At 57.8% G+C, this 115,343-nt stretch carries 101 protein-coding genes and 1 pseudogene (1 of these 102 running past the window's edge); 33 read left to right on the forward strand and 69 right to left on the reverse strand.

What is annotated here, in order from left to right; translation table 11 throughout:
* The first annotated feature begins 271 nt into the window (after window positions 1-271).
* Window positions 272-1,636 (forward strand): ethanolamine permease, encoded by a 1,365-nt coding sequence (gene eat, locus GIV26_RS13950; protein WP_072446717.1) that lies wholly within the window; start codon window positions 272-274, stop codon window positions 1,634-1,636.
* A gap of 110 nt (window positions 1,637-1,746) precedes the next feature.
* Window positions 1,747-1,914, forward strand: a complete 168-nt coding sequence (locus GIV26_RS13955) for a DUF2897 family protein (RefSeq protein WP_003172675.1) — start codon at window positions 1,747-1,749, stop codon at window positions 1,912-1,914.
* A gap of 59 nt (window positions 1,915-1,973) precedes the next feature.
* Here the strand turns inward: GIV26_RS13955 and GIV26_RS13960 are convergent, their stop codons facing one another.
* The 31 genes from GIV26_RS13960 to mtnA all read right to left on the reverse strand — a co-directional run bounded on the left by GIV26_RS13960 (window position 1,974) and on the right by mtnA (window position 41,409).
* Window positions 1,974-2,822: an urea carboxylase-associated family protein gene (locus tag GIV26_RS13960; RefSeq protein ID WP_105226230.1), complete on the reverse strand. Its 849-nt coding sequence runs from the start codon at window positions 2,820-2,822 to the stop codon at window positions 1,974-1,976.
* 15 nt (window positions 2,823-2,837) lie between these two features.
* Window positions 2,838-3,482 (reverse strand): GntR family transcriptional regulator, encoded by a 645-nt coding sequence (locus GIV26_RS13965; protein ID WP_236281145.1) that lies wholly within the window; start codon window positions 3,480-3,482, stop codon window positions 2,838-2,840.
* A 140-nt stretch (window positions 3,483-3,622) separates the two neighbouring features.
* Complete coding sequence (locus GIV26_RS13970; protein ID WP_034126706.1) at window positions 3,623-3,955, reverse strand: ComEA family DNA-binding protein; 333 nt, start codon at window positions 3,953-3,955, stop codon at window positions 3,623-3,625.
* Window positions 3,956-4,268: 313 nt separating this feature from the next.
* Window positions 4,269-6,263 carry a polysaccharide biosynthesis protein gene (locus tag GIV26_RS13975; protein ID WP_034126705.1) on the reverse strand — a complete coding sequence of 665 codons (1,995 nt, stop codon included), beginning with the start codon at window positions 6,261-6,263 and terminating at the stop codon, window positions 4,269-4,271.
* A 152-nt stretch (window positions 6,264-6,415) separates the two neighbouring features.
* Complete coding sequence (locus GIV26_RS13980; RefSeq protein ID WP_236281148.1) at window positions 6,416-7,594, reverse strand: DegT/DnrJ/EryC1/StrS family aminotransferase; 1,179 nt, start codon at window positions 7,592-7,594, stop codon at window positions 6,416-6,418.
* Between the two features lie 99 nt (window positions 7,595-7,693).
* On the reverse strand, window positions 7,694-8,320 hold the full coding sequence (locus GIV26_RS13985) for an acetyltransferase (protein WP_034126703.1): 627 nt from the start codon (window positions 8,318-8,320) through the stop codon (window positions 7,694-7,696).
* The gene (locus GIV26_RS13990; RefSeq protein WP_034126702.1) at window positions 8,317-8,913 is read right to left on the reverse strand and encodes a sugar transferase; all 597 of its coding nucleotides are present in this window, start codon (window positions 8,911-8,913) and stop codon (window positions 8,317-8,319) included. The genes GIV26_RS13985 and GIV26_RS13990 overlap by 4 nt, the downstream gene beginning before the upstream one ends.
* Window positions 8,910-10,127, reverse strand: coding sequence for a glycosyltransferase family 4 protein (locus tag GIV26_RS13995; protein ID WP_034126701.1), 1,218 nt, complete (start codon window positions 10,125-10,127; stop codon window positions 8,910-8,912). Before GIV26_RS13995 ends, GIV26_RS13990 begins: the two co-directional genes overlap by 4 nt.
* Window positions 10,128-10,129: 2 nt before the next feature.
* Entirely contained in the window at window positions 10,130-11,674 is a 1,545-nt protein-coding gene (locus tag GIV26_RS14000) for a heparinase II/III family protein (protein ID WP_236281151.1), read from the reverse strand.
* 281 nt (window positions 11,675-11,955) lie between these two features.
* The gene (locus tag GIV26_RS14005) at window positions 11,956-14,100 is read right to left on the reverse strand and encodes a bi-domain-containing oxidoreductase (protein ID WP_034126699.1); all 2,145 of its coding nucleotides are present in this window, start codon (window positions 14,098-14,100) and stop codon (window positions 11,956-11,958) included.
* 99 nt (window positions 14,101-14,199) lie between these two features.
* The gene (gene asnB, locus GIV26_RS14010; RefSeq protein WP_047710368.1) at window positions 14,200-16,128 is read right to left on the reverse strand and encodes an asparagine synthase (glutamine-hydrolyzing); all 1,929 of its coding nucleotides are present in this window, start codon (window positions 16,126-16,128) and stop codon (window positions 14,200-14,202) included.
* A 10-nt stretch (window positions 16,129-16,138) separates the two neighbouring features.
* On the reverse strand, window positions 16,139-17,449 hold the full coding sequence (locus GIV26_RS14015) for an oligosaccharide repeat unit polymerase (protein WP_230633839.1): 1,311 nt from the start codon (window positions 17,447-17,449) through the stop codon (window positions 16,139-16,141).
* A gap of 17 nt (window positions 17,450-17,466) precedes the next feature.
* Complete coding sequence (locus GIV26_RS14020) at window positions 17,467-18,714, reverse strand: membrane protein (protein WP_034126697.1); 1,248 nt, start codon at window positions 18,712-18,714, stop codon at window positions 17,467-17,469.
* A 46-nt stretch (window positions 18,715-18,760) separates the two neighbouring features.
* Window positions 18,761-19,741: a glycosyltransferase gene (locus GIV26_RS14025; RefSeq protein WP_230633838.1), complete on the reverse strand. Its 981-nt coding sequence runs from the start codon at window positions 19,739-19,741 to the stop codon at window positions 18,761-18,763.
* 81 nt (window positions 19,742-19,822) lie between these two features.
* Window positions 19,823-20,737 carry a GDP-mannose 4,6-dehydratase gene (locus GIV26_RS14030; protein WP_034126696.1) on the reverse strand — a complete coding sequence of 305 codons (915 nt, stop codon included), beginning with the start codon at window positions 20,735-20,737 and terminating at the stop codon, window positions 19,823-19,825.
* The gene (gene gmd, locus GIV26_RS14035) at window positions 20,721-21,758 is read right to left on the reverse strand and encodes a GDP-mannose 4,6-dehydratase (protein ID WP_236281165.1); all 1,038 of its coding nucleotides are present in this window, start codon (window positions 21,756-21,758) and stop codon (window positions 20,721-20,723) included. Before gmd ends, GIV26_RS14030 begins: the two co-directional genes overlap by 17 nt.
* A 26-nt stretch (window positions 21,759-21,784) precedes the next feature.
* A complete protein-coding gene (locus tag GIV26_RS14040) occupies window positions 21,785-23,233 on the reverse strand; it encodes a mannose-1-phosphate guanylyltransferase/mannose-6-phosphate isomerase (protein WP_034126694.1) in 1,449 nt (482 codons plus the stop codon).
* Complete coding sequence (wecC, locus tag GIV26_RS14045; RefSeq protein ID WP_034126693.1) at window positions 23,230-24,495, reverse strand: UDP-N-acetyl-D-mannosamine dehydrogenase; 1,266 nt, start codon at window positions 24,493-24,495, stop codon at window positions 23,230-23,232. The genes GIV26_RS14040 and wecC overlap by 4 nt, the downstream gene beginning before the upstream one ends.
* A gap of 2 nt (window positions 24,496-24,497) precedes the next feature.
* The gene (gene wecB, locus GIV26_RS14050; protein ID WP_034126692.1) at window positions 24,498-25,634 is read right to left on the reverse strand and encodes a non-hydrolyzing UDP-N-acetylglucosamine 2-epimerase; all 1,137 of its coding nucleotides are present in this window, start codon (window positions 25,632-25,634) and stop codon (window positions 24,498-24,500) included.
* 502 nt (window positions 25,635-26,136) lie between these two features.
* Window positions 26,137-27,519, reverse strand: coding sequence for a Wzz/FepE/Etk N-terminal domain-containing protein (locus GIV26_RS14055; protein ID WP_236281166.1), 1,383 nt, complete (start codon window positions 27,517-27,519; stop codon window positions 26,137-26,139).
* 338 nt (window positions 27,520-27,857) lie between these two features.
* Window positions 27,858-28,088: a lipopolysaccharide assembly protein LapA domain-containing protein gene (locus GIV26_RS14060; protein WP_236281168.1), complete on the reverse strand. Its 231-nt coding sequence runs from the start codon at window positions 28,086-28,088 to the stop codon at window positions 27,858-27,860.
* Between the two features lie 24 nt (window positions 28,089-28,112).
* A complete protein-coding gene (ihfB, locus tag GIV26_RS14065) occupies window positions 28,113-28,409 on the reverse strand; it encodes an integration host factor subunit beta (protein ID WP_003189779.1) in 297 nt (98 codons plus the stop codon).
* A 130-nt stretch (window positions 28,410-28,539) separates the two neighbouring features.
* Window positions 28,540-28,824 carry a lipoprotein gene (locus GIV26_RS14070; RefSeq protein ID WP_034126690.1) on the reverse strand — a complete coding sequence of 95 codons (285 nt, stop codon included), beginning with the start codon at window positions 28,822-28,824 and terminating at the stop codon, window positions 28,540-28,542.
* Between the two features lie 160 nt (window positions 28,825-28,984).
* Window positions 28,985-30,670: a 30S ribosomal protein S1 gene (rpsA, locus tag GIV26_RS14075; protein ID WP_003189774.1), complete on the reverse strand. Its 1,686-nt coding sequence runs from the start codon at window positions 30,668-30,670 to the stop codon at window positions 28,985-28,987.
* A 120-nt stretch (window positions 30,671-30,790) separates the two neighbouring features.
* Window positions 30,791-31,480, reverse strand: coding sequence for a (d)CMP kinase (cmk, locus tag GIV26_RS14080; protein WP_003189772.1), 690 nt, complete (start codon window positions 31,478-31,480; stop codon window positions 30,791-30,793).
* Window positions 31,477-33,687, reverse strand: coding sequence for a bifunctional prephenate dehydrogenase/3-phosphoshikimate 1-carboxyvinyltransferase (locus tag GIV26_RS14085; protein ID WP_236281217.1), 2,211 nt, complete (start codon window positions 33,685-33,687; stop codon window positions 31,477-31,479). The genes cmk and GIV26_RS14085 overlap by 4 nt, the downstream gene beginning before the upstream one ends.
* 28 nt (window positions 33,688-33,715) lie before the next feature.
* On the reverse strand, window positions 33,716-34,828 hold the full coding sequence (gene hisC, locus GIV26_RS14090; RefSeq protein ID WP_057975720.1) for a histidinol-phosphate transaminase: 1,113 nt from the start codon (window positions 34,826-34,828) through the stop codon (window positions 33,716-33,718).
* Between the two features lie 9 nt (window positions 34,829-34,837).
* Window positions 34,838-35,932, reverse strand: a complete 1,095-nt coding sequence (gene pheA, locus GIV26_RS14095; protein WP_032902668.1) for a prephenate dehydratase — start codon at window positions 35,930-35,932, stop codon at window positions 34,838-34,840.
* On the reverse strand, window positions 35,932-37,017 hold the full coding sequence (gene serC, locus GIV26_RS14100) for a 3-phosphoserine/phosphohydroxythreonine transaminase (RefSeq protein ID WP_034126687.1): 1,086 nt from the start codon (window positions 37,015-37,017) through the stop codon (window positions 35,932-35,934). The genes pheA and serC overlap by 1 nt, the downstream gene beginning before the upstream one ends.
* A gap of 242 nt (window positions 37,018-37,259) precedes the next feature.
* Complete coding sequence (gene gyrA / locus GIV26_RS14105; protein ID WP_032892792.1) at window positions 37,260-39,914, reverse strand: DNA gyrase subunit A; 2,655 nt, start codon at window positions 39,912-39,914, stop codon at window positions 37,260-37,262.
* A gap of 424 nt (window positions 39,915-40,338) precedes the next feature.
* Window positions 40,339-41,409, reverse strand: a complete 1,071-nt coding sequence (gene mtnA / locus GIV26_RS14110; protein WP_236281170.1) for an S-methyl-5-thioribose-1-phosphate isomerase — start codon at window positions 41,407-41,409, stop codon at window positions 40,339-40,341.
* A gap of 109 nt (window positions 41,410-41,518) precedes the next feature.
* Here mtnA and GIV26_RS14115 point away from each other — a divergent pair, with 109 nt between their 5' ends.
* The 4 genes from GIV26_RS14115 to GIV26_RS14130 all read left to right on the forward strand — a co-directional run bounded on the left by GIV26_RS14115 (window position 41,519) and on the right by GIV26_RS14130 (window position 45,207).
* A complete protein-coding gene (locus GIV26_RS14115) occupies window positions 41,519-42,850 on the forward strand; it encodes a TRZ/ATZ family hydrolase (RefSeq protein WP_072446750.1) in 1,332 nt (443 codons plus the stop codon).
* Window positions 42,851-42,914: 64 nt separating this feature from the next.
* Window positions 42,915-43,613, forward strand: a complete 699-nt coding sequence (ubiG, locus tag GIV26_RS14120; protein WP_003189760.1) for a bifunctional 2-polyprenyl-6-hydroxyphenol methylase/3-demethylubiquinol 3-O-methyltransferase UbiG — start codon at window positions 42,915-42,917, stop codon at window positions 43,611-43,613.
* 4 nt (window positions 43,614-43,617) lie between these two features.
* Entirely contained in the window at window positions 43,618-44,289 is a 672-nt protein-coding gene (gene mupP, locus GIV26_RS14125; RefSeq protein ID WP_034135125.1) for an N-acetylmuramic acid 6-phosphate phosphatase MupP, read from the forward strand.
* A gap of 177 nt (window positions 44,290-44,466) precedes the next feature.
* On the forward strand, window positions 44,467-45,207 hold the full coding sequence (locus GIV26_RS14130) for a YciK family oxidoreductase (RefSeq protein ID WP_236281172.1): 741 nt from the start codon (window positions 44,467-44,469) through the stop codon (window positions 45,205-45,207).
* Between the two features lie 119 nt (window positions 45,208-45,326).
* On the opposite strand, the gene GIV26_RS14135 is transcribed toward GIV26_RS14130, so the two are convergent.
* From GIV26_RS14135 to GIV26_RS14160, 6 genes are read right to left on the reverse strand one after another with little or no spacing between them, the layout of a single operon-like run.
* Entirely contained in the window at window positions 45,327-46,841 is a 1,515-nt protein-coding gene (locus tag GIV26_RS14135; protein ID WP_054898619.1) for an ABC transporter substrate-binding protein, read from the reverse strand.
* Between the two features lie 32 nt (window positions 46,842-46,873).
* Entirely contained in the window at window positions 46,874-47,845 is a 972-nt protein-coding gene (locus tag GIV26_RS14140) for an ABC transporter ATP-binding protein (RefSeq protein WP_236281174.1), read from the reverse strand.
* Window positions 47,842-48,798: an ABC transporter ATP-binding protein gene (locus tag GIV26_RS14145; protein ID WP_019820646.1), complete on the reverse strand. Its 957-nt coding sequence runs from the start codon at window positions 48,796-48,798 to the stop codon at window positions 47,842-47,844. The genes GIV26_RS14140 and GIV26_RS14145 overlap by 4 nt, the downstream gene beginning before the upstream one ends.
* Window positions 48,795-49,652, reverse strand: coding sequence for an ABC transporter permease (locus GIV26_RS14150; protein WP_181124638.1), 858 nt, complete (start codon window positions 49,650-49,652; stop codon window positions 48,795-48,797). Before GIV26_RS14150 ends, GIV26_RS14145 begins: the two co-directional genes overlap by 4 nt.
* A complete protein-coding gene (locus GIV26_RS14155; protein ID WP_236281176.1) occupies window positions 49,649-50,596 on the reverse strand; it encodes an ABC transporter permease in 948 nt (315 codons plus the stop codon). The genes GIV26_RS14150 and GIV26_RS14155 overlap by 4 nt, the downstream gene beginning before the upstream one ends.
* Before the next feature lie 3 nt (window positions 50,597-50,599).
* Window positions 50,600-51,487 carry a proline iminopeptidase-family hydrolase gene (locus tag GIV26_RS14160; protein WP_034126678.1) on the reverse strand — a complete coding sequence of 296 codons (888 nt, stop codon included), beginning with the start codon at window positions 51,485-51,487 and terminating at the stop codon, window positions 50,600-50,602.
* 183 nt (window positions 51,488-51,670) lie between these two features.
* On the opposite strand from GIV26_RS14160, the gene GIV26_RS14165 reads away from it, so the two are divergent.
* Together GIV26_RS14165 and GIV26_RS14170 are read left to right on the forward strand one after the other, a co-directional pair.
* On the forward strand, window positions 51,671-52,435 hold the full coding sequence (locus GIV26_RS14165) for a LuxR family transcriptional regulator (protein ID WP_054919787.1): 765 nt from the start codon (window positions 51,671-51,673) through the stop codon (window positions 52,433-52,435).
* 94 nt (window positions 52,436-52,529) lie between these two features.
* Window positions 52,530-53,462: a proline iminopeptidase-family hydrolase gene (locus GIV26_RS14170; protein WP_057975713.1), complete on the forward strand. Its 933-nt coding sequence runs from the start codon at window positions 52,530-52,532 to the stop codon at window positions 53,460-53,462.
* Between the two features lie 114 nt (window positions 53,463-53,576).
* Here the strand turns inward: GIV26_RS14170 and GIV26_RS14175 are convergent, their stop codons facing one another.
* Entirely contained in the window at window positions 53,577-55,079 is a 1,503-nt protein-coding gene (locus GIV26_RS14175; RefSeq protein WP_032892803.1) for a nucleobase:cation symporter-2 family protein, read from the reverse strand.
* A 157-nt stretch (window positions 55,080-55,236) separates the two neighbouring features.
* Here GIV26_RS14175 and GIV26_RS14180 point away from each other — a divergent pair, with 157 nt between their 5' ends.
* Window positions 55,237-56,070: a hypothetical protein gene (locus GIV26_RS14180; RefSeq protein WP_034126675.1), complete on the forward strand. Its 834-nt coding sequence runs from the start codon at window positions 55,237-55,239 to the stop codon at window positions 56,068-56,070.
* 138 nt (window positions 56,071-56,208) lie between these two features.
* Here the strand turns inward: GIV26_RS14180 and punC are convergent, their stop codons facing one another.
* Window positions 56,209-57,393, reverse strand: a complete 1,185-nt coding sequence (punC, locus tag GIV26_RS14185; RefSeq protein ID WP_127882142.1) for a purine nucleoside transporter PunC — start codon at window positions 57,391-57,393, stop codon at window positions 56,209-56,211.
* 122 nt (window positions 57,394-57,515) lie between these two features.
* Between punC and punR the strand changes: the two genes are divergently transcribed.
* Window positions 57,516-58,430, forward strand: coding sequence for a DNA-binding transcriptional activator PunR (gene punR / locus GIV26_RS14190; protein ID WP_034126673.1), 915 nt, complete (start codon window positions 57,516-57,518; stop codon window positions 58,428-58,430).
* Between the two features lie 136 nt (window positions 58,431-58,566).
* Here punR and GIV26_RS14195 read toward each other — a convergent pair.
* Both GIV26_RS14195 and GIV26_RS14200 read right to left on the reverse strand, forming a co-directional pair.
* Window positions 58,567-58,692: pseudogene (locus tag GIV26_RS14195) on the reverse strand (aspartate aminotransferase family protein); the annotation flags it as partial.
* Between the two features lie 186 nt (window positions 58,693-58,878).
* Window positions 58,879-60,048: an aspartate aminotransferase family protein gene (locus GIV26_RS14200; protein WP_054898627.1), complete on the reverse strand. Its 1,170-nt coding sequence runs from the start codon at window positions 60,046-60,048 to the stop codon at window positions 58,879-58,881.
* A 102-nt stretch (window positions 60,049-60,150) separates the two neighbouring features.
* Here GIV26_RS14200 and GIV26_RS14205 point away from each other — a divergent pair, with 102 nt between their 5' ends.
* Window positions 60,151-61,056 (forward strand): LysR family transcriptional regulator, encoded by a 906-nt coding sequence (locus GIV26_RS14205; RefSeq protein WP_054898628.1) that lies wholly within the window; start codon window positions 60,151-60,153, stop codon window positions 61,054-61,056.
* On the opposite strand, the gene GIV26_RS14210 is transcribed toward GIV26_RS14205, so the two are convergent.
* A complete protein-coding gene (locus tag GIV26_RS14210) occupies window positions 61,053-61,676 on the reverse strand; it encodes an HAD family hydrolase (protein ID WP_236281179.1) in 624 nt (207 codons plus the stop codon). The two genes, GIV26_RS14205 and GIV26_RS14210, sit on opposite strands and share 4 nt — an antisense overlap.
* 306 nt (window positions 61,677-61,982) lie before the next feature.
* Entirely contained in the window at window positions 61,983-63,176 is a 1,194-nt protein-coding gene (gene fabV / locus GIV26_RS14215) for an enoyl-ACP reductase FabV (protein ID WP_032902674.1), read from the reverse strand.
* Between the two features lie 276 nt (window positions 63,177-63,452).
* On the opposite strand from fabV, the gene GIV26_RS14220 reads away from it, so the two are divergent.
* The 4 genes from GIV26_RS14220 to GIV26_RS14235 all read left to right on the forward strand — a co-directional run bounded on the left by GIV26_RS14220 (window position 63,453) and on the right by GIV26_RS14235 (window position 66,621).
* On the forward strand, window positions 63,453-64,277 hold the full coding sequence (locus GIV26_RS14220) for an aspartyl/asparaginyl beta-hydroxylase domain-containing protein (protein ID WP_236281182.1): 825 nt from the start codon (window positions 63,453-63,455) through the stop codon (window positions 64,275-64,277).
* Between the two features lie 148 nt (window positions 64,278-64,425).
* Complete coding sequence (gene ppnN / locus GIV26_RS14225) at window positions 64,426-65,799, forward strand: nucleotide 5'-monophosphate nucleosidase PpnN (protein ID WP_032892811.1); 1,374 nt, start codon at window positions 64,426-64,428, stop codon at window positions 65,797-65,799.
* 172 nt (window positions 65,800-65,971) lie between these two features.
* Window positions 65,972-66,229 carry an AbrB/MazE/SpoVT family DNA-binding domain-containing protein gene (locus GIV26_RS14230; protein WP_032892812.1) on the forward strand — a complete coding sequence of 86 codons (258 nt, stop codon included), beginning with the start codon at window positions 65,972-65,974 and terminating at the stop codon, window positions 66,227-66,229.
* A complete protein-coding gene (locus GIV26_RS14235; RefSeq protein ID WP_054898630.1) occupies window positions 66,226-66,621 on the forward strand; it encodes a PIN domain-containing protein in 396 nt (131 codons plus the stop codon). The genes GIV26_RS14230 and GIV26_RS14235 overlap by 4 nt, the downstream gene beginning before the upstream one ends.
* A 128-nt stretch (window positions 66,622-66,749) precedes the next feature.
* On the opposite strand, the gene GIV26_RS14240 is transcribed toward GIV26_RS14235, so the two are convergent.
* Together GIV26_RS14240 and GIV26_RS14245 are read right to left on the reverse strand one after the other, a co-directional pair.
* The gene (locus GIV26_RS14240) at window positions 66,750-67,079 is read right to left on the reverse strand and encodes a YXWGXW repeat-containing protein (RefSeq protein WP_054920036.1); all 330 of its coding nucleotides are present in this window, start codon (window positions 67,077-67,079) and stop codon (window positions 66,750-66,752) included.
* 192 nt (window positions 67,080-67,271) lie between these two features.
* The gene (locus tag GIV26_RS14245) at window positions 67,272-68,168 is read right to left on the reverse strand and encodes a LysR family transcriptional regulator (protein ID WP_034126668.1); all 897 of its coding nucleotides are present in this window, start codon (window positions 68,166-68,168) and stop codon (window positions 67,272-67,274) included.
* Window positions 68,169-68,234: 66 nt separating this feature from the next.
* Here GIV26_RS14245 and GIV26_RS14250 point away from each other — a divergent pair, with 66 nt between their 5' ends.
* Window positions 68,235-68,939: an NADPH-dependent F420 reductase gene (locus tag GIV26_RS14250; RefSeq protein WP_329610239.1), complete on the forward strand. Its 705-nt coding sequence runs from the start codon at window positions 68,235-68,237 to the stop codon at window positions 68,937-68,939.
* A 64-nt stretch (window positions 68,940-69,003) separates the two neighbouring features.
* On the opposite strand, the gene mqo is transcribed toward GIV26_RS14250, so the two are convergent.
* Window positions 69,004-70,650: a malate dehydrogenase (quinone) gene (gene mqo / locus GIV26_RS14255; protein ID WP_034126666.1), complete on the reverse strand. Its 1,647-nt coding sequence runs from the start codon at window positions 70,648-70,650 to the stop codon at window positions 69,004-69,006.
* A 482-nt stretch (window positions 70,651-71,132) separates the two neighbouring features.
* Between mqo and GIV26_RS14260 the strand changes: the two genes are divergently transcribed.
* Window positions 71,133-72,320: an MFS transporter gene (locus GIV26_RS14260; protein ID WP_236281187.1), complete on the forward strand. Its 1,188-nt coding sequence runs from the start codon at window positions 71,133-71,135 to the stop codon at window positions 72,318-72,320.
* A 666-nt stretch (window positions 72,321-72,986) separates the two neighbouring features.
* Here the strand turns inward: GIV26_RS14260 and GIV26_RS14265 are convergent.
* Window positions 72,987-73,208 carry a hypothetical protein gene (locus tag GIV26_RS14265; protein ID WP_153475125.1) on the reverse strand — a complete coding sequence of 74 codons (222 nt, stop codon included), beginning with the start codon at window positions 73,206-73,208 and terminating at the stop codon, window positions 72,987-72,989.
* Window positions 73,209-73,354: 146 nt separating this feature from the next.
* On the reverse strand, window positions 73,355-73,720 hold the full coding sequence (locus tag GIV26_RS14270; RefSeq protein WP_236281190.1) for a DUF6124 family protein: 366 nt from the start codon (window positions 73,718-73,720) through the stop codon (window positions 73,355-73,357).
* Window positions 73,721-74,313: 593 nt separating this feature from the next.
* Here GIV26_RS14270 and GIV26_RS14275 point away from each other — a divergent pair.
* Window positions 74,314-75,135 carry an RES family NAD+ phosphorylase gene (locus GIV26_RS14275; RefSeq protein WP_236281193.1) on the forward strand — a complete coding sequence of 274 codons (822 nt, stop codon included), beginning with the start codon at window positions 74,314-74,316 and terminating at the stop codon, window positions 75,133-75,135.
* Between the two features lie 1,154 nt (window positions 75,136-76,289).
* Here GIV26_RS14275 and GIV26_RS14280 read toward each other — a convergent pair.
* Window positions 76,290-76,598, reverse strand: coding sequence for a BrnA antitoxin family protein (locus tag GIV26_RS14280; RefSeq protein ID WP_198791500.1), 309 nt, complete (start codon window positions 76,596-76,598; stop codon window positions 76,290-76,292).
* Window positions 76,576-76,878: a BrnT family toxin gene (locus GIV26_RS14285; protein WP_329610240.1), complete on the reverse strand. Its 303-nt coding sequence runs from the start codon at window positions 76,876-76,878 to the stop codon at window positions 76,576-76,578. Before GIV26_RS14285 ends, GIV26_RS14280 begins: the two co-directional genes overlap by 23 nt.
* Before the next feature lie 146 nt (window positions 76,879-77,024).
* Here GIV26_RS14285 and dusA point away from each other — a divergent pair, with 146 nt between their 5' ends.
* A complete protein-coding gene (gene dusA, locus GIV26_RS14290) occupies window positions 77,025-78,011 on the forward strand; it encodes a tRNA dihydrouridine(20/20a) synthase DusA (protein ID WP_236281196.1) in 987 nt (328 codons plus the stop codon).
* A 271-nt stretch (window positions 78,012-78,282) separates the two neighbouring features.
* On the opposite strand, the gene GIV26_RS14295 is transcribed toward dusA, so the two are convergent.
* A complete protein-coding gene (locus GIV26_RS14295; protein WP_034126660.1) occupies window positions 78,283-79,029 on the reverse strand; it encodes a hypothetical protein in 747 nt (248 codons plus the stop codon).
* Between the two features lie 412 nt (window positions 79,030-79,441).
* Between GIV26_RS14295 and tal the strand changes: the two genes are divergently transcribed.
* Complete coding sequence (tal, locus tag GIV26_RS14300) at window positions 79,442-80,368, forward strand: transaldolase (protein ID WP_003189693.1); 927 nt, start codon at window positions 79,442-79,444, stop codon at window positions 80,366-80,368.
* Between the two features lie 200 nt (window positions 80,369-80,568).
* Here tal and rssC read toward each other — a convergent pair whose 3' ends face one another.
* Both rssC and rssB read right to left on the reverse strand, forming a co-directional pair.
* The gene (gene rssC / locus GIV26_RS14305) at window positions 80,569-81,051 is read right to left on the reverse strand and encodes an anti-sigma factor antagonist RssC (protein WP_003172602.1); all 483 of its coding nucleotides are present in this window, start codon (window positions 81,049-81,051) and stop codon (window positions 80,569-80,571) included.
* Window positions 81,051-82,232, reverse strand: coding sequence for a two-component system response regulator RssB (rssB, locus tag GIV26_RS14310; protein WP_057975702.1), 1,182 nt, complete (start codon window positions 82,230-82,232; stop codon window positions 81,051-81,053). Before rssB ends, rssC begins: the two co-directional genes overlap by 1 nt.
* 276 nt (window positions 82,233-82,508) lie before the next feature.
* Between rssB and GIV26_RS14315 the strand changes: the two genes are divergently transcribed.
* A complete protein-coding gene (locus GIV26_RS14315) occupies window positions 82,509-82,805 on the forward strand; it encodes a PilZ domain-containing protein (protein ID WP_072446768.1) in 297 nt (98 codons plus the stop codon).
* A 136-nt stretch (window positions 82,806-82,941) separates the two neighbouring features.
* Here the strand turns inward: GIV26_RS14315 and GIV26_RS14320 are convergent, their stop codons facing one another.
* Window positions 82,942-83,631 carry an MlaA family lipoprotein gene (locus tag GIV26_RS14320; RefSeq protein ID WP_003189688.1) on the reverse strand — a complete coding sequence of 230 codons (690 nt, stop codon included), beginning with the start codon at window positions 83,629-83,631 and terminating at the stop codon, window positions 82,942-82,944.
* Window positions 83,632-83,826: 195 nt separating this feature from the next.
* On the opposite strand from GIV26_RS14320, the gene GIV26_RS14325 reads away from it, so the two are divergent.
* A complete protein-coding gene (locus GIV26_RS14325) occupies window positions 83,827-84,435 on the forward strand; it encodes an HAD family phosphatase (RefSeq protein ID WP_236281199.1) in 609 nt (202 codons plus the stop codon).
* 111 nt (window positions 84,436-84,546) lie between these two features.
* The gene (locus tag GIV26_RS14330; RefSeq protein ID WP_014717525.1) at window positions 84,547-84,813 is read left to right on the forward strand and encodes a DUF4404 family protein; all 267 of its coding nucleotides are present in this window, start codon (window positions 84,547-84,549) and stop codon (window positions 84,811-84,813) included.
* Window positions 84,814-84,948: 135 nt separating this feature from the next.
* On the opposite strand, the gene queF is transcribed toward GIV26_RS14330, so the two are convergent.
* Together queF and copI are read right to left on the reverse strand one after the other, a co-directional pair.
* Window positions 84,949-85,779 carry an NADPH-dependent 7-cyano-7-deazaguanine reductase QueF gene (gene queF / locus GIV26_RS14335; RefSeq protein ID WP_034126657.1) on the reverse strand — a complete coding sequence of 277 codons (831 nt, stop codon included), beginning with the start codon at window positions 85,777-85,779 and terminating at the stop codon, window positions 84,949-84,951.
* Between the two features lie 66 nt (window positions 85,780-85,845).
* The gene (gene copI, locus GIV26_RS14340) at window positions 85,846-86,367 is read right to left on the reverse strand and encodes a copper-resistant cuproprotein CopI (protein WP_057975697.1); all 522 of its coding nucleotides are present in this window, start codon (window positions 86,365-86,367) and stop codon (window positions 85,846-85,848) included.
* A 260-nt stretch (window positions 86,368-86,627) separates the two neighbouring features.
* On the opposite strand from copI, the gene GIV26_RS14345 reads away from it, so the two are divergent.
* Both GIV26_RS14345 and GIV26_RS14350 read left to right on the forward strand, forming a co-directional pair.
* Window positions 86,628-87,308 carry a heavy metal response regulator transcription factor gene (locus GIV26_RS14345; protein WP_020302902.1) on the forward strand — a complete coding sequence of 227 codons (681 nt, stop codon included), beginning with the start codon at window positions 86,628-86,630 and terminating at the stop codon, window positions 87,306-87,308.
* Window positions 87,305-88,654: a heavy metal sensor histidine kinase gene (locus GIV26_RS14350; protein WP_019818239.1), complete on the forward strand. Its 1,350-nt coding sequence runs from the start codon at window positions 87,305-87,307 to the stop codon at window positions 88,652-88,654. The genes GIV26_RS14345 and GIV26_RS14350 overlap by 4 nt, the downstream gene beginning before the upstream one ends.
* Window positions 88,655-88,762: 108 nt before the next feature.
* On the opposite strand, the gene GIV26_RS14355 is transcribed toward GIV26_RS14350, so the two are convergent.
* From GIV26_RS14355 to GIV26_RS14365, 3 genes are read right to left on the reverse strand one after another with little or no spacing between them, the layout of a single operon-like run.
* Entirely contained in the window at window positions 88,763-90,007 is a 1,245-nt protein-coding gene (locus GIV26_RS14355; RefSeq protein ID WP_014717521.1) for a lipoprotein-releasing ABC transporter permease subunit, read from the reverse strand.
* Window positions 90,008-90,067: 60 nt separating this feature from the next.
* Window positions 90,068-90,751, reverse strand: coding sequence for a lipoprotein-releasing ABC transporter ATP-binding protein LolD (lolD, locus tag GIV26_RS14360; RefSeq protein WP_019818240.1), 684 nt, complete (start codon window positions 90,749-90,751; stop codon window positions 90,068-90,070).
* 7 nt (window positions 90,752-90,758) lie between these two features.
* Window positions 90,759-92,009: a lipoprotein-releasing ABC transporter permease subunit gene (locus GIV26_RS14365; RefSeq protein WP_072446773.1), complete on the reverse strand. Its 1,251-nt coding sequence runs from the start codon at window positions 92,007-92,009 to the stop codon at window positions 90,759-90,761.
* A gap of 94 nt (window positions 92,010-92,103) precedes the next feature.
* Here GIV26_RS14365 and GIV26_RS14370 point away from each other — a divergent pair, with 94 nt between their 5' ends.
* Window positions 92,104-92,682, forward strand: a complete 579-nt coding sequence (locus GIV26_RS14370) for a PilZ domain-containing protein (RefSeq protein ID WP_054899069.1) — start codon at window positions 92,104-92,106, stop codon at window positions 92,680-92,682.
* Window positions 92,683-92,726: 44 nt separating this feature from the next.
* Window positions 92,727-93,449, forward strand: a complete 723-nt coding sequence (locus GIV26_RS14375) for a glycerophosphodiester phosphodiesterase (protein ID WP_057704685.1) — start codon at window positions 92,727-92,729, stop codon at window positions 93,447-93,449.
* A gap of 42 nt (window positions 93,450-93,491) precedes the next feature.
* Here GIV26_RS14375 and sthA read toward each other — a convergent pair whose 3' ends face one another.
* Window positions 93,492-94,886: a Si-specific NAD(P)(+) transhydrogenase gene (sthA, locus tag GIV26_RS14380; protein ID WP_003189670.1), complete on the reverse strand. Its 1,395-nt coding sequence runs from the start codon at window positions 94,884-94,886 to the stop codon at window positions 93,492-93,494.
* A gap of 214 nt (window positions 94,887-95,100) precedes the next feature.
* Here sthA and GIV26_RS14385 point away from each other — a divergent pair, with 214 nt between their 5' ends.
* A complete protein-coding gene (locus tag GIV26_RS14385; RefSeq protein ID WP_236281201.1) occupies window positions 95,101-95,634 on the forward strand; it encodes a chalcone isomerase family protein in 534 nt (177 codons plus the stop codon).
* 171 nt (window positions 95,635-95,805) lie between these two features.
* Here GIV26_RS14385 and GIV26_RS14390 read toward each other — a convergent pair whose 3' ends face one another.
* Complete coding sequence (locus tag GIV26_RS14390) at window positions 95,806-97,269, reverse strand: glyceraldehyde-3-phosphate dehydrogenase (protein WP_032873405.1); 1,464 nt, start codon at window positions 97,267-97,269, stop codon at window positions 95,806-95,808.
* Between the two features lie 340 nt (window positions 97,270-97,609).
* Here GIV26_RS14390 and mfd point away from each other — a divergent pair, with 340 nt between their 5' ends.
* The 3 genes from mfd to GIV26_RS14405 are packed head-to-tail and all read left to right on the forward strand — an operon-like array spanning window position 97,610 to window position 104,336.
* Window positions 97,610-101,059: a transcription-repair coupling factor gene (gene mfd / locus GIV26_RS14395; RefSeq protein ID WP_057975694.1), complete on the forward strand. Its 3,450-nt coding sequence runs from the start codon at window positions 97,610-97,612 to the stop codon at window positions 101,057-101,059.
* Window positions 101,060-101,069: 10 nt separating this feature from the next.
* On the forward strand, window positions 101,070-101,636 hold the full coding sequence (locus tag GIV26_RS14400; RefSeq protein WP_236281204.1) for a CsiV family protein: 567 nt from the start codon (window positions 101,070-101,072) through the stop codon (window positions 101,634-101,636).
* Between the two features lie 9 nt (window positions 101,637-101,645).
* Entirely contained in the window at window positions 101,646-104,336 is a 2,691-nt protein-coding gene (locus tag GIV26_RS14405) for a DEAD/DEAH box helicase (RefSeq protein ID WP_236281206.1), read from the forward strand.
* 101 nt (window positions 104,337-104,437) lie between these two features.
* Here GIV26_RS14405 and nagZ read toward each other — a convergent pair whose 3' ends face one another.
* Window positions 104,438-105,448: a beta-N-acetylhexosaminidase gene (gene nagZ, locus GIV26_RS14410; RefSeq protein WP_236281209.1), complete on the reverse strand. Its 1,011-nt coding sequence runs from the start codon at window positions 105,446-105,448 to the stop codon at window positions 104,438-104,440.
* A 135-nt stretch (window positions 105,449-105,583) separates the two neighbouring features.
* Window positions 105,584-106,291 (reverse strand): TetR/AcrR family transcriptional regulator, encoded by a 708-nt coding sequence (locus tag GIV26_RS14415; RefSeq protein ID WP_034126647.1) that lies wholly within the window; start codon window positions 106,289-106,291, stop codon window positions 105,584-105,586.
* A 263-nt stretch (window positions 106,292-106,554) separates the two neighbouring features.
* On the opposite strand from GIV26_RS14415, the gene lexA reads away from it, so the two are divergent.
* Window positions 106,555-107,163, forward strand: a complete 609-nt coding sequence (lexA, locus tag GIV26_RS14420; protein ID WP_003172575.1) for a transcriptional repressor LexA — start codon at window positions 106,555-106,557, stop codon at window positions 107,161-107,163.
* Window positions 107,164-107,173: 10 nt separating this feature from the next.
* On the forward strand, window positions 107,174-107,647 hold the full coding sequence (gene sulA, locus GIV26_RS14425) for an SOS-induced cell division inhibitor SulA (RefSeq protein WP_236281212.1): 474 nt from the start codon (window positions 107,174-107,176) through the stop codon (window positions 107,645-107,647).
* Between the two features lie 37 nt (window positions 107,648-107,684).
* Here the strand turns inward: sulA and GIV26_RS14430 are convergent, their stop codons facing one another.
* From GIV26_RS14430 to fadB, 6 genes are all read right to left on the reverse strand, one after another.
* Window positions 107,685-107,918, reverse strand: coding sequence for a hypothetical protein (locus GIV26_RS14430; protein WP_003189656.1), 234 nt, complete (start codon window positions 107,916-107,918; stop codon window positions 107,685-107,687).
* A 795-nt stretch (window positions 107,919-108,713) separates the two neighbouring features.
* Window positions 108,714-109,235 carry a DUF6586 family protein gene (locus GIV26_RS14435; protein WP_054898792.1) on the reverse strand — a complete coding sequence of 174 codons (522 nt, stop codon included), beginning with the start codon at window positions 109,233-109,235 and terminating at the stop codon, window positions 108,714-108,716.
* Between the two features lie 219 nt (window positions 109,236-109,454).
* Complete coding sequence (gene topA, locus GIV26_RS14440) at window positions 109,455-112,076, reverse strand: type I DNA topoisomerase (RefSeq protein WP_003189652.1); 2,622 nt, start codon at window positions 112,074-112,076, stop codon at window positions 109,455-109,457.
* Window positions 112,077-112,190: 114 nt separating this feature from the next.
* Window positions 112,191-112,427, reverse strand: coding sequence for a DUF1653 domain-containing protein (locus GIV26_RS14445; protein WP_003189651.1), 237 nt, complete (start codon window positions 112,425-112,427; stop codon window positions 112,191-112,193).
* A 98-nt stretch (window positions 112,428-112,525) separates the two neighbouring features.
* Window positions 112,526-113,701: an acetyl-CoA C-acyltransferase FadA gene (gene fadA / locus GIV26_RS14450; RefSeq protein WP_003189650.1), complete on the reverse strand. Its 1,176-nt coding sequence runs from the start codon at window positions 113,699-113,701 to the stop codon at window positions 112,526-112,528.
* A 29-nt stretch (window positions 113,702-113,730) separates the two neighbouring features.
* Window positions 113,731-115,343, reverse strand: the 3' portion of a protein-coding gene (gene fadB / locus GIV26_RS14455; RefSeq protein ID WP_003189649.1) for a fatty acid oxidation complex subunit alpha FadB. It continues 535 nt past the right edge of the window; 1,613 of the gene's 2,148 nt are visible here — the last part of the coding sequence; its start codon lies off the right edge, out of view; the stop codon is at window positions 113,731-113,733.

Consider the following 115,343-nt stretch of genomic DNA (forward strand, 5'->3'; position numbering starts at 1 on the left):
CCGTGGCTGGGGGGGCCTCTTCGCAGGCAAGCCCGGCTCCCACATTCGACTGCGTTCTTTCAGTTAAAACTCGGTCAAGTGTGGGAGCGGGCTTGCCCGCGAAAGCGCCCGCCAAGGCACCACCGCACTTATGTGGTGCAACTCATGCCGCATTCAAACGCCAAACCGTCCCTTCGGCGACATAGGCATTGCTTTACGACATAGTTCTGAGGCTTGGCATAGCCACTGCAACACCTTGAATCATTCCAAACAGTTCAAGGAGCGCAGCACAATGAACACACAACTCAAACCCACATTGGGTACCTTGCATCTATGGGGCATTGCCGTGGGGCTGGTGATCTCCGGCGAGTATTTCGGCTGGAGCTACGGCTGGGGCGTCGCCGGTACCTTGGGCTTTCTGGTGACCTCGTTGATGGTCGCCGCGATGTACACCTGCTTCATCTTCAGCTTCACCGAACTGACCACTGCGATTCCCCACGCAGGAGGCCCCTTTGCCTACAGCCGTCGCGCCTTCGGTGAGAAAGGCGGCTTGATTGCCGGCTTGGCCACCTTGATCGAGTTCGTCTTCGCCCCGCCCGCGATTGCCCTGGCCATTGGTGCGTACCTGAACGTGCAGTTCCCGGCACTCGACCCCAAGCACGCCGCCGTCGGCGCTTATATCGTGTTCATGGGCCTGAATATCCTCGGGGTGAAACTCGCCGCCACCTTTGAGTTGGTCGTCTGCGTGCTCGCCGTCGCCGAACTGCTGGTGTTCATGGGGGTGGTCGCCCCTGCGTTCAGCTTCAGCCACTTCGCCCTCAACGGCTGGGCCGGTTCCGACACCTTCGGCGCCCCGGCAATTGCCGGGATGTTTGCCGCCATCCCCTTCGCCATCTGGTTCTTCCTCGCCATCGAAGGCGCGGCCATGGCCGCCGAAGAAGCCAAGGACCCCAAGCGCACCATTCCGAAGGCCTACATCAGCGGCATCCTCACCCTGGTGATCCTGGCCATGGGCGTGATGTTCTTCGCCGGTGGTGTGGGTGACTGGCGCACCCTCTCGAACATCAACGACCCACTGCCCCAAGCGATGAAAACCGTGGTGGGTGACAGCTCCGGCTGGTTGCACATGCTGGTATGGATTGGCCTGTTCGGCCTGGTGGCAAGCTTCCACGGCATCATCCTCGGCTACTCGCGCCAGTTCTTCGCCCTGGCCCGTGCCGGTTACCTGCCGTCTTTCCTGGCCAAACTCTCACGTTTCCAGACACCGCACCGGGCCATCGTCGCCGGCGGCGTGGTGGGCATCGCCGCTATCTACAGCGACGGCCTGATCAACCTGGGCGGCATGACCCTGACCGCCGCGATGATCACCATGGCGGTGTTCGGTGCCATCGTCATGTACATCATGAGCATGCTCAGCCTGTTCAAACTGCGTAGGACCGAGCCGTTGCTGGAGCGCACCTTCCGCGCACCGGGCTACCCCATCGTGCCAGGCATTGCGCTGGTGCTGGCGGTGGTATGCCTGGTGGCGATGGCCTGGTTCAATGCCTTGATCGGGCTGATCTTCCTGGGTTTTATGGCAGTGGGCTTCATCTACTTCCAGCTGACCGCACAAGACCGTGTCGATGCGCCGGCAGATGCGATGTTGACCGGACAATAGCGCCTATGAGGCAGAACGGGCCTACACTGAACTACTCAGAAAGCCCGTGACTCAAAGCAGTCATTACCGTGGGAAGCTTTCCCACGGACATCTGCCTCAAGGAGAGCCTTATGCCGTGGTATGCATGGTTGATTATGGTAGTAGCGATCGGGTCGATCGTCGGTGGCCTGATGATGCTGCGTGACAGCGCCAACAAAGTCGAACTCACCGACGAACAACGCAAACGCGTGGCCGAGCGAAATGCGCAGGCGGACGCCAAGGATGCGCAAGACAGATAAAACGCGTGTAACCCCGTGGCGAGGGAGCTTGCTCCCGCTGGGCTGCGAAGCAGCCCCCCCTACTCCCAATCCGCCTTGGCAATATGCAACCCATGTTGCCCCTTATAGGCCGCACGCTCCGGCTGGCTCCAGCCACTGAGCAACTCATCCTCCAGCCTATAGATCTCAACCCCCAACGGACGACACACCGTCAACGGGTCCTGCGCCTCCGGCCCCCACATCGGCAGCGACAGGTCCCCGCCAGGGCACGTCGACAGCGCACACAGCAGATCAATCTCGGCAAAGAACTCCAGGTAATCGCCCTTCTGCGCCGGACAGGCCTTCATAAAGTACATGTCATCGTGATTGAGCCCGGTGCACTGGAAAATATTCAACACGTCATGCACATCGAACTCCGTCAGCCCATGGGGCAATACCGCACGGGTCAGGTTCGAGTGGCAATGGTGATGAAAGTCCTCCCCCGTCAGCATACGGTTCACATAGGGGTCGCACCGCGTGCCCAACAAATCATGCAAACGCCCACCGTGCTCATCAATGCCGTAGCTGGCCAGGCTGTCATCGGTGATCGTGACCAAGGGCCTTAAAAAGGGCAGGTTCGACCACAACCGATCATGAGTGCTGACATGAGCGCCTTGCAATTGCCTGGTGCGCGCAGCCCACAAACGTTCGCGTGGGTCGTTGGCGTTCCAGACATTGAAATCTCCCACCTGCGGGCCCACCGGCGTGGTCACACGAAACACATGCCCGGCCGGCACCTTCCACGCCCTCCCCGTACGGATCGGCACCTCGAACTGTTCGATCAACGTGCGCTGGGTTTTCTGATCACGAATACGCTCATAGAACGCCGTATCCACCTGCAATGCTGAGCCTTTGCTGACCTGGTACGCGGCCGGGTAGTCTTTGTACATGGGGCATGTCCTCTATCAAGGGTGATCAAACAGGGCGAGGGAAAGGCGTTCTGAATCGTCCAGGTACAGGCTCATCGCCTCGCTGGCGGCCTGGGTTTGGTTGCTGGTTAGCAGTGTGTATATCTCATGGTCACGCTCCAGCCAGGGTGACTGGAAACGTTGCTCATCCGGCGCGGCGCAGAACGCCAGGCGCAACTGGGCAATCACCTGGGCGAAAAACTCGTCGAACAATGGGCTGCCCATCAAGGCGATGATCTGTTGGTGGAACATAAGACTGTGGGTGGCCACGGCTCGCCAATCTTCGCGCTCCCGGGCCAAGTGGGTGGAGTCAATGGCGCTTTGCATACGTGTCGATTGAACGTCCGTCAGCGGCCCGCTCTGGGCTATCGCCTGCAACTCCAGGGTGCGGCGGACGACGAAGAGGTCACGTACTTCTGCCCGCTCCAGGCGCCGAACCATCACGCCCTTATTGCGGATATAGCGAGTAAGGCCCTCCTGGCCCAGACGATGCAGCGCCTCGCGAATCGTATTGCGGGATGCGTTGTAGGCCTTGACCAGATCAACCTCGACCAGCGGCATGCCTGGCAATAGCCGTCCACCGATAATGTCGGCGCGAAGCTCCAGGGCGATCTGATCGGCTAAAGACAAAGTGAGTGTCATCGTTACCTCAAGATTGTTGAACAATCACTAAGAAAGAGGTAACCACGTTTCGTGCCAATGCTGCCTGCGAATTACCAGGCGCTAGGTCCGATAAAGAAAAGGCCGGTCAATGACCGGCCTTCTGCGCTTTTATTACATCTTCAATCAATAACCAACCTGTCGCGATTCTTCTCCAGCAGTGCCTTGCCGATGCCTTTTACTTCCAGTAACTCATCCACCGCTGTGAACGGGCCGTTGCTTTCGCGATAGGCGATGATTGCCTTCGCCTTGGAAGCACCAATCCCGAATAGATCGCGACGCAGGGTCTCGGCGTCGGCGGCGTTGAGGTTGACCTTGGTGGACTGCTCGGTCTTGGTCATTTGGGTGGAGATGGGGGTCGGAGGTTCCGGCTTGATGGACGGCGCGGCGGTGGTGGCGACGGAGAGGCTGGTGAGGAAGGCGAAGATGAGGGATGAGATGTACAGGTTTTGCATTGGTGACGCTCCATGATATCGGTAAGAGAAAAAAGCAGCTTTTCCGAAGCTGCTTTTCTAACTTAGGTGATTGCTAGAGACTGTCAAAAACTGATAAGTAACTGGGTGTGTTTAAAAATCAGGTCATAAAATTGCACCAGGCCGATCAAACTAGAATTAGTGAGAGAATCACCCAAGCGCTGCGAATCAAATCAATGCCCCCCAACCTCTCGACAATCCCAAGAGATCGAAGAGGTTGGAGGAGAGTTGGCTCTAAGCAAACAAAAAACTTTTACTTATGAAGTCACCACGAACGCCTGAATTAGATGAAAAATCAGGGATCAAGTCGTCGTTGCTGATATATCCAATCGACGATTTCACCGTCAGGAGAGTAACCACTGACCGTTTCACGTAGAAGCTGACGTACGCGGCTGTAATCGTCCTTCTCAACAGCATTAAGCAATTCTGTCAGACGTGCCTTCAATATATCCCAAGACAAATAGTCCTCACTAGCACTCATAATCATCGGGTGCGACGTCATTACAACATTGTCACCAATTAAAAGTTCTTCATAGAGCTTCTCGCCCGGTCGCAGCCCAGTAAACTCGATGGAGATATCACCTTGAGGGGCCTTATCAGAGCGAATACTCAGACCCGATAAATGAACCATTTTTTCTGCCAGCTCAACGATTTTCACTGGCTCGCCCATATCCAGAACAAATACGTCCCCGCCCTGTCCCATTGAGCCGGCCTGGATAACCAATTGGGCGGCTTCGGGAATACTCATGAAATAACGAGTGATTTTTGGATGTGTAACTGTTATTGGGCCACCCGACTTGATTTGCTTGTGAAACAACGGAATCACTGACCCGGAAGAACCCAAAACGTTCCCAAAACGCACCATTGTGAAGCGGGTTTTATTAATATAGGAAACATTGGCTTTATCACCAAACAAGACCGGAGCCATCTCCTTGCTCAATGCCTGCAGCGTCATTTCAGCAAGACGCTTGGTACTCCCCATTACATTGGTTGGACGCACAGCCTTATCAGTAGAAATAAGCACAAAATTCGCTACTTTCGCTCTTAAAGCCGCCTGCGCAGTGCTCAATGTGCCTATCAGATTATTCATTACTCCTTCAGCAATATTGTGCTCAACCATAGGTACATGCTTATAGGCTGCTGCATGATATACCGTATCAACATGCCAAGTATTCATGACATCCAAGAGTTTTTCCTGGTTACGGACGGACCCTAGGATAGGTAATAATCTTACAGTCAAAGACTCGCGTAAAACCCGCTGTTCCAACTCTTGCAAAATGCTGTAGAGATTGAACTCACTATGTTCATAAAGCAGTAATGTTGTCGGCTGAAGAGCAAGAATTTGTCGACAGAGTTCCGATCCTATTGAACCGCCGGCCCCGGTTATAAGGACCGACTTCCCCTTGATACAATGTTCCAACAAATCATCTTGCGGAGGCACGGAGTCACGACCCAGCAAGTCGGCTATATCAACTTCCTGAATATCATCAACCTTCACTCGCCCACTGGCCAGATCCATAAACCCGGGTACGCTTTGTACGTGAAGGGAAAAACCCTCAAGAAAACTCAATATTTCTCGGCGGCGCCCACGATTGGCAGAAGGGATTGCAAGAAGTATTTGCTGAGCGCCAGTCATATCAACCATCTGTTGGATATGCTTGGGTTTATAAACATGCAGCCCCGAAATGACCCGATCAGCAATACTGCTATCATCATCAATAAACGCGACAGGACGCATGAGTCTACCCATTCGTAAGGCCGCAACCAATTGATTACCCGCTGCGCCAGCCCCATAAATAGCCACCCTCGGTAATCCATCGTCTCGGCTAGTGAACGGAACATGCTGTGCAGCAGCAAACCAATCGCCTAGAAAATATTGACGCATCGCAAGACGTAGGCCTCCAATCATAATCATGCTCAATCCCCAGTAATTGAAGATGACCGAGCGCGGAACGAAGGCTTGCTGATTGTTGTTCCAATAAACTATCAGAGCGAGAATTAATGCCGACAAACTCACAGCTTTAATAATAGCAATTAATGCGTCGTTGCCGAAGTAGCGCATTACCGCGCGGTACATACCAAAACGCACAAACAGAGGAATAGCAACGATTGTGGCGCTCAAGAACAACCAAAGGTACTCCTTGAACGGATTGATCAACTCATCAACCCCTAAGCGAACAACAAAGGCCATCCAGAGAGCAAACCAGACGAGAAAAACGTCGGTCACTACTTGAAAGGCGCGTTTTTGCCGTCGCGTCAGCCCCAATAAAAAGACTCTTAACTTATCCATAACACCTTGAAACACCTCTGCTACTCCTAAGATCACACCTGCGCCTTGTTGGGTAACGGCAAGAAAACTTTTGAAGGATTCTCGTTGACCAAGACGTTAAGAAAATCCTTAAGCGTTGGAAAAACACACGCCACTACCCATGTACTAACCGATTACTCCTCGGTAGCTAGCTGCATGACCGCTTTTAGGACCGAACATGTTTTTTCAATTTCAGACCGCGTCAGCGTTGGATGCACAAGAAACATCATACTCGTTTCGCCGAGTTCTCTCGCCACCGGCAACCGGCTCGCTGGCCGCCAGCCAGTATTGTCAAACGCCTTCTCGAGATAGACCTCGGAGCAGGACCCAGAAAATACCGGAACTTCTCGCGCCGAAATCTCCGTCAGAATACGATCACGATCCCACCCGGCCTTGAGTGCCTGAGGCTCGACAAACACGTAACACTTATACGCCGCGTGAACACTACCCTCAGGCGCGATTGGCACACGCAACCCCTTGAGTTGGCTGGCGCACTCCCATATCTGACCCGCATTCGCAAGCCGACTGGCTTGCCAATCTGTCATGCGTTTGAGTTGAATCCGACCGATTACGGCCTGAACCTCTAGCATTCTCCAGTTCGTACCGAAGCTTTCGTGCAACCAGCGAAAGCCAGGGGGATGGTCACGTTCATAGACTGCCTCCCAGCTTTTGCCATGATCCTTGAACGACCACATATCCGACCACAGCTTACGATCGTTGGTTGTGACCATTCCGCCCTCGCCGCCTGTCGTCATGATCTTGTCCTGACAAAAGGACCAGGCTGCGATGTGGCCAATTGACCCCACTGGGCGCCCCTTATAACGAGCACCATGAGCTTGGGCACAATCTTCGATCACTTTAAGATCGAACTCCTCGGCCAAAGCCATGATCGGATCCATGTCACAAGGCCAGCCGGCCAAATGCACACAGATTAGGGCTCGGGTGCGAGGAGTCAGCACAGCGCGGATAGTCTGCGCGCTGAAGTTCTGAGAATCGCGATCCACATCAGCGAAAACCGGAACAGCCCCGGCATTTACAATGCTTGAAACAGAAGCAAGAAAAGTGCGTGAGGTGACAATTACTTCATCGCCGGCACCAATGCCCAAAGCCTTCAAGGCAAGGTCCAGGGCAACCGTTCCGTTGGCCAGCCCGATGGCGAATTCGGTTCCCGCCCATGCCGCGAACTCCTTTTCAAACTCACGCCCCTGTGTACCGGTCCAGTAGTTAACCTTATTGGACAGAACCACATCACGTACGGCATCAGCCTCTTCTTCAGTAAAAGAAGGCCAAGGAGAAAATGGTGAATTCAACACAACCAGTACCCGTCAGTTTTCATTCGAAAATATGAAAGACTCGTCAACATGAGCCCCGTTGCAATTCGCTCGACACGTTGTTCACGCAGCGACGACTTTTCAAGAACCGTGCAATAACCTGGCCGGTACTCCGGCGACTGTAACCTCGTCTGGCACGTCTCTGACTACTACGGCTCCAGCGCCAACCATGACCTTTGAACCGATGCTCACAAGTTGTCGTACGCAGGCGCCTATGCCTATCCAGCTCATATCCTGAACGCAGACGCCCCCTGCAAGCCGGGCGCCGGGGCTGATGTGCACACACGACCCCAATAGACAATCGTGGTCAACACTGCAGCCCGTATTGAGAATAGCGCCACTGCCAACTCTCGCATCGGCATTCACAACCGCTCCAGCAAAAATCACCGATCCCTCACCAACCGTGGCATACCGGCTGACTGTTGAACCCGGATGGCGCAGCGTAACCAGTTTAGCGCCCGCCGCCTTTAGTTGGCCCAGTTTTGCTTGGCGGACCCGATTGTTGCCGATCGCCACCAGCACTCCGTCATATTCATGCACAGCGGCCATCAGCCTCTCGGTGTTGCCTACAACATTCCAGGCACCATTTCGCACCAAGCCAGGCCACGCGTCATCGAAGAACTCAATGATGTCCCATCCACAGCATTCGGCTGTATCCGCGACGACTTTGCCATGGCCGCTTGCACCTAATACCGCAAGGCGGCTCATGACTTGGAGCCCGTAAACTTCGATGCTGTAGCTTCGCCCTCGGCACTGATACCGTCACGTACCAGAACTTTTTTGATTGTCAGGAAAATGACCTTAATATCCAGCCAAAAAGACTGATTATCAACGTACCAGGTATCCAGCTTGAACTTTTCTTCCCATTCGATTGCATTGCGCCCGTTGACTTGCGCCCAACCACTCACGCCCGGGCGCACCTCATGACGACGGTATTGCTCTGCGTTGTAGAGAGGCAGATATTCCATAAGCAGCGGACGAGGGCCCACAAGACTCATATCGCCTTTAACCACATTCCACAACTCGGGCAATTCATCCAGGCTACTGGACCGCAGGAAACTCCCAAAGACTGTCATGCGTTGTGAGTCTGGTAAAGGCTCGCCGTTCGCATCATGAGCATCTCGCATCGTGCGGAACTTGATCATTTCGAATGGTTTGCCATGACGACCTGGACGTACCTGACGAAACAGAACGGGAGATCCCAGTTTCTTGCGGATGTTCCATGCAATTACTGCTATGACCGGGGAAAGCAGAATTAGTCCAAGCAAGGACGCAAATAAATCAAACCCACGCTTGATCATCTGGCAACACCCTCCAGCCAATCCACAAATCGATCGGCCAACTTGCGTCGATCAAACTCTCTGACCGCCAATTCTCTACCGCGTGCGCCCTTGTCCAGCAGGTCGTTACGATCATCTGCCGCCTGTATCAAAGCATCTGCGAACAGCGCAGCATCGTCGGGAGGTACGACAAAACCGCAGTTTTCCTTGGCGATCATCTCAGCAAGCCAGCCAGGATAGTTATTTAAAACAGGTAACCCCGAAGCGATATAGTCGAAAAACTTGTTAGGCGACGTACCGTAGTAAAAGGCTGGTACGTTTGCCAATATTTGCAGGCCTAGATCTGCGCTGGCCATCAAACCTGACAACCGGGCCTTGTTCACCGGGTCGTGAAATATCACATTGTCCAAGTGTTCTTGCGCTGCGCGTTTTTGAAGCGCGGGTTTAAGCTTGCCCTGCCCGATCAAAACCAGCCGGATATCATCGCGCTTTCGCAGTTTCAGTTCTCGAGCTGCATCCAGTACCGCATCCAGGTTGTTGGCCACCCCGTGAGTGCCGGCAAAAACCGCAACCAGATGATTTTTATCCACGCCAGCCGGCAACCATGGCTCAGCATGCGTATTGAAAATATCAAGGTCACAACCGTTTGGAATCATTTCGATTCGATCATGTGCTACACCGCGGTGCGCAATACCTTTCACAATACCGGGTGACAAGCCAATGAGGCGGTGAGCCGAACGATAACTCGCCCACTCAAGGAAAGACATGGCAGCAAGGATCACTGGATTACGAATGACGCCCATCGCTTTCGGCAGCTCGGGCCAGAGATCCCGAACCTCGAATATAAAAGGCTTATTGCGAAACCACCGGGCGAATATCCCGGGGATACCAGCTGTCAACGGCGTAGTGGTCGCAAAAACCAGGTCGTAACGCTCGGTTAACGCAATACCGATACTGCGCACCGCAAACTTCAAAAAGCTCAGCGCTCGGACAAACAGGCCATCGCTGTTGGAGTACGCCAAGTCAAATTCAATGATCTCGATACCATCGACCATACCTTGGCGTTTTCCACCAACGAAAGGGCTTTCCAGCCCGGTTTGGCCACCACCATAGCTGCCACAGACCATTGTCACCTGGTGCCCCCTGGCAACCAGACGACAAGCCATCTCATAAGACCGAATACCGGTCGCTCCTTTCGGAGTCGAAAAATGCTGATGAAAATAAAGGACTTTCATGTCTACCAGTGATACTCCGTAGTCAAAACGCCCGCCGAAGTCACCTCAACCTCTAGCACCGGCACTTCAGTTTTTTGTAAGTAGTAACGAGACTCCCAACCCTGGACGAGCTCTCGACGAACGATAGGCATGCTGCCAATGACCGATATTCGATGCGAGCCGTTGGTCAGAACGTCGCCTTCAAGCCGCCAGTCCCCCGGCTGCAAGCGCCATCGTAGAACTGCACGATCCTTGAACCCGGTAAATTCATCTCTGACCTGCAAGCCGACATCCGTCAGACTGACGTGCCGCTCGTGACGGACTCCGCTACCATCGACATACGTGGCGCCACATGAGCTGGCGGCAACCTGGTCAACCAGGCTTTCGACCTCGCGCGTTCGCAGCCATTCCCCAAAAAGAAACCGGCTGAGCCTGGGCATCTGGTCTCGCCCATCAAATTGAAGCGTGTTGTGGCTGGCGGTTCCAGGAAAATAACTCAGCCACTGCGCTGAGGTGTTGTAGCTGAAAGTACCTGCGTCCCGGAGCAAGTTAATACCTGCACGCCATAGATCCACATGCAGGGCATCTGCCTGGCTGGGCCGAAATCGGAATCGCGGATAGCGCAATACGGCGTAGGTCTGCTCACGCCGTAACAATGCATAACCACCATGATCAAACAGTTGACTAGCTGGCCGTGCCGCTACAGCCGATGGACTCGGCAGCAGCAGCCAGCGCAGTGGCAGATCCCACTCACCTGCAGCTTCGTAGGCTCTCTTTCCGGCAAACAACGCCATGGACAACTGGACGGCAGGCCTGAAATCGCGATAGTCCGTATCCGTCAGTGGGAGCAGTCGGGCGCCATCATTTGCGCCAATGTTCGGAGCATCACCCGTATGCTCGTCGACTAACGAAAATAACCAATGCGCGGCTGCGCGAGCCCTGAGCTCGAAGGTGGCAGAAAACGCCGGGAGCGCCAGTTTTTTTCTCCAGACTTCAACCATGGAAAACGTGTCGAGCATCACTCGGTGATAATTGACGGAGTACTGACTGAAGCTGCCGTCTTGCTCAATCAACCGAGCGGCACGATTTTCAAGCCATCTGCGCCCCAAACGCTGCCAGCGTTCGCCCTCAGGGCGACCACTTAACGTCAACCAACTACCGCCGACAAAAAGCGCAGCCGCCTCCGAAGTCCCGTGGTTATTATCCTGAGCCATCGCATAGCTCAGCGTCGGCTCAATACGCTGGAGATGCAGCAGAACCAGGTCCACGAGACCTGGTAATGGGCTGGCAAACTGTTCGAGAATGACCGAACTCATTGCCAAGTGCAGGACTCGAATGGACGCCTCCTGGCCGCACTTCCAGTTAGGACCGCAATAGGGAGGATTATTGACGCACCAATCCACCAGCCAAGCGTTTAACTGTACAGTTCCCGCAGAGCCGCCAACACAGGACTTCTGGGCAAAGGTCAACGTCCAGTCAAAGCGCGACGCTTCCCAGATATTCTTTATATCACCGACAGCGGCATCAAAATCAGGAATCCGCCACCATTCCCGTCCAGGATCAGGCACTCGAACTCCATTCAGAGGATTCAAATGCCAATCAGGAGGTGCGTCAGATATCGGGCATTCCCATGCCCCGAAATATCGGACCTGGGAATCCCATTGGGATGCACATGGTAACGAGGCGGCCTGTCTAGCACTTTCCGCAAAAAACGGCCCCAGGGGAACTTCAGCCCGAAGGCGTCGGACCGGGTTCAAGCCCGTCTTGACCCCAAGCCGGTAGCCCAATGCACGCGCCAGATTGCCAAAACCGAGAGCTAGCGCAGTTTTGGCCTTAACAAGAAGAAGGCTCATTGCTCGCGCAGAATCCGGGCAACTTCAATGCTCACGCGTGCCACTTCGAATATTTCATCAGAGGTGATCGGCGTGACAGTCCCATTTTCCACCGCGGCCAGGAAAGCCGCAGCACACTCGCTTTGCCCCTTGTTCTGCTTCCAGAGATTCAGCTTGCTGAAGCCCGGCCAACCGAAACCTTTCAACTTGCGGAAGTTATCCAATTGCAGGACACGTCCAGCAGCGAAGACTTCAACCCGCTCTTTTGGAAAGCTTGAAGCGCCATTGGCCAGATAGTGGATTGTGCCGAAAGAGCCATCCTCAAACCCGAGGGTAATTGCCGCTTTATCTTCAGTAATTGCTACAGCTGGCGTATCCCCCATTCTACGGGCCTGGATCGAAACAATTTTGCTACCTGCCAGAAAGCGCATCAGATCAATGAAATGACACGCTTCGCCAATAATACGGCCACCGCCGACTGAGGGGTCCTGGGTCCAGTGATTCGAGGGAATCGCTCCGGCATTCATCGTCATGATGAAAGACTTGGGTTCTTTGACAGCCGCAAGCAACGCCTTCATCTTTTGTACCTGAGGCGAAAAACGTCGATTGAACCCAACCATCAAATGTGGCTTGAGCCCTTTTTCAACGGCATTTCGATAGGCTTCTTCAACCGTTACCAGATCCTGGGCTTCAATTGCCAAAGGCTTTTCGACGAAGACATGTTTACCTGCCTCCAACGCCTGGCTGACAAAATGAGCATGGCTGTCGTGACGAGTGACAATTGCGACGGTGTTGATCGTACGCTCGCCAAGCATCGCATTGATATCAGTCGAGGCCTGTGCAAATCCTGCCTTGCTACCGTGAATGACACCATTGATACCGCCGGCAGTAACAATCGTATGGAACTGAGCACCTGCGGCCTTAAATGCCGGTATCAGCATTCTTGATGCATAGTTTCCTGCGCCAATGAAGCCAACAACAGGTTTGACGGGGTCGAAACTGGCCGCCGCACCGGGTGCCAGTACTACTTCCTTGATGTTTCGCTCGGTATCTTGGGAGGTGTATTGAAGAATGATGCCCAGCGCCGAATTATCCGTCGTAAGCGTCTGATAGGCATCCGCTGCTTCTTCGAATGCAACCCGATGGGAGATCAGCGAGTTGACCTCCAATTGGCCGCTGGCGAGCATATCCAGGACGGCTTCGAAGTTGCGCTGTTCAGTCCAACGGACAAAACCTATCGGGAAGTCGTTGCCTTGATCTTCGTAACTTGGATCATAGCGCCCGGGCCCGTAAGAACATGAAACCTGAAATGTCAGTTCCTTTTCATAGAAGTCAGCTCGACTCAACTCAAGCCCGGTTACCCCGACCAGAACAATACGTCCCCGTTTGCGACACATATGTGCCGCTTGGGTGACAGGATCGGAAGACTTGGTAGATGCCGTGATAATGACGCCATCCACTCCTCTTCCGCGGCTGAACGTCATCCCCGCAGAAACGACATCCTCTCCCTTGCCGGGATTGCATGTTTCGGCACCATAACTGCGAGCCAAAGCCAGCTTTTGTTCATCGAAGTCAATGGCAAGTACTCGACAGCCTTGAGCCCGCAGCAGTTGAACCGTCATCAATCCGATCAGACCAACGCCGGTGACTACGAAGGTTTCCCCCAGTGTCGGTTGAGCGAGCCGGATACCCTGCAAGCCAATACTGGCCAACACCGTAAACGAGGCGGCTTCATCGCTCACCGAGTCCGGAATCAAGGCACACAGATTCTTGGGAACAACAACGATATCGGCATGAGGACCATTGGAAACAACACGGTCGCCGGGCTTGAAGCCGGTCACATCCTTCCCGACGGCACCCACGACACCTACATTGCAATATCCAAGGGGCAACGGTTGTGCAAGCTTCGAGCGAACGGCTTCGACGGTTGTCGCCAAGCCATCAGTCTGAACCTTTTGCAGAACCATACGAACCTTGTCAGGTTGCTGGCGAGCTTTTTCCAACCAGTTGGCCCGCCCAAACCCTACCAGCATGCGTTCCGTGCCGGCAGAAATCAGCGTATTGGTTGTATTGATCTTTAGCGCGCCACTGCGAACAGCGGGAGCCGGCGCGTTAACCAATGACGTCTCACCGCTAGCCATGTTCTGAACAACCTGCTTCATGCATTCACACCAATAAAGTTAAAAATTCACTCATCACTGAGAAACTTGTATAGAGCTGTCTATCCTACCATCGGATATGGTCGGGGCGTCGGCGCCCACTCAACCGTCGAGGGCGAAATTGCCGTCCAGGTACTGCTTGCACCAGAGTTCCATGCAAACGATGCCGAACAACGTATAGGCAGCGTCTATTCGACCAGAACGATCTGCATCGATCAGATGCGCCACTGCCTTAGGGTCGAAAATCCCCCTCTTAAGCAGGGATGCAGGAGAAAGCACCTCATCGACCAAAGGCTTCAAACGTCCTTGTAACCAGTTGCGAAGCGGCACACCGAAGCCGGTCTTGGGTCGGTAGATAACATCGTGAGGCAGATAGGGTTCCATGGCTTTCTTGAAAATCCATTTCCCCTCCCGACCTTTTTGTTTGATATCCGAAGGCAATGAACCTGCCAGGCGTACCAAATCAAGATCCAGCAGCGGTACACGCACTTCAACGCCCGTCGCCATACCCATTTTATCGGTGTAATTGAGATTGTGATCGGTGAGAAAATGCTTGCACTCCAGGGTAAGCATTTTATCCAGGGGCGTAGCATCCGAAGGTAGCCGCGAGAGTGTTTCTCGCATGGGGGCAAACAGATCATCTGCTGCCAACTCACGTCGCAAGTCCGGGGCTAACAAACTATAAGCCTGATCAGGCTCAAGCCAAAGGAAATAACTGATCAAGCGATCATTTGCCGGCAAGTCCGCGTATCGAAAAGCCTTCCCGAGACGGCGAGACAGCGGAGAGGATGCCGGAAGCAAACTTGAACTACGGGCCAGTACCGAGCGCAGCGGGCGAGGCATCCCTCCCCACCAACGCTCTTGCGCCAAAGCGAAATGACGGCGATAGCCGGTAAAAATGTCATCCCCCCCAGCACCGGACAACAGAACCTTAATGCCGTTCTGGCTTGCCAGCTCGGAAATGAACAACGCATTCAATGCAGCTGGATCCGGCGTAGGCTCATCAAGCAGATAAACCATTTCTGGTAGACGATCCATCATCTCATCACCGACGCCTACAACATGTAGGTCGACGTCCAGATGCTTGGCAACGCGCTGTGCGTACGGAAGGTCATCCGCGAAGCCTTCGTTTGCAGTGGATCCATTGTCGACACGAATACTGAAGCACTGCAACCGCCCTTTATCGCGTATTTCCTGTGCGGCGAACGCAACTATGGCGCTGGAATCCAACCCGCCTGACAAGAATGAACCCAACGGTACATCAGACACCAACTGACGCTGGACGGCAGTCCTGACTGCATCGGCGACATCGACAGCGACATCGGCAACCGTTTTTTTCAGAGGTTTCTCTGAAATAGGCAGTTCATAATAGAACCAGCTCTTCTCGATATGCCCATTACGGACACATAAGGCTTGGCCAGGTAAAACTTTTTTGATATCCCGCACAATCGTGCGATCGCCTGGCGACCAAAGAAAACCAAGGTGCGCGAGCACGGCTTGCGGGTCAATTTCAGTTTTACTGAAGCCTCCTCTGATCAAGCCTTTCATTTCACTTGAAAATGCAAAGCAACCATTATTGGAATGGATATAAAGCGGTTTGACACCGAGCTGATCCCGGGCCACCCAAAGTGTTTGAGTATCACGTTCCCAGAATACGACCGCGAAAATCCCGTTTAACCGATTCAAACACTCGATTCCGTAGCGACAGAAGAGCGCGAGCAATACTTCGGAATCTGACTGGCTGGAAAAATGATCTCCCGCAGCTTCGAGATGAGCTCTTAACTCACGAAAGTTATAGATTTCACCATTAAACACCATCACCACTCGCCCATCGGCAGAGACCATCGGTTGATGCCCGGCTGAAGTCGTATCAAGAATGGAAAGGCGCACCTGACCCAGCCATACACCAACGTCGGTATCAGACCAAACACCTTGATCATCTGGCCCGCGACGTCGAATAAACGAAAGCGCTGAAGAGAAATCAATAGACTCTCGCGTTCCGTTATGGATGTAGCCCAAAATTCCACACATATCAATTTCTCTAAATTGGGTTGTTAACAGGCTCGTCGCGCTTTGAGCTCAAGAACAAAAAAGGTATTAATATAGACGCTATGAGAAGAGCGACCGAAGCCAATTCGCCTCGAAAAAGGTGAAGCAGGGAAGCCACCGCCAATGCATATAGACCTAGCGCTCGATCACTTTGAGGGTTATAGATAACCGCGCCATACAGCCGTCCTCCTATAAGCCCAAGGAAAAAACCGCCAAACAGTACACCTAAGGTACCAAAATTCATGTAAAGCTCACCAAAAATACCCGGTGGCATTGTCGTGCCCTGCAAAAGCCATTTATCTGGCCAAAAGGCTTCTGTAAATACACCCGCGGCAGTGAGCGGCTTATCGGGAAAAAGACCCGAAGGGATCAAAATCAACACGAGCATCAACAGAGTTGTTCCGTTTTGCCATTCAAGCCTTTCAGGCATCGCATCTACCAGCACAGTCATTGTTTGCAACTGCATTAGGTTGCCTGTGAACTGAGTCGCCAAAAAGTGAATGAAGGATAGAAAAACACCTTGCTCTTCGTTAATAAAAAAGAACTTGCCAGCCACAAGAAATTCTTGCTTAAAAAGATGATACGCCATTAAAGAGACAAACATCACTCCGCCAAGCACAGCCCCTTTTATGAGGTTGACACGTTTAACACGATAATGCCTAACGACAATCATCGCCAATACAATAATGAAAATTGTCGACTTCTGACCTTGAAGCGCGCAAATAAACAAACCACTAAAAAAATATAACCAAAAACAAAAGCGTTCGGACAGCGTTCTTTTTTTACTGCCCGTCAGGCGTATAAACCAGGCAAGCGAGACAGACAGAAACAGATTCTGAAGAAGAAACAGGCCGTTCAACCCTGCAAATGCTCTTATTCTATCGCTCGCGCCATAAAGCAGCCCCCATACCCCTCCGAGGATTATAAGAATGGCTGCAAAGGCCAGCAGTGCCATTAACGTAAATATTGTAGACCTTTGAGAGAAGATTCTGGAGCTCACTATGTAGCGAACCCTAACGGGAAAATTCAAGTGAGTCTTTCGCCCTAACCAACAGCCCATTAAAACAAAAACCAAAGCCAGAACATATAACAAAACAGCATAATCTATAGAACTACTTTTATCCGAATAGTTGAAATTCCAATACAGACTAAACCCATCGAACCCCATAATGAATGGATACAGCGGAACGATCACGCCGGCAAACCAGATCACCATAAAGAAAAAACCAAAACCAAAACAATCAAATACTCTCTTTCCAATAGGCGTTCGTAAACGCCCTTGCTCCGAATATTTATCTTCCAAGGCATTATCCTCTAGAGTCATAAATCAGCGAGACGGAGTCTCACCGCAACCAAAAGCAGCATAGAGGACAAAACAACACCCGTTGCATACCCCAAAACACCCGCCCACGCCCCAAAAGGCATAATGCTCAAGTATAAAATCAAAGCAACGCTCAGCCCTTCGACTATATTGACTTTCAAACTCAAACTAAATACACGCAATGCAAGCAACATAGTACCACTCACAAGAGCAATAGCTTTCAACGGCAGCGTTAATGCCAGCACAAACATATAGATAGCTGCCTGTTTGTAAACACCTCCCACAAGCAAAAACCATACAAGGGAAATCACTATCAACAACAACGCAACCGAAGAGGATATCTTCAACATACTTCTGAAGAACGCATGATGCCTTTCACGCAGCATCTCTTTATCGTTGACTACTTCCACCAAATCTGGGATAGCCCTTTGCGCGATGATTGTCAGTGGAAGCAAACCAAGACTAAGACTCAACAAAGCTATACCAAAAAAACCGATCTCATCAATTTTCACATGATAAGCAGTCAACATAAGTACGGGCAAACTATCGACCATCAAACGCACAAATAGACTTGCATTGACAGTCACCCCGGACTTCGCGGTCATCATCAACTCACGCCTGTTTACCAAGCGAAAATCCAGCGCGCTAAAAATATACGACCGCAGCTTCCACCACACAGCAACAAGACAGAGTAACTCTCCAATATAACGAGCCGTCATCCAGCCTTCGATACCAAAAAACTTGGTCAACACAACATGCAGAACAATGCTGACACCCGTAACCAACATCAGTGCGAAGTAAATCTCACGTATCACCTTCGCACCCTGCGCAAACCCCGTAGTTACACGGAGCAAGTTAGTTAACAGCACTAAGCCACAGGTGGTAAACACGTAGGAGCTCATTACAGAGTTCCACACGAACTTATTTGCAACATATATACAGGCAATGACACCGATTGATGCTATAACTACTAGCAGAAAAACCTGTCGAAGCACTTCATTTTTATCAGTAGTGCCATTACTTGCCGCGGTATCACGAATGGCGATACTCTGCATACCCAAGCTACCTGCAAGGATAACAAGAGCAATAATTGTTTCCAGCGAGCGCACCATGCCAACAACTGATGGGTCAACCCAAGGCGTGATTAAAAACTGACTTATTATTACCCCACCTTGAATGCAGGCGGTGATAACAACAAGCTGTAATAGCCTCGAGTTTTCAAACATGCCGATCAGACGACTCAACACGCGGTACCACCATCGACTTTTATGTGTACTCTCACTGGAACTCTCCTTATTTCGCCAGCGACAAGGAATCCAGAACACTTTTCAGCGCCGAACGACGAGCTGCGATGGAATAGTTCGAGGAGATCCATTGGTGTCTGGCTTTGGCGTCTTCAGCACAAACCGGCGTTGCGACAACAGCCTCCATGGCGGATGCAATTTCCTCTGGGCTGTCTGGCTGGACCCAGTAAGCGAAGTCACCCGCAACTTCTGGCACCGCCCCCCGTGGAGAAGTTATAACTCGCGCCCCACACGCCAGTGCTTCACCGATTGCATGCCCGAAACCTTCGTAAAGCGTTGGCTGAACATAGGCCAGGCAATTTCGATAATGGTGCAGTTTCTCTTCATCAGAAATCATTCCGACAAACTCTACCTTCTCTTCTATGCCCAAGCGCTGTGTCAGGGCCTTTAGCTCCTGCAGATAATCACCATGCTTACCAGCAACAACCAGTCGAAGATGGCTGGCACTAGCCGAAACCCGCGCGAACGCCTCTATCGTCGGAATGAGCCCTTTGCGAATGGCATTGGTACGGCTCGTCCAAGTTACCGTGAAAAAATAATCCGACTCAACAGTTGGAGCCTCGCCAGGAGAATAGTAATCGGTGTCAATCGCTAGCGTTGCGTACACTGGATTTCTGACACGCAGGTTAGCGGTAACCTCTTCACACTCTGATCTTGAGATAAACAGGTTTCGATCAGCTAACAACAAAGAGGTACGCAGTACCGCCTTCTGCCACAAAGGCCGATCTAGGTAACAGAGACCCGGAATTTCCTTCCGGCAGGTAGAATAATCAAAAGCTCCAGTCACTATCACCGGCCGACGGCGTAGCTTCCCGGCGAGCAATGGAAGCGGCGAGTGCCCCCACCACCAACAAAAATAAAGATCCGCCTTCCAGTCTAATGTGCCTGGCGTCCCGGACAAAACAACTTCATGCCCAAGCTCCTTGAGAATTCGGATATCCACCCGATAAAACTCGACTTTGTCAAACATCTCGCGCCAATTAGCATGAGCAGACATATTAGCAAAAAAACATATGCGCACTAGAGCACCGACCTGTTACCAGCCACGATATTAAACAAATGCCTTCTGCTGATACATTGATAGCAATGTATCGTGCAAGCTAGGCACATCAATTTTACCTACCGTATCAAAGAGTTTGGCTGGACTGCCGTAAAGTTCTTTAACTTCATCCTCTCTGACAAAGGCAGGATCAACTACAACCGCTGGCCGATAACCTGCGATCTGCTCCATCTCATCAATCACGCTTAACAAGGAAATGCTACGACCCGAGCATATATTTATAAACTCGCTGCGCTGATTAGTCGTCAACAATCTTGTATATGCCTCAACCACGAAACCCACATCAGATAGATCGCGAGAAACATCCAGGTTACCTAATCTGAGCTCTTTTTCCCCTCGAGCAAACGCGCCCACGATCTTGGAGAAAACGAACGACTCCGATTGGCCGGGGCCAGTGTAGTTGAAAGGCCGCACTACCAGTATGGGCATACGAGAAAACCACTTGCGAACAAGCGCCTCCATCGTTAATTTGCTCAACGCATAGTGATTAACAGGCTGCGGCTCACTGCTTTCAGAAACAGGCGACGAGATTGCATTTCCGTAAATATTTGCACTGCTCGCAATTATAATTTTTTCTACAACTATCTCCGCCTCCTTAATCGCATTAAGAAGGCTTTCCGTACCCAATACATTGACGCGATAGTATGATAAGGCATCGCTGCCAGTAACATGGGCCAACGCGGCTAAATGAATAATATGAGTAGGTTGAACCTGCTTCATCCAATCACTTAGTCGCTTCGTATCATTAAGATCCGCGTCTAGGTGATCAAACTCACAGGCGAGCCGCACTCCTCCCAGGCCAGCAACGCGCCAGCCGGCCTTGGTGAGATTTTCCGCCAAGTGCTTTCCAGTGAAACCCGAAAGCCCCGTAATCAGCACCGTCCGCTCTTTACTTTGAAGTGCCATTGCGAACCCTTCTTAGATCAGCGTCAACCATCAACTGGCACAGTTGCTCTAGTGTGGTTTCTGGTTTCCAACCCAATCGCTCTTTTGCAAATGACGCATCGCCAATCAACAATTCTACTTCTGCAGGTCGATAGAAGCGCGGGTTGACTTTTACCCTAGTGATACCGGTTCGACGGTCAACACCAAACTCGTTCTCAGCGCTTCCAGACCACTCGATATCAACACCCACAGCTTTAAAACTCATCGAAACAAAATCACGAACGGTTTCAGTGCGATTGGTAGCGAGTACAAAAGTTTCCGGCGTGTCGACTTGCAACATTCGATGCATGCCATCTACATACTCTTTAGCGAACCCCCAATCCCGCTTGGCATCCATATTTCCAAGTTCCAGGACTTGCTGCTTGCCAATTTCGATACTGGCAACAGCATCAGTAATCTTGCGAGTAACAAACTCTTTCCCCCGCAGAGGAGACTCGTGATTGAATAGAATGCCGCTGGTAGCAAAGATATCGTACGACTCACGATAGTTAATCGTTGTCCAATGCGCAAACAGCTTCGCAACACCGTAAGGACTACGCGGATAGAAGGGTGTACTCTCAGATTGAGGAACCGCCTGGACCAATCCAAACATCTCGGATGTCGAAGCTTGATAGAAGCGAATCTTGGGATTTACTATACGGATTGCTTCGAGCAAATTGAGCGCACCGACACCAGTAATCTGTACCGTTGTGATTGGCTGATCGAACGAAACACCTACAAAACTTTGAGCCGCGAGATTATAAACCTCGTCCGGTGCGCAATTCTGAATTAAACGAATAGCCCCGGACAGATCAGTCAAATCAAATTCTACGAGGTGGAGATCGTCATGCTCAAGAACTCCCAGCTCCTCTAACCGCCAGAAACTTACAGAACTTGTCCGGCGATAAGCGCCGTAGACTTTATAACCCTTGGACAACAGTAGTTCGACAAGGTACGCCCCGTCTTGACCTGTAACACCCGTAACCAGCGCGTGCTTCTGCATCGATACAACTCCTAAAAATTTAAACCCTAAACACGTCCATAAGTATCGTCAAATCGAACGATATCATCTTCGCCCAAATACGTTCCTGACTGCACTTCTATGATCTCAAGAGGAATAGTGCCGGGATTGGAAAGGCGATGAACATGGCCAATAGGGATATAAGTACTCTGATTTTCATTCAACTGAAAAACACGATCTTCACAGGTCACCTCTGCGGTGCCAGACACAACAATCCAATGCTCCGCCCGATGGTAATGCTTCTGCAAACTTAGCGTTGCTTTCGGCTTCACCAATATACGCTTCACCTGAAAGCGCGAGCCGGAATCTATGCTGTCGTACCAGCCCCAGGGTCGATGAACGCGGCGATGGAGCTTTGACTCTGGCCTGACCTTGACATTCAACGCTTCGACAATGGCCTTCACGCCCTGACTGCGGTCTTTATCCGCGACTAACACAGCATCAGGCGTTTCGACGATAACGATATTTTCAAGCCCCACGGCCGTTACTAAACGGTGAGAGGCGTAAACCAATGTATTAGAACTGGAATCTAATATTACATCCCCATGGGTAGCGTTCTGTTTTTCGTCCTTCTCACTCGAACGCCAAACAGCATCCCATGCCCCCAGGTCGGACCAACCGGCGTCCATCGTCAGCATTTTCAACGTCAGGCCGGCTGACGGCGTTTTCGCACAATGCTCGATCACAGCATAGTCAATCGACTCTGGCGGTATCAGGGAAAACGCGTCCAGTTGTGGTCGTATAAACCCGTTATCCTGGGCCCGGCCCTTCCAGGCGGCTTCAGTGGCATCGAAGATGTCTCTTCTGAACGCGCTCAGTGCTTTCAACCAGATTGACGCACGCAGCACGAAAATACCGCTATTCCAGAAATAGCTTCCATCTTCCAAGTATTTTTCTGCAGTTGACCGCCCAGGCTTTTCAACAAACGAATCCACCCTCTTGACGGCAGAGGGGTCTGCAGAATGGATATAACCATAACCCGTTTCAGGGCGATCAGGCTTGATGCCCAAGATTACAATGCTGCCGTCTTTTGCAACGTCTACAGCTTTACTGACCGTATCAGTAAAGGCTTGAATATCAAGAATCATTTGGTCGGCCGGGACCACAACCAGGACGGGGTCAACCTCCATCCCAACTTCATCGCGTGCATAGAGCGCCGCCAACGTAAGCGCAGGGGCTGTATTGCGTCCTACCGGCTCAAGAATGACAACAGCTTTAGAAACATTCATTTCCCGGATCTGATCTAGGCAAAGGAAGCGGTGCTCATCATTCGCAACGATGCAAGGCTGCAGTACCTCGACACCTTGCCCACCTACCTTCAAAACTCGATCAACAGCCTGCTGAAACAAAGTTTCCCGACCTGAAATAGCCAAAAACTGCTTTGGGTAGAGAGTTCGACTAAGAGGCCAAAGTCGGGTTCCCGCCCCCCCTGACATAATAACGGGTAGTATCTTCATACCAGCCAAATTCCACGTGTATCAACAATCTGGCGGCCTTGAAGAGCCGATGCGGGAATAGATTTAAATGGTTTGTGATCTACTAGTAACAATAGAACATCAGCACGAGAAATCGCTTCTTCTGCTGTGCAGAGTTCAGCATTTTTGAGCGAGCCAGGTAAAGAAAGAATATTAGGCTCCACGACTAAAATTTTCCCCGCGTGACGACTTGAAATATTGCGAGTAATTTCCAGAGCCGGGCTTTCGCGCAGATCATCAATATCGGGCTTGAATGCGAGACCGAAGCAAGCAATGACGACGTCTTTCTCAGACTTCTCTGAATGAAGCGAAAGATGATCAGCCACCGCAGCGTCGACCTTGTTCATAACCCACTGAGGTTTCGAATCATTAACCTCCCGCGCAGTCTTGATCAACCTGGCCTGGCCTTCTGCCTGACTTACAATGAACCAAGGATCAACAGCGATACAGTGCCCACCGACACCAGGCCCCGGCTGCAAGATATTGACACGAGGATGTCGATTGGCAAGCTTTATAAGCTCCCATACATCAACATCAAACTTATCGCATATCATAGACAATTCATTGGCAAACGCGATATTAACGTCGCGAAAGCTATTCTCAGTCAACTTGCACATCTCTGCAGTTCGAGCGTTTGTTATGATACATTCGCCCTCCACGAACAACTTATACAATCGTGCTGCGGCATCAGAGCACTTGGGAGTCATCCCACCAATGACACGATCATTTTGTACCAACTCACGTAACACATGACCAGGAAGCACCCGCTCCGGACAGTGCGCGATACGAATATCGGATGCTTCGCCATGAGTTTGAGGAAACGTCAAGTCGGGACGAGCTTCCGCCAACCATAAAGCCATCTTTTCAGTTGCACCGACAGGCGAAGTGGACTCGAGAATGACCAAGTCCCCGCTTTTAAGAACAGGTGCAATAGACTTACTTGCGGACTCAATATAGGAAAGATCCGGAGCGTGATCATCCTTGAAAGGAGTAGGCACAGCTATTAAAAAAGCATCGGCCGGCTCAGGGCTAGTACTAGCGCGGAGATAACCTTCAGTCACGGCGGCATGTACAACTATATCTAAATCAGGTTCAACAATATGAATTTTTCCGTCATTAATAGTATCGACAGCCTTCTGATTAACATCAACACCAACAACTTTCACCTTACGCGCAGCAAAAACGGCGGCGGTTGGCAGACCAATATAACCCAAACCGATGACAGAAACTGTGGAAAAACCCATATTTAAACCTTAATATCAAAATTGGCAAGAGCCGTGATAATACGCGCGCAAGCGTTACCATCACCATAAGGATTATGAGCAAAACTCATTTCCTGATAGGCGTTTTTATTCAAGAGAAGTTCACGCAGATGATGAGTTATTTCCTCTCTATTGGTCCCAACCAACCTGACTGTGCCCGCTTCAACTGCCTCGGGTCGCTCAGTCGTATCGCGCATGACCAAGACAGGCTTACCCAAGGATGGCGCTTCCTCTTGCACGCCACCAGAATCCGTCAAAATCAAGTACGAACGATTCATAAGATAGACGAACGGAAGGTAATCTAACGGCTCTATAAGGTGAACATTATCGATACCGGCCAATAAACGATTGACAGGCTCACGAACGTTTGGATTCAGATGAACAGGATATACGATTTCAACATCATCAAATTCATGCGCAATCGAAGCAAGCGAACTGCATATTCTTTCGAACCCATCACCAAAACTTTCACGGCGATGGCCAGTAACAAGAATAATGCGGCGCTGGTCGCGCAAAAATGAAAATTGCTCTGAAAATTTCTGTTTAAGCTGATCATCAGATTCCAGCTTCTGCACGACCTCAAGTAGTGCATCAATAACGGTATTGCCTGTCACGTACACGGAACTAGATGCTATCCCTTCACGGAGGAGATTCTGCTGCGATCTTTCGGTCGGAGCAAAATGGAGACATGCCAGGGCTCCCGTCAGCTTTCGGTTGGCTTCTTCTGGCCAAGGAGAATAAAGATTACCTGTCCGCAGACCGGCCTCAATATGACCCACAGGAATCTGCTTATAGTAAGCTGCCAAAGTAGTTGCAAATGTGGTTGCAGTATCACCATGCACCAGTACAATATCAGGCTTATAATTATGAAATACTTCCTTCATCCCTTGAAGAATGCAAGTCGTCACATCAGTAAGATCCTGACCACTCTTCATAATAGCGAGATCAAAATCAGGTTCGAGTTTAAACAACTCTAACACTTGATCCAGCATTTCACGGTGCTGCCCCGTGACGCAGATCTTAGCGTCAAAACGCTCATCTGCGCGCAACGCCAGAGCTAAGGGAGCCATTTTTATAGCTTCCGGTCGCGTACCGAAAACACTCAAAATCTTTAAAGTCATTACCGATGATTCCATATCATAATTTAGTCAGAGAATAAGCTCGAAACTGGCGATCTGAGCATGTTCCTGCCAAACCTACCGGTTATACTGTTCAGGCCATGGCCGCTTCTGCTCGGCAGCATAACATTAACAAGCGTACTGACGACATAACGTCTCTCTTCGAGCAAGCCCATTTCGCACGCCCTCGCAATTCCAGCCATCGGAAACTGGCCGCCGCCTTACCCTCAAAGCTCAAACAAACCCGCGCTCAACCAGTTATATCGATCGCCGCAAGGGCTTTCTGTGAGCAACCAAGCCTCTGACCTACACCATAACGACCTTGGTTACCCCCATGGGATCATTCGCCTATTAGCGATAGTGCCCTCCAGCCAGGCCCAAACCTACGTAGAGAACACACACATCACCCCGAGCCCCAGCCAACGCCTCTCAGTCCGACGTGATCAGCTAGCCAGCGTTCCCTAACACATAAAAAAGTGAGGCCAAACGCCTCACGAATAGCGGATCATTTCGCCAGCAAACTATTACCGCTCCGTGAACGCTGACCGGATAAATCCCCTTCTGCACGAGGGTCAGAACTAGCAATAGAGGTAGAATCAACCCTTCCGTTATGCGCGATAATTTTGCCTCCCTGTATTGCCTGCCTGGCGAGCGCAATACATATCGCAAGCACCCCGCCCAGGAGCAAGCCAAGCAGAAGCACCAGCGGCCGATTCGGGCTCGCTGGCGCCAACGGCTCAAGTGCCTGCTGATCGACACTCACCAACTTCAGCTTGGTCATGTCAATATTTAGACTGCTTAGTCGAGACATCTCAGCTCGCAGCGGCTGAACCCCAGCAAGAAAAATTTCTTCATTTTTCCGAGCTTTCAGCACCTCAACTTCTCGATTGGATGCCAATAGCTGAATTTCTTTGGCAATCTGAGCGATACGCGGCTCAGTAAATTCATCCGACACCCGACTTCTTAACTGAGCGAGCTCTGCCTTTAGCGCATCCACCCCCATAAAATATAGAGGCGTTTGCTGGTTATTGATCTCTGTTCGCATTACGCTACCGGCTACAGCACTCCCCGACTCACCCAATGAAGAGGGTGTAGTAGGTTTTTGGATGCCTAAGGATTTGGCTATACCAATTGCCTCATTCAACTGAGCGATTCGATCATTACGAAGCGTTTTCAACTGGGCACGAAGCGCCCTTAACTCATCCTGAAGCTGCGCAAGCCTCAATGAGTCAGCCTCCTGCAACGAGGCTATTTTGGCAGTTTTTTCAATATCATAACCCGAGCGAGCGGCTTCAAGCTTACCCTTCAACTCGCTAAGACGGTTATTGACAATTACCTCCAAGTCGGCAGCAACTTTTTTACGCTCACTGGCGATGGCATAATCGACAAAACCATTAAGAATAGCGACCCCATCAACGCCTTTAGGATAGGTCATTTCAAGTTTTACATAAGCGCTCAGCAAATTCTTCTTTTCAGGCTCTGGAAGAATCAACCGAATAGAGTTTCGGTTGAAATCTTCAAAACTTTGCTCAAGCGTTTGACCCGGACGCACAAATTTTTCGAACAACTTGGGGTTGGCCCTAAAGAAAGCCAATCGAGCATCGTAAGAATCCAGCGCTGCGCCGACCCGGAGTAGAGCTTCGGAGGGTGGCAACTGATAAATCTCAGAGCGATTGAGCGCATCCAACTCATTGATGGCAGCCGGCCGCAGCACAGAACTGACTTTATATTCAGGAGTCGCGAGGAAAGCATAAGCAGCTGCTATTAGCACACAGCTTAAGGTCACCAGAGCCAGCAGCTTTTTTTGCTGCCAAACAGATTGAAACATCGCGACAAGGTCGATCCCGTCGGATATAGGTGCTGGGGGAATACGGAGGCTACTACTCACAACAAAAACCTGCCTTCAAAGAGAAACTGCGGGCTCGTTATGCAGACAAAATTGCGTTTTTTTATTCTAATTGGGTGACCGCCAAAACCCAGCGTCTCTGCCAAATTTTGAGCGCACAAAATGCCTGTTATCGAGAACAGATTCCATTCTGCCATCTCTTCGACATATTACAAGTCTTGACATGTATGTAGGGCGATTCTGAATTTTCCAATAGAACTGTCGCAACCAACGGGGGATAGGTCGCTACGCAGCTCAAAGCGCTCGATATGATAAGGTTTCTGACAAACGGTCACCAACACCGCTGATCCCCATCACAACTGCCAACCAAGACTTAAACCTTAAGCCACCGCCTTACCCCGACGCCTACGCACAACCACCCCCAACACCGGCCCAATAATCATCCCCAAAATCAAAGCCACCACCACAAACACCGCCACCGGCATCTGCGCAGTACTCCACCCCAGGAACGACAGTGCCACACCCTGCTGGTTCTCCAGCACAAACGCCAGAACCACCAAAGCCGCAAGCACTGCAATCAACACCGCAACAACGCGCTTAACCCCACGCATACTCTTCTCCTTCCCCAAAAACACTCAGACGCCTTCTTCCTCTTCTTCGTTCACCCGATCGCGCAATTCCTTGCCCGGTTTGAAGTGGGGAACGAATTTGCCGTCAAGGCTGACGGATTGGCCGGTTTTTGGGTTGCGGCCTACGCGCGGTGCGCGGTAGTGCAGGGAGAAGCTGCCGAAGCCGCGGATTTCGATGCGATCTCCGGTGGCCAGGCATTGGGACATTTGCTCAAGCATGGTCTTGATAGCCAGCTCCACATCCTTGGATGAGAGCAGCCCTTGATGGGTGACAATTCGTTCGATCAACTCCGACTTCGTCATATTTTTCCCTTCTTTTTCAAGCAGCTAGGAAAAGCGCTCCGAAGGTTTTAGCATGAGTTGATGAATTTGAACAGCCCATGTGTCAACTTATGTGGGGCTGAATAAACACGCTCAGCGAGCGGTCAACCCCTTACTTACAGATCACCAACATGGTCCGCGTCACCGCGCCAGCAGGGTTCCAGCCGAACAGGTAGTCGCCCTCTTCGTCCTCCGCATCACTGGAGCGGGTAATGACCTTATAGCCCTGCATCTTGCACTCACGGGCGGCGCGTTTTTCGCATTTTTCCCACTTGTTACCCAGGCCAGAGCAGTCGATCTCGATGCCGCTGACGCCACGCTTGGCGTGGGTCTTGGCGCTGGTAGAGGAGCAGCCTGCAAGCGCCAGCAAAGCGAATACTACGATAATTCTGTTCATTCAAACCCTTATTGAGTCAGCAACGCGAAATAGCCGTTTTTAAAACTATAGTCAGTTCTGACATTGGGCTGAACACCTTCGTTCAGTGCAGTTGCCTCATCAAATTTCAGGCACAAAAAAGGGCGACCGAGGTCGCCCTTTTTCTACAGCTTTACAGAACTTAGTTCTGCTTAGCCATTGCCTGGCGCAGCAGTGCCGCCATGGTGGTGTCAGCAGCAGCTTCCGGAGCAGCTTCTTTCAGGCTCTGGATAGCTTCTTTCTCTTCCACTTCGTCTTTCGACTTGATGGAGAGCTGAATCACGCGGCTCTTGCGGTCAACGCTGATGATCTTGGCTTCTACTTCCTGGCCTTCTTTCAGAACGTTGCGCGCGTCTTCAACGCGGTCACGGCTGATTTCGGAGGCTTTCAGAGTCGCTTCGATATCGTCGGCCAGAACGATGATGGCGCCTTTGGCGTCAACTTCTTTCACAGTGCCTTTAACGATGGCGCCTTTGTCGTTCTCTTGAACGTACTCGGAGAACGGATCGCTTTCCAGTTGCTTGATACCCAGGGAGATGCGCTCGCGCTCTGGGTCAACCGACAGGATAACGGTGTCCAGCTCGTCGCCCTTCTTGAAACGACGAACAGCTTCTTCGCCAACTTCGTTCCAGGAGATGTCGGACAGGTGAACCAGGCCGTCGATGCCGCCGTCCAGACCAATGAAGATACCGAAATCGGTGATCGACTTGATGGTGCCGGAGATTTTATCGCCCTTGTTGAACTGGCCAGAGAAATCTTCCCATGGGTTAGATTTGCACTGCTTGATGCCCAGGGAGATACGACGACGCTCTTCGTCGATGTCCAGAACCATAACTTCCACTTCGTCGCCGACTTGTACGACTTTCGAAGGGTGGATGTTCTTGTTGGTCCAGTCCATTTCGGAAACGTGTACCAGGCCTTCCACGCCTTCTTCCAGCTCTGCGAAGCAGCCGTAGTCGGTCAGGTTGGTAACACGCGCGGTTACGCGAGTGCTTTCTGGGTAACGAGCCTTGATAGCAACCCATGGATCTTCGCCCAGCTGCTTCAAGCCCAGGGAAACGCGGTTACGCTCACGATCGTACTTCAGAACCTTGACATCGATCTCGTCGCCAACGTTGACGATTTCGGAAGGATGCTTGATACGCTTCCAAGCCATGTCGGTAATGTGCAGCAGGCCATCGACGCCACCCAGATCGACGAATGCGCCGTAATCGGTGAGGTTCTTGACGATACCTTTGACTTGTTGGCCTTCCTGCAGGGATTCCAGCAGAGCTTCACGCTCGGCGGAGTTCTCTGCTTCCAGCACGCTGCGACGGGAAACGACAACGTTGTTGCGCTTCTGGTCGAGCTTGATGACTTTGAATTCGAGTTCTTTGCCTTCCAGGTGCGTGGTGTCGCGCACTGGACGAACGTCGACCAAAGAACCTGGCAGGAACGCACGGATGCCGTTAACGTCGACAGTGAAGCCGCCTTTAACCTTACCGTTGATAACGCCCTTGACCACTTCTTCAGCTGCGAAGGCTGCTTCGAGAACAATCCAGCATTCAGCGCGCTTGGCTTTTTCACGGGACAGCTTGGTTTCACCGAAACCGTCTTCAACCGAGTCCAGAGCAACGTGAACTTCGTCACCGACATTGATAGTCAGGTCACCAGCATCGTTGTAGAACTGTTCCAGCGGGATCAGAGCTTCAGACTTCAGACCAGCGTGAACGGTTACCCAGCGAGCTTGGTAATCGATATCAACGATAACACCGGTGATGATGGAGCCTGCCTGAAGGTTCAGGGTTTTTAGGCTTTCTTCAAAGAGTTCCGCAAAGCTTTCGCTCATTTTAATTCCTGTTGATAAGGGCGAAGAATACGCCCATCTCCACACCCCAGACGGTGTGGGTCAGTTTCAGTTAAAAGAAGCCACCGCAGGACTATGACTGGTCCCCTGCGGCCTTCTTGATCACCCGGCGATATCGCGAATGGCGATTTCACTCATGATGCGTTCCAGCACCTGCTCGATGGACAGCTCCGTGGAATCCAGCTGTATGGCGTCAGCCGCCGGTTTGAGCGGGGCTACCGCACGCTGGGTATCACGCTCATCGCGTGCACGGATCTCATCTAGCAGACTCGACAGACTAACACCATCGACTTTGCCCTTCAACTGCAAGTAACGGCGGCGTGCCCGCTCCTCGGCGCTGGCGGTCAGGAAAATCTTCAGCGGCGCCTCGGGAAACACCACCGTGCCCATGTCGCGGCCATCGGCCACCAGGCCCGGCGCCTCCTGGAATGCGCGCTGGCGCTGCAGCAGCGCCTCGCGCACGGCGGGCAGCGCAGCCACTTGGGAGGCGCCCGCGCCGATACTCTCAGTGCGAATCACATCGCTGACTTCATCACCTTCCAGAATGATGCGCTGCAACTGACCCTCGGTCGCCGCAATGAACTGCACATCCAGATGGGCGGCAAGCTTCGTCAGCAATTCTTCGTTGGTCAGGTCAACACCATGGTTGTGCGCAGCAAACGCCAGCAGGCGGTACAGCGCGCCAGAATCCAGCAGGCACCAACCCAGGCGCTTGGCCAGAATGCCAGCGATTGTGCCTTTGCCCGAGCCACTAGGCCCGTCGATGGTAATCACCGGTGCTTTGATATTCACAATTGAGCCTCTTGGGCAACACGGATGCCGACTTGGGCACACAGTGTCAGAAAGTTCGGAAAAGACGTAGCAACATTGGCGCAGTCAAGGATACGAATAGGCGCCATCGCCCGCAGGGAAGCCACACTGAACGCCATGGCAATCCGGTGATCGCCATGGGCATGCACTTCACCGCCGCCCATCGGGCCACCGTCAATGATAATCCCATCAGGCGTGGGTTCACACTTCACGCCCAGGGCCAACAGACCGTCGGCCATCACCTGGATACGGTCGGACTCCTTGAGCCGCAACTCCTCGGCACCGCGCAAAACGGTGCGACCTTGAGCGCAGACTGCGGCAATAAACAGCACAGGGAACTCATCAATCGCCAACGGCACCAGGGCCTCTGGAATTTCGATGCCCTTGAGCGCGGCGGCACGCACACGTAGATCCGCAACCGGCTCGCCGCCCACCTCGCGCTGATTTTCGAGGGCGATATCAGCCCCCATCAGCCGCAGGATATCGATTACCCCGGTGCGGGTCGGGTTGATACCGACATGCTCCAGCAGCAGCTCGGAGCCCTCGGCAATCGAGGCCGCCACCAGGAAAAACGCCGAAGACGAAATATCCCCCGGCACTTCAATACGCGTAGCGGTCAACCCATGCCCCGACGCCAGCGACGCCGTCGCGCCCTGCACCGCCACCGGGTAACCAAAGCCGCGCAGCATGCGCTCGGTGTGGTCGCGGGTCGGTGCGGGCTCGGTCACCGAGGTTTTACCCTCCGCGTACAACCCCGCCAACAACAGGCAGGATTTCACCTGGGCACTGGCCATGGGCAGTACATAGTTCAAGCCTTTGAGCGACTGCCCACCACGAATGCTCAGTGGCGGACGCCCGTCCGGCCCCGTCTCGATGATTGCGCCCATTTCCCGCAGCGGCTTGGCTACGCGGTTCATCGGGCGCTTGGACAGCGAGGCATCGCCGGTCAGCACGCTGTCAAAGCTCTGCGCCGCCAATACACCGGCCAACAGGCGCATCGATGTGCCGGAATTACCCACATAGATCGGCCCCGGCGCAGCCTTCAGGCCATGCAGGCCGACACCGTGAATGGTCACGCGCCCATGGTGCGGGCCCTCGATCACCACGCCCATGTCGCGAAAGGCCTGCAAGGTCGCCAGGGCATCTTCACCCTCAAGGAAGCCCTCCACCTCGGTCACACCTTCGGCCAACGACCCCAGCATGATCGAGCGATGAGAGATCGACTTGTCACCCGGCACGCGTATGCGCCCGCTCAAGCGGCCACCCGGGCTGGCGATGAAGGTCAAGTCATCGGTGCTCACTGCGGTTTCCATGTAGGCCCGGCGCGCGAGGATCTTGCTGAAATGTTCACGCGCCACCCGCGCACGGGTGAACACGCCCAGCAGTTGATGGCCGTCTCCCGCATCCACCGCGTCGCGCAAGGCGTCGAGGTCACTGCGGAAGGTGTCCAGAGTGCGCAACACCGCTTCGCGATTGGCGAGGAAGATGTCGTGCCACATCACCGGATCGCTGCCGGCAATCCGCGTGAAATCGCGGAAGCCGCCGGCGGCGTAGCGGAAAATCTCGAGGTTCTCGTTGCGCTTGGCCAGCGAATCCACCAGGCCAAATGCCAACAGATGCGGCAAGTGGCTGGTCGCTGCCAACACTTCGTCGTGACGCTCGACCTGCATATGCTCCACATCCGCGCCCAGCTCGCGCCAAAGACGATCCACCACTGCCAACGCCGTGGGATCGGTTTGCGCAAGCGGCGTCAGGATGACCTTATGCCGACGGAACAACTGCGCATTGGATGCCTCCACCCCGCTCTGCTCGGAGCCAGCAATGGGATGGCCCGGTACAAAGCGCGGCGGCATCCCACCAAACGCCAATCGTGCCGCACGCACCACGTTGCCTTTGGCGCTGCCCACATCGGTAAGGATCGCTTGCCCGAGGTCCATGCCTGCCAGTACCGCCAGCAATTTCTCCATGGCCAGGATCGGCACGGCAAGCTGGATCACATCCGCGCCCTGGCACGCAACGGCCAGGTCCGCCTCACAGCGGTCCACCACCCCCAACTCCACCGCCAACGTGCGCGACTGCGGGTCGAGGTCCACGCCCACCACTTCGCCACACAGCCCACTTTCACGCAGGCCCTTGGCGAAGGAGCCACCGATCAACCCCAGGCCGACCACCACCAGGCGACCGATCATAGGCACAGCAGGTTGCAATGCAGTGACATCAACCACGGGCCAGAACCTTGGCCAACGCCTCAAGGAAGCGGCTGTTCTCAGCCGGCAGACCGATGGTGATACGCAGATGGTTCGGCATGCCGTAGTTGGCCACCGGGCGCACGATCACGCCCTCGCGCAGCAAGCCCTGGAACACCGGCGCAGCCACCTGGCCGAGGTCGACGCAGATGAAGTTGCCCTTGGACGGAATCCAGCCCAGGCCCAGCTCACGAAAGCCTTCCTGCAATTGCAGCATGCCGCTTTCGTTGAGACGACGGCCTTCTTCCAGGTATTCGGCATCCTTCACCGCCGCACAGGCGGCCGCCAGGGCCAGGCTGTTAACGTTGAACGGCTGGCGCACGCGGTTCAGCACATCGGCGACCACGGGCGTGGACAAGCCATAACCGACCCGCAACGACGCCAGGCCATAAGCCTTGGAGAACGTACGCGACACCAGCAGGTTCGGGTAGGCCGCGAGGAAATCCAGGCCATCGGGCAGGTCGCTGCCTTCGGCGTACTCGATGTAGGCTTCGTCCAGCACGACCAGCACATGCCCCGGCACGTCCTGCAGGAATTCGTTCAGTGCCTGCTCGTCAAACCAGGTGCCGGTCGGGTTGTTCGGGTTGGCTATAAACACCACGCGAGTCTGGGCATCGATGGCCGCCAGCATCGCCGGCAAGTCATGGCCCCAGTCCTTGGCAGGAATCACGCGAGCATCCGCCCCCACCGCCTGAGTCACGATCGGGTAGACCGCAAACGCGTGCTCGCTGAACACCGCATTCAAGCCTGGCGCCAAGTAAGCACGGGCGACCAGCTCAAGGATGTCGTTGGAGCCATTGCCCAGGGTCACCTGGTTCAGCTCGACCCGGCACTTGTCCGCCAGCAAAGACTTGAGCGCAAAACCGTTGCCATCGGGATAACGGGTCAGTTCGGCCAGCTCTTCACGAATCGCCGCCAACACTTTTGGGCTCGGGCCCAGCGGGTTTTCGTTACTCGCCAGCTTGACGATTTTGGACGGGTCCAGATTCAACTCGCGGGCCAGTTCGTCCACAGGCTTGCCTGGAACGTAAGGCGAGAGTTGTTGCACGCCCGGCTGCGCCAGGGCGAGGAAGTTGCCACTCATGTCAAAGCCTCACAAAACCGCTTTCGGGTAAGAGCCCAGCACCTTGAGTGCCACGGCTTCCTGACTGATTTTCTCCAGCACGCCCTTGACCAGAGGGTCGCGGTGATGGCCCATGAAGTCGATAAAGAATACGTAGGTCCACTTACCGCTGCGCGAAGGACGAGTCTCGATGCGCGTCAGGTCAATCCCGTTGTCGTGGAACGGCACCAGCAGCTCATGCAGCGCGCCGGGCTTGTTGCTCATGGAGACGATGATCGAGGTCTTGTCGTCGCCGGTGGGCGGCACTTCCTGGCTGCCGATCATCAAAAAGCGCGTGGAGTTATCCGGGCGATCTTCGATCTTTTCGGCCAGGCGCGTCAGGCCGTACAGGCCGGCAGCCATATCGCCGGCAATCGCCGCCGAGTTCCACTCACCCTTGACCCGCTTGGCCGCCTCGGCGTTGCTGGACACCGCAACGCGCTCTACATTCGGGTAATGGGCGTCCAACCACTTGCGGCACTGGGCCAGGGACTGGGCGTGGGAATAGATACGGCTGATGCTGTCGGTCTTGGTGTTTTCACCCACCAGCAGGTGGTGGTGGATACGCAGCTCCACCTCACCGCAGATGACCATGTCGTGCTCAAGGAAGCTGTCCAGCGTGTGGTTGACCGCGCCTTCGGTGGAGTTTTCCACCGGCACCACGCCAAAATTCACCGCACCGGCCGCGACTTCACGGAAGACTTCGTCGATGGCCGCCATCGGCTTGCTGATCACCGCATGGCCGAAGTGCTTCATGGCTGCCGCCTGGGTGAAGGTGCCTTCAGGGCCGAGGTAAGCCACTTTCAGCGGCTGCTCCAGCGCCAGGCACGAGGACATAATTTCACGGAACAATCGCGCCATCTCTTCGTTGCCCAACGGGCCCTTGTTGCGTTCCATCACACGCTTGAGCACCTGGGCTTCACGCTCGGGCCGGTAGAACACCGGCACTTCGCCTTCCGCCAGGGACGCCATTTTCACCCGGGCCACTTCCTGGGCGCAGCGCGCGCGCTCACTGATCAGTTCCAGGACCTTCTCGTCCAGACTGTCAATGCGTACGCGCAGGGCCTTGAGTTCTTGCTCAGACATTAGCCGTGTTCCTTCTCGAACTCTGCCATGTAGGCAACCAGCGCATTGATGGCGTGGATGTCAACGGCGTTATAAATGGAGGCGCGCATGCCACCCACCGAGCGGTGGCCCTTGAGGTTCAGCAGGCCGCGCGCGTCGGCGCCGGCCAGGAACGGCTTGTCCAGGCGGTCGTCGGCCAGGCGGAACGGCACGTTCATCCACGAGCGGTCGCTGAGGTTGATCGGGTTGCTGTACAGGCCGCTGGCGTCGATAAAGTCGTACAGGACGCGCTTCTTCTCTTCGTTGAGCTTGCCCATGGCCGCCACGCCGCCCTGCTCCTTGAGCCATTCGAACACCAGGCCCGACAGGTACCAGGCAAACGCCGGCGGGGTGTTGTACATCGAGCCGTTATCGGCCGCGACCTTGTAGTTGAGCATGGTCGGGCACACCGAGCGGGCGCGGCCCAGCAGGTCTTCGCGGATGATATTGACCAGGATGCCGCTCGGGCCGATGTTCTTCTGCGCGCCGGCGTAGATCATGCCGTACTTGGACACGTCGATCGGGCGCGAGAGGATGTCCGAGGACATGTCGCACACCAGCGGAACGTCACCGACTTGCGGCACCCAATCAAATTCCAGGCCACCGATGGTTTCGTTCGCGACGTAGTGAACGTAGGCCGCGTCCTTGGTCAGCTTCCACTCGTTCTGACCGGGAATGGCGAAGTAGTCGTAGGGCTTGGCGGTGCCTGCCACATTGACATGCCCGTAGCGCGAGGCTTCTTCGATAGCCTTCTGACCCCAGATACCGGTGTCGATATAGTCGGCAGTCCCGCCTTCTGGCAGCAGGTTCAGCGGTAACTGGGCGAACTGCTGGCTCGCGCCGCCTTGCAGGAACAACACTTTGTAGTCGGAGGGGATGTCCAGCAAGTCGCGCAGATCCTGCTCGGCCTTGGTGGCGATGGACACAAACTCATCGCTGCGATGGCTCATTTCCATCACGGAGAGGCCTTTTCCATGCCAGTCGAGGAGTTCACCCTGCGCACGCTGCAGGACTGCTTCAGGAAGCGCCGCGGGACCGGCACAGAAGTTATAGGCTCTCTTGCTCACATCCAATCTCACTCTGATCTGGTGGGGCTGCAATCATGTCAGCAACGCCCTCGTTCTGGAGCGGACATCTGTGGGAGCTGGCTTGCCTGCGATAGCAGCGCCGCGGTATCACTGAATGACCGAGGCGCCTGTATCGCAGGCAAGCCAGCTCCCACATGGACCGCGTCCAGGCAAAGGGCGCTGTATTTCATACGGGACAAACAACAAGGGGGCGAATCTTCATCCGCCCCCTGTGTGTCCGCTTACTCCTGCGGTTCTTCTTCGTCTGCGGCAGCGTCGAGGGTTGGCTCGTCAACGTTGTCATCGCCAGCTGCGATCACCTCGCCTTCAAATTCCTCACCTTCGAGCTCTTCACCTTCGACTTCCGAAGGCTCCTGCACACGCTCCAGGCCGACCAGTTTTTCGTCCTTGGCCAGCTTGATCAGGGTCACGCCCTGGGTGTTACGGCCCAGGCTCGACACTTCCGCCACACGGGTACGCACCAAGGTGCCCTGGTCGGAAATCAGCATGATCTCCTCGCCATCGAGCACCTGCACCGCGCCGACCAGACGGCCGTTGCGGTCGTTGCTGACCATGGCGATCACGCCCTGGCCGCCACGCTTGTACTCCGGGAACTCACTGATGGCGGTACGCTTGCCATAACCACGCTCGGAAGCGGTGAGGATCTGGCTGCCTTCTTCCGGGATCAGCATGGAAATCAGCTTCTGCCCTTCCGGCAGGCGCATGCCGCGTACACCGCGGGCGGTACGGCCCATGGCTCGTACGTCGGATTCCTTGAAGCGTGTGACCTTGCCGCCATCGGAGAACAGCATGACTTCGCGCTCGCCATCGGTGATGGCTGCGGAAATCAGCACGTCGCCTTCGTCCAGTTCCAAGGCGATCAGGCCCACGCTGCGTTGACGGCTGAAGGATTCCAGCGGGGTCTTCTTCACGGTGCCTTTGGCGGTGGCCATGAAGATGAAGTGACCTTCGGTGTATTCCTCGACCGGCAGCATGGTGGTGATGTATTCGTCACTGTCCAGCGGCAGCAGGTTGACCAACGGACGACCACGGGCAGCGCGGGAGGCTTCCGGGATTTCGTAAGTCTTGAGCCAGTACACCTTGCCCTTGCTGGAGAACAGCAGCAGCGTGGTGTGGCTGTTGGCGACCAGCAGATGAGCGATGTAGTCCTCATCCTTCACGCCGGTAGCCGATTTACCTTTACCGCCACGACGCTGGGCCTGATAAGCAGCCAGCGGCTGGGTCTTGGCATAGCCGCCGTGGGAGATGGTCACCACGCGCTCTTCTTCCGGGATCATGTCACCCAGGGTCAGGTCCAGGCGCGCATCGAGGATTTCGGTGCGGCGCACGTCGCCGTATTCGGCGCGGATCACTTCCAGTTCTTCGCGGATCACTTCCATCAGGCGCACGGCGCTGCTGAGGATGCGGATCAACTCGCCGATCTGGTTGAGGATCTCCTGATACTCGGCCAGCAGCTTCTCGTGCTCCAGGCCAGTCAGGCGGTGCAGGCGCAGTTCCAGGATGGCCTGGGCCTGTTCTGGCGACAGGAAGTACTTGCCTTCACGCAGACCGTATTGCGGGTCCAGGGTCTCGGGGCGGCACGAGTCGGCGCCAGCGCGCTCAACCATCGCGACCACGGCGCTGGATTCCCAAGGTGTGCTGATCAGCGCTTCCTTGGCTTCCGACGGGGTTGGCGAGGCCTTGATCAGGGCGATCACCGGGTCGATGTTCGACAACGCAACCGCCTGGCCTTCCAGGATATGGCCGCGCTCGCGGGCCTTGCGCAGTTCGAACACGGTACGGCGGGTCACTACTTCGCGACGGTGACGCACGAAGGCTTCCAGCAGGTCCTTGAGGTTCAGGATGCGCGGGCGGCCGTCGATCAGGGCAACCACGTTGATACCAAACACGCTTTGCAGCTGGGTCTGGGCGTAGAGGTTGTTGAGGATCACCTCGGGCACTTCGCCGCGGCGCAGCTCGATGACCACGCGCATACCGTCCTTGTCGGACTCGTCGCGCAGCTCGGTGATGCCTTCCAGCTTCTTCTCTTTAACCAGCTCGGCGATCTTCTCGATCAGGCGTGCCTTGTTCAGCTGGTAAGGGAGTTCGGTGATGACGATCTGCTGGCGGCCACCGACCTTGTCGATGTCTTCGATCATCGAGCGGGCACGCATGTAAATGCGCCCGCGGCCAGTGCGGTAGGCTTCGATGATGCCGGCGCGACCGTTGATGATCGCGGCGGTCGGGAAGTCCGGGCCCGGGATGTATTGCATCAGCTCATCGACGGTCAGCTCAGGGTTGTCGATAAGGGCCAGGCAACCGTCGATGACTTCACCGAGGTTGTGCGGCGGGATGTTGGTGGCCATGCCCACGGCGATACCGCTGGAACCGTTGACCAGCAGGTTGGGAATCTTGGTGGGCATGACAGCCGGGATCATTTCGGTGCCGTCGTAGTTCGGCACCCAGTCCACGGTTTCTTTATGCAGGTCGGCCAGCAGCTCGTGCGCCAGCTTGGTCATGCGCACTTCGGTGTATCGCATGGCCGCGGCGTTGTCGCCGTCCACCGAACCGAAGTTGCCCTGGCCGTCTACCAGCAGGTAGCGCAGGGAAAACGGCTGCGCCATCCGAACGATGGTGTCGTACACCGCAGTGTCGCCGTGAGGGTGATACTTACCGATCACGTCACCGACAACACGGGCAGATTTCTTGTACGGCTTGTTCCAGTCGTTACCCAGCTCGCTCATCGCGAACAGCACACGCCGGTGCACGGGCTTCAAGCCATCGCGCGCATCAGGCAGTGCCCGACCGACAATTACGCTCATCGCGTAGTCGAGGTAGGACTGTTTCAGCTCGTCTTCGATATTGACCGGGAGGATTTCTTTGGCCAGTTCGCCCATGAGAAGCCTGATTCCTTTTTCGGGTGAAACCTCGTCACATCCATTCGGGACGAACGAAGCTCGCCGCTGCCGGCACGGTGCCTGACAACGACTTACGACAAATCAACGAGTTATGACACGGATCTGCACGTTATAGGCAACCCCTCGGGGCAGCCCTGGAAACCGCCGGATGTTATCACAATCGCCGCCACGCACCTATCCCCCTGATGCGCATGGAGGCTAGTAATTTGACGGATGACAGGCTTGAAGGGGACGAGAGGGGCTCAGAGGCGCGATGGTGCTTTTTTGCGAGGGTGGAATGCAGACGTTTTGTTGACTTCAAGGGCCGATCGCAGGCAAGCCAGCTCCCACCTTTGATTTGTGAATACAGTTAAAGGTGGGAGCTGGCTTGCCTGCGATGGCGCCCCCACAGGCACCCACATACTCAATGCAGCCGCTTACGACACATCAACTTGGCCAGTTTTGCGGTATCTGGCCGCTCGACAATGCCTTTTTCGGTGACGATCACGTCAATCAGGTCCGCAGGCGTCACATCAAATACAGGGTTGAGCGCCGCGATATCCAACCGCTGCCCATCAACCTCAAGCAACTCACCCATATCGCGCTGCTCCAGCGCAACATCCTCCCCCGTAGCCATCATCAAATCGAGGGTCGAACTTGACGCCACCACCATAAAGCGCACGCCATGGTGCATGGCACAGACGGCCAGTTGATAAGTGCCGATCTTGCTGACCACATCGCCATTGGCCGCAATACAGTCAGCACCCACCACCACCCAGGTCACGCCTTTGGTCTTGAGGATATGCGCCCCGGCGGAGTCGGCATTCACCGCCACCGGGATGCCCTGGCCCGCCAACTCCCACGCCGTCAGACGCGAGCCTTGCAGCCATGGGCGGGTTTCATTGACATAGACCTGCTCGACCAACCCCTCCAGATACGCCGCGTGAATCACCCCGAGGGCTGTGCCAACGCCGCCGGAAGCCAACGCGCCGGCATTGCCATGGGTAAGGATCGCCTGGGCATTGCCCTGATGCTTGCGAATCCGCTCCATACCCAACTGGGCCATGACCACATTGGCTTCCCGATCACTCTCATGGATCGCGACGGCTTCGGCCTCCAACACCACCAGCGGGTCGGCGTCCTGCTTGAGGTGATCCAGGCGGTCGCGCATGCGCTGCAAGGCCCAGAACAAATTCGATGCGGTCGGCCGGGTGTGGGCCAGCAAGGCGTAGTCTTCTTCCCACGCGGCCTGCCAGTCACCGCCCTCGGCGATGCGCTCGCGGGCGGCGAGCACCAAGCCATAGGCAGCGCAGATGCCGATGGCCGGTGCGCCCCGCACCACCATGGTGCGAATGGCGTCAGCCACCGCTTCAACGGTACCGCAGGCCACCCAGTGCTCCCGGGACGGCAAAACACGCTGGTCGAGCAGGTGCAGCGCGCCATCACGCCATTCGATGGCCTTCACGTTCTCTGCAGCCAACAGTCGGTCGCGCATCCCTTACCCCGCACTCATGAACAAAAGCCGCCGATTATAGCGATCCGCCAGCCGGGACGCTCGGGTATACTTCGCCCTTCTTTTATAGCTGCCTGGGAAGAAGCCTGCGATGACCTCCACTGCCGCCCCGCTCGACTTGTTGCTGCTGCCGACCTGGCTGGTACCCGTCGAGCCCGCTGGGGTGGTGCTCAAGGAGCACGGCCTGGGTATCCGCGATGGCTGCATTGCCTTTATCGGGCCACGGGACGCGGCGTTGAAGCTGGCGGCGCAAGAGGTGCGTGAACTGCCCGGCATGCTGCTCAGCCCCGGCCTGGTCAATGCACACGGCCATGCAGCCATGAGCCTGTTCCGCGGCCTGGCCGACGATTTGCCACTGATGACCTGGCTGGAAAAGCACATCTGGCCCGCCGAAGCCAAGTGGGTCGATGAAGCGTTCGTGCGTGACGGTACCAACCTGGCCATTGCCGAGCAGATCAAGGGCGGCATCACCTGCTTCTCGGACATGTATTTCTACCCCAAGGTCGCCAGTGACTGCGTGCACAACAGCGGTATGCGTGCGCAGATCGCACTGCCGATCCTCGACTTCCCGATCCCCGGCGCCAGCAGTGCCGACGAGGCGATTCGCCAGGGTATCGAGCTGTTCGGCGACCTCAAGCACCACCCGCGCATCAAAATCACCTTCGGCCCCCACGCGCCCTACACCGTGTGCGATGCCAACCTGGAAAAGATCCGGGTGATCGCCGAAGAGCTGGACGCCGTGATCCATATGCACGTTCACGAAACTGCCTTTGAAGTGCAGCAAGCCGTCGAGCAGACCGGCGAGCGGCCATTGGCGCGCCTGGCTCGCCTTGGCCTGCTGGGCCCGCGCTTTCAGGCCGTGCACATGACCCAAATCAGCGAAGACGACCTGGCTTTACTGGTAGAAAGCAACACCAGCGTCATTCACTGCCCGGAATCGAACCTGAAACTGGCCAGCGGCTTTTGCCCGGTGGAGCGCTTGTGGCAGGCTGGCGTCAACGTGGCCATCGGCACCGACGGCGCTGCCAGCAACAATGACTTGGATTTGCTCGGCGAAACCCGCACGGCGGCGATGCTGGCCAAGGCCGTGGCCGGCTCGGCCACTGCGCTGGATGCCCACCGCGCCCTGCGCATGGCCACACTCAACGGCGCCAGGGCGATGGGCCTGGACAGCCAGATTGGCTCCCTGGAAGTCGGCAAGGCGGCAGACATCGTCGCTTTTGATCTTTCCGGGCTGGCGCAACAACCGATCTACGATCCGGTCTCACAGCTTATATATGCCACCGGGCGCGATTGCGTGAAACACCTTTGGGTTGCCGGCAAGCCATTGCTCGACGACCGGCAATTGACCCGCATGGATGAACAACAGTTGACCGCCACGGCCATTGCCTGGGGCCAACGCATCAGCGGGCACAGCGAATAACGACGCGGCTGAAGCCTTGGGTTCAGCCGCGACACACCGACTTATCAGATTCAGAGGATTCACCATGAGCAACGTCGATCACGCCGAAATCGCCAAGTTTGAAGCCCTGGCTCACCGCTGGTGGGACCGCGAGAGCGAATTCAAACCCCTGCACGATATCAACCCACTGCGGGTCAACTGGATTGACGAGCGCGTCAACCTGGCCGGCAAGAAGGTGCTGGACGTCGGTTGCGGCGGCGGCATCCTCAGCGAAGCCATGGCCCAGCGCGGCGCCACCGTCATGGGCATCGACATGGGTGAAGCGCCGCTGGCCGTGGCCCAGTTGCACCAGCTCGAATCCGGCGTGAGCGTGGAGTACCGCCAGATCACCGCCGAAGCCCTGGCCGAAGAAATGCCCGAGCAGTTCGACGTGGTCACCTGCCTGGAAATGCTCGAACACGTGCCAGACCCGTCCTCGGTGATCCGCGCGTGCTTCCGTATGGTCAAGCCCGGCGGCCAGGTGTTCTTCTCCACCATCAACCGCAACCCCAAGGCTTACCTGTTCGCGATCATCGGCGCCGAATACATCATGAAGCTGCTGCCGCGTGGCACCCATGATTTCAAGAAATTCATTCGCCCTTCCGAGCTGGGTGCGTGGAGCCGCCAGGCCGGGCTGACCGTCAAGGACATCATCGGCCTGACCTACAACCCGCTGACCAAGCACTACAAGCTGGCCAACGACGTTGACGTCAACTACATGATCCAGACCCTGCGCGAGGAGTAAGCCTGTGAAGTTGCGAGCGGTTCTCTTCGACATGGACGGTACCCTGCTGGATACCGCGCCGGACTTTATCGCCATCTGCCAGGCCATGCGCGCCGACCGAGGCCTGGAACCGATCAACCCGCAGCACATCCGCGATGAAATCTCCGGCGGTGCCCGGGCGATGGTTGCCGTGACCTTCTCGATGGATCCTGAATCCCCAGGCTTTGAAGAGCTGCGCCAGGAATTCCTGGAGCGCTACCTCAAGGACTGCGCGGTGCACAGCAAACTGTTCGACGGCATGGCCGAACTGCTGGAAGACATCGAGAAAGCCAAGCTGATCTGGGGCGTGGTCACCAACAAGCCGGTGCGCTTTGCCGAACCGATCATGCAGCGCCTGGGCCTGGCCGAACGCTCGGCCGTGCTGATCTGCCCGGACCATGTGAAAAACAGCAAGCCGGACCCGGAGCCGATGATCCTGGCGTGCAAAATGCTCGACCTGGACCCGGCCAGCGTGCTGTTCGTGGGCGATGACCTGCGCGACATCGAATCCGGCCGCGACGCGGGTACGCGCACGGCGGCGGTCACCTATGGCTATATCCACCCGGATGACAACCCCCGCCACTGGGGCGCGGATGTGGTGGTGGATCACCCGCTGGAATTGCGCAAGGTGCTGGATAACGCGCTGTGCAGTTGCTGATTGTTCGAAGATCTCAACAACGCTGAGATCAATGTGGGAGCTGGCTTGCCTGCGATAGCGGCCTGCCAGCCAGCACATCTGGCGGCAGTTAGTCCGCCATCGCAGGCAAGCCAGCCCCCACAGGAAATGGATTCCACTTCAAGTGGTGTATCACCTTGAATTTTGTCGAGGCTATTTATGTTTGATTACTCTGCACCGCCAGAACTGCTCAAAGGCCGGACCATCCTGGTAACCGGCGCCGGTCGCGGGATTGGCGCGGCAGCGGCGAAGACCTATGCCGCCCATGGCGCCACCGTGCTGTTGCTGGGCAAGACCGAAGCCAACCTGGCCCAGGTGTATGACGAGATCGAAGCCGCGGGCCACCCACAGCCGGTGGTAATCCCGTTCAACCTGGAGACCGCCCTGCCCCATCAATACGATGAGCTGGCAGCGATGATCGAAAAGGCATTCGGCCACCTCGACGGCCTGTTGCACAACGCCTCGATCATCGGCCCACGCACGCCCATCGAGCAGTTGTCCGGCGAGAATTTCATGCGGGTGATGCACGTCAACGTCAACGCGATGTTCATGCTGACCAGCACTTTGCTGCCGCTGCTCAAACTGTCCCAGGACGCGTCGGTGTTGTTCACCTCCAGCAGTGTCGGGCGCAAGGGCCGTGCTTATTGGGGTGCCTATGGCGTGTCCAAGTTCGCCACCGAGGGGCTGATGCAAACCCTGGCCGATGAGCTGGAAGATGTGGCCGCAGTGCGCGCCAACAGCATCAACCCGGGCGGCACCCGCACCAGCATGCGCGCCCAGGCGTACCCAGGGGAAAACCCGATGGAAAGGCCGGCGCCGGAAGAGATCATGCCGGTGTACCTGTACCTGATGGGACCCGACAGTGCCGGCATCAATGGCCAGGCCTTCGATGCGCAATAAGCCCTGACACACCGCAAAACAAAGGTGGGAGCTGGCTTGCCTGCGATAGCGGTGGTGAATATTCCATCGCCATCGCAGGCAAGCCAGCTCCCACATTGCGTTGTGGTGTAGTTAAAAACTCAATTTTTGACCACTTCCTCAAGGGTGAAGCGCCCCAACGGGTTCTGCAGGAAGTTGCTTATGTTCTTGCGTGAGATGTTGATGTACGGGCTGTAGTACAGGTCAATCCAGTTCACATCCTGCTTGGCCAGCTTCTGCAACTCCACATACATTTGCTCACGCTTGGCCGGGTCTGCCTCGATCCGCGCGGCCGCCACCAATGCCTTGACCTGGTCGTTCTTGTAGCGGGTCATGTAGTTCTGGTTGGTGTCGTGGCCCAGTACGAAGGTGGTTTTCTGGTCAGGGTCGAGGATATCGTTGGTCCAGTACATCACCGAAATATCGTATTCACCGTCCACCAGCATCTGCCAGCTTTGGGTGGGGTCGACTTTCTGCAGGTTGGCGGTCACGCCGACCTTGGCTAGCTGGTCCTTGATGATCACCGCGATCTGCTCGTCGGCCTCGTTGCCGGCGTTGACTACGTAGTTGAGCTTCAAGTCCTGGGCACCCGCAGCGGCCAGCAGCTTCTTGGCTTCGGCCGGGTCGTACGGGCGTTGCAGGTTGTTGGCGTAGTGGTACAGCGAGCCCTTTGGAATGTAGGAATAAGCCACGGTGCCTTGACCGTAAGTGACGGCTTTGACCAGCGATTGCTTGTCGATGGCCATGTCCAGGGCCTGGCGCACTTGCGGCTTGGCCAACAAGCCGTGCTCGTGGTTGATCAACAGGTGATCTTCACGGGTGGACGGGTCGGCGTGGATCACCACGTTCTGGTCTTTCTTCAGCTCTTCCACGCGGGAGAACGGTACAAAGATCGCCGTGTCGAGTTCGTTGTTCTGCACCATGCGCATGCGCGTGTTGTCATCGGTCACCGACACCCATTCCACGCCGTCCAGGCTCACGCTGCCGGCCTGCCAGAAATTCGGGTTTTTCTTCAGGATCACGCGGTCGCCCTTGCGCCACTCGTCCACGGTAAACGCGCCGGACGTCACCGGGTTTTCCGAGTAGGCGTCTTCGCCCATCTTGGTCATGGCTTTTTCCGACAGGATCGACACCGTTGGCGACGCCAGTTGCGAGAGGAAGGCCACAGCCGGGGTTTTCAGGGTGACCACCAGAGTCTTGGCATCGCTGGCCGTGGCGGTGTTGATCAGGCTGAACGGGTCGCTCCACAACGAGGCCTTGTTGTCGCGGATGCGCAGCAGGCTGAACGCGGCGTCGGCGGCAGTGATCGGCGAGCCGTCAGAGAACTTCGCCTCGCGCAGCTTGAAGGTGTAGGTCAGGCCATCCTTGGAAATGTCCCAGCTTTCGGCGAGGCCCGGTTCCATCTTGGTGCCCAGGTTATCCACGCGCACCAGGGTGTCGTAGACGTTGGCGAATACCCAGGTGTCGCGGTTTTGCGCGCTTTTGATCGGGTCGAAAGTGGTGCTGTCTTCACGGCAGCCGATGGTGAGCACACCGGCGGCATGGGCCAGGCCGGCGGTCAGCGACCAGGCCGTGAGGGTAGCGGCGGCGAGCAATTTCAAGTGGCGCGAGTGCATATCACAACTCCTTGTTAATGAATGGCAGAGGGTCAAAGCAAAGGGTCTTCAAGCACGCAACTGTACCGATGCTCGTGCTGGAAATGGGTGGGGGCCAATACCGAGGAACACATGGCTTGCGCATACCGGCAACGCGGGTGAAAGGCACAGCCTGTCGGCAGATTCAGCGGGCTAGGCGGTTCGCCGGGCAATGGCTGCGCAGGCAATGGCCGGTGCGGATCGATCTCCGGGATGGCCTGGATCAGCGCCGCCGTGTACGGGTGACGGGGCGCGGTGAACACCGCTTCCACCGGGCCTTCTTCGACGATCTTGCCCAGGTACATCACCGCCACGCGGTCGCATAGGCGCCTTACGATGGCCAGGTCATGGGCGATAAACAGTATCGCCAGGTTCATACACTGTTGCAGTTCCAGCAGCAGGTTGATGATCTGGCCCTGGATAGACACATCCAGCGCGGCCACACATTCATCGGCAATGATCAGGCGCGGCTCCACTGCCAGCGCCCGGGCGATACCCACGCGCTGGCACTGGCCACCACTGAGCGAGCCGGGCTTGCGTGAAGCCAGCTCAGGACGCAAGCCGACCAGTTCGAGCAACTCATTCACACGATCAGGAATCTGCTGCGCCGCCACCTTACGCTGCACACGCAGTACCTCGGCGATGGTTTCGCCAATGCTGTGCCGTGGATTGAGCGCGGCGTAGGGGTCCTGGAAAATCATCGCGGTCTCATGCCGCAGCCGGGCGATGTCGATGGCACTGCCATGGGCCATGTCGATACCGTCGAACAACACCTGCCCTGCGCTGATCGGGTTGAGGTGCAGAATGGCCCGGCCCAGGGTGCTCTTGCCACTGCCGGACTCGCCCACCAAACCCAGGGTTTCACCGGCGGCGAGGTTCAGCGACACCCCGTTCACCGCCCTCACCCACTGGCGGTTGAGGCCAAACAGGCCGCTGCCGGACGCGGCAAAGCGTACTTCCAGATCCTTGACCTGTAACAAGCTCATGGGCGCGCTCCCAACGGGTAGTGACAGGCCACGCGTGCGCCCTGGGGCAGCAACTCGGTGCACAAAGCGCCGGCCTGCGGGCAGCGCGGGTGGAAGCGGCAGCCGTCGGGCAGTGCGTCGAGTAACGGCGGCTGGCCAGCAATGGTGCGCAACAACGCATGCCCGCTGCTATGGGCCGGCTGGCAGTCGATCAGGCCGGCGGTGTACGGATGTTGCGGTTGGGCCAGCAGTTCGTATTTGCTGCCGTGCTCGCACAGGCGCCCGGCGTACATCACGGCGATGGCATCGCAGGTTTGCGCCACCACGCCCAGGTCATGGGTGATCATGATGATCGACAGGCCACGCTGGTCGCGCAGGTCGAGCAACAGCCGCAGGATTTGCGCCTGCACCGTCACATCCAGGGCCGTGGTCGGTTCGTCGGCGATCAACACCTTCGGGTTGCAGCCCAGGGCCACGGCGATCATTGCGCGCTGGCGCATGCCACCGGAAAACTCATGGGGGTAGTTGTCGACCCGCGCCTGGGGGTCGGGAATCCCGACCTGACGCAATACCTCGATCGCCTGCAAGCGCGCGTCTTTTTTCGACGCGCCTTGGTGCAGGCGGATGCCCTCGGCGATCTGCTCACCGATGCGCATCAACGGGTCGAGGTGGCTGCTGGGGTTCTGGAAGACCATGCCCAACTGCCCGCCGCGCACGGCACGCATGCCGGCATCATCCAGTGCCAATAGGTCCTGGCCGGCCAACTGCACCGCGCCGCCCTGCACCCGCAGGTTGGGCGATGGCAACAGACGCATCAGGCCGCGACAGGCCATGGTCTTGCCCGAACCGCTCTCGCCCACCAGGCCGAGGATTTCACCCTCGGCCAGGTCGAAAGACACCCGGTCCACCAAGGTGACCTCACGCCCGGCGTTGTTGGCGATCACACTGAGGTCGCGCACCTTCAGCAGGCTCATGAGCGATCCCCCAATACCTGCGCAACACCATCGGCCAACAGGCTGAAGCCCATGGCCAAGGTCACGATGGCCAGGCCCGGAAAGGTACAGATCCACCAGGCGGTGGTGATAAAGGCTTGCCCCTCGGCCACCATCGTCCCCCATTCGGCGGTCGGTGGTTGCACCCCCAGGCCCAGGTAACTGACGGCGGCGCCGTTGAGCAGCACCAGCACCGCGTCAGACATGGAAAACACGATGGAGCCAAACAGCGCATTGGGCAACAAATGCCGGAACAGAATGCGTCCATGGCCAAAGCCCAGGCTCTTGGCGGCCAGGGCGAACTCGCTTTCCTTGAGCACCAGGATCTGCGAGCGAATCAGGCGCGCATACGACACCCAGCCCACCAGCGCCATGGCGATGTAAAAACTCTGCAAGCCCGGCCCGAGGATGGCCATGATCGCCAGCATCAGCACCAGGAACGGGAACGCCAGCACCACGTCGATCACACGCATGCAGACACTGTCGAAGCGCCCGCCGATATAACCCGAGACCGCACCGATAAAGGTGCCAATGATGAAAGGGAAGATCACCCCGATAACCGCCAACTGCAGGTCGATGCGCGCCCCCCAGATCACCCTCGACAGGATGTCCCTGCCGTAATTGTCCGTACCCAACGGATGGGCAAGGCTGGGGGCCAGCAAACTCATGCTGGTGTCCTGCGCGATAGGGTCATAGGGCGCGACCCACGGCGCAAACAGCGCCAGGGCCAACCACGCGAACAGGATCAACAAACCCCATGCGGCGGTCAGCCGGCCATTGCGAAAACCAAAGCGCAGGCGCAAGCGCCACGGGGCGATCAGGGGGCGACTGCTCATTGCATCTTCACCCGTGGGTCGAGGGCCACGGTTACCAGGTCGGCCAGGAAGTTGACCACCACCGTGGCACAGGCCAGCACCATCGCCACACCCTGCACCACCATGTAGTCACGGGTGAAAATGCCGCGCACCAGCAACTGGCCGATGCCTGGAATCGCGAACAGGCTTTCGATGACCACCGTGCCGCTGATCAGCCAACCGATGTTGACGGCCAGCAGGTTGACCGCCGGCACCAGGGCGTTGGGCAGTACATGCCGGCGAAACACCGCGCCTTCCGCCAGCCCGCGTGCACGTGCGGCGATGACGTGATCCGCCTGCAACTCCATCAACATGCTCGCCCGCAGGTTGCGCACCAGCACCGCCGACAGCGCCAGGGCGATAGTCAGGCATGGCAAAAGCATGTGGTGCGCCTTATCCAGCCAAGTGCGCCCGTAACCGGACACCGGGAACAAGCCCCATTTCACGCTGAGCAGCAGGATCAGCATCAACCCCAGCCAGAACGCCGGCATGCCCAGGCCGACCGTGGTGAACACGCGGATCAGCTTGTCCGCCCAACGGCCTTGCTGGCGCGCCGCAATCGTTGCCAGTGGCACCGCTATCAACAAAGCGAGCACCACGCTGCCCAGCACCAGCACCAGCGTCGGCTCGATGCGGGTGACGATCAGTTTGAGGGCGTCGACCTTGTACAGCAGCGATTGGCCGAGGTCGCCCTTGAGCAGGTTTTTCAGGAAGTAAAAGTATTGCAGCCACAAGGGCTGGTCGAGGCCGAACTGGGCGCGGATCTTCAGCAGCGCATCCGGCGTGCTGCGCGCACCCAGCAAGGCACGCGCCGGGTCGCCAGGAATCGAGCGCACCAACACGAAGGTGATCAGGCTGATGCCCAGCAGCACCGGCAGCAATTGCAGGGGCCGGGACAACACAAAACGGTAGCGCGCCAGGTTCATGCGTCAGCCTCGGTGGCGAGCGAGAAAGTCCAGCAGCACCGGGAAGTACGCCTGTGGCTCCTCGTAAAAAGGCATATGACTGCTGTTGGGGAACACATGCAACTCGGCGTGGGGGGCTGCAAGTTTCATGCGCATCGCACAGGCGGGGGTGAGTTCATCATGCTGGCCGGTGGTGATCAGGATCGGCATCGTGAACTCGGCCATTTCCTTGAGGCGGTTCCAGTCCTTGAGGTTACCGATATAGAGGAACTCGTTGGGACCTTGCATGGTTTCGTAAGGCCCCATGTTCCAGTCACCCAGGGACCGCTTGACCGGCTCTGGCCATTCGTCGAGCCGGCACACGTGGCGGTAGTTGAGCAAGGTGATGGCGGCCTGGTACTGCGGGTGGTCGAGGGTGCCCATGGCTTCGTGGCGTTGCATCATGGCCACGGTTTCGCTGCCCAGGGCGCCACGCAGGCGCTCCAGTTCCTGGGACAGGTGGGGAATGTCGCCGACGGTGTTTTCCAGGATCAGGCTTTTGAGCGCACCGGGATAATGCACGGCATATTCGATCCCCAGCCAACCGCCCCAGGAATGCCCGAGCAGATGCACGCGGCCCAGGCCCAGCGCCTGGCGCACGGTCTCGACTTCTTCGACATAACGGCGGATTTCCCACAGTGAGGCATCGGTCGGTCTGGCTGATGCGCCCGTGCCAAGCTGGTCGAATGCAACCACTCGCAGGTTATGTGCTTTGAGCCAGCCATGGGCGTCGCGCAGATAGTCACACGGCAGGCCCGGCCCGCCGTTGAGACACAGCAGCACCTCATCGCCTTCGCCAAAGCTGTAGACCACGAGGTTATGGCCGTCGACTTGCACGTTGTACTGCTGGTCGGGGGCAATTTCACGCCACATGCATACATTCCTTGTGTTGTATCGGCCTGGCGGGTAGCGGCCGTTTATCAGGTCAACACTACCGAGGATGCCGTGCGTCCATAACCTAGTATTTCTTATAGGTTTGGCCTGGCAGTCCTTCGCCGGGGCGTGGCATTCTACTTGCAGCAAGTCGAGATTCAAATGAATTCGGGAGCAGAACGGATGCTGGCCAAGCTGACCGCCTTCAATAATCGCCTCATACCGGGCAGGAGCCTGGATGAACAGATGGACAATACGTTTATCCTTGCCCAACAACTGGGCTTCGATGCCCTGGTGTATGACTACACCCCAGTGCCCATCGACCTCAACGGCGCACTGATCACGCCCTCGCTGTTGCAACTGCGCAACACACCGAGCGATTGGCACGCCTTATGGTGCAGCGAAGGGTTTTACCAGATCGACCCGGTGCAACACCTGGCGCTGAGCACAGTGTCGCCGTTTGTCTGGTCCTATGAGGCCAAGACTGAGACGGCCCTGCAAAAGATCATCGACCCCTGCCACGCCCCCGTTTCTTCTTATCTGCATGAGCGTCAGCTGACCTGCGGCGTCAGCGTGCCGATTCATCTGCCCCGGGGCGGCTTCGCCTCGCTGACCGGGTTGCGCACCGGCAAGGCGCGCACGGTATTGAAGGACGCCCAACATACGCTGGCCGATTTCAGCCTGATTACCCATGCCCTCCAGGAAGCGGCTTACCCGCTGTTCAGCAAGGAGGTGCGGGCTTATCCGCACATACGCCTGACCAAGCGCGAGCGCGAATGCCTGAAATGGGCGGCTGAAGGCCTGACCGCCGCCGAAATCGCCACGCAATTGAGCCGCTCCCTGGCGGTGGTCACTCTGCACCTGGCCTCGGCCATGCACAAACTGGGCGCCAAGAACCGTGTTCAGGCCGTGGTTCGCGCCACCCACTACCGCTTGCTGGAAGGTTGAGCTTTCGGCAAAAACCTATCTGTTTTGCTAGTTACCTAAACTTTTTGTTCAGACTATCGTAACCCTGATCCTTTTTTTCAGAGCAGGGTACGAAATGGAATTCATCGAAAAAGTTCGCGAAGGCTACGCGCCCTTTGGCGCCTATCAGACCTGGTATCGCGTCACCGGCGACCTGACCACAGGCCGTACGCCCTTGGTGATCATCCATGGCGGCCCGGGCTGCACCCACGATTACGTCGACGCCTTCAAGGACGTCGCCGCCAGCGGCCACGCGGTCATCCACTACGACCAGTTGGGCAACGGCCGGTCCACGCACTTGCCGGAGAAAGACCCGTCGTTCTGGACCATCGGCCTGTTCCTCGACGAGTTGAACAACCTGCTGGACCACCTGCAAATCAGTGAGAACTACGCGATCCTCGGTCAGTCCTGGGGCGGCATGCTTGGCAGCGAACACGCGATCTTGCAACCCAAGGGCCTGCGCGCGTTTATCCCTGCCAACTCCCCCACCTGCATGCGCACCTGGGTCAGCGAAGCCAACCGCCTGCGCAAGCTGTTGCCTGAAGGCGTGCATGAAACCCTGCTAAAGCACGAGCAGGCCGGCACCTACCAAGACCCGCAATATCTGGCGACCTCACGGATTTTCTATGACCAGCATGTGTGCCGGGTCAACCCGTGGCCCGAAGAAGTGGCACGCACCTTCGCCCAGGTGGATGCCGACCCGACGGTGTACCACGCCATGAGCGGCCCGACCGAATTCCACGTGATTGGCAGCTTGAAGGACTGGAATGTGATCGGCCGCCTGTCAGCCATCAAGGTGCCAACCCTGGTGATTTCCGGTCGACATGACGAAGCCACACCGTTGGTGGTCAAGCCATTCCTGGATGAGATATCGGACGTGCGCTGGGCACTGTTTGAAGACTCCAGTCACATGCCCCATGTGGAAGAGCGCCAGGCGTGCATGGGGACGGTGGTGAAGTTTCTGGATGAGGCGTGTTCGTTGCCGCACAAAGCCCTCAAGGCCGGCTGAAATCCGCCCTCTGTAGGAGCGAGCTTGCTCGCGAAAAACTATCAGACGCCGTGTTTATTCAGGAAGCACGCGTCATCGTTGACGTTTTTCGCAAGCAAGCTCGCTCCTACCTGTTTAAACCTCAGTGGTTTCGGGTTTTGCGGCTTTCTTTGAGGTATCTGCTACCAGGGGAATTTCCTTGCCCTCGGCATCAAACAACTTCCCACCCCGGTAGTAATCCCCATCGCGCAACGCAGCCACGTCGCGAAAGCACAAGCTGCGCTCAGTCCCCGCCACAAACACTGACTGCTGGTCCGAGTTGCCGGCGGTGAAGTGGTTGAACGCCAGGTTCAGCAATATCGCCATGATTGCCGACGAGCTGATGCCCGAGTGGAAGATGGTCGCGAACCAGCTTGGGAACTGATCGTAGAAGCTCGGCGCGGCGATGGGGATCATGCCGAAGCCGATAGACGTGGCAACGATGATCAGGTTCATGTTGTTGCGGTAATCCACCTTGGACAGCGTGCGAATCCCACTGGCCGCCACTGTGCCGAACAACACAATCCCGGCGCCGCCCAACACGGAGGTGGGCACGGCCGCGATCACTCGCCCCATGAACGGCAACAGGCCGAGCACCACCAGGAACACTCCGCCAGTGGCCACCACAAACCGACTCTTGACCCCTGTCACCGCCACCAGGCCGACGTTCTGGGCGAATGCGCTCTGGGTAAACGAACCGAAGATCGGCGCAAACATGCTCGACAACATGTCGGCACGCAGGCCGTTGCCCAGGCGCTTGGAGTCCACCTTGGTGTCGATGATCTCACCCACCGCCAGGATGTCCGCCGACGTTTCCACCAGCGTCACCATCACCACGATGCACATGGAAATGATCGCCGCAACATGGAAGGTGGGCATGCCGAAGTGAAAGGGTGTGGGGAAACCGAACATCGGCCCCTGCATGACGCCAGAGAAGTCCGCCATGCCGAGCAGCACCGCGATCACCGTGCCGATCACCATGGCCAGCAGGATCGACAAGCGAGAGATTGTTGCGCTGCCGATCTTGCTCAGCAGCAGCACCAGCACCAGGGTCAGTGCGGCCAGGCCGATGTTGGACATGCTGCCAAAATCTGCCGCCCGGCTGTTGCCACCCATGGCCCAGCGCGCCGCTACAGGCATCAGGGTCAGGCCGATGGTGGTAATCACAATGCCCGTCACCAGCGGCGGAAAAAACTTGGTGATCCTTGAGAACACCGGGGTAATCAACAAACCGATAAAGGACGCGGCCATCACCGCCCCGAGAATCGCTGGCACACCACCGGCACCGTCGCTGCCGACAATCGCCACCATGGTCGCCACACCCGCGAACGACACGCCCTGCACCAGCGGCAACTGACAGCCGAAGAACGGCAGGCCCAGGGTTTGCAAAAGCGTGGCCAGGCCACCGGCAAACAGCGATGCAGCGATCAGCAGACCGATATCCGCCGGCGACAAACCGGCTGCCTGGCCGACGATCAACGGCACGGCGACGATGCCGCCATACATGGTGAGCACATGCTGCAGGCCGTAAGCCATGTTGGCGGCGACGCCCAGATTTTCATCTTCGGGCCGCTGCGGTGACGCCTTCGGGATAGTCATGGTGAGGGGTTCTCTGTTTTTGTTGTGCGCTCACTGTATGCAATGTTCAGACTGTATGTCCATAGAGTTGTATACAATCAATCGAACAAGATACCCTCCAACGGCGTTACAAAAACAATCCGGCCGTCACGAGCCAGAACGCCAAAGGACAAAAATAATGAAAAAGGCACTACAGGGCGCCACCGTCGCATTGACCCTTCTCGGCGGCGGGGAGGCTGTTGCGGTGGAATGGATGAACAACAGCGTCGGGTTTCGCTACGGGCAGCACTTCACCAACCCGAACAACCCCGACGACTTCAGCAAGCGCATCTACAGTTTTACCCACGCCAGCGGCTACCGTTACGGCAGCAACTTCCTCAACCTCGATGTGTTCCTGTCCGACAGCAGCGACCCACGCAAGGGCACCGACCACGGTGGCAGCGAGGTGTACGCCGTGTACCGGCATCAGCTGTATGCCTCACGCGTGTTCGACTTGCCGCCGGGCACGGGGTTGATCAAGGATTACGCGCTGACCCTGGGCTTCGACGCCAACCGCAACAACAACTTCGCTTCCGCCAAGAAGCGCGCTCTGGTGATTGGCCCTACGTTGAAGTTCAACACTGTCGGCGTGCTGGACCTGAGCCTGATGTACTACAAGGAAAAGAACCACACCGGCATTCCCGGCGCGCAAGAGTCGAACCACACCTTCGACGCTACCTACATGCTCAACCTGACCTGGATGCGACCGTTCGAGGTGGGCAACCATGCGGCGAAATTCCAGGGGTTTATCAATTACGTCGGGGAGAAAGGCGAGGACTACCATGGCCGCGATACGGCAGCGGAGGCCTTGATGCGTACAGCGCTGATGGTGGCGGTGCGACCAGGTAAAAGCGTGAAACCGAACCTGTACCTGGGGGTGGGGTATGAGTACTGGCATAACAAGTTCGGGGTGGACGGCGGCCGTGGCAGCCGCACCTCAACACCCACGCTGAACATGGAAGTGACGTTCTGACTGAAGAAGCAGGCTTTTTGTAGGAGCGAGCTTGCTCGCGAAAAACTCACCGACGCCGCGTTCATTCAGAAAGCCCGCGTTATCGTTGACGTTTTTCGCGAGCAAGCTCGCTCCTACCAGTTTGATCGTATTGTCAGCTCAGGCGTTGGCCAGTTCGGAAGAGTTGCCCTTCGGCCGTGCCAGCCAATAGCCCAACACCGCCAGTGGTGCCGTCGCCAGCATCACAATCACCGTGATCAACAGCGGCTGCTCGATCATCGACGACACCAACAGGCTGGCCACGAAGCACAAGCCCAATTGCAGGGTATTTTGCAGGGCCGCCGCCTTGCCGGAATTTTCCGCAAAGGGCATCAGCGCATTCGCCACCACAATCGGGTAGCTGGCGCCGTTGCACAGCGCCATCAGACAGAACGGGATCAACAAGGTGGTCAGGGTCGGCACACTCAAGGTGGCCACCAGGTACAACGCCACCATGCTCAAGCAATAGGCGACCAGCAACCATGGCAGCAGGGTTTTACCCGGCAGGCGCTGCAAGGCGCTGCGGCAACTGTAGCCGCCAACGAGAAACGCCAGGGTCGGCAGCACGTAGCTGAGGCCAATGTCATTCGGGCTGTAACCCATGCCACCGAGGATGAACGGCGAGGCGGTCAGCCAAGCGAAGAAGCTGGCCGAACAGGCGGCGAAGATCATCACATTGCCGGTAAACACCCGAGAAGTGAGCAATTGCCCATACCCCAGGCGCACCGGGCTGCCCTTGTGCTCCGAACGCTTGGGCACATTGCGCAGGAACAAGGTCGGCAACAACAGCAACAACGACACCACCAGCAACACGCCGAAGATCGCCTGCCAGCCAAAGTGATTCAGCACCATGGCGCCCAACAGCGGTGCCAGGGCCGGCGATAGCGACATCAACGGCATGATGCTGGCGAAGACGCGGTGAGCCTTGTCGGCCGGGTAGCGATCAATCACCAAGGCCTGCCAACTGACGGCGGCGGCACACACGCCAATCGCCTGCATAAAGCGCAGGGCCAGCAGTTGCGGCGCGCTCTGAACCCAGAACATGCCCAGGCAACCGAGCACAAACAGGCTCAGGCCCGCGATCAGAATCGGCTTGCGCCCCAGGCGGTCCGAGAGCGGCCCCCACAGCAACTGCCCCAGCGCAAAGCCGGCAAGAAAAATGCTCAAGCTGGCGCCCACCGCGCCAGCACCAATGTTCAACTGCTCGCCCATGGCGCCAAATGCCGGCAAGTACATGTCCATGGCGAGATAACCGAGCATGCTCAGCCCCGCCAGATACCAGGTAAAACCAAAAGAATTTTTCATCGAAGCCTTGTAGATACTGCCATCAAACTATTTGCTGACTGGCGCCCATTATGAAGCTGACAATATCTGTGTGAAGCGATAATAATTGGACACTCTCATCAATAATTTTGAAGGCAGCACCTATGTGGTCGGAATATTCCCTGGATGTAGTCGACGCCGTCGCCCGTCACGGCAGCTTCAGCGCCGCCGCCCAGGAACTGCACCGCGTACCGTCGGCCATCAGCTACACCGTGCGTCAGCTCGAAGAATGGTTGGCCGTGCCGCTGTTTGTGCGCCGGCATCGCGACGTGGAACTGACCCCTGCCGGCCGCCTGTTTATCGACGAAGCCCGCGGCGTGATGAAAAAAATGCTCGGCACCCGGCGCCTTTGCCAACAGGTGGCCAATGGTTGGAGCGGCCAATTGAAGGTGGCCGTGGACTCCATCGTCAAACCCCAGCGCTGCCGGCAATTGGTGCTCGACTTCTATCGACAGTTTCCCGAAGTGGAATTGCTGCTCGAATACGAGGTGTACAACGGCGTGTGGGATGCGTTGGCCGATGAACGCACCGACATCGTGATCGGCGCCACCAGCGCGGTGCCGGTGGCCAGCCACTTCAGCTTCCGCGACATGGGCCTGTTGAACTGGCTGTGCGTGGTCAGCGCCCGGCACCCGCTGGCTGCGGTGGAAGGTTTGCTCAGTGATGACCAACTGCGCCCCTTTGCCTCGTTGTGCATGACCGACACCTCCCGCAACCTGCCCAAGCGCGACACCTGGACCCTGGATAACCAGCGCCGCCTGGTGGTGCCCAACTGGGCGTCGGCCCTGGATTGCCTGCGCGATGGCCTGTGTGTAGGGATGGCGCCGGCCCATCAGGTGTTGCCATGGATCGAGCGCGGGGAGTTGGTGGCGCTGCAATTGAGCCGGCCATTTCCGGCCAGCCCGTCGTGTGTGGCGTGGGCGCAGAACAAACTGTCGCCGGCCATGGCGTGGTTGTTGGAGTACTTGGGGGACACCGAAACGATGAACCAGGAATGGCTGAATGGCCCCTCTTTCTGATCACTCCCACGCTGCTGATCGTTCCCACGCTCTGCGTGGGAATGCTGCCCTGGACGCTCCGCGTCCGCTCTTAACGCGTGACGCGGAGCGTCACAGGAGGCGTTCCCACGCATAGCGTGGGAACGAGCATCGTCTTTCAGTCCAGTAGGCGGGTGATGGCTCGCACGATCATCTCCACTTCCTTGCGCTCCAGCGTCAGTGGCGGCAACAGGCGAATGACCTTGCCCCGCGTGACGTTGATCAACAGCCCATGCTCCTGCGCGCGGATGTTCCTCCAACTCCATCCGCAACCGCGCCAGTAAGTGTTTCTGATCGCTCCCACGCTGCTGATCGTTCCCACGCTCTGCGTGGGAATGCTGCCCTGGACGCTCCGCGTCCGCTCTTAACGCGTGACGCAGAGCGTCACAGGAGGCGTTCCCACGCATAGCGTGGGAACGAGCATCGTCTTTCAGTCCAGTAGGCGGGTGATGGCCCGTACGATCATCTCCACTTCCTTGCGCTCCAGCGTCAGTGGTGGCAACAGGCGAATGACCTTGCCCCGCGTGACGTTGATCAACAGCCCATGCTCCTGCGCTGCCCGTTGGGCCAGGTCGCGGTAAGGGCTGGCCAGTTCAATGCCGATCATCAAGCCCTTGCCACGAATCGCCCGCACCTGCGGATGTTCCTCCAACTCCATCCGCAACCGGGCCAGTAAGTGTTCTCCCTGGCGCGCAGCGTTCTCGAGCAAGCCTTGCTCCTGGATAATCTCCAGCACCGTACACCCGACGCGACACGCCAGCGGGTTGCCGCCAAAGGTGCTGCCATGGCTGCCTGGGGTGAACAGCTCAGCGACGGCAGCGCGGGCCAGGCAGGCGCCGATGGGCACGCCATTGCCCAGGCCTTTGGCCAGGGTCATCACGTCCGGCACGATGCCTTCGTGCTGGAAAGCAAACCAGGTGCCGGTGCGCCCGATGCCGGTCTGGATTTCGTCGAGCATCATCAGCCAGCCGTGGCGCGTGCAGTGATCGCGCATGGCTTTCAGGTAGCCTGGTGGCGCCACCAACACACCACTTTCACCTTGGATTGGTTCAAGCAGTACCGCCGCGATGCGTGTACCGAACTGCGCGGTGACCGCCTCCAGAGCCGCCATGTCGCCAAACCCAATCTTGATGAAATCGCCGGGCAATCGCTGGAACCCCAGGCGCACCGAAGGCCCGTCGCTGGCAGCCATGGTGCCTAGCGTGCGGCCGTGGAAGGCGTTCTCCATCACGACCACCAACGGCTGTTCGATGCCTTTTTTCCAGCCATGCAAACGCGCCAGCTTCAGCGCCGTCTCGTTGGCCTCGGCGCCGGAATTGTTGAAGAACGCGCGGTCCAGCCCGGACAGTTGGGCCAGGCGCCGGGCCAATTGTTGTTGCCAGTCGATGCTGTAGAGGTTGGAGGTGTGCAGCAGCAAGCCGGCCTGTTCGCTGATGGCCGCCACTAACCTGGGGTGGGAATGACCAACATTGGTCACCGCCACGCCGGCCACGGCGTCCAGGTATTCGCGGCCCTGTTGGTCCCACAGGCGCGTGCCCAGGCCGCGGGTGAAGCTCAGGGCCAGGGGTTGATAAGTGCTCATCAGGCAGGCTGCGGTCATGGTGGCGGCTCCAGTGCATCGTTGGGGTGGATCAAGTATGGTTAACCACCCTCGCTGGATAAACGCAGAATTTCTGCAATAACTTTAAACCAGGGCTTGATAATGGATCTGTTCCAGGCAATGTCGGTGTACGTGAAAGTCGTCGAGACCGGCAGCATGACCGCCGCCGCGCAGGAATGCGGGATTTCGACCACCATGGTGGGCAACCATCTGCGAGCGCTGGAACAACGGCTTGGCGTCAGCTTGCTCAAACGCACCACGCGCAAACAAAACCTCACCGAATTTGGCGGGCAGTATTATCAGCGCTGCCTGGAAGTGCTGGGGCTGGTGGCCGACTCCGAGCTGCTGGCCGAGCAGGTCCACAGCGAAACCCCCAAAGGCAGCCTGCGCATCACCGCGCCCCCGGTGTTCGGCACCGAACGCCTGGTGCCGGCCTTGAGTGAGTTTTCCCAGCGCTACCCACTTATCGACCTGTACGTGGTGATGAGCAATGAGCGCATGGACCTGGTCGACAGCGGTTTTGACGTGGCGATCCGTCTCGGCGAACTGGAAAGCTCCAGCCTGATCGCCCGGCCTCTGCAGGCCTATACCCTCACCCTTTGCGCCTCCCCTGCCTACCTGGCGCGACGCGGCACACCGCAAACCCCGGATGACCTGCAGCAGCATGACTGCCTGGCATTCGCCTACCCCGCGAACGACAATTGGCGCGATACCGATAAACTCTGGCGCATGACCGGCGATGAAGGTGAGGTGGAGGTGCCGGTGTCTGGCTCATTGACCATCAACAGCTCCCAAGGCTTGCGCCAGGCCGCCATCAACGGCATGGGCATCAGCATGTTGGCCGACGCCCTGGTGCAACCGGACCTGGAGAGCGGCAAGCTGGTGGCCTTGCTGACCACCTATAAACTGCCCAGCCGCCCCATGCACCTGATGTATCGCCAGGACCGCTATCGCCTGCCCAAGCTGCGGGCGTTCGTCGACTTTGTGATGGAGAAATGGGCGCGCTAGAACGCCACGCCCAACTCACGCAAACGCGCAGCGGTGCGCTCGGCCGATACGTGATGAATGCCCTGCCAGCCCAACGCAATGGCAGCCTCGATGTTGCCGGCGACGTCGTCGACAAACACCACTTCACTGGCCTGGACATCCGGCAGGTGCGCACGCACCTGGGTGAGGCTGGCGTGGTAGATCGCCGGGTCAGGCTTGATCAACTTCACCTCGCCGGACACCAGAATGTCGCGAAAACGCGTCAGGAATGGATAGTTGGCCCGGGCGTAAGGGAAGGTTTCAGATGACCAGTTGGTGAGCCCGAACAGCGGCATCTCAACCTGATGTAACGCTTCGAGAATCGCCACGCCCTCGGGTAATTCAGCCCGCAGCATTTCGGGCCAGCGCTCGTAATAAGCCTGGATCAGGGTCGTGTGTTCGGGGTATTGGGCAACCAGGGTGCGGGTGGCTTCAGCCAGGGAGCGCCCGGCATCTTGCTCGGTGTTCCAGTCCTGGGTACAGATGGTGTCGAGGAACCACTGGCGCTCAACGTCGTTGGCAATCAGCTTGCGGTACAGGTGCTGCGGGCTCCAGTCGAACAGGACACCGCCGAAATCAAAAACTACTGCACGAATCGTCATCAGATCCTCCGTTAGCATGGCTTGATAGCTGCTGGAGTCTGACAGATCTACAAGAGGGAGGCGCGCGCCGAGGTGTAAGAAGTGTCTGAAAAGACAGGTGGGAGGAGGCATGGCCTCATTGAGCGAACGCAATGCTCAAAACAACGAAGATCAAATGTGGGAGCTGGCTTGCCTGCGAAAGCGGTCGTACAGCCTCAGATGCTGCGAATGACACACCGCCTTCGCGGGCAAGCCCGCTCCCACAGGGGATTTGCGTTAACTGACTGGCATCAGGGCAAGCCAGTTTCCACCTTATTTGACCGCGTTTTAAGCCTGGATCAGGCCGTTGATTTTGACGGTCGGGTTCACATCCGCGTCGTAATCCACGCCGTCGACTTCAAAGCCAAACAAGCGCAGGAATTCAGCCTTGTAACCGGCAAAATCGCTGATCTCGTTGACGTTGTCGTCGGTCACCTGGTTCCACAGTGCGGCCACGGCGTCCTGGACCTTCGGTTCCAGCTCGGCCAGGTCGGCACGCAGGCGGCCATCGGCGTCGAGTTTCGGCTCGCTGCCGTACAGGCTGTCCTTGAACAGGCCGTAGACCTGCTCGATGCAGCCTTCATGGGTGCCCTGCTCTTTCATCACCTTGAACAGCAGCGACAGGTACAGCGGCATGATCGGGATCGCCGAGCTGGCCTGGGTGACCACGGCCTTGAGCACCGACACACGGGCGTCGCCCTTGAGCGCAGCGAGGTTCTCGCGCAGAGTCAAAACTTTCTTGTCCAGGTCTTTCTTGGCTTCGCCGATGGAGCCGTTCCAGTAGATGTCCTGGGTCAGCTTCTCACCGAGATAGGTGAACGCGGTGGTCTTGGCGCCTTCGGCCAATACATCGGCGTCACGCAGGGCGTCGATCCACAGCTGCCAGTCTTCGCCGCCCATGACCTTCACGGTACCGTCGATTTCTTCCTGGGTCGCAGGCTCAAGCGTGGTGTCGACCACCACGCCCTTGTCGGTGTTGATCCCGCGCAGGGTCACGGCCTTGCCGATTGGCTTGAGGGTGGAGTTGTGCACCACGCCTTGCGGGTCGGTACGGCGTGGCGCGGCCAGGCTGTAGACCACCAGGTCGATCTTGCCCAGGTCTTTCTTGATGGTCTCGATGGTCAGGCGCTTGATCTCGTCGGAGAACGCGTCGCCGTTGATGCTCTTGGCGTACAGGCCCTTTTCCACGGCAAACTTCTCGAACGCTGCGCTGTTGTACCAGCCGGCGGAGCTCAGCTTGCCTTCTTCGCCTTCTTTCTCAAAAAACACGCCCAGGGTGTCGGCGCCACAGCCAAACGCAGCACTGATGCGCGCGGCCAGGCCGTAGCCGGTGGAGGCACCGAGGACCAGTACCTTTTTAGGGCCGCCCTCGATGACGCCGTTTTTGGTTACGTAGTCGATCTGCTCTTTGACGTTCGCTTCACAGCCAACAGGGTGAGCGGTCACACAGATAAAGCCACGAACCCGCGGTTTGATGATCATAAAAATTTCTGCCTCTTCCAAGGTGCCGAAGGCCAATAGTGGCCATTCAACTTCAATCGTACCGGTCTATGACGCCTGAAAAACCGAAGCGTCACGATAGTCCCAAATCTTCTGTTCTCAAAATTCAATCCACAAAACGTCGGAGCCTGCACGGCAACGGTTACAAATTGTGCAGCAGCTTCACAATTTCACCCTATTTAAAAACGCCTGCCGGCCCCATAAACCCCTATGATGACGAGATTGTTTCAATATGTTTCGGCTTTGGAGCCTCGTTTCATGAGCAAAAATGCTGTCGGCAAGAAGCTGGTGTCCCTGGCGTGGGTACTCGGCGTTCTGCTATTGATCTATTGTTTCCCGCGCAGTTGCCTGGTGTTTCTGCTGTTGGTGGTGTGCTGCGGCGTTTATGACTTCCTGCGTAACGGCCTGTACGACCGCGACACCATCAAGAAGTATTTTATCGGCAACGGCCGTAATACCTGGGTGCTGGCACCGTTCAACACCCTGCTCGACCTGCTCAGCAGCCGCAACCGGCATGTCTACACCATGAACGACCTGCCACCGGCTTGGCGCGAAGACCTGCAACAGGTGATCGACGACGCCATGGCCCGCAAGGATGAAATCATCAGCTACCTGGACGAGCGCATGGCCGAGAAGAAACGCGGCATGTTGTTCTTCCAGTGGTACGGTCGCCCGATCGAAACCACTCTGGATATCCCGAAGCTGCGCAAGAAACTGCCGTTCGTGAAAACCATCGGCGTCTCGGTGTTCAACGAGAACCGCTCGACCTCGTTCCACTTCGGCCCCCTGCGCATGATGTTCCGTGTGCTCTACAACATGGCGCCGGCACCGCACCATGAGGGCGTGTACATCCAGGTGGGCAAGCACAAGCACTACTGGCACGACGACCCGCTGTTTATCTTCGATGACACGCTGATGCACGCCTCCTTCAACAAAAACGACGCCAAACGCTACTGCCTGTTCATTGATATTGTGCGCCCGACCCTGCTGCCCTCGGTGCTCAACGCCGTGATCGCAGGGTTTGCCGGCCTGGTCTTTACCCTGCGTCGGGTTTTCTACAAAAACTGGAAGCTGATTCAGTAAGTTCTGCGGCATGATGGTGTTGGACGGCATTTGCGCTGGGCCTTGCGCCTGAGGTAAATAACCGTCTCGTGCGACCTTAATTGGCGCTCACCATTCTCAAGCCATCGCCCCCTAGCGGGCGCGGTGGCTATGCTTTCAAGGAATCAGAATGCCCCAACGTCAAGTCATCAACGCCTCCGTCAGCCCCAAGGGCAGCCTCGAAACCCTGTCCCAACGTGAAGTGCAGCAACTGAGCGAAGCCGGTACCGGCAGCATCTACACCCTGTTCCGCCAATGCGCCCTGGCGATTCTCAATACCGGCGCGCATATCGACAACGCCAAGACCATCCTCGACGCCTACAAAGACTTTGAAGTGCGTATTCACCAGCAGGACCGCGGCGTACGCCTGGAACTACTCAACGCCCCCGCCGATGCCTTCGTCGATGGCGAAATGATTGCCAGCACCCGCGAAATGCTGTTCAGCGCCCTGCGCGACATCGTCTACACCGAGAACGAGCTGGATAGCCAGCGTATCGACCTGAGCAACTCCCAAGGCATCACCGATTACGTGTTCCACCTGCTGCGTAACGCCCGTACGCTGCGCCCGGGTGTCGAGCCGAAGATCGTGGTGTGCTGGGGCGGCCATTCGATCAACACCGAAGAATACAAATACACCAAGAAAGTCGGGCACGAACTGGGCCTGCGCAGCCTCGACGTGTGCACCGGTTGCGGCCCCGGCGTGATGAAAGGCCCGATGAAGGGCGCAACCATTTCCCACGCCAAGCAGCGCATCACCAATGGCCGTTACCTGGGCTTGACCGAACCAGGCATCATCGCTGCCGAAGCGCCGAACCCCATCGTCAACGAGCTGGTGATTTTGCCGGACATCGAAAAGCGCCTGGAAGCCTTCGTGCGTGTGGGCCACGGCATCATCATCTTCCCCGGCGGCGCCGGCACGGCCGAGGAGTTCCTGTACCTGCTCGGCATCCTCATGCACCCGGACAACCGCGACCTGCCGTTCCCGGTGGTGCTCACCGGGCCGAAACATGCCGCGCCTTACCTGGAACAATTGCACGCGTTCGTCGGCGCCACCTTGGGCGAAGCGGCGCAGAAGCATTACCAGATCATCATCGACGACCCGGCTGAAGTGGCCCGCCAGATGACCACCGGCCTCAAGGCGGTGAAGCAATTCCGCCGCGAGCGTAACGACGCGTTCCACTTCAACTGGCTGCTGAAGATCGACGAAGGCTTCCAGCGCCCGTTCGACCCCACCCACGAAAACATGGCCAGCCTGCAACTCAACCACGCGCTGCCGGCCCATGAACTGGCGGCCAACCTGCGCCGTGCGTTCTCGGGGATCGTGGCGGGTAACGTCAAGGACAAGGGTATTCGCCTGATCGAGGAGAACGGCCCGTATGAGATCCACGGCGACCCGGCGATCATGAAACCGTTGGATGAATTATTGAAGGCGTTCGTGGCCCAGCACCGCATGAAACTGCCGGGCGGAGCGGCGTATGTGCCGTGCTATCGCGTGGTGCAATAAGCCAGCGGCGGTCGGTCATAGTTTGTATTCGTTTGGGACATAGCAACGCGTGTGAGGAACAAGAGTTCGGACTAGGGTTTTACTATTCCGACTCATTCACCTCAGCGAGCGACCTATGGACCAACGGATATTGTCCTCCGTCATTCCTTACCTTAAGGTAAGGAATATCACGATGGAGATCTTCACTATGGCCACCGCCACACTCACTTCAAAAGGGCAAATCACCATCCCAGTCCAGGTCAGGACAGCCCTGGGCCTGGAAACAGGCGACCGGGTGGAATTCGTCGAAATGGAAGACGGCAAGTTTTCCATGATTGCCGCGAGCAAAACCGTCAAGGACCTCAAGGGTTTGATCCGCAAGCCTGCCCATGCCGTGTCTATCGAAGACATGAACCGCGCCATCGCGGCCCAGGGAGCAACAGCTGGATGATCGGCCTGGATACCAACGTGCTGGTGCGTTACGTGACCCAGGACGACCCGGTTCAATCAGCCAAGGCGTCCCAGCTCATCGAATCGCTCACCGCCACCTCGCCAGGCTTTGTCAGTCTGGTGACGCTTACGGAGCTGGTGTGGGTGTTGCAGTCCTGCTACCAGTCGGCCAAAAGCGAGGTGGTGATGGTGTTGGAAACCTTGTTGCACACGCGGGAACTGACCGTCGAGCACGCCGATATCATCTGGCAGGCATTGCGCAAGTTCAGCGCAGGCAAAGCCGACTTTGCCGACTGCCTGGTTGAACGCTGTGGCCATGCGGCGGGCTGCGAGTACACCGCCACCTTTGATCTGAACGCGGCCAAGGCAGCGGGAATGAAACGGCTCGGCTAGCCCGCTTTGTTTGTGTAGGAGCGAGCTTGCTCGCGAAAAAATCACAGGCACCGCGTGCAACCTGAATGCCCGCGTAACCGTTGACGTTTTTCGCGAGCAAGCTCACTCCTACAGAGAAGGAGGTTAGGTCAGCGAACCCAGCCACCGACCTGCCAATGGTAGCCATCATTACGCTGCACCCAGTGCGGGTGTACATAACGATAGCCCTGGCGCACCGGCTCCCAATGGCCGTGCACCGCCACATAGCGCCCGCCTTCCCAACGCCAGTAACCGCGTGACCAGATATAACCCTCGCGTACCGCCGGTTCGACTTCTATCACCTGCACCGGAGGCGGCTGCGGCGCCACCACCTCAACATACTCACGTTGCACCGGCCTGCGTTCATGTACTACACGCTCTTGTACACACCCGGACGCCGCCACCACCATGGCGGCCAATGCTGCATAACGTAACAACATACAAAACCCTCGGGCGCGAACGCCCTGCACCTGCATCAGAAAGTAATCCGCCTTTATTCCAGCCGGGCTCCTGCATGGGCTTTGATTATTTTTAACAGGAAATGTCTGTCAGATTGCTGAACCCACCGGCCTCAAGTCGAACGGGCACTGCTGGCGCTGCATCTGCATGAACAGGTGAGAGAGCTCGCGCGTTTAAACCGAGCCAAAACGTTGTAATACGGCGTCGACAAACCGCCGCAACTTAGCCGTGCGCTGCCGATTCGCGGTGTAGACCAAATGCATTGATCGACTTGGCGCGTCAAAGTCCGGCAGCACCCGCACTAACTGGCCCTCGGCCAGTGCCCTGCGCAAGAAGTCTTCAGGGCCGAGCACGATACCGAAACCATCCAGCGCCGCCGACATCAGCGCCCTGCTTTCGTTGATCTGCAAACGGCTGCTTACCTGCACCCTGTGCGGGACCGCACCTTGGTAAAACACCCATTCACGATCTGCCGGGCGTGACCAGAAGGCATAGCCCAGGCATTCGTGATGCTCAAGGTCTGCCGGCGTCATCGGGGTGCCCCGCGCCTGCAAATAGGCCGGTGCCGCACAGACAACCAGGCGATACGGCGCCAGCGGCCGGGCGGTCAGGCCGGTGGTCCCCAAGGGGCCGATACGAAAGGCCGCCTCATAGCCCTCCTCTACCAGGTCGACGAAACGATCCGTAAGGTGCAGATCGATTTGCACATCCGGGTTGTCACGCAAGAATCCGGTGATCAACGGCATCAGGCTGTAGGAGCCGAACGTCACCGGGGCGGTGATTTTCAGCTTGCCACGCGGGGTGTCGTTCATGATTTGCGCAAGGGAATCCGCCGCCTCAGTCTCCGTCAGGATGTGCTTGCAACGTTCGTAGTAAGCGCTCCCCAACTCCGTAAGGCTTTGCCTTCGCGTAGTACGGTTAAGCAAGCGCGCGCCCAAGCGTTGTTCCAAGGCGGTGACATGCTTGGCAACCATTTGCGGTGACATATTCAAGCGCTCAGCGGCACGCACGTAGGAACCGAGCTCAGCAGCCATCACAAAGGCATTCATGCTTGATAAACGATCCATCATTCCCTACCCCCAGTAACAACAGCCGCGCCACTACTGCGATTTATCGCCAAATGGTTGCCAATCATCATAGCCACTTCGTACTTCCATCGGAGCAAGCACATGAAGATTGGCGTAATTGGAGCAGGTTTCATTGGGCGTGCTGTGGCACAACTGGCCGTGGCCGCCGGGCATGAGGTGATGCTGAGCAATTCCCGCGGCCCGCACACCATGAGCAGCGTGGTAAGCGGCATACTCGGTGTGCAAGTTGGCAGCGCAGACGATGCCGCACGGTTCGGCGATGTGGTGCTAGTGGCGATTCCCTTTCAACACTACCGCAGCGTGCCCGCGCAATGGCTGGAGGGTAAAACGGTGATGGATGCCAACAATTACTACCCCGACCGCGATGGGCATATCCCAGAGCTGGACCGCTTTGAAACGACTACCAGCCGCTTGCTGGCCGACCATTTGACACATTCACACGTGGTGAAAGTGTTTAACGCGATCTTCGCCCCCGACCTGACGCAAGACGCCCGCCCTCACGGTGCACCTGATCGGCGGGCGCTGCCCGTCGCGGCGGATGACGCCACCGCGAAGGCCGTCGTGACCCAGCTGCTCGATGAGTTGGGGTTCGATGCCGTCGACGCTGGTGAGCTGGATGAAAGCTGGCGATTCGAGCGGGCCAAACCGGCGTACTGCGTGCGCCTGGACCAGGCTGGCTTGAAGGCTGCGCTGGCGGCGGCCGAGCGTGCGGTTGAGCTGCCCCCGGTGGAGCGACACCCGCCGCTCTCCTGAACATTTCCCCACAAAAAAGCCCGCTGACCGTCACCGGTTCAGCGGGCTTTTTCGTGGGTGAGGCTTACAGCGCCAGGTCAGAAACCGGCTTGCTTGGCTCAGCCGCAGGCTTGGCAGCCTCGGTAGCCTGTGGAGCGGCCAATTGCGGGATCGCTGGCGGTGGTGTCAGTTGCAGCACACCGGCAGTGTAGGCCCATTCCTTGGCAACCGCTTCAGGGCTGTCGTTCAGCTTGGTGCCGTAGCTTGGCACGATCTGGTGCAGTTTTTCCTGCCAGGCCGGGCTTGCTACCTTGTCCTTGAACACTTTTTGCAGCACGGTCAGCATGATCGGAGCCGCGGTGGACGCGCCTGGCGATGCACCCAACAGGCCTGCGATGGTGTTGTCGGCAGAGCTGACCACTTCGGTACCCAGCTTCAGCACGCCGCCTTGCTCTTCATCACGCTTGATGATCTGCACGCGCTGGCCGGCTTGCCACAGGCGCCAGTCGGACTGCTTGGCGTTCGGGAAGTACTCTTGCAGCGCCTTGAAGCGGTCGTCATCGGACAGCATCAGTTGGCCGGCGAGGTACTCGACCAGTGGGTATTCACGAATACCGACTTTGGTCATAGGCCAGATGTTGTGGGTGGTGGTGCTGGTCAGCAGGTCCAGGTACGAGCCTTCCTTCAGGAACTTGGTCGAGAAGGTCGCGAATGGGCCAAACAGAATCACACGCTTGCCATCCAGCACGCGGGTGTCCAGGTGCGGAACCGACATCGGTGGCGAACCTACCGAAGCCTTACCGTAGGCCTTGGCCAGGTGCTGCTCGGCGATGGTCGGGTTCTCGGTCACCAGGAACGAACCACCGACTGGGAAGCCTGCGTATTCCTTGCCTTCAGGAATGCCCGACTTCTGCAGCAAGTGCAGGGCACCGCCGCCGGCGCCGATGAACACGAACTTGGCGTCGGTTTCAGTCTTGGTGCCGTCTTTGAGGTTTTTGTAGCTCACGCGCCACGAACCGTCGGCGTTCTTGGTGATGTCCTGCACTTCGCTCGACAGCTTCAAGTCAAACTTCGGCGTGGTTTGCAGGTGGGCGACGAACTGGCGGGTGATCTCGCCGAAGTTTACGTCGGTGCCGATCGGGCTCCAGGTGGCCGCGATTTTCTGGCTCGGGTCACGCCCTTCCATCATCAACGGAACCCACTTGGCGATCTGCGCCGGGTCTTCGGAGTACTGCATGCCGGCGAACAGCGGGCTGGCCTTCAGGGCTTCGTAGCGTTTTTTCAGGAACTTGATGTTGTCATCGCCCCACACAAAGCTCATGTGCGGAGTGGAGTTGATGAACGAACGCGGGTTCTTCAACACGCCCTGCTGAACCTGCCAGGACCAGAACTGACGGGAGATCTGGAACGCTTCGTTGATCTCGACCGCTTTCGGGATCTCAACGTTGCCGTTCTTGTCTTCCGGGGTGTAGTTCAGCTCAGCCAGGGCCGAGTGACCGGTACCGGCGTTGTTCCAGCCGTTGGAGCTTTCTTCGGCCACGCCATCGAGGCGCTCGACCATCTCCATGGACCAGTCCGGCTCCAGCTCATTGAGCCAGACACCCAGGGTTGCACTCATGATGCCGCCGCCGATCAGCAGCACATCGACTTTCTTTGCCTCTTCCGCGTGAACGGACGTGATCCCCATCGACAAAGCCAGCCCCAGCAGGGCAGTGTTTACTTTTTTAAACATCAGTAGCACCTATGATAAAACGCCATCCGCCCTACCGCCCCCGATCATGAGTAACCCTCGTTCACGCTACGTCAGGCAACGTAGCGCGGGGTCTGCACAGTCACATAAAGGCTGCAGGGTGGGCACACAAGGCCGATGGATCGACCTCACTGTTATGTCCCTTCTGCGCTGACTTCTTATCATTATTGGCTTCAGCTACCTGGGCGACAGCCAACCGCTGGGACGTATACGGGTGTACGCACCAGGGAAAGACTAGCCCAAGACGGCGCGCAGAATATCACGCTAAACAGCGTTTATGCGCCGTTTGGCCAATTGACAGGCCTAAATCGCGGCTTTTAATGCGCCCCTGTCAAGCCTGGCAGCCGCGACCTGCGGTCACAGGCGTGGAAGTCTGCCGAAAATGGCGGTTCTAGACACCTTCGTCGCGGCTTGCGTAGCATCGGCGACTGTCCTTCGTGCACACCTTTCACACAGAGTTACCCATGACTATCCAGCAAACACCCGGGCAGGTACTGCCCGCGCGCAGCGCCGCCAAAATGGAAGCGGCCATGGCCGTGGGCGCCTTCGCGATCGGCACCGGCGAATTCGCCATCATGGGCCTGATGCCCGACATCGCCCAGAACCTGGGCCTGAGCGAACCCCAGGTCGGCCACGCCATCAGCGCCTACGCCCTGGGCGTGATGGTCGGCGCCCCACTGCTGGCCATCCTCGGCGCCAAGTTGCTGCGCAAACACATGCTGCTATTGCTGATGGGCCTGTACGCCCTGGGCAACTTCGCCACCGCCTTCACCCCCACCTTCGGCTCGCTGGTGGCCTTCCGCTTTATCAGCGGCCTGCCCCACGGTGCCTACTTCGGCATCGCCGCCGTGGTCGCCTCCAGCATGGTGCCCACCGACAAACGCGCCGGCGCCGTAGCCCGCGTGATGATGGGCCTGACCCTGGCCATGCTGCTCGGCAACCCCATCGCCACCTTCCTCGGCCAACACCTGGGCTGGCGCTCGGCGTTCGCCCTGGTCAGCGTGATCGCCCTGCTCACCATCGCCCTGGTCTGGCAATTCGTGCCCCACCGCCACGACGAACAACGCAGCGACCCGCGCAAGGAACTGCGCGCCTTCACCAAACCCCAGGTCTGGATGGCCCTGTCCATCGGCGCAATTGGCTTTGCCGGCATGTTCTGCGTATTCAGCTACCTGGCGCCAACCATGCTCGAAGTGACCAAGGTCTCGCCGCAGTGGATCCCCTTCGGCCTCGCGGCCTTTGGCGTGGGCGGCATCATCGGCAACATTGCCGGTGGCAAGCTGTTTGATCGCATGCAGTTTCGGGCGGTGGGTTTGATATTGGTATGGTCGATGGCCGTGCTGCTGTTCTTCCCCTTCGCCGCGTCTTCGCTGTGGGGCGTGCTGCTGAGCATGGGATTGGTGGGCACCATGGTCGCGTTGGCGGCACCGTTGCAGATTCGCTTGATGGACATCGCGCATGAAGCGCCAAGCTTGGCGGCAGCGTCGAACCATGCGGCGTTTAACTTGGCGAATGCGCTGGGGCCGTGGTTTGGGGGGATGGCTATTACGGCGGGGTTGGGGTGGGCCAGCACCGGCTACATAGGTGCTGCTACAGCGCTGGTGGGCCTGGGTCTCTACCTGATTGCGCGGCGGATGAAAGGCGGCCATTAACGGCTCGCCTAATACCGATCAGTCAAGCCAATACACTACTCAAGACAACGAAGACCCAAACTGGGAGTTTGCCTGCGAAAGCAGTGGTTCAATCATAGATTCAGTGACTGACACGCCGCCTTCGCGAGCAAGCCCTCTCCCACAGGGATCCGAGCCGGGCGCTGATTCTGCGAGCGATACATGGCCAATGTGGGAGCTGGCTTGCCTGCGATAGCGGTATATCAGTAACAGACGAATTAACTGCCCCATCGCCATCGCGAGCAAGCCCGCTCCCACGGGGATCTGGGCCGGGCGCCGATTTTGTGGGCAATACATGGCCAATGTGGGAGCTGGCTTGCCTGCGATAGCGGTATATCAGTGACAGATGAGTTAACTGACCCACCGCCATCGCAGCATAAATATCTAAATAACTTCGGCACGACGCTGCACCTGTGGCGAGGGAGCTTGCTCCCGTGAAGACCTGACAGCCGACGCTTATCTCCCTGACTCCCACACTCCAACTGTGTGCGGGCTTGCTCGCGAAGGCAGCCCGACAGCCGACGAAAATGCGGGATCAGACCCCGTACTATCCGGTACTCAGGCAACGGCTACTTAGCGTTCCACCCCAACGGCTGCTCACTTTGCAAAGCAGCAAAGCAAGCGAAACACTCTCGTCCCACCATCCCATCAATCATCATGCAACAACCCCGAACCATACTCCCCATAACTACTCCCCAGCCCACTGCCACCGAAATTCATCTTCGCGGCTTTGTTGGGACTATGGTCGCCAAATGCCTGGCAACCGCCTGAAAAGCACGGGTCGCTGCTGGTCACGCTCGATGAAGATGAACAAGCACTCAACATCAACGTGCCGGTGATCATCACAACTTTGACGAGGTTCGAGATCATGGTTTCAGTTCCCTATGGGCTGGAGGCGCTGGGGTCCTCTCTCAGTAGGGGATCGTAGACCTCAACGGCGCAGGGAATTATGAAACTTTGCTGGGTGACAGCATGAGTTCAGGTTGCCGCCTTGGGTAAGGCGGCAGGGTTGGTTGTCAGGCTTTGACTGAGGCGGTTACAGGCGCAACCTGCTCCTGGGCTCGGCCAACGAGCAGCGAGCTCAACTCGATTAACTGCTGAATGCCCAAGGCGATGGCGCGCTGGGAGTCGTTGAGGTCGAACGCCAGGGTGGCGGCCATTTCGTTGGCGGATGCCAGGTTTTCGGCGGCGTTGGCCAGGAGGGTTTCGGAGTCGATGGACGGGTTGACGACGAATAGGTTGTCGCTTGGGCGCTCGGTGGGCGCAGCGTCGTCGGATGGGGGCAAGTGATGGTTGATTGCGCGCTGGGCTGCGGCTTGAAGCTTGGGGTCGACGGGCGACACGCTTTGATCAAGTGAAGAACTGCGTGTGTTGTTGTGCATGGGCGAAGCTCCAAAGATTTTCGGGAGTTAAAAACGCCTTAGCAATACGGACTTCCACCTCCGGCCGCTGGGTTTGTAACGGCTTGAGGAGGTTAACTACGGGTGATCTGAGGGGCAAGCCGAGAAAATCGTGGGAAATTTCCGTAGGGGATCGTGGGCCTGAGATGCGCAGCGTACGCCTACCCCCCCAACACCCGAGAGCCATCCCTGATAAACTGCGCCCCATTCGCCTCGCTGACTCAGATTCCCATTTCCTTACAAACCGCCCCACTCTCCCGCCGCTTTTCAGTCGCCCCCATGAGGGATTGGAACGATTAAACTCAGGAGCCTTTAAAAACATGGCCTCCGGAGACCTCCAACTATTCTCGTACCAATTCTGTACATCCAAGGCCCCTCACCCCTCCCTTGTTATGAGGTAACAGCCGGCTACGCTCTGTGGGTAACTGCTTTACATGAGGCAGATAATGGCCAGGAGCGAAAGCTAAAACATTTCATTGCAATAAGTAGCTTTTCGATATAAAACGCATGAGCCACCTCACCACACTTTTAACACCCCATAAATGTTATGAACACACTAATAAAGGACAAACAATATGTTCTCTTCGAACATCAACGAAGATGAAATTAGAAAACGCATTTTGGATTTCCGGACTTTCGCGCAAAACGGAATCAGCGATAAGGACTGCATAAACGCTGTATCTTCAATCTTTGGAAATGTGTACTCATATATCACAGAAACCAGAACATACGAACAAGGAACAACCTTTTTCCGCGCAAGGGCAATTCCGTCTAACGATACTATTACTCCCCTCCGAACAATCCAAAAAGTTGGGGATGCCTGGGAACCGCCCCCGAATATAGTTAAAGTGCAAGGGCGACTTAACTCGATCAACCAAAGCATTTTATACTGCTGTGCGGGCGATGCTAACTTGGCAATTGATGAAGCCAGAGCAAGAGATTACAAACATGTCGCAGTTATTGTCTATAGGTCGTCCCGACCAATAAGCGTTGCGGTTCTCGGTGATTACAACGGATCAACGCTACCGAAAGATGATAGATCAAATTTGTTCTATTCGTTTTTAGATGAAGAATTTTCAAGAGCTGTACCGACTGGTGAAGAGGCGCGCTACTCCATTACTCGTGCAATCGCGGACACCTATTTTAACTATCCAGAACAAGATGCTTGGTGCTACCGTTCCGTTCAGTCACCGGAAAAATTTAACGTGGCTTTCTTGCCTGGAAGATCAAAACCCAGCTTAGATTTAATTGGAGTATTGATTTGCGATCTTAGTGCGTCAACCAATGACGCTCTGAACGTCAAATTCGTTGTTGATTTCGACAAGAGCTCAGGAGAAGCCCGCTATCATGCAATGGGCTCAGAGGAGCAAAAAAAGATATTTACAAAGATGACGTAAAGGTAAGCACAGGTACCCTCCAAGCCAGCCAAATGCGATATCTCCTGTGCACTCTAGGTTGAGAGGAGGCTTATTTTCTCTTGAAATGACGGGGTCGTACGGCGATGACAGAGAGATTCGAAAGTACCCGAACCCTCGATCGCGAAGCAGAGGCCCCGGAATGCAAGGGCTCCAACGGTGCCAGTTACGCAAAAGCATTCCCACGCCACTTCTATGGGCATCAGCATGAATTTCTGTACGCGTGCGCATCACACGTATAGGTACCTGACGTCCGGGGGGCTGGAGGGGGGCAAAAAAGAGTAACATAAGTAATCTTGACCGTTTATTACGCTCAACCAATTAAAATTAAAGGGTTTTATGTTTCGAGCAAAAGGTAATCTTTAAGTAATATTGAAGTAATCTGATTACTCTTTATAAATGTAATTCTCTACCTTAAGGAAACCCTTTAAAATCAACAGACTGATAGAAAATCACCTTTTCAATTACTTCTCTGTTCCTCCTTTTTGTAATCTCAACCCCCACGGAATTCGTGGCCTCCAGAGCGTTTCGGTGGGGAGATTACTGAAGTTACTCTTTTTGAGACTCCCCCCTTCTCCTGAACAGCAGAGCCTTTAAACGCCTTCAACGAAATACCCCCTCGGTGCAGAGTTCCGCAGGCTTTTGACCACCCCACAACTCCGAGCAGCCCCCCAGCCAGTGCCGCGTTGGGCTGTCTGCAGGACCGCAGAAAAAACGACCTATTTAGCCCGCAGGCGAGGTGGGGGGACGACGGCGCGCGCCGGGTGATGATGCACGTAAATGCCCATTGTGGCACGTCAACTCCCCGGATCGGCTCTGGTAGCACGTCACTGCCCCATCCTTCTACAGTTCGTTGCCCAAAATCCCACAACTTGCCAACCTCGATTACTGCATGCACATATAGCATTTGGAATACCTATGCATGAACATCGACGAAAACACCTACGCGTGACTTGGTATCCCCACACCTCTCGAAATGCCAACACAGCACGCGCGGATCTTGGAAAATGAAATCCAGGAACTGAACTTGCAACTGCGCAAAGCGTACAAAAACGGGGACAGATTTATTTATACCATCGCTTAGAAAAAGCTAATCACAAGACAGCAAAAAGCCGCGTCATCCGCGGCTTTTTGCCTTAGGCCTTCAGTTCGTCTGGCGTGTGCGTCTTGAGCCAATCAGCCAAGGCTGCGTTCATTCGCGTTTGCCAGCCCGGCCCGGAAGCCCTGAATCGCTCCAGCACGTCAGCATCAAAACGAACATTAACGTGCTCTTTAGTGGCTACCGACTTTGGCCGCCCGCGCTTGGGCTTGAGCATTTCCTTCGCCTGAGCTTTGCCAAACAATCCCACAAGCACCTCGCTGGCTGGCTTGGCCTTAGCAAAGTCTTCAGCCGACCACTCAGGGTTCGCTGTATCGACCTTCTCAGGATTGGGTTTCTTGGTCATAATTTTTGACCTCCCGTTTGTTGGCTTTACGAAAGCTGATGACGTGGACCGCGTCCCCCCGTGGGGTGAACACTACGACATGCAGCCGATCCCCTATGTATCCCATCGCTCGATAACGACACTCACCGTAGTCGAATCGATCATCTTCCACGATCAAGGCCGTAGACCATTCAAAGTCCCGCACTAACGCAAACGGGAGTCCGCGTTCTTCAACGTTACGAGCGTCTTTGGCTGGGTCATAGGTAATATGCATGTGATTATCGTATCCACAATAAATCATCAACACAAGGTGCGCGTCGAAAGCCTACCGAGCGTGCACTCGGGTTACCACCGATGATTGGCTGGCTGGGCTTGAGAACCCGCCAAGTACCTGACAAGCATCCCTGATAAACTGTGCCCCATTCGCCTCGCTGACTCAGATCCCCCATGTCCCTACAAACCGCCCCACTCTCCCGCCGCTTCTCCGTCGCCCCCATGATGGACTGGACTGACCGCCACTGCCGGTACTTCCTGCGCCTGCTCTCCAAACACGCCCTGCTCTACACCGAGATGGTCACCACCGGCGCTATCCTCCATGGCGATCACGACCGCTTCCTGCGCCACAACGAAGCCGAGCACCCGCTGGCGCTCCAGTTGGGCGGCAGTGTCCCGGCCGATCTGGCCGCCTGCGCCCGTATGGCCGAGGCCGCGGGTTACGACGAAGTGAACCTGAACGTCGGCTGCCCCAGCGACCGGGTGCAGAACAATATGATCGGCGCGATCCTGATGGCGCACCCTGCCCTTGTGGCGGACTGTGTGAAGGCCATGCGCGATGCGGTGTCGATTCCAGTGACGGTGAAGCACCGTATCGGCATCAATGGGCGGGACAGTTATGCCCAGTTGTGTGATTTCGTCGGCACGGTAAGGGACGCCGGTTGCACCAGTTTTACCGTGCATGCGCGGATTGCGATTCTGGAGGGGTTGTCGCCCAAGGAGAACCGGGACATTCCGCCGTTGCGTTATGACGTGGCGGCGCAGTTGAAGCGGGACTTTCCGGAGTTGGAGATTAATCTCAACGGTGGGATCAAGACGTTGGAGCAGTGCCAGGAGCATTTGCAGACGTTTGATGGGGTGATGTTGGGCCGGGAGGCTTATCACAATCCGTATCTGTTGGCGGAGGTGGACCAGCGGTTGTTTGGCAGTGAGGCGCCGATGATTAGCCGGGCGGAGGCGTTGGCGCAGTTGCGGCCTTATATTGCTGAGCATTTGGCCAGTGGTGGGACGATGCATCACATTACTCGGCATGTGTTGGGGTTGGGCACGGGGTTTCCAGGGGCGCGCAAGTTCAGGCAGTTGTTGTCGGTAGATATTCATAAGGCGGCGGATCCGTTGGCGTTGCTGGATCAGGCGGGGACGTTGTTGGAGGGGCGGTGATTGGTCGAGTGTCAGGTAGATGCTCATTGGGCGTACCGACGTTATCGCAGGCAAGCCAGCTCCCACATTTTTGCCTGGTGAGTGTCAGGTAAGTGCTCATTGGGTGTACCGGCGCTATCGCAGGCAAGCCAGCTCCCACATTTTTGTCTGGTGAGTGTCAGGTAAGTGCTCATTGGGTGTACCTGCGCTATCGCAGGCAAGCCAGCTCCCACATATTTAGCGGTGATCGCAAGAGCGCGGCAGTTACTGCCGGCCCTTGCTGCACTGTTGCTTAGTTTTCCGGCACTGTTCCTTTGGGCACAGTTACCCATTGGTCGGTGTCGCGGTTATACCTTTTCCAATCTTTATCGGTCCTGACTTTTCGGTAAAGCGTGTTGAATGTGGTGCCGCCGAGTATTTGAAATTGAACTTCACCGCCTGGCGTTTTGCAGTTAACCAACCCCAGAATGGGTGAGTTCGGGTTTACTTGCAGTGCATACACGGCGTCTCCAAAGGTTCCGGTGGTGGCGTAGTCCAGTGCAAAACTCACGAACTGACTTTTCGGGGTGTCGCTGGACTGTAAGGCGAGCAGTCGCATTGTCGTGTAGGTGGCACCGTTGAAACCCAGGGCGTGCAAGTCAGGCCCATCGATGGCCCAGTACTTTTCGGGTGTGCCACCGTCCCTGAGGTATTTGTCCAGGTCGTTCTGCGCCTTGGAGTAGATCACCCCGGCCTTGAGTTTCTGGACGTGCCAATTGTTGGTGTCCGCGCTCTCATACGCGCGGTACACCCAGGTGGCAGGCGCAGTCACTCTGGTGTCGGTGATCTTGCCGCCGTAGGATGAGGTCAGTTCGTTTTCCTTTTCCAGGGTGCGACTCCCCATGGGTTTACCTGCCTTGGCAGTGTCAATGATGCCACGCATTTCCTGGGTATCGTAACAACCGGCGCTGAGGGCCTGCTGTACCGTCACATCGGCAAATACCGTTGTTGAACAAATAAAACCCAGGGCGGCGAATAGTGTTGATATATTCCGTTTCATTACATCTCTCCTTTGCTTTCAAACTAACGAACCAGCAGATTTTAATGCACAGACGCACACACTTCGCCGCGGACAGTTATGTCATCAGAGTTTTTATCGGCCCAAGTTAGCGCTTGCCAGTCAGGTATAGCACAAGTAAAAACAGCAACAACTAAAGAGCTGGAAAATAAACTTTTCACAACTTCAAAACATTGATATTGCCTCTATCAACTGGCTTGAAACCAGTGCCGCAGGACGGGTGGAATCCAGTTGAACCTAGCTGCGATTTTGCCCTCCAATTGAGCACCACGGCCGGTGATTCAAACGGCCGTTTCCAGGTTATTGCCCTCGCAAACGACCTAACGCATTTGCGCCCTTGAGCGCCTGCCAGCGCTCGGGTAATGTCACTAGACCCACAGGACAGAGCACGCCCATGACTTCCAAGCTGGAACAACTCAAGCAATTCACCACCGTCGTAGCCGATACCGGCGATTTTTCCACCCTCGCCAAGCTCAAGCCGCAAGACGCGACCACCAACCCTTCCCTGCTGCTCAAGGCTGCGTCGATTCCTGGCTATGCCAAGCTGCTGGATGAGTGCGTGCAGGACTGCAACGGCGATGTGGGCCTGGCCAGTGACCGCTTTGCGGTGGCGGTGGGTCAAGAGATTCTCAAAGTAGTGCCGGGCCGTATTTCCACTGAGGTGGATGCGCGCCTGTCGTTCGACGAGGCCGCTATTCTCAAGCGTGCGCACCGTCTGATCGACCTGTACGACAAAGCCGGCGTCAGCCGCGACCGCGTGCTGATCAAGATCGCCTCCACCTGGGAAGGCATCCGCGCGGCCGAGAAGCTGGAAAAAGAAGGCATCCAGACCAACCTGACGCTGCTGTTCTCCTTCGCCCAGGCCGTCGCCTGTGCCGAAGCGGGTGTGTTCCTGATTTCGCCATTCGTAGGCCGTATCTACGACTGGTACAAGAAGGCCAACGGCAACGACTACACCGGTTCCGATGACCCGGGCGTGCAGTCGGTGACGCGCATCTATAACTACTACAAGGCTAACGGCTACAAAACAGTGGTGATGGGTGCGAGCTTCCGTAACCTCAGCCAGATCGAGGAACTGGCCGGGTGTGACCGCCTGACCATCAGCCCGGACCTGTTGGAGAAGCTGGCAGCCGATGAAGGCAAGCTGGAGCGCAAATTGGCGCCAGGCCATGCCGGTGAAGCCCGTGTGCATATGACTGAAGCGCAGTTCCGTTGGGAGTCCAACGAGGACGCGATGGCGACTGAGAAGCTGGCGGAGGGGATTCGTCAGTTTGCTCGGGACCAGGAGAAACTGGAGGCGTTGTTGTCGGCCAAGCTGTAAAGGCAGATAGCGGCAAAAAGGGCGGCACCTGTGAGGGTGTCGCCCTTTTTTGTGCGTCGGTGTCACCGCCGTCCAGTGTGGGAGCTGGCTTGCCTGCGATAGCGGTGGGCCAGCCAACACTTCATCGACTGACACTGCGTAATGGCAGGCAAGCCAGCTCCCACATTGGACTGTGTGTGTATGTTTGGGCAGGGAGGCCGTCAGTGCCGCTCGAGGGCGTTGACGAGGTCGTGGAAGGCTTCGCGATTGGACTCATTCAAGCCCATCAGGATCTTGTGCGCTTCCAGCACCTTGACCCGCACCACTTCCTCGGACTGGTCCTGGGACGGCAGGTCGGTGAGGCATTCCGGGCACGGAATGGGGCGGTCAACGATGTTGAACACCTGGTCAAAGCCCATGGATTGCAACAGACGGGTGATGTCTTCGTGGGTGGTGACCACGGTCGGCAACAGGCCGACCTTCTGCCGCGACAGAATGGACAATTTGGCCAACAGGCCCAGGGTGGTGCTATCGATGCTGCGCGTTTCGGTCAGGTCGATCACGATCGCCGAGAAGTTCAGCGCAGTGAAGATCCGCTCGATCGTCGCATCCAGGGCCGAACACAAGGTCAGGCGCACTTCACCGACAAACTTCAGGACGAAGGTCCCGTCTTGCTCGGCGAATTGGATTCTTCCGGTACTCATCAAAGATTCCTGCTCAACACCAATAGGGCGATATCATCCGGCATCTCCCCTAGCGTGGCCAATCCAAAAACCTGCCGCAGGCCATCCAGGCTGCCGCCCGCCGACTTGACCTTTTGGGGCAAGGCGGCTTCTTTCTCTTTGAGTGTAGGCTCTGGAAGAAGGTCCAGAATACCGTCAGACATCAGCGTCAGGCTGAAGGTCGGCGGCAGTTCCAGGATGTGGTCTTCGTAGGTGGCTTCGTTAAACAAGCCTACGGGCAGGCCACGCCCTTCCAGGTAGCGCACACTGTCAGGAGTGTACAAAACAGGCATCGGCAGGTGACCGCCAATGCTGTAGGTCAAAAGACCGGTTTCTTCGTCGATCACGCCGCCGACCATCGTCACGTGCTTGCCCAGCTTGCAGCTGATCAGGCCCCGGTTGATGTGGCCCAGCACCTCGGAGGGGGTGAACTCCGGCAAGGTGCCGTTGCGCTTGGACTCGAACAACAGCCGTGTGGTCATGAACTTCAACAACACGGTAACAAACGCGGAAGACGCGCCGTGGCCGGAAACGTCGGCCAGGTAGAACGCCACACGGCGCTCATCGACACGGAAATAGTCGACAAAATCACCCGACAGGTACAACGACGGGATGATCTGGTGGGCAAACTTGAACTCGTCAATCGTCCAGGGGCTCACCGGCAGCATGTTCATCTGCACCTGGCGCCCGGCGTTCTGGTCTTCCTGCAGCAGGTTCAAGCTGGCTTCGAGCTCGCGGTTGGCGGTCTCGAGCTTTTCGCGGTAGCGCTGGTTTTCCACGAGCAGGCGTGCACGGTCCAGAGCGCGGCGCACCGAGTGCTCCAGCACGGCCAGGTCTTCCAGGGGCTTGATCAGGTAATCGGCGGCGCCCAGGCGCAAGGCTTCAACGGCATCGTTCATGACACCGGCACCGGACACGACAATCACCGGCGTTTGCGGGGCAAGGTCGGTCACCTGGCGAATCAGCTCCAGGCCGCCCATCTGGGGCATGCGCAGGTCGCAGATCACAAGGTCGGGCTTGTCGCGCTCGAATACCTGGAGACCCTGTTGGCCATTACTGGCCTGCAGGACGCTGAAGCCACTGTCTTCCAAGTAGGCCGCGAGGCTCGCGCGCACTACTTCGTCGTCATCGATAATCAGCAGCGTGGCACTGGTTTTTTGCATGTGGGCAAACGGCGCCAGAATTAGGTTGGCGTAGGCGGCTCGGCAATGGCCGGGCTCACGTACTGGATTCGCTTTCTAGCCTCTCTGTCCTACAAAGCAATGGGATTTGGCCCATGCACAACGGTAAAGCAGAGGTGCCCTTCTAAGGCGCAGACGGTACTCCCATCCGTGAGGGGTTTCAAGCTCATGCCGATGGTCGCCGGGCGTCTTTACACCGCAAATCACCCGGAGTTATAAGAACCCTCACAACCACAACGCAAAGTAAGGATGGATGCTGTGAGCGAACACGAGCGCGACTACGCCGAAAAACGCGATTTCATCCGCATGCGAATAGATGCCGATGTGTCTTTGATCCATGCCGGGCAGGAGATTGCCGGCACCTGCGTGGACCTCTCCAGTTCCGGCATGCAGGTGCAGGCACCTCGCCAGTTCACTGTGGGCGACCTGCTGACCGTGCGCATTGATTCAGAGCACGCCGCGCTCAGGGGTCTTGAGGCGGATACCCAGGTGGTGTGGGCCAAGGCGGTAGGCGATGACCAGCATCTGGGCCTCAAGATTCTGAAAATGCGCTAACGCAACATCCCGCCCTGCGCAAAGGTGACGCGGAGCGTCACGGGATGCATTCCCACGCGGAGCGTGGGGAACGATCAGCGCGCACAAAAAAGGCGACCTTACAAAGGTCGCCTTTTTCATTTCAAAACGTCACAGCTTAAAAGTCGTCAACGACCTTGCCGTCCTTGACCTTGAACTCGCGGTTCTGCAGGTAAGCGTTACGAATGAAGGTGTACTTGTCGCCGCTGATCAGCTTCTCGCTGTCGAGCAGGCTGGCGCGCACGTCAACGACGTTGAGGCCGAAGGTGCTGTTACGCCAGCCGATATCGTTCATGTAGCGGTACGGTTGGGTGTAGCTGTCGACGTATTTGGACGGCGCATCACGCAAGGTGCTTGGGCCCAGCAACGGGATCATCACGTACGGGCCACTGCCCACGCCCCAGTAGCCGAGGGTCTGGCCGAAGTCTTCGTCGCTGCGCTGCAGCCCCATTTTGGTGCCGACGTCAATAAAGCCCAGTACGCCAAATGTGGTGTTGACCAACAGGCGGGCGGTGTCGACGCCTGCATTGTGCGGCTTGAGTTGCAGCACGTTGTTGGCCAGGTTGCCAACATCACCGATGTTGCGGAAGAAGTTGTGAACGCCGTCCTGCACAAATTGTGGGGTGACGAACTGATAGCCCTGGGCGATTGGCTTGAGGGCATAGGTGTCAACGGTATCGTTGAAGGTGAAGATGGGGCGGTTGACGCTTTCCCATGGGTCATCTTCCGAGGCCGCCTGGGCAGCGAACGGTGCCAACAGGATGGTGGCACACACCGATAGCTGAGCGAAGTACTGGCTCCAGCGCATAGCTTTTGCTCCTTGAATGGTCTGTCATGGGCGCTATGCCCTGAATAAGGCTGTCAGTATATGACGGAAGTGTCGATTTAGGCAGCTACCTAGAATCGTCTTAGGGAAAATGCACAAAATTCCTACAAATACCGACAGTGTCATCCCCTTGTCATGCCGCCCCGATAGCGTGGCAGCTATTTCAGGGACGTTCAGATGCCACACGCCGAGATTGCCGTCGCCGCCGCGCCCTCATTGACCGCCGTGTTATTTGGCCTGAGTGGCTGCCTGGTGGATTTTGGTTCCCTGGCGCGCAGCGACTCACCTTGCGCCGACGCCGAGGCCACGCCAGGCGCATTGAAAATCCTGCGCAGTCTCAAAGAACAAGGCGTGCCCTGCGCCTGGCTGGACGAACTGCCTCCCGCCGTGACCACGCCACTCTGCGCCGGCCTGCCGGGCTGGCTCAAGGCCGCCTCGCCCTCCTCCATTCGCTGGCCTGCGCCCCACGCCTGCTGGCAAGCGCTGATGGAGTTGAACATCGAACGTCTGGAAGGCTGCGTACTGGTCAGCGGCGAGCCGCGTCTGCTGCAATCGGGCCTGAATGCCGGTTTGTGGACCATCGGCCTGGCCTCCTGCGGTTCGCTCTGCGGCCTGTCGCCCCGGCAATGGCAGGCACTGACCGAGCAGCAACGCGAACACAAGCGCGGCAAGGCCACGGTGGCGCTCTATGGCCTGGGCGTGCACTCGGTGATCGACCATCTCGGCGAACTCGGCACCTGCCTGGCCGACATCCGCCTGCGCCAGCTCAAGGGCGAGAAGCCCTGATCGAGATCATGCACAGTTGACCCCAGTGGATTAATCTACAGGTCAGCCCGTAGACCTTTCGCCGTGCGCCGTGGTCTATGCCAGTGCCTATCGATAAAAGGAAAGAACGTCATGCCTGATCGCGAGAAGTTACAACAGCAGGCCGATATTGTGCGTGAGCAACTGGAGAACCATCCCGAGTTGCCCGCCGAGAAACGTCAAGCATTGGAAGAGTTGATCGCCAAGTTCGAAGTCCAGTTGGAAATGGAACCGGCCACCCAGACGCCCAGCATCGCTGACGATGTGAACCGGGCAGTGGAAGGTTTTGAACTGGACCATCCAGGCATTGCCGGGACGTTGCGCAATATCGTGCTGACCCTTGGCAATATCGGCATCTAACCCGAGCCCAAGCCAAACACAAAACCAAATGTGGGAGCTGGCTTGCCTGCGATAGCGGCGTATCAGTCACTTGATGAATGACTGAAAGATCGCAATCGCAGGCAAGCCAGCTCCCACAGTTTTTTGTATGAAGGCTTACTGACGCGCCAGCCGCACGTTCAGGAACTGGGTGTTCTCAGTGCTGCGATACGGATTGATATCCAACCCACCCCGACGCACATACCGTGCATACACGGTCAATTTCTCCGGCTTGAGCAAGCGCTGCAAGTCCAGGAAGATCCGCTCCACACACTGTTCATGAAAGTCCGAGTGCTGGCGAAAGCTGACGATATATTCCAGCAGGCTGGCGTGATCCAGCGCCGCACCACGGTATTCCACCACCACGCTGCCCCAGTCAGGCTGGCTGGTCACCGGGCAATTGGATTTGAGCAGGTGGCTGTGCACGCTCTCCTCCACCACGCGCGAATCATCGCAACGCAGCAGTTCCGGGCGCGGGTGTTCGTAGCTGCTGACGTTGATATCCAGGCCGTCAATGCACACGCCCGGCAACGCCATCACGCCTTCTGCCTCGATGTCGGCCAGGCTGCGAATGCGCACGCTCACTGGCTTGCCGGCCGCAGAGCTGAGGTCGGTGCGCAAGGTGGCTTCAAGGCTTTGCGTATCGGCAAACGCGGTCTGGTTCAGCGAGTTGAGGTACAGCTTGAACGACTTGGACTCGATGATGTTCGGCGAGTCGGCCGGAATGCTGAACTCACCGATGGCCACCACCGGCTTGCCCGAGGGCAACAACCAGGACAGTTCGAAGCAGTTCCAGAAATCCACGCCCTTGTACGGCAGGGTCTCGGCGCTCAGGCCCAGCTCGGCCCACTTGGCGGCGCGTGGAATCGGAAACAGCAACGAAGGCGTGTAGGTGCTGATGTATTCACTGGACTTGCCCAGCGGCGAATGTTCGGCTGCGGGATGCATGGCGGAAACCTGGCTAAATAAACCGCGCCAGTCTACCAGCCTTTGCTCGCCCCCTTAACAAACGCCTCACTCAACGGTCAGTTTACCGACCATGCCCGCCTGGTAATGCCCGGGCAGGTTGCAGGCGAACTCAAGGCCTGTGGCCTGCTTGAACGTCCAGGTCAGTTCGGCCGTCTTGCCCGGCTCCACCAACACACTGTTGGGATCGTCGTGCTTCATGCCGCCCATGTCGCCGTGGCCCATGGCGCTGTGATCCATCTTGCCCATACCGGTGGCGGTGAGCATGCCACTGGCTTGCATCTGCAACATCTCTTTCTGGTGGGCGGCATGCATGGCCGCGTCTCCCAGGTTGAACTCATGCAGCAACTGGCCTTTGTTGACCAGCACAAAGCGCACGGTTTCACCGGCTTTTACGTCCAGGGACTTGGGCTCAAAGGCAATGTCCCGCAGCGTGACTTCAACGGTGCGCGTGGCTTTATCCGCCGGGGCCGGCTGGCCGAACGCGTAGGTGTGAGTCGCATCTGCCAGGGCATTGAAACTCAACGCCAGCAGGCAGCCTGCCAATAACAGAGGTGTACGCAACGCCATCTTTCACTCTCCAAAATAGGTATCCAGCTTGGGCAACACTTTAAGATGGCCTCGCTGCCAGCCAGCTGACTGCTAGATTACAACTTTGTCAGCTTGCGCCCATCCCCTGACGAGCACGGTATAAAGCCCAATGTTTTTTGTAGGAGCGAGCTTGCTCGCTAAGGGCTTAAGCACAACGCGTCAAGCCTGACAGCCCGCGTTACCGTTGGCGTTTTTCGCGAGCAAGCTCGCTCCTACATAGCCCCTATCAAGAGCCCTACATGAAACTGCTGATCGTCGAAGACCAACCCAAAACCGGTCATTACCTGCGCCAGGGCCTGGCCGAAGCGGGCTTTACCACCGAACTGGTGGCCGACGGCACCAGTGGCCAGCACTTGGCGCTGACGGGCGACTATGACTTATTGATCCTCGATGTGATGCTGCCCGGCCGCGATGGCTGGCAAATCCTGCAGGCGGTGCGCAGTGCCGGCCTGGACATCCCGGTGCTGTTCCTCACCGCTCGCGATGCCGTAGAAGACCGAGTACATGGTCTGGAGCTGGGCGCCGACGATTACCTGGTCAAGCCCTTCGCCTTTTCCGAACTGCTGGCGCGGGTGCGCACCTTGTTGCGCCGTGGCAGCAGCACGCCGCAGGAGACCACGCTGCAACTGGCCGACCTGAGCCTGGACTTGATCCGCCGCCGCGTCGAGCGCAGCGGCCAGCGCATCGACCTCACCGCCAAGGAGTTCGCCCTGCTGGAGCTGCTGCTACGCCGCCAGGGCGAAGTGCTGCCCAAGACGCTGATCGCCTCCCAGGTGTGGGACATGAATTTCGACAGCGACACCAACATCATCGAAGTCGCCATTCGCCGCCTGCGCCTGAAAGTCGACGACAATTTCCCCAATAAGCTGATCCACACCGTGCGCGGCATGGGTTACGTGTTGGAGGAACGGTTCACGTGATCAAGCGCCTGTCCCTGACCAGCCGCCTGGCGCTGCTGTTTGCCGCCTGCACGGCGGTGGTCTCGTTGATCGCCGGGGTGTTGTTCAACCGGGCCAGCGAGGCGCACTTCATGGAGCTGGACCAGCAACAGCTCGAAAGCAAACTGGTAGCCCTGCGCAGCACCTTGCAGGGTGTCGCCTCACCGGAAGACCTCGCCCGGCGAACCCCTCAACTGCGCGCAGAACTCGATCACCAGCCCGACCTCGCCTTGCGCATCACCGGGGCGGGTCAACGTTGGCTGGACGGCGCGCCGCACCTTCCCTTGCCCCAAGCGCCCGGCCTGCACAGCCTGCAATACGCAGGCACCGACTACCGCGTATTCATCGCACCCTTGACGCCCAGCCAACTCGATTCGCCACAGCTGACACTGATCCTCGACATCACCCACCACCAGCACTTTCTGCAACGCATGCAACGCTTGATCTGGCTGACCGTCGGCCTCTCGGCCCTGGCCACTGCCCTGCTCGGCGCCTGGGCTGCGCGCAGTGGCTTGCGACCGCTGCGGCGCATGGGCGAAGTGGCCGCCAGTGTCTCCGCCCACTCCCTCACGCAACGCTTACCCCAAGAACAAATGCCGGTGGAGCTCGCGGAACTGGCCCAGGCCGTCAACGCCATGCTGGCCCGCCTCGATGATGCGTTCCAGCGCCTGTCCGCCTTCAGCGCAGATATTGCCCACGAACTGCGCACACCGCTGTCCAACTTGCTGACCCAGACCCAAGTCATCCTCACCCAGCCACGCCCGCTGGAGGATTACCGCGAGGCGCTGCACAGCAACCTGGAAGAGCTGCAATGGATGGCGCAACTGGTCAACGACATGCTGTACCTGGCCAAAGCTGACCACGGCTTGCTGATGCCCAGCCGAGAAGCTCTGGATTTGGGCGATGAGGTCGACGCACTGTTGGAGTTCTTTACCCTGCTGGCGGAGGACGCACAGGTGACGCTGGTGCGCGAAGGCACCGCCCAGACGATGGGCGATCGCGGTATGTTGCGTCGGGCCTTGTCGAATCTGCTGGATAACGCGCTGCGGTTTACCCCACCGGGCGGTGAAGTGCGGGTGCGGATCGAGAGTGGCGTGACACTGACGGTTGAGAACAGCGGGGAAGGCATTCCTGCGCCGTTATTGCCGAGGCTGTTTGACCGGTTCTACCGAGCCGACCCGTCGAGGCGCGCAGGCAGCAGTGAACATGCGGGGCTGGGGTTGGCGATTACCCAGTCGATTGTACGGGCGCATGGCGGGAGGATTTATTGTGAGTCGCAGGCGGGCTGGACAAGGTTTGTGATTGAGCTGCCCAAGGGCGACTGCTGATCATTCCCACGCTCTGCGTGGGAATGCATTCCGGGACGCTCTGCGTCCCAACAGCGGACGCGGAGCGTCCGGTGAGGCGTTCCCACGCAGAGCGTGGGAACGAGCAGGTTACGAATACCTGAGGGCGTGCGCCGGCTCAATCTTCGCCGCCCGATACGCCGGGTAAATCGTCGCCAAGAAGCTCAACACAAACCCCGCCGAGCAAATCAGCAGCACATCCCCACCTTGCAGCTCCGAAGGCAGGTTGCTGACAAAATACACATCCGAACTGAAGATATGCTGCCCGCTCACCCGCTCCAGCCAGCCCACCAGCTCACTCACGTTCAGCGCCGCAATCACCCCCAGCACGCCGCCGATCAAGGTGCCGACCACGCCAATCACGGTGCCCTGCACCATGAAGATCGCCATGATCTGCCGAGGTGTAGCGCCGATGGTACGCAGGATAGCGATGTCCGCGCCCTTGTCGTTCACCACCATGATCAAGGTGGCGATGATGTTGAACGCGGCCACGGCGACGATCATCAGCAACAGCAGGCCGATCATGGTCTTTTCCATTTTCATCGCGCTGAACAGGCTGCCCTGGGTGTGGGTCCAGTCATCCGGCTTGTAAGCCGCGCCCAGGCTGGCGGCGATATCTGCCGAGACTTTGGGCGCTGCATACAGGTCCTTCACCGCCAGGCGCACACTTTGCACCTGGTTGGGCTGCCAATGCTGGATTTCAGCGGCGTCGGCCATGTGGATCAGGGCCATGGAGCCATCCAGTTCGGCGCCGACCTTGAAGATGCCCACCACATTCAGGCGCTGCATGCGCGGGGTGATACCGCCCGGGGCGCTGCTGAGTTCCGGCACGATCAGGGTCAGTTTGTCGCCCACGTTCAGGCGAAAACGCCGTGCAGTGATATCACCGACCACCACCCCGAACTCGCCGGGTTTGAGGTCGTCGAGTTTGCCGCGCACGATGTGCTGGGCCACGATCGACACCTTGCCTTCCTGAGCCGGGTCGACGCCGCTGATCTCGATGGGCTGCATCGCGCCCTTATAGGAAAACATGCCATCCATCTGGGTGAAGGGCACAGCGGCGGTGACTTGCGGATTCTTCATCGCGGCCGCGGCCACCGGCTGCCAATCATCAATCGGCTTTACGCCGACGATGGTGGCGTGGGGCACCATGCCGAGGATGCGTGAGCTCATTTCACGCTGAAAGCCGTTCATCACCGAAAGCACTACGATCATCGCCAGTACGCCCAGGGCGAGGCCGATCATCGAGGTCATCGAGATAAACGAGACAAAACGGTTGCGGCGCTTGGCGCGGGTATAGCGCGTGCCGATAAAAATCGATAACGGTCTGAACATTCGCGGGCACCGTTGGAAAAATAAAAAAGCCCGACCTCAAAAAACCGGGCTTGCAACAGGTCAGATAGCGACCAGATGACCTTCCTGCAAATGCAGTACGCGGTCCATCTGCCGGGCCATGCTCATGTCATGGGTCACCACCAGGAACGCGGTGCGCATCTGGGTGCTCAGCTCCAGCATCAAGTCCTTGATGCCCTGAGCGGTGTGGGAGTCGAGGTTGCCGGTCGGCTCGTCGAGCATCACCAGGCCCGGGTTGTTCACCAGGGCACGAGCAATCGCCACGCGCTGGCGCTCACCACCAGACAACTCCGCTGGCTTGTGCTCCAGGCGGTGGCCGAGGCCGACGCGCTCGAGCAAGGCCGTGGCACGCTGACGCGCTTCAGGAATCGCGGTCTTGCCGATCAACAGCGGCATGCACACGTTTTCCAGGGCGGTGAATTCCGGCAGCAAGTGGTGGAACTGGTACACAAAGCCCAACGAGCGATTGCGCAGTTGGCCGCGGGCCTTTTCATTCAACGCCGACAGTTCTTCACCGGCCAGCCATACGCTGCCCTGGGACGGCGTATCGAGGCCGCCCAGCAGGTTGAGCAAGGTACTCTTGCCGGAACCGGAACTGCCGACGATCGCCACACGCTCGCCAGGATGCAGTTCAAGCTGCAGGTTGGACAGCACCACCACCGACTCCGGGCCTTCCTCGTAGGATTTACCCAGGTTGCGGCAGCTCAGGATTGCTTTTTCACTCATGCCCGATTCACTCATAACGTAATGCCTGTGCTGGCTGGGTACGTGCCGCGCGCCAGGCTGGATACAGGGTGGCAAGGAAGCTCAGGACCAACGCAGCGCCGCCCACCATCAGCACGTCCTGGGGTTGCACCTGGGACGGCAAGTAATCGATGAAGTAGACGTCGGCGTTGAGAAACTTGTGGCCGATCACCTTTTCAAGCAGGGCGATGGCGGCGCTGACGTTCAGCGCGGCCAGAATGCCCACCGCCGTGCCGATCAAGGTGCCGACCACGCCGATCACGGTGCCCTGCACCATGAAGATCGCCATGATCTGCCCCGGCGTGGCGCCCAACGTACGCAGGATGGCGATGTCGCCCTTCTTGTCGTTCACCACCATCACCAGCGTGGAGATGATGTTGAAGGCCGCCACGGCGACGATCAGCAACAACAACAGGCCGATCATGGCTTTTTCCATGCGGATGGCCTGATACAGGTTGCCGTGGGTGCGGGTCCAGTCGCGAGCGTAGTACTCGGTTTCACCCAGGTGCTGGGCAATTTCCCAGGCGCCGCGCGGCGCATCGAACAGGTCGTTGAATTTCAGGCGCAGGCCCTGCACCTGGTCGGGCTGCCAGCGATGCAGGCGGGCCAGGTCGGTGAGATTGGTCAGGCCGATGTAACCGTCGATCTCGCCAGCGCCGACGTGGAAGGTGCCCACCACGGTAAAGCGCTTCATGCGCGGGAACATGCCGGCCGGGGTCACGGTGACTTCCGGGGCGACGAAGGTCAGCTTGTCGCCAACCTCTACGCCCAGCTTGGCCGCGGCCTTGTCACCGATGACGATGCCAAAGCTGCCCGGCGACAGCTCGTCGAGCTTACCTTGCAGCATGAACTTGTCGATGATCGAGACGTTGCGCTCCTGGGCCGGGTCGATGCCGTTGAGCAGGATCTTCTGCACTTTGCCGTCATTGGTCAGCAACCCCTGCATCTGGGTAAACGGCGCTACCGCCACCACCTTGGGGTTCTGCTGGACCTTGGCGGCCAGGCTTTGCCAGTCGTTGATGGGCGCATCGCCCTCGATGGTCGCGTGGGGCACCATGCCCAGCACGCGGGTGCGCATCTCATGATCGAAGCCATTCATCACCGACAGCACCACGATCATCACGACCACGCCCAGGGCGAGACCGATCATCGAGGTCAAGGAAATGAACGACACAAAATGATTGCGACGCTTTGCACGGGTATAACGCGTGCCGATAAATACGAAGAGAGGTCTGAACATGTCGGGGCTTGTTCGGAGGAAAAGAAGACGTCCCGGTGGCGGGGTCTGGCCAGCAGCTTTACACTCAGACCATTACCGTTACCTGGGGTTCGCCATGTCGACATTAGATGAAGAAGAGCGCCGCGAATACTACCGTATCGACGACATGATCGCACTTCAAATCAAACCCCTGTCGGGCCCCGACGCGGCGAGCAAGGAAGTGTTGCTGGATGATTCACCGCTGTTCAATCTGCTCAGCGAGCTGCACTTGAGCGAATTCGAAGCCCAGCACCTGCTGCGCCAGATCAGCGAGAAAGACCGCAGCCTGGCGGCCTTCCTCAAAGTGCAGAACAAACGCCTGGATCTGCTCAGCCAGGTCATGGCTCGCGGTTTGCTGAACGAGGTGGGTGCGCCGCAACCGGTGATCCTCTCCGAGGGCGGCATCGACTTCCAGCACCCGACACCGCTGGCCGCCGACACTCACCTGGCGGTCAAGCTTGTGCTGATGCCCCAGGCGCTCGGCCTGTTGCTGCGCGCGCGGGTGACCCATTGCGACCCCAAGGGCGACGGCTTTGATGTGGGCACGGAGTTCGAGTCCATGACCGATGCCCAACGCCAACTGCTGGCGCGCTATATCCTGCAGAAACAGGCCCAGGAACGCCGCCTGGCGCGAGAACAAAGCGAAGACCTCTGAATGCGTATTCACGACGCCAGCCATCCTGGCGCAAAGGAGCAACTGTGACCCTGATTTACGGCCACCGCGGTGCCAAAGGCGAAGCACCGGAAAATACCCTGACCAGTTTTCAGGAATGTCTCAAGCACGGCGTCCGTCGTTGCGAGCTGGACCTGCACCTGTCCATGGACGGCGAGCTGATGGTCATCCATGACCCGACCCTCAAGCGCACCGCCGACCGGCGCGGCAAGGTCGTCGAGTACTCGGCGGCTGATTTGGTCAAGATGGACGCACGCAAAGGCGGCCCGGGTTGGGTCAGCCCGTGCCCGATCCCACGCCTGGAGGAGCTGTTCGAAAAGTGCGACTTCGATCACTGGCAACTGGAAGTCAAAAGTGCTTCGCGCACCCGTGCCGCAACCACTGTGCTGGCGATTCGCGAAATGGCTGTGCGCTTTGGCTTGATGGACAAGGTCACGGTCACGTCAAGCTCGCGGGAAGTGCTCAAGGCCGCCGTAGAACTCACCCCGGACCTGTCACGCGGGCTCGTCGCCGAATATGCCTGGCTCGACCCGCTGAAGGTCGCGCAGAACTACGGCTGTGAGTATTTGGCATTGAACTGGACGCTGTGCACCCCCGAGCGCCTGCAAAAAGCCCAGCGCCAGGGTTTGCATGTATCCGTGTGGACGGTCAACGAACCTGCGCTTATGCGCAGGCTCGCCGACTTCGGCGTAGATAGCCTGATTACAGACTTTCCCGGTTTGGCCACTGCCACCCTCGGGAATTACTGAAATCGGTCTCCCCGGCCGGCTCAGGCCACCGGCCGGAGCCGCTCAAAAAAGCCGGTTGAGGCCGTCGTAGGCCGCTACCCGATAGGCTTCGGCCATGGTCGGGTAGTTGAAGGTGGTGTTGACGAAATACTTGAGGGTATTTTGCTCACCTGGCTGGTTCATGATCGCCTGGCCGATGTGCACGATCTCCGAGGCCTGGTAGCCGAAGCAATGCACGCCGAGTACTTCCAGGGTTTCGCGGTGGAACAGGATTTTCAGCATGCCTTGCGGCTCACCAGCGATCTGCGCACGCGCCATGCTCTTGAAGAACGCCTTGCCCACTTCGTAAGGCACCTTGGCCTTGGTCAGTTCGTGCTCGTTCTTGCCGATCGAGCTGATCTCGGGAATCGTGTAGATCCCGGTCGGCACGTCGTTCACGTAGCGCCAGCTGCCATTGTCGACAATGCTGCCAGCGGCCGAGCGGCCCTGGTCATGGGCGGCACTGGCCAGGCTTGGCCAGCCGATCACGTCACCGGCGCCGTAGATGTTCGGCACGCAGGTGCGGTAGTTCTCATCCACTTCGATCTGGCCACGGCTGTTGACCTTGACCCCGATGTTTTCCATGCCCAGCTTGTCGGTGTTGCCGGTACGGCCGTTGCACCACAGCAAAGCGTCGGCCTTGATCTTCTTGCCGGACTTGAGGTGCAGGATCACCCCGTTGTCCAGGCCTTCGACCCGCTCGTACTCTTCGTTGTGGCGCACGGTGATGTTGTTGTTGCTGAAGTGGTAGCTCAACGCCTGGGAGATTTCCGAGTCGAGGAAGCTGAGCAACTGGTCGCGGTTGTCCACTAGCTCGACCAGTACACCCAGGCCACTGAAGATCGAGGCGTATTCACAGCCGATCACGCCGGCGCCGTAGATGATCAGTTTGCGCGGGGTATGGCCCAGGCTCAGGATGGTATCGCTATCGTAGATACGCGGGTGGTGGAAATCGATGTCCGCCGGGCGATACGGGCGCGAACCGGTGGCGATGATGATGTGCTTGGCCACCAGTTTCTCGACCACGCCATTGGCGCAGACCACTTCGACGGTTTGCTCATCGGCAAAACTGCCGGTGCCGAAGAACAGGTCGACACGGTTACGGGCGTAGTAGCCGGTACGCGAGGCGACTTGCTTGGAGATGACTTTTTCAGCGCTTTTCAGTACGTCCGGGAACGAGAACCAGCGCGGCTCACCAATGGCCCGGAACATCGGGTTGGTATTGAACTGCATGATCTGCCGTACCGAGTGACGCAACGCCTTGGACGGGATGGTACCCAGGTGGGTGCAGTTACCGCCGACCTGGCGACGGCTATCAACCATCGCCACCTTGCGCCCTGCTTTGGCAGCGTTCATCGCCGCACCTTCTCCAGCTGGGCCGGAACCCAGTACCACCACGTCGTAGTTGTAGACAGCCATGCGTACTCCTCAGAACAGGCCAGGCGTACGGTTGGACGCCGGGCTAAATCATGCCGCGGCCAGCGAGCATGAAGGACAATTTGGCTCAAGTGTGTGAACCGGGGCACAGTCTATAGAAGGCCGAGCGCCGCGAACATTAACCCTTGGTCGCGTCGTAGGCCAGTGTTGCCATACTACAGGACGCACATCAGCGCCGAATTCAGGATGAGCCATTATGCGACAACTATTTTTCTGTTTGATGCTGATGGTGTCGCTCACGGCGTACGCCAACGATGCACAGCGGCTCAAGCAGGCAAGCTTCCCCGCACAGGTCGAGGGGCTGGCCCTGAAAAACCAGGCGGTGTTCAACTATCTCTGGGCGGATGTGTATGCCGCCGCGCTGTATGCAGCCGCTGACCTGCCGGCAAAGCAGGCCTGGAACCAGCAGAAGGCTGTGCGTCTGGCGCTGTATTACTTTCGCGACATCGACCGCAATGATGTGATCAAGGCAGCCAGCGTCACCCTGGAACGCCAGCAGGCCAATGCCGGGTTGAACCCAGAGATAGCCAAGCTGCACGCGCGCTTTCGGGATATTCGCAGCGGTGATCGCTATGCCCTGGATTTTCGTCCGGGGCGCGGGTTGAATCTGGAAATTAATGGGCAGGTTGTGTTCAGCAGCCCAGATGCTGAGTTAGCGAAGGCCTACCTGGGTATCTGGCTGGCGCCCAAAGGGCTGTCGGACAGTTTGCGCAACACGCTACTCAAGTGATGGAGGTGTTGACCTTTCCATCGTCATCGCGGGCAAGCCCGCTCCCACAGGTAAAGGCATTTCAACTGTGCGAGCTGGCTTGCCTGCGATAAGGCCCTCCCAGACACCACAAAACCCACAGGCATAAAAAAGCCCCGAACCAGTCGGGGCTTTTTCATTCAGCGCAAAGGCTTAGCGCGGAAACGCAGGCGGGTTGACCCCAGCCATGTCTTCCATCACGCGAACCACCTGGCAGCTGTAGCCGAACTCGTTGTCATACCACACGTACAGCACAACACGGTTGTCCTGGGTGATGGTCGCTTCGGCGTCCACCACACCAGCGTGGCGCGAGCCAACGAAGTCGGTGGAGACCACTTCCTGGGAATTGACGAAGTCGATCTGCTTATGCAGGTCGGAGTGCAGCGCCATGTAGCGCAGGTACTCGTTCATCTCTTCGCGGGTGGCGGCTTTCTCAAGGTTGAGGTTGAGAATGGCCATCGACACGTTCGGCGTCGGTACGCGGATCGCGTTACCGGTCAGCTTGCCGGCCAGCTCAGGCAGAGCCTTGGCAGCGGCAGTGGCAGCACCGGTCTCGGTGATCACCATGTTCAACGCGGCGCTACGGCCACGGCGATCGCCTTTGTGGAAGTTGTCGATCAGGTTCTGGTCGTTGGTGTACGAGTGAACGGTTTCAACGTGGCCGTTAACGATGCCGAACTTGTCATTCACAGCCTTGAGCACCGGCACGATGGCGTTGGTGGTGCAGGAAGCGGCGGACACGATCTTGTCGTCAGCGGTGATTTCAGCGTGGTTGATGCCGTGCACGATGTTCTTGAGCTTGCCCTTGCCAGGCGCGGTCAGCACAACGCGGTCGACACCCGGGCAAGCCAGGTGCTGGCCCAGGCCCTCGGCATCACGCCATACGCCGGTGTTGTCCACCAGCAGGGCGTTCTGGATGCCGTACTGGGTGTAATCCACCTCGGTCGGGTTCTTCGCGTAGATCACCTGGATCAGGTTACCGTTGGCGGTGATGGTGTTGTTTTCTTCGTCAATGGTGATGGTGCCATTGAACGAGCCGTGTACCGAGTCGCGACGCAGCAGGCTGGCGCGCTTGGTCAGGTCGTTTTCGGCGCCTTTGCGCACCACGATGGCACGCAGGCGCAGGCCGTCGCCGCCACCGGTTTTCTCGATCAGGATGCGCGCCAGCAGGCGGCCGATACGGCCAAAGCCGTACAACACCACATCGGTGCCTTTGCGGGCGGCAGCGTTTTGCTGGCCAACCACATCGGCCATTTCTTCACGTACGAACTGCTCGGCAGTGCGGCCGGCACCTTCTTTACGGAATTTGTAGGCCAACTTGCCCAGGTCTACCGAAGCCGCGCCGAGCTTGAGCTCGCTCATGGCTTTGAGCAGTGGGAATGTTTCGTGGACGGAGAGTTCGCTGTCGTCGGCGGAGCGATGGCGCGCAAAGCGATGGGCTTTGAGAATCGCGATGACAGACTGGTTGATCAGGCTGCGGCCATAGATCGAGCTCACCACATTGTTATTGCGGTACAGCTGACCGATAAGCGGAATCATCGCTTCAGCGAGTGCTTCACGGTCGATCCATTCACCAAGACACTGGTCGGGCTTCTGAGTCACGGGAACCTTCCACATGTAGGGGCAGAAAAAAGGGGCTACATTATGTCGCCCGACTGAGCGTTGAGCAATGCGCGAAGGGCAACAAAAAGCCCTTGCAAAAAAATACCACCGCGCTACAGCCCAGGAAACACGCGGGTTCCAGAAGGCCACTAGTTTGGCGAGTAGGCCGACTTGTCCGTAACTCTCCTAAACATTCGCGCTTTTTGGCACTACATATTGAGTCAAAACCCGCCATTGTTTGTCTTAGCCACTACATTTCCTGCAAACCGTAATAGGCACAGTCAGCAACTGACAGGCGGCACCTGGGGCCGTTACAATTACTGACTTTGTCGCAACGCTTGGAGCTCAACCTTCCGTGCCCGTTCTGCGTCTACCGCTACTCCCTGCCGCGGCAGGTAAACAGCACTGGGGCAACCTGCCCGGTGCCGCCCTGAGCCTGGCCATTGCCGAGGCTGCCAGCGCAGCCAAGCGCTTTACCCTGCTGCTCACCGCCGACAGCCAAAGTGCCGAACGGTTGGAGCAGGAGCTGAGCTTCTTCGCCCCGGATTTGCCGGTGCTGCATTTTCCCGACTGGGAAACCCTGCCCTACGACCTGTTCTCGCCGCACCAGGACATCATCTCCCAGCGCATCGCCAGCCTGTACCGCTTGCCCGAACTGGCCCACGGCGTGCTGGTGGTGCCGATCACCACCGCCCTGCACCGCCTGGCACCGACCAAGTTCCTGCTCGGCAGCAGCCTGGTGCTGGACGTGGGCCAGAAGCTCGACGTCGAGCAGATGCGCACGCGCCTGGAAGCCAGCGGCTACCGCTGCGTCGACACGGTGTACGAGCACGGTGAGTTCGCGGTGCGCGGCGCCTTGATCGACCTGTTCCCGATGGGCAGCAAGTTGCCGTACCGCATCGACCTGTTCGATGACGAGATCGAGACGCTGCGCACCTTCGACCCGGAGAACCAGCGTTCCATCGACAAGGTCGACTCGATCAAGCTGCTGCCGGCGCGGGAATTCCCGTTGCAAAAAGACGCGGTAACACGCTTCAAGGCGCGCTTTCGTGAGCGCTTCGATGTGGACTTCCGTCGCTGCCCGATCTTCCAGGACTTGAGCAGCGGGATTACACCTGCCGGTATCGAGTACTACCTGCCGTTGTTCTTCGACGAAACCTCCACCCTCTTCGACTACCTGCCGCAGGACACCCAGGTGTTCTCGCTGCCGGGTATCGAACAGGCGGCGGAAAACTTCTGGAACGATGTGCGCAACCGCTACGAAGAACGTCGCGTCGATCCATCCCGGCCTTTATTGCCGCCCGCTGAACTGTTCCTGCCAGTTGAAGACTGCTTCGCGCGCCTGAAAAACTGGCCGCGTGTAGTAGCCAGCCAGCAGGACGTGGACGCCGGCAGTGGCCGCGAGCGTTTCCCGGCGAGCGCGTTGCCCGATTTGGCGATCCAGGCCAAAGCCACGCAACCGCTGGAGGCGCTGTCGAACTTCCTCGGCGACTTCCCGGGCCGCGTGCTGTTTACCGCCGAATCCGCCGGGCGTCGCGAAGTGCTGCTGGAGCTGTTGGAACGCCTGAAGCTGCGGCCGAAAACCGTCGACAGCTGGCCGGATTTTGTCGCCAGCAAAGAGCGCCTGGCAATCACCATCGCGCCGCTGGACGAAGGGCTGCAGCTGGATGACCCGGCGCTGGCCTTGATCGCCGAAAGCCCGCTGTTCGGCCAGCGCGTGATGCAGCGCAGGCGCCGGGAAAAACGCGCCGATGCCAACAACGACGCGGTGATCAAGAACCTCACCGAGCTGCGCGAAGGCGCGCCGGTGGTGCATATCGACCACGGTGTAGGCCGCTACCTGGGCTTGCAGACCCTGGAGATCGACAACCAGGCCGCCGAATTCCTCACCATGGAATACGCCGAGGGCGCCAAGCTCTACGTGCCGGTGGCCAACCTGCACCTGATCGCCCGCTACACCGGCAGCGACGACGCCTTGGCGCCGTTGCACCGCCTGGGCTCCGAGACCTGGCAGAAAGCCAAGCGCAAGGCCGCCGAACAGGTGCGCGACGTGGCCGCCGAACTGCTCGACATCTATGCCCGCCGTGCTGCCCGCGAAGGTTATGCCTTCGCCGACCCGAAAGCCGACTACGCCACTTTCAGCGCCGGCTTCGCCTTCGAAGAAACCCCGGACCAGCAAACCACCATCGAAGCGGTGCGCGCCGACATGCTCGCGCCCAAGCCGATGGATCGCCTGGTGTGCGGCGACGTGGGCTTCGGCAAGACCGAAGTGGCCATGCGTGCAGCCTTTATTGCGGTGCACGGCGGTCGCCAGGTGGCGATCCTGGTGCCAACCACCCTGCTTGCCCAGCAGCACTACAACAGCTTCCGCGACCGCTTTGCCGACTGGCCGGTGACCGTGGAAGTAATGAGCCGCTTCAAGTCCGCCAAGGAAGTGAATGCCGCCGTCGCCGACCTGGCCGAGGGCAAGATCGACATCGTCATCGGTACTCACAAGCTGCTGTCGGACGATGTGAAGATCAAGAACCTGGGCCTGGTGATCATCGACGAAGAACACCGCTTTGGTGTGCGCCAGAAAGAACAGCTCAAGGCCCTGCGCAGTGAAGTCGATATCCTCACCCTCACCGCCACGCCAATTCCGCGCACGCTGAACATGGCGGTGTCGGGCATGCGCGACCTGTCGATCATCGCCACGCCACCGGCGCGTCGCCTGTCGGTGCGCACCTTCGTGATGGAGCAGAACAAGAGCACGGTCAAGGAAGCCCTGCTGCGCGAACTGCTGCGCGGCGGCCAGGTGTATTACCTGCACAACGATGTGAAAACCATCGAGAAATGCGCCGCCGACCTCGCCGAACTGGTACCTGAGGCCCGTATCGCCATCGGCCACGGGCAGATGCGCGAGCGCGAACTCGAACAGGTGATGAGCGACTTCTACCACAAGCGCTTCAACGTGCTGATCGCCTCGACCATCATCGAGACCGGCATCGACGTGCCGAGCGCCAACACCATCATCATCGAGCGTGCCGACAAGTTCGGCCTGGCGCAGCTGCACCAATTGCGCGGTCGCGTCGGGCGCAGTCACCACCAGGCCTATGCCTACCTGCTCACACCGCCGCGCCAGCAGATCACTTCCGATGCGGAAAAACGCCTGGAAGCGATCGCCAATACCCAGGACCTCGGTGCCGGCTTTGTATTGGCCACCAATGACCTGGAAATCCGGGGTGCCGGTGAATTGCTCGGCGACGGCCAGAGCGGGCAGATCCAGGCGGTGGGTTTCACGCTGTATATGGAGATGCTCGAACGCGCGGTAAAAGCCATCCGCAAAGGCGAACAACCTAACCTCGACCAACCCTTGGGCGGCGGCCCGGAGATCAACCTGCGCTTGCCGGCGTTGATTCCCGAAGACTACCTGCCGGATGTGCATGCACGGTTGATCCTGTACAAGCGCATTGCCTCGGCGGCCGACGAAGAAGGCCTCAAGGACTTGCAGGTAGAGATGATCGACCGTTTCGGCCTGCTGCCTGAACCGACCAAGAACCTGGTGCGCCTGACCCTGCTCAAGTTGCAGGCCGAGCAGTTGGGCATCAAGAAAGTCGACGCAGGGCCGCAAGGCGGGCGTATCGAATTCGAAGCGCAGACACCGGTCGACCCGTTGGTGCTGATCAAGCTGATCCAGGGCCAGCCCAACCGCTACAAGTTCGAAGGGGCTACGCTGTTCAAGTTCATGGTGCCGATGGAACGTGCCGAAGAACGCTTCAACACCTTGGAGGCGCTGTTTGAACGCCTCATTCCGAAATCCGTTTAAGGACGCCCCCATGCGCGTGTTCCGCATTTTGAGCCTGTTGTTGGTGGTACTCGCACCTTCGGCCTTTGCCGACAGCCTGTATCAGGTGGAAATGATCCTGGTGCGCCAGAATGCAGAACCGGTGATCAGTAGCCGCGCCGCGCCGGAAAACTGGGATGCCGGAGCGCCGCGCCTGGGTGAGCGGATGAGCCCGCCGCGCCTGGGCAATATCGTCGACAAGCTGCGCGCCGACACCAACTACACGGTGCTCGCCCACAAGGCCTGGGAACAGAACCTGGGCGAGCAAGCGGTGAAGGTGGCGATCACCGACGGTCAGGAGCAGTTCGGCCAGTTCCCTATCGAAGGGGTGTTGAGCCTGCAACTGGGGCGCTTTACCGATATCGACGCGGATTTCTGGATCAACCAGTTCGACGACAACGGCAGCGTGATCGCCAGCGAACACTTGAGCCAGAAAGACGTGCGCACCAAGAACAACCAGCTCAACTACCTGGACGGCGGCCACCTGGCGCTGCTGATCAAGGTCACCTCGCTGACCGCCAAGCCACCCAGCGCACCACCGCCCGACCTTCAGGACTGATTGCGCGCCATGCCCCTGACGTCGTCGTTGACCAAACCCCTGGCCCCTTCGTGGGCCAATCGCTTCAAAGAGCAAAGCCTCGAGCGCGGGCGACGCTACGCCCTGGAGAACCGCGTGCGCATCGTCGAGTGCGGCGACAGCACCATCACCGCCAGTTGCGAAGGCTCGGGCGGTAATGTTTACCGCCAGACCATCTCACTGCGCGAATCGGCCAAGGGCCTGCTGATCCTGGTGGACAGCCGCTGCACGTGCCCGGTGCACACCAACTGCAAACACATCGCGGCGGTGCTGCTCAAGGTTCAGGAAACCCTGGCCTACCCGGCAGCGGCCCAGGATGCGCAACTGCTGGAAAAACTCCAGGCCGTGCTCGATAACCGCGTGGTCCTGCCGCAGGTGGTGATGGACGACATGCAGCCGGTGCCACGCCTGTGGCTGGCCAGCGTGGAATTCAGCGCGTTCGAGCCGCGCAACGGCAAGATGCAGCGCTATATCCAGCACCGTGCGGCGCTGTCGTTCAACTACCTGGGCAACTATGTCAGCGGGCAAAAAAATGCCGACATCATTGTGCGCCAGGAGACGCAGAGCCTGCGGATCAAGCGCCAACCCGAGCAAGAGCAGGCCTATCGCGAACACCTGCGCCTGCTTGGCTTCAAGATCGCCACGCGCCAGAGCAAGGCCCTGCCGGAAAGCGCCGGCGAGCTGTTCGAGATGGTCAATGACAGTGCCTGGCTGAACTTCACCCTCAATGTGTCGCCCACTTTGCGTGCCGAGGGCTGGGAGCTGCAGATCGATGAAGACTTCGGCTTTGACCTCAGCCCCGTCGATGACTGGTATGCCACGGTCGATGAAGGGCCGGAACGCGATTGGTTCGACCTGGAGCTGGGCATTATCGTCAACGGCGAACGCTTGAGCCTGCTGCCGATCCTGCTGAACCTGATGCGCTCTCATACCGAGATCCTCAACCCGGAGAAACTCGCGCGGCGCCGCGATGAAGAGCTGATCCTGGTGAACATCCCCGGCCTGCCCAACGGCCACGGCCCGCTGCAAGTGGCGCTGCCCTACGGCCGCTTGAAGCCGGTACTGGCGACCCTCGGCGAGTTCTACCTGCAGGAAGCCGGCACCACCGCTCTGCGCTTGGCCAAGGCCGACGCCATACGCCTCAACCCGCTGGAAGACCTGCCTCTGCAATGGGAAGGCGGCGAGAAGATCCGCAACTTCGCCCAGCGTCTGCGCGATATCAAGGATTTCACCTGCGTGGCGCCCGAAGGCCTGAATGCGACCTTGCGCCCCTACCAGCTGGAAGGTCTGAGCTGGATGCAGTCGCTGCGCCAACTGGAGGTGGGTGGGATACTCGCGGATGACATGGGCCTGGGCAAAACCTTGCAGACCCTGGCGCACATCCTTACCGAAAAAAACGCAGGGCGCCTTGATCGGCCCTGCATGGTCGTGATGCCTACCAGCCTGATTCCCAATTGGCTCGATGAGGCGGCGCACTTCACCCCGCAGCTGAGAGTGCAGGCACTTTATGGCGCAGGACGTAAGAAACATTTCGCCAACCTGAATGACTACGACCTGCTGCTGACCACCTACGCCCTGCTGCCCAAGGACATTGAACAGCTCGCCGCCCTGCCCTTGCACGTCTTGATCCTGGATGAAGCGCAGTACATCAAGAATCCGTCCAGCAAGGCAGCCCAGGCCGCACGCGAGCTGAATGCCCGCCAGCGCCTGTGCCTGAGCGGCACGCCTTTGGAAAATCACTTGGGCGAACTGTGGTCGCTGTTTCACTTCCTGCTGCCGGGTTGGCTGGGCGACGTGAAGAGCTTCAACCGTGATTACCGCGTGCCGATTGAAAAACGTGCCAGCGAGGTGCGATTGCAGCACCTCAACGGTCGGATCAAACCCTTCCTGCTACGCCGCACCAAGGAACAAGTGGCAACCGAACTGCCACCCAAGACCGAAATCATCCACTGGGTCGACCTCAACGAGGCCCAGCGCGACGTGTACGAAACCATGCGCCTGGCCATGGATAAAAAGGTCCGCGACGAGATTACCCGCAAGGGCGTGGCTCGCAGCCAGATCATCATCCTCGAAGCCCTGCTCAAACTGCGCCAGGTGTGCTGCGACCTGCGCCTTGTCAACGACGCCACCCTGCCCGCCCGTGGCAGCAGCTCGGGCAAGCTCGACAGCCTGCTGGACATGCTCGACGAGCTGTTTTCCGAAGGCCGTCGGATCCTGCTGTTCTCACAGTTCACCTCGATGCTGAGCCTGATCGAGGCCGAACTGAAAAAGCGCGGCATTGCCTACGCCCTGCTGACCGGCCAGACCCGGGATCGACGTACACCGGTGAAGGATTTCCAGAGCGGTAAGTTGCAGATCTTTTTAATCAGCCTGAAGGCCGGCGGCGTCGGCTTGAACCTGACCGAAGCCGACACAGTTATCCACTATGACCCCTGGTGGAACCCGGCCACGGAAAACCAGGCCACCGACCGTGCGTACCGCATCGGGCAGGAAAAGCCGGTGTTCGTGTACAAGATGATTGCCCGGGGCACAGTGGAGGAGAAAATCCAGCATTTGCAGAAGGAGAAGTCCGATCTGGCTGCGGGCGTGCTGGATGGGCGAACCACGGGGGATTGGCAGTTGGGCAATGACGAGATTGAAGCGTTGTTTGCGCCGTTGCCCAACAAGCAAGAGAAGCGCTGACTGTTAGGCCGCCTTCGCGAGCAAGCCAGCTCCCACACCTGAATGTATTCACAAATCAAAATGTGGGAGCTGGCTTGCTTGCGATGGCCGCGCTTCGGTTTTCAGTCGATCAACTGCGCATCACGCAACGCAGTAAGCGCTGTCAGCCAACGCGGATCCTGTTTGTAATCAGTCGACGCAACCGCCTGCCCACGCATACGCGCAATCCGCGCCGATGGCGTGACCTTCATCCGCTGCGCCGCACTCAGCGCCAGCTCGGCCGCCGCACGGTCATTGCACACCAAGCCCATGTCACAACCGGCGGTCAGCGCCGCTTCGATACGACTGGCCGCATCGCCGACCACATGGGCCCCGGCCATGGACAGGTCATCGCTGAAGATCACCCCGTCGAACTGCAACTCACCGCGCAGGATGTCCTGCAACCAGCGACGCGAAAAACCAGCAGGCTGGGCATCGAACTGCGGGTAGATGACGTGCGCCGGCATCACGGCGGCCAATTGCTTGCTCAGGCGTGCGAAAGGCACTAGGTCGTTGGCGCGAATCTGTTCCAGGCTGCGCTCGTCATTGGGAATGGCGACGTGGGAATCGGCCTCGGCCCAACCATGGCCAGGGAAGTGCTTGCCGGTGGCGGCCATGCCGGCGCTGTTCATGCCACGGATAAATGCACCCGCGAGCACGGCAGCGCGCTCGGGGTCGCCTTCGAAAGCACGGGTACCGACCACGGCGCTGCGTTGGTAGTCGAGGTCCAGCACGGGGGCAAAACTCAGGTCCAGGCCCACCGCCAGCACCTCGGTGGCCATGATCCAGCCGCACTGCTCAGCCAGGTATTCAGCGTTGGGGTTATCCGCCAGCGCACGCATGGCCGGCAGGCGCACGAAGCCTTGGCGCAGACGCTGTACGCGGCCGCCTTCCTGGTCCACAGCCAGCAGCAGGTCCGGGCGCACTGCGCGAATGGCTGCGCTCAATTCGCGAACCTGACGCGGGTGCTCGATATTGCGCGCAAAAATGATCAGGCCGCCCACTTCCGGTTGGCGCAACAGATGACGATCCTCGGCCGTGAGCCAGGTACCGGCGACGTCGACCATCAAAGAACCTTGCAGGGCAGCAGTCATAAACCTTCCTTAAATAACGCACACAACCCGTGGTCCCTGCCAGGCAGGGCAAGGACCACGGGTTGCGAATAAATAGCTGAAATCGGCATGGCGGCTAGCTTAGCGGATGCAAGCGACCGCGCCCACCCGCAGCGATCAAACCTTGGCGGCGACCGGTACGGTTTTGCTGCGCGGGCGCAACTGGGCGGTGGCCATGGCCGGGTCGGTGACGCCGGTTTCGGCGCGCATGCCAGCGGCAAGGAACGGCACCATCAGGCGCATGACTTGCTCGATGGACGTGTTCACACCGAAATCGGTCTCGGCAATTGCCCGCAACGCCTTGATACCCGACATGCTGAAAGCTGCGGCACCGAGCATGAAATGCACACGCCAGAACAGTTCGATAGGCGGAATACGCGGCGCCGCTTCGTTGACCAGCAGCATATAGCGGCGGAACACCTTGCCGTACATGTCTTCCAGATAACGGCGCAAGTGGCCCTGGCTCTGGCTGAACGCCAGGCCAAGCAGGCGCATGAAGATCGATAAATCGTTGCCGCTGCGGGGCTGCACGACCAACGCTTGCTCCACGAGGATTTCCAGCAGCTCTTCCAGGCTGGGCTTGTGATCGGCCTTGGCCTGGCGGCGTTCCAGCTCACGGTCGAGGCTTGCGCAGAACGGGCCCAGAAAGCGTGAGAACACCGCCTGGATCAGGGCCTTTTTCGAGCCGAAGTGGTAATTCACGGCGGCCAGGTTGACCCCAGCCTTGCTGGTGATCAGACGCAATGAAGTTTCAGCAAATCCTTTTTCCGCGAACAATTGCTCGGCAGCATCGAGAATGCGTTCAACGGTTTCCGACTGGGCCATGGCTACTCCGCCTGACAAACACTTGTTTGAAACATACGTTTCAGAGTGTGTCTTGTCAAGCCTGCGGGTCCGCTTTGCGGCTGGTCGGTCATCTGTTTCACCGCTATTTAATCATATCCTCGAAGCTCTGTAGGCAGCGCCGCTTCTGCTCTGTAGGACGGCTGACGGATGACCGTCCAGCGGAGCCGCCAAAAAGGATGATTGCCAAGCGCAGTTCACTGTATATAATCCCAGTCACTGTATAAAAAGACAGAGCGATCAACATGCTAAAACTGACGCCACGCCAAGCTGAGATTCTGGCTTTTATCAAGCGCTGCCTTGATGACAATGGTTACCCGCCTACCCGTGCGGAGATTGCCCTGGAATTGGGGTTCAAGTCCCCGAACGCCGCCGAGGAACACCTCAAGGCACTCGCTCGCAAAGGTGCGATCGAGATGACCCCCGGTGCTTCGCGGGGTATTCGCATCCCTGGCTTCGAAGCCAAGGCAGACGAGTCGACATTGCCGATCATCGGTCGCGTCGCCGCAGGTGCGCCGATCCTGGCGCAGCAGCACGTCGAGGAATCCTGCAACATCAACCCGACCTTCTTCCATCCGCGTGCCGACTACCTGTTGCGTGTGCACGGCATGAGCATGAAGGACGTGGGCATCTTCGACGGTGACCTGCTGGCCGTGCATACCACCCGCGAAGCCCGCAATGGCCAGATCGTCGTTGCCCGTATCGGCGACGAGGTCACGGTCAAACGCTTCAAGCGCGAAGGCAGCAAGGTCTGGCTCCTGGCCGAAAACCCTGAGTTTGCCCCCATCGAAGTCAACCTGAAAGACCAGGACCTGGTGATCGAAGGCTTGAGTGTCGGCGTCATTCGCCGTTAAAGGAGGCATCATGCAGCTCGTGCACACCCCACAACACACACAACTGTCGCTGTTCGAGGCCTTCATGGCCCAGCCCCTTGCGCCAATCCTCAAGGAAACGGTCGAAGCCCCCTGGGGCGGCGAACCTGAGGCGTTCAGTGAATTGTCGTTGCGCGGTGCGGCTGAGAGCTGCCTGAACCTGCTGGCACCTATCCTGCGCGAATTGAGCGAAGATCAGGACGCCCGCTGGCTGACATTGATCGCCCCGCCCGCCAGCCTCACCCAGGCCTGGCTGCGGGACGCCGGACTCAACCGCGAGCGTATCCTGTTGCTGCAACCACGCGGCGCACAAAGCACCCAGCAACTAACTTGCGAAGCCTTGCGCCTGGGCCGTAGCCATACGGTGGTGAGCTGGTTGAGCCCGCTGAATGCCAGCGCCAAGCAGCAACTGATCAGCGCTGCGCGCACGGGTGATGCACAGAGTTTGAATATTCGATTGGGGTAATGATGGGCGCGCCACAGAAGCAGCCTTCACGAAGGACTCAGTGAAGAACGCGCGGCCCTTCTTCTTTCTCCGGCTCGCCTTCGGCAAGGCGACCTGCCATCTGCACACCCACGCTCAACATGGCTTTAGCCACTTCGACGTGCTGGCCTTGCAGGAAGACTTTGGCGTCTTCGGAGAAATCCAGAATAACCAGAGAACCCTCGTCCTCCGCCCGGCGCAGTTCGATTCGGCCGTCAGGCAGTTCAACAATTTCCAGAAAGGACGTTGGCATAAAAGTCTGTTCTCCACGAAAGGCCTGGGATTATATCAGTCATCCACCCAGCCTCGCAGGAGATATGGACAGGTTTGTTGACGGCTTGATGAATGGTGCCCTGGCAAAACGCTAATCAATGTGGGAGCTGGCTTGCCTGCGATGGCGGTGGGTCAGTTATCTCAGGGCTTTTCTGACTCGCCTCTATCTCAGCATGGGCATCACAGAACTTTGCAAGCTGTAGCAGCCAACGGTAACCACGATGCGAAGCGAGCCGCTCTTGATCTTGATCTGCTTGTGATCTTGATCTGGCTTTAGGCGCCCCGTTAAACCACGCTGGCCGAACGCAGGCTTGAATTCGTGGGTAACCCGGCAGGACGCCGGGTTAGCCGCCCCGCGCCATGGATGGCGCGTGGCGGCGGCCCACGGATTCAAGGCTGTGTTCGGGCACACCGAGCCTAGGCGAGGTGCCGAGTGGTGGGGCAAGAGCGCTTTGGTTACTTTCGCGCTTTTCGAAAGTGACCCGCCGTTGGCGGAACCCTAAGTGGCCGTTACCGCAGGAATGGATATGTACTGGGTATAACAGGGTCGCCTGTCAGGCCGCCATCGCAGGCAAGCCAGCTCCCACAGTTTGATCGCAAGGAATCAGGTAGATAGGTGTCGGCTGGCAGGCCGCCGTCGCAGGCAAGCCAGCTCTCACATTTGGATCCTAGGGCGTCAGGTAGATAAGCGTCGGCCGTCCGGCCGTCGCGGGAGCACGCTCCATCGCCACAGGTTCAGCGTCGCTGCGCAGCCAGCCCCCCCTCATTTACTCCTTCAGCACTCGTTGAGCCCTTCACGAAAGCGCAGCGCCATCTTCTTCAACTCCTGGCGCCAGCCTTCCAACTCTTCGCGGCTCAAAGGCTTGGGCTCATCCTGTTCCAAGGCCACGGCGACGATCAGCGGCTGGGTGACATCCCCCTTGGGCACATGGGGAATACGCGGCGGCTGAAACATATCCGCATGGGCTTTGAGCAGCCGCGCCACCCAACTGTCGGGGCTCTGGGCCATTTCCACCAGTTCGGCCAACTCGGGGATCGCCATGGCGTCCAGCACTTCACGATTCATGATCATTTCTGCACGCGGCGCACCGGCCTGGGGTAGGCGGTAGAACCCGGCGATTTCATGGCACAGCCCCAGCAAGGCACCGTACAGGTGGAACAACGCCGCTTCGCGCCCCGCCTGTACCAGCGCGATGGCGTTCATCTCTTTCCCTTCCTCGGCACGGCCAAGGGCCTCCAGGGATAAACCCGCGAAGTAAATTTTCTGATTGGTACGGGTATAGAGTTCGTTGGCCATGACGGCAATCTCCACAACGAATAGGCGTGATGCTGACTGCGCAGGAGCGAGCTTGCTGTGGCGAGGGAGCTTGCTCCCGCTCGACTGCGTAGCAGTCGCCAGCTATTGGGGGCGCTTCGCACCCCAGCGCAAGCAAGCTTGCTCGCCACAACAAGCTCAATCCTACAGTAAGCAAAAGCCGTCTATACAGACGGCTTTTGGCGTTAACAGACTAGCGGATCAAGCGCCCTGGCGCTTGTCCTCGACCTTCCACTTGCCGCCGTCGTAGAACGCTTTCCAGCCAGTAGGCTTGCCGTCCACTTCGGTCTGCACGTACTGCTCCTTGGTCTTGCGGCTGTAGCGGATCACGGCTGGACGACCATCCGGGTCCTTCTTCGGCGCTTCACACAGGAAGTGGTACTTCGGATCGATCTCGTCCTTGTGCGGCACGATCTCCATCACCAGTGGCGCACGGGTCTCGCGGTTTTTCGGGAACTGGCTCGCAGCCAGGAACAGTCCCGAAGCGCCGTCACGCAGGATGTAGGTGTCGTTGACCTTCTCGCACTTGAGCTCGGGCATCTTCACCGGGTCCATCTTCGGCGGCGCCGCATCACCGCTTTTGAGCAGTTTGCGGGTGTTCTTGCAGGTCGGGTTGGTGCAGCCGAAGAACTTGCCGAAACGGCCGGTCTTGAGCTGCATCTCGCTGCCGCACTTGTCGCATTCCAGGCTCGGGCCTTCATAGCCCTTGATGCGATAGGTGCCCTCTTCGATCTCGTAGCCGTTGCAATCCGGGTTGTTACCACAGATGTGCAGCTTGTGCTTCTCGTCCAGCAGGTAGGCGTCCATCGCCGTGCTGCAGATCGGGCAGCGATGCTTGCCACGCAGCACCAGCGACTCGGACTCACCCTCGTCGTCAGCCGCGATTTCATCGCCCGGCACCAGGTTGACGGTCGCCTTGCAGCGCTCTTTGGGCGGCAGGCTGTAGCCCGAGCAACCGAGGAACACGCCGGTGGAGGCGGTACGAATCTGCATCGGTCGACCGCAGGTAGTGCACGGAATATCCGTCATCACCGGCTGGTTGGCGCGCATCCCGTTCTCGGGGTTCTCAGCCACTTCGAGCTTTTTCTTGAAGTCGCCGTAGAACTCGTCCAGCACGTTTTTCCAGTCGCGTTCGCCCTGGGCCACGTCATCGAGGTTCTCTTCCATGCCGGCGGTGAAGCCGTAGTCCATCAGGTTGGAGAAGCTCTCCGACAGACGCTCGGTGACGATGTCACCCATCTTTTCCGAATAGAAACGACGGTTGTGCAGCGCAACGTAGCCACGGTCCTGGATGGTGGAGATGATCGCCGCGTAGGTCGACGGACGACCGATACCGCGCTTCTCCATCTCTTTCACCAGGCTGGCTTCGGAATAACGCGCCGGTGGCTTGGTGAAGTGCTGGGACGGGTCGAGCTTGATCAGCTTCAGCGTGTCGCCCTGGGCCATGTCCGGCAGCACATCATCATCGCCAGGCTTGGCGATCTGCGGCATCACACGGGTGTAGCCGTCGAACTTGAGGATACGGCCCTTGGCACGCAACTCGAAATCGCCCGCGCCCACGCTGACGGTAGTAGACAGGTATTGTGCCGGCAGCATCTGGCAAGCCAGGAACTGGCGCCAGATCAGCTCGTAGAGGCGCTCAGCGTCGCGCTCCATGCCGCTCAGCTTGGCAGGCGTGGTGTTGGCGTCAGAAGGACGAATCGCTTCGTGAGCCTCTTGTGCGCCTTCCTTGCTGCTGTAGACGTTCGGCTTCTCCGGCAGGTAGGTCTTGCCGAATTCGCTTTCAATATAGGTACGCGCCATCGCCACCGCGTCTTGCGAGAGGTTGGTGGAGTCCGTACGCATATAGGTGATGTAGCCAGCCTCATACAGACGCTGGGCCATCATCATGGTCTTCTTCACCCCGAAGCCCAGGCGGTTGCTCGCGGCCTGTTGCAGGGTGGAGGTGATGAACGGCGCCGACGGCTTGCTGCTGGTCGGTTTGTCTTCACGCTTGACGATGCTGTAGCTGGAAGCCTTGAGCTTCTCCAGCGCGGCCATGGCCTGGGCTTCGTTCAGCGGTTTGAAGGCCTCGCCTTTCTCACGGGCCACTTCAAAGCGCACATTGGCGCCCTTGGCAGTGCCGAGGTCGGCGTGGACTTCCCAGTATTCTTCAGGAATGAACGCACGGATCTCGCGCTCACGTTCCACCACCAGCTTCACCGCAACCGATTGCACACGGCCGGCGGACAGACCACGAGCGATCTTCGCCCACAGCAGTGGCGAGACCATGTAGCCGACGACGCGGTCGAGGAAGCGACGGGCCTGCTGGGCGTTGACACGGTCGATGTCCAGCTCGCCCGGCTTGGAGAAGGCTTCCTGAATGGCTTTCTTGGTGATTTCGTTGAACACCACGCGCTTGTAGCGGCTGTCATCACCGCCGATGGCTTCGCGCAGGTGCCAGGCAATGGCTTCCCCTTCGCGGTCCAAGTCCGTCGCGAGATAGATGGTGTCAGCATCTTTGGCGAGCCGGCGCAGCTCTTCGATGACCTTTTCCTTGCCCGGAAGGATTTCGTACTTGGCCTTCCAGCCATGGTCCGGGTCCACACCCATGCGCGAAACCAGTTGCTTGCGCGCTTTTTCTTTAGGCGTGAGTACCGGACCTTCGCCCGCGGCGGCCTTGCCGCGCTTGGCGGCAGGCTCCTTGCTGGCGCTAGCCGAACCGCTGGTGGGCAGGTCTCGGATATGGCCGATACTCGACTTCACCACGTACTCGTTGCCCAAGTACTTGTTGATGGTCTTGGCCTTAGCCGGGGATTCCACAATGACCAGCGATTTGCCCATGGATCGGAAAATTCCTGAATTCGAGAAGTGAAAGGCAGTTGGCGCCTGACGCGGCAACGCTATATATAGTGGCAACCGGATGAGGTCAAGCGCAGCATTCTGCGCGACCTGCCGTTATTGCCCTGTAAAAAGACTGGGTTCGGCCGTGACCAAAGCAAAGCGCGGGACCTGCTCGCCGTCAACTTCGACGGTCTCCAGGAACATGCTCAAAGGGCGCACCCAAAAGCCGTATTCGCCATACAGCGCTTGGTAAAACACCACTTCTTCTTCGGTTTCAGAGTGGCGCGCCACGCTGAAAACACGGTACTGCGGCCCCTTGTAATGCTGGTAGAGCCCTGGTTCGACTTTCATGCTCTGGCCCTCATGCAAAATTTGTTGAAAAAAAATATTTAAAAGTTCCAAAAAACAAAAACCGGGGCACTGGGCCCCGGCTTCCGTCAACCGAACGTTTAGACGCGTTCGAAGACGGTAGAGATGCCTTGGCCGAGACCAATGCACATGGTTGCAACCCCAAGGTTGCCGCCATTTTGCTTCATCACGTTAAGCAAAGTGCCAGAGATACGCGCACCGGAGCAACCGAATGGGTGGCCCAGGGCAATCGCACCGCCGTGCAGGTTAACCTTCTCGTTCATCTTGTCGAGTACTTTCAAATCTTTCAGCACTGGCAGGGCCTGTGCGGCGAAAGCTTCGTTGAGCTCGAAGAAGTCGATATCGGAGATGGAAAGGCCTGCGCGCTTCAAGGCTTTTTGTGTGGCCGGTACTGGACCATAGCCCATGATCGCCGGATCCACACCCGCCACTGCCATCGAACGAATCACCGCCAGCGGCTGGATACCCAGGTCCTGGGCACGCTGTGCCGACATCACGATCATGCACGAAGCACCATCGGTGATTTGCGAGGAAGTACCGGCTGTCACGGTGCCGCCCTTTGGATTGAAGGCTGGCTTGAGGGCCGCCAGGCTTTCCAGGGTAGTGTCCGGACGAATGGTTTCGTCGTAGTCGAACAGTTTCAGGAAGCCATTCTCGTCGTAGCCGTTCATCGGGATGATTTCATCCTTGAACTTGCCTTCCACAGTCGCCTTGTGGGCGAGCTGGTGGGAGCGCAGGCCGAAGGCGTCCTGGGCTTCACGGGTGATGCCGTGCATTTTGCCGAGCATTTCCGCGGTAAGGCCCATCATGCCCGAGGCTTTCGCCGCGTAGAGGGACATGTGCGGGTTAGGATCGACGCCGTGCATCATGCTGACGTGGCCCATGTGCTCCACGCCGCCGACCACGAATACATCGCCGTTGCCGGTCATGATCGCTTGCGCAGCGGTGTGCAGCGCGCTCATCGACGAACCACACAGACGGCTGACGGTCTGGCCGGCCGCGGTATGCGGGATCTGGGTCATCAACGACGCCATGCGCGCGATGTTCCAGCCCTGCTCCAGGGTCTGGTTGACGCAGCCCCAGATCACGTCCTCGACTTCGTTCGGGTCGACCTTGGTGTTGCGCTCCAGCACTTTGCTGATCAGGTGCGCCGACATGTCTTCGGCGCGGGTGTTGCGGTGCATGCCGCCCTTGGAGCGGCCCATCGGCGTACGACCGAAGTCGACGATCACGACGTCTCTTGGATTCAAGCTCATAAATATTCTCGCTCTAGTCGTCTGGGCACTTAACCGAAGAAGCTCTGGCCATTCTTGGCCATTTCACGCAGCTTCGCGGTCGGGTGGTACAGCGGGCCCAGATCAGCGTACTGATCAGCCAGGGCAACGAACTGGGCCACACCGATGGAGTCGATGTAACGCAGCGCACCACCACGGAATGGAGGGAAACCAATGCCGTACACCAGGCCCATATCGGCTTCGGCGGCGGTTTCGACGATGCCGTCTTCCAGGCAACGCACGGTTTCCAGGCACAGGGCGATCATCATCCAGTTGATGATGTCCTCGTCGGACACCTCACGCTGTTCGTAGATGACCGGAGCGAGTACTTCGTGCACCGACGGGTCGGCCACTTTCTTCTGCTTGCCCTTCTTGTCGGTCTCGTAGGCGTAGAAGCCCTTGCCGTTCTTCTGGCCCAGGCGCTTGGCTTCGTAGAGTGCATCGACAGCCGAACGACGGTCGTCTTTCATGCGGTCCGGGAAGCCTTCAGCCATGACGTCGCGACCGTGGTGGCCGGTGTCGATGCCGACCACGTCCATCAGGTACGCCGGGCCCATGGGCCAGCCAAATTTTTCCATGACCTTGTCGATGCGCACAAAATCCACACCGGCGCTGACCAGCTTGGCGAAACCGCCAAAGTACGGGAACAGCACGCGGTTGACCAAAAAGCCCGGGCAATCGTTGACGACGATCGGGTTCTTGCCCATTTTCTTGGCGTAGGCAACGGTGGTGGCAACGGCCAGCTCGCTGGACTTCTCGCCACGGATCACTTCCACCAGCGGCATCATGTGCACCGGGTTGAAGAAGTGCATGCCGACGAAGTTTTCCGGACGCTTGAGGGCCTTGGCCAGCAGCGAGATGGAAATGGTCGAGGTGTTGGAGGCCAGGATGGTGTCATCTTTGACCTGGGCTTCCACTTCAGCCAGTACGGCTTGCTTGACCTTCGGGTTCTCGACAACCGCTTCGACCACCAGGTCGACGTGGCCGAAATCGCCGTAGGACAGCGTAGGACGAATGCCGTTGAGCACTTCAGCCATTTTTGCAGCGGTCATGCGACCTTTATCAACGCGGCCCACCAGCAGCTTGGCGGCTTCGGCCAGGCCCTGCTCGATACCGTGTTCGTTGATGTCTTTCATCAGGATCGGCGTGCCTTTGGACGCCGACTGATAGGCGATACCGCCGCCCATGATACCGGCGCCGAGTACGGCGGCCTGTTTCACGTCCTTGGCGATTTCGTCGTAGGCCTTGGCCTTTTTCTTCAGTTCCTGATCGTTCAGGAACAGGCCGATCAGGCTCTGGGCCGCCGAGGTTTTCGCCAGTTTGACGAAGCCTGCCGCTTCCACTTCCAGGGCTTTGTCGCGACCGAAGTTCGCGGCCTTCTGGATGGTCTTGATCGCTTCCACCGGCGCCGGGTAGTTCGGACCGGCCTGGCCGGCCACGAAACCTTTGGCGGTTTCGAACGACATCATCTGTTCGATGGCGTTGAGCTTGAGTTTTTCCAGCTTCGGCTGACGCTTGGCCTTGTAGTCAAATTCGCCGCTGATGGCGCCCTTGATCAGGTTCAGCGCGGCTTCGGCCAATTTGTCCGGGGCAACCACAGCGTCGACAGCACCGACTTTCAGTG

Source organism: Pseudomonas sp. PA-1-3F (genome assembly GCF_021609665.1).
Lineage (GTDB): Bacteria > Pseudomonadota > Gammaproteobacteria > Pseudomonadales > Pseudomonadaceae > Aquipseudomonas > Aquipseudomonas paracarnis.

Bases quoted from the DNA above. Each gene is read 5' to 3' on its own strand.
- GIV26_RS13970 (WP_034126706.1), bottom strand. From the start codon at position 3,955: ATGCAAAACCTGTACATCTCATCCCTCATCTTCGCCTTCCTCACCAGC.
- GIV26_RS14355 (WP_014717521.1), bottom strand. From the start codon at position 90,007: ATGTTCAGACCGTTATCGATTTTTATCGGCACGCGCTATACCCGCGCC.
- GIV26_RS14230 (WP_032892812.1), top strand. From the start codon at position 65,972: ATGGAGATCTTCACTATGGCCACCGCCACACTCACTTCAAAAGGGCAA.
- mqo (WP_034126666.1), bottom strand. From the start codon at position 70,650: ATGTTTAAAAAAGTAAACACTGCCCTGCTGGGGCTGGCTTTGTCGATG.
- ihfB (WP_003189779.1), bottom strand. From the start codon at position 28,409: ATGACGAAGTCGGAGTTGATCGAACGAATTGTCACCCATCAAGGGCTG.
- GIV26_RS14175 (WP_032892803.1), bottom strand. From the start codon at position 55,079: ATGACTATCCCGAAGGCGTCACCGCAGCGGCCCGAAGATGAAAATCTG.
- lolD (WP_019818240.1), bottom strand. From the start codon at position 90,751: ATGAGTGAAAAAGCAATCCTGAGCTGCCGCAACCTGGGTAAATCCTAC.
- GIV26_RS14435 (WP_054898792.1), bottom strand. From the start codon at position 109,235: ATGGCCAACGAACTCTATACCCGTACCAATCAGAAAATTTACTTCGCG.
- gmd (WP_236281165.1), bottom strand. From the start codon at position 21,758: ATGCAGAAGCACGCGCTGGTTACGGGTGTTACAGGTCAAGACGGGGCG.
- GIV26_RS14240 (WP_054920036.1), bottom strand. From the start codon at position 67,079: ATGTTGTTACGTTATGCAGCATTGGCCGCCATGGTGGTGGCGGCGTCC.
- GIV26_RS14070 (WP_034126690.1), bottom strand. From the start codon at position 28,824: ATGAACAGAATTATCGTAGTATTCGCTTTGCTGGCGCTTGCAGGCTGC.
- GIV26_RS14415 (WP_034126647.1), bottom strand. From the start codon at position 106,291: ATGGCCCAGTCGGAAACCGTTGAACGCATTCTCGATGCTGCCGAGCAA.
- GIV26_RS14180 (WP_034126675.1), top strand. From the start codon at position 55,237: ATGAAAAAGGCACTACAGGGCGCCACCGTCGCATTGACCCTTCTCGGC.
- eat (WP_072446717.1), top strand. From the start codon at position 272: ATGAACACACAACTCAAACCCACATTGGGTACCTTGCATCTATGGGGC.
- rssB (WP_057975702.1), bottom strand. From the start codon at position 82,232: ATGCAAAAAACCAGTGCCACGCTGCTGATTATCGATGACGACGAAGTA.
- GIV26_RS14235 (WP_054898630.1), top strand. From the start codon at position 66,226: ATGATCGGCCTGGATACCAACGTGCTGGTGCGTTACGTGACCCAGGAC.
- hisC (WP_057975720.1), bottom strand. From the start codon at position 34,828: ATGAGTGGCAACTTCCTCGCCCTGGCGCAGCCGGGCGTGCAACAACTC.
- GIV26_RS14220 (WP_236281182.1), top strand. From the start codon at position 63,453: ATGAGCAAAAATGCTGTCGGCAAGAAGCTGGTGTCCCTGGCGTGGGTA.
- dusA (WP_236281196.1), top strand. From the start codon at position 77,025: ATGTCCCTACAAACCGCCCCACTCTCCCGCCGCTTCTCCGTCGCCCCC.
- GIV26_RS14210 (WP_236281179.1), bottom strand. From the start codon at position 61,676: ATGACGATTCGTGCAGTAGTTTTTGATTTCGGCGGTGTCCTGTTCGAC.
- gyrA (WP_032892792.1), bottom strand. From the start codon at position 39,914: ATGGGCGAACTGGCCAAAGAAATCCTCCCGGTCAATATCGAAGACGAG.
- ubiG (WP_003189760.1), top strand. From the start codon at position 42,915: ATGAGCAACGTCGATCACGCCGAAATCGCCAAGTTTGAAGCCCTGGCT.
- GIV26_RS14275 (WP_236281193.1), top strand. From the start codon at position 74,314: ATGTTCTCTTCGAACATCAACGAAGATGAAATTAGAAAACGCATTTTG.
- GIV26_RS13985 (WP_034126703.1), bottom strand. From the start codon at position 8,320: ATGAGCCGCCTTGCGGTATTAGGTGCAAGCGGCCATGGCAAAGTCGTC.
- GIV26_RS14385 (WP_236281201.1), top strand. From the start codon at position 95,101: ATGCGACAACTATTTTTCTGTTTGATGCTGATGGTGTCGCTCACGGCG.
- GIV26_RS14325 (WP_236281199.1), top strand. From the start codon at position 83,827: ATGCCACACGCCGAGATTGCCGTCGCCGCCGCGCCCTCATTGACCGCC.
- GIV26_RS14345 (WP_020302902.1), top strand. From the start codon at position 86,628: ATGAAACTGCTGATCGTCGAAGACCAACCCAAAACCGGTCATTACCTG.
- GIV26_RS13975 (WP_034126705.1), bottom strand. From the start codon at position 6,263: ATGGATAAGTTAAGAGTCTTTTTATTGGGGCTGACGCGACGGCAAAAA.
- GIV26_RS14025 (WP_230633838.1), bottom strand. From the start codon at position 19,741: ATGTTTGACAAAGTCGAGTTTTATCGGGTGGATATCCGAATTCTCAAG.
- GIV26_RS14265 (WP_153475125.1), bottom strand. From the start codon at position 73,208: ATGATCTCGAACCTCGTCAAAGTTGTGATGATCACCGGCACGTTGATG.
- GIV26_RS14260 (WP_236281187.1), top strand. From the start codon at position 71,133: ATGACTATCCAGCAAACACCCGGGCAGGTACTGCCCGCGCGCAGCGCC.
- GIV26_RS14405 (WP_236281206.1), top strand. From the start codon at position 101,646: ATGCCCCTGACGTCGTCGTTGACCAAACCCCTGGCCCCTTCGTGGGCC.
- GIV26_RS14135 (WP_054898619.1), bottom strand. From the start codon at position 46,841: ATGCACTCGCGCCACTTGAAATTGCTCGCCGCCGCTACCCTCACGGCC.
- GIV26_RS14330 (WP_014717525.1), top strand. From the start codon at position 84,547: ATGCCTGATCGCGAGAAGTTACAACAGCAGGCCGATATTGTGCGTGAG.
- sthA (WP_003189670.1), bottom strand. From the start codon at position 94,886: ATGGCTGTCTACAACTACGACGTGGTGGTACTGGGTTCCGGCCCAGCT.
- GIV26_RS14280 (WP_198791500.1), bottom strand. From the start codon at position 76,598: ATGACCAAGAAACCCAATCCTGAGAAGGTCGATACAGCGAACCCTGAG.
- GIV26_RS14445 (WP_003189651.1), bottom strand. From the start codon at position 112,427: ATGAAAGTCGAACCAGGGCTCTACCAGCATTACAAGGGGCCGCAGTAC.
- GIV26_RS14115 (WP_072446750.1), top strand. From the start codon at position 41,519: ATGACCTCCACTGCCGCCCCGCTCGACTTGTTGCTGCTGCCGACCTGG.
- GIV26_RS14245 (WP_034126668.1), bottom strand. From the start codon at position 68,168: ATGATGGATCGTTTATCAAGCATGAATGCCTTTGTGATGGCTGCTGAG.
- GIV26_RS14400 (WP_236281204.1), top strand. From the start codon at position 101,070: ATGCGCGTGTTCCGCATTTTGAGCCTGTTGTTGGTGGTACTCGCACCT.
- GIV26_RS13965 (WP_236281145.1), bottom strand. From the start codon at position 3,482: ATGACACTCACTTTGTCTTTAGCCGATCAGATCGCCCTGGAGCTTCGC.
- GIV26_RS13995 (WP_034126701.1), bottom strand. From the start codon at position 10,127: ATGAAAGTCCTTTATTTTCATCAGCATTTTTCGACTCCGAAAGGAGCG.
- GIV26_RS14200 (WP_054898627.1), bottom strand. From the start codon at position 60,048: ATGACCGCAGCCTGCCTGATGAGCACTTATCAACCCCTGGCCCTGAGC.
- GIV26_RS14145 (WP_019820646.1), bottom strand. From the start codon at position 48,798: ATGAGCCTGCTGAAGGTGCGCGACCTCAGTGTGATCGCCAACAACGCC.
- mtnA (WP_236281170.1), bottom strand. From the start codon at position 41,409: ATGCGCGACCGACTGTTGGCTGCAGAGAACGTGAAGGCCATCGAATGG.
- GIV26_RS13960 (WP_105226230.1), bottom strand. From the start codon at position 2,822: ATGTACAAAGACTACCCGGCCGCGTACCAGGTCAGCAAAGGCTCAGCA.
- GIV26_RS14165 (WP_054919787.1), top strand. From the start codon at position 51,671: ATGCTGGCCAAGCTGACCGCCTTCAATAATCGCCTCATACCGGGCAGG.
- asnB (WP_047710368.1), bottom strand. From the start codon at position 16,128: ATGTGTGGAATTTTGGGCTACATCCATAACGGAACGCGAGAGTCTATT.
- ppnN (WP_032892811.1), top strand. From the start codon at position 64,426: ATGCCCCAACGTCAAGTCATCAACGCCTCCGTCAGCCCCAAGGGCAGC.
- GIV26_RS14140 (WP_236281174.1), bottom strand. From the start codon at position 47,845: ATGAGCTTGTTACAGGTCAAGGATCTGGAAGTACGCTTTGCCGCGTCC.
- GIV26_RS14040 (WP_034126694.1), bottom strand. From the start codon at position 23,233: ATGAAGATACTACCCGTTATTATGTCAGGGGGGGCGGGAACCCGACTT.
- wecC (WP_034126693.1), bottom strand. From the start codon at position 24,495: ATGGGTTTTTCCACAGTTTCTGTCATCGGTTTGGGTTATATTGGTCTG.
- punC (WP_127882142.1), bottom strand. From the start codon at position 57,393: ATGAAAAATTCTTTTGGTTTTACCTGGTATCTGGCGGGGCTGAGCATG.
- GIV26_RS13955 (WP_003172675.1), top strand. From the start codon at position 1,747: ATGCCGTGGTATGCATGGTTGATTATGGTAGTAGCGATCGGGTCGATC.
- GIV26_RS14155 (WP_236281176.1), bottom strand. From the start codon at position 50,596: ATGAACCTGGCGCGCTACCGTTTTGTGTTGTCCCGGCCCCTGCAATTG.
- GIV26_RS14270 (WP_236281190.1), bottom strand. From the start codon at position 73,720: ATGCACAACAACACACGCAGTTCTTCACTTGATCAAAGCGTGTCGCCC.
- queF (WP_034126657.1), bottom strand. From the start codon at position 85,779: ATGCATCCCGCAGCCGAACATTCGCCGCTGGGCAAGTCCAGTGAATAC.
- GIV26_RS14150 (WP_181124638.1), bottom strand. From the start codon at position 49,652: ATGAGCAGTCGCCCCCTGATCGCCCCGTGGCGCTTGCGCCTGCGCTTT.
- rpsA (WP_003189774.1), bottom strand. From the start codon at position 30,670: ATGAGCGAAAGCTTTGCGGAACTCTTTGAAGAAAGCCTAAAAACCCTG.
- topA (WP_003189652.1), bottom strand. From the start codon at position 112,076: ATGGGCAAATCGCTGGTCATTGTGGAATCCCCGGCTAAGGCCAAGACC.
- GIV26_RS14295 (WP_034126660.1), bottom strand. From the start codon at position 79,029: ATGAAACGGAATATATCAACACTATTCGCCGCCCTGGGTTTTATTTGT.
- GIV26_RS14365 (WP_072446773.1), bottom strand. From the start codon at position 92,009: ATGTTCAGACCTCTCTTCGTATTTATCGGCACGCGTTATACCCGTGCA.
- pheA (WP_032902668.1), bottom strand. From the start codon at position 35,932: ATGTCTGAGCAAGAACTCAAGGCCCTGCGCGTACGCATTGACAGTCTG.
- nagZ (WP_236281209.1), bottom strand. From the start codon at position 105,448: ATGACTGCTGCCCTGCAAGGTTCTTTGATGGTCGACGTCGCCGGTACC.
- GIV26_RS14430 (WP_003189656.1), bottom strand. From the start codon at position 107,918: ATGCCAACGTCCTTTCTGGAAATTGTTGAACTGCCTGACGGCCGAATC.
- tal (WP_003189693.1), top strand. From the start codon at position 79,442: ATGACTTCCAAGCTGGAACAACTCAAGCAATTCACCACCGTCGTAGCC.
- punR (WP_034126673.1), top strand. From the start codon at position 57,516: ATGTGGTCGGAATATTCCCTGGATGTAGTCGACGCCGTCGCCCGTCAC.
- GIV26_RS14005 (WP_034126699.1), bottom strand. From the start codon at position 14,100: ATGAAGCAGGTTGTTCAGAACATGGCTAGCGGTGAGACGTCATTGGTT.
- GIV26_RS14160 (WP_034126678.1), bottom strand. From the start codon at position 51,487: ATGTGGCGTGAAATTGCCCCCGACCAGCAGTACAACGTGCAAGTCGAC.
- sulA (WP_236281212.1), top strand. From the start codon at position 107,174: ATGCAGCTCGTGCACACCCCACAACACACACAACTGTCGCTGTTCGAG.
- copI (WP_057975697.1), bottom strand. From the start codon at position 86,367: ATGGCGTTGCGTACACCTCTGTTATTGGCAGGCTGCCTGCTGGCGTTG.
- GIV26_RS14060 (WP_236281168.1), bottom strand. From the start codon at position 28,088: ATGCGTGGGGTTAAGCGCGTTGTTGCGGTGTTGATTGCAGTGCTTGCG.
- GIV26_RS14370 (WP_054899069.1), top strand. From the start codon at position 92,104: ATGTCGACATTAGATGAAGAAGAGCGCCGCGAATACTACCGTATCGAC.
- rssC (WP_003172602.1), bottom strand. From the start codon at position 81,051: ATGAGTACCGGAAGAATCCAATTCGCCGAGCAAGACGGGACCTTCGTC.
- GIV26_RS13990 (WP_034126702.1), bottom strand. From the start codon at position 8,913: ATGATCAAGCGTGGGTTTGATTTATTTGCGTCCTTGCTTGGACTAATT.
- GIV26_RS14030 (WP_034126696.1), bottom strand. From the start codon at position 20,737: ATGGCACTTCAAAGTAAAGAGCGGACGGTGCTGATTACGGGGCTTTCG.
- fadA (WP_003189650.1), bottom strand. From the start codon at position 113,701: ATGAGCTTGAATCCAAGAGACGTCGTGATCGTCGACTTCGGTCGTACG.
- fabV (WP_032902674.1), bottom strand. From the start codon at position 63,176: ATGATCATCAAACCGCGGGTTCGTGGCTTTATCTGTGTGACCGCTCAC.
- GIV26_RS14170 (WP_057975713.1), top strand. From the start codon at position 52,530: ATGGAATTCATCGAAAAAGTTCGCGAAGGCTACGCGCCCTTTGGCGCC.
- GIV26_RS14285 (WP_329610240.1), bottom strand. From the start codon at position 76,878: ATGATTTATTGTGGATACGATAATCACATGCATATTACCTATGACCCA.
- GIV26_RS14390 (WP_032873405.1), bottom strand. From the start codon at position 97,269: ATGTGGAAGGTTCCCGTGACTCAGAAGCCCGACCAGTGTCTTGGTGAA.
- GIV26_RS14130 (WP_236281172.1), top strand. From the start codon at position 44,467: ATGTTTGATTACTCTGCACCGCCAGAACTGCTCAAAGGCCGGACCATC.
- GIV26_RS14205 (WP_054898628.1), top strand. From the start codon at position 60,151: ATGGATCTGTTCCAGGCAATGTCGGTGTACGTGAAAGTCGTCGAGACC.
- GIV26_RS14320 (WP_003189688.1), bottom strand. From the start codon at position 83,631: ATGCGCTGGAGCCAGTACTTCGCTCAGCTATCGGTGTGTGCCACCATC.
- GIV26_RS14085 (WP_236281217.1), bottom strand. From the start codon at position 33,687: ATGATCGGTCGCCTGGTGGTGGTCGGCCTGGGGTTGATCGGTGGCTCC.
- wecB (WP_034126692.1), bottom strand. From the start codon at position 25,634: ATGACTTTAAAGATTTTGAGTGTTTTCGGTACGCGACCGGAAGCTATA.
- lexA (WP_003172575.1), top strand. From the start codon at position 106,555: ATGCTAAAACTGACGCCACGCCAAGCTGAGATTCTGGCTTTTATCAAG.